Annotated in this window: 116 protein-coding genes, 4 tRNA genes, 1 pseudogene and 1 riboswitch (1 of these 122 only partly in view); of the genes and pseudogenes, 70 read left to right on the plus strand and 51 right to left on the minus strand. The window is 61.3% G+C overall.

All coding sequences use genetic code 11. The features are described from left to right. Positions 1-57 precede the first annotated feature (57 nt). The 8 genes from FZZ93_RS05150 to FZZ93_RS05185 all read left to right on the plus strand — a co-directional run bounded on the left by FZZ93_RS05150 (position 58) and on the right by FZZ93_RS05185 (position 4,466). Positions 58-133: transfer RNA gene (locus FZZ93_RS05150), tRNA-Glu, on the plus strand. A 27-nt stretch (positions 134-160) separates the two neighbouring features. Further along, a tRNA-Gly gene (locus FZZ93_RS05155) sits at positions 161-235 on the plus strand. Between the two features lie 282 nt (positions 236-517). After that, positions 518-1,474, plus strand: coding sequence for an ABC transporter ATP-binding protein (locus FZZ93_RS05160; protein WP_149321268.1), 957 nt, complete (start codon positions 518-520; stop codon positions 1,472-1,474). Then, the gene (locus tag FZZ93_RS05165; RefSeq protein ID WP_149321269.1) at positions 1,471-2,244 is read left to right on the plus strand and encodes an ABC transporter permease; all 774 of its coding nucleotides are present in this window, start codon (positions 1,471-1,473) and stop codon (positions 2,242-2,244) included. Before FZZ93_RS05160 ends, FZZ93_RS05165 begins: the two co-directional genes overlap by 4 nt. Continuing rightward, the gene (queF, locus tag FZZ93_RS05170) at positions 2,244-3,077 is read left to right on the plus strand and encodes an NADPH-dependent 7-cyano-7-deazaguanine reductase QueF (RefSeq protein ID WP_149321270.1); all 834 of its coding nucleotides are present in this window, start codon (positions 2,244-2,246) and stop codon (positions 3,075-3,077) included. The genes FZZ93_RS05165 and queF overlap by 1 nt, the downstream gene beginning before the upstream one ends. A 91-nt stretch (positions 3,078-3,168) precedes the next feature. Beyond that, positions 3,169-3,729: a nitroreductase family protein gene (locus FZZ93_RS05175; protein ID WP_149321271.1), complete on the plus strand. Its 561-nt coding sequence runs from the start codon at positions 3,169-3,171 to the stop codon at positions 3,727-3,729. Beyond that, a complete protein-coding gene (locus FZZ93_RS05180; protein WP_149321272.1) occupies positions 3,726-4,241 on the plus strand; it encodes a YiiD C-terminal domain-containing protein in 516 nt (171 codons plus the stop codon). Before FZZ93_RS05175 ends, FZZ93_RS05180 begins: the two co-directional genes overlap by 4 nt. Before the next feature lie 137 nt (positions 4,242-4,378). Continuing rightward, positions 4,379-4,466, plus strand: a tRNA-Ser gene (locus FZZ93_RS05185). Between the two features lie 206 nt (positions 4,467-4,672). Here the strand turns inward: FZZ93_RS05185 and FZZ93_RS05190 are convergent. Further along, entirely contained in the window at positions 4,673-5,140 is a 468-nt protein-coding gene (locus FZZ93_RS05190; protein WP_149321273.1) for a cupin domain-containing protein, read from the minus strand. A 660-nt stretch (positions 5,141-5,800) separates the two neighbouring features. Between FZZ93_RS05190 and FZZ93_RS05195 the strand changes: the two genes are divergently transcribed. Together FZZ93_RS05195 and FZZ93_RS05200 are read left to right on the plus strand one after the other, a co-directional pair. Beyond that, positions 5,801-6,577 (plus strand): SDR family NAD(P)-dependent oxidoreductase, encoded by a 777-nt coding sequence (locus FZZ93_RS05195; RefSeq protein WP_149321274.1) that lies wholly within the window; start codon positions 5,801-5,803, stop codon positions 6,575-6,577. A 109-nt stretch (positions 6,578-6,686) separates the two neighbouring features. Beyond that, positions 6,687-7,700 (plus strand): hypothetical protein, encoded by a 1,014-nt coding sequence (locus tag FZZ93_RS05200; protein WP_149321275.1) that lies wholly within the window; start codon positions 6,687-6,689, stop codon positions 7,698-7,700. A gap of 192 nt (positions 7,701-7,892) precedes the next feature. Here FZZ93_RS05200 and FZZ93_RS18760 read toward each other — a convergent pair. The 3 genes and pseudogenes from FZZ93_RS18760 to FZZ93_RS05210 form a co-directional block, all read right to left on the minus strand. After that, positions 7,893-8,103 (minus strand): annotated as a pseudogene (locus FZZ93_RS18760) (IS3 family transposase); the annotation flags it as partial. A gap of 422 nt (positions 8,104-8,525) precedes the next feature. Next, positions 8,526-9,947 (minus strand): sugar porter family MFS transporter, encoded by a 1,422-nt coding sequence (locus FZZ93_RS05205; RefSeq protein WP_149321276.1) that lies wholly within the window; start codon positions 9,945-9,947, stop codon positions 8,526-8,528. A gap of 429 nt (positions 9,948-10,376) precedes the next feature. Further along, complete coding sequence (locus FZZ93_RS05210) at positions 10,377-11,087, minus strand: GntR family transcriptional regulator (RefSeq protein ID WP_149321481.1); 711 nt, start codon at positions 11,085-11,087, stop codon at positions 10,377-10,379. A gap of 482 nt (positions 11,088-11,569) precedes the next feature. On the opposite strand from FZZ93_RS05210, the gene FZZ93_RS05220 reads away from it, so the two are divergent. Together FZZ93_RS05220 and FZZ93_RS05225 are read left to right on the plus strand one after the other, a co-directional pair. Continuing rightward, complete coding sequence (locus tag FZZ93_RS05220; protein WP_149321277.1) at positions 11,570-11,707, plus strand: lysozyme inhibitor LprI family protein; 138 nt, start codon at positions 11,570-11,572, stop codon at positions 11,705-11,707. Then, positions 11,700-11,894 carry a glycine zipper domain-containing protein gene (locus FZZ93_RS05225; protein WP_149321278.1) on the plus strand — a complete coding sequence of 65 codons (195 nt, stop codon included), beginning with the start codon at positions 11,700-11,702 and terminating at the stop codon, positions 11,892-11,894. Before FZZ93_RS05220 ends, FZZ93_RS05225 begins: the two co-directional genes overlap by 8 nt. Before the next feature lie 60 nt (positions 11,895-11,954). Here FZZ93_RS05225 and FZZ93_RS05230 read toward each other — a convergent pair whose 3' ends face one another. From FZZ93_RS05230 to FZZ93_RS05245, 4 genes are all read right to left on the minus strand, one after another. Then, entirely contained in the window at positions 11,955-12,854 is a 900-nt protein-coding gene (locus FZZ93_RS05230; RefSeq protein ID WP_149321279.1) for an SDR family oxidoreductase, read from the minus strand. A gap of 67 nt (positions 12,855-12,921) precedes the next feature. Next, a complete protein-coding gene (locus tag FZZ93_RS05235; RefSeq protein ID WP_149321280.1) occupies positions 12,922-13,908 on the minus strand; it encodes an alpha/beta hydrolase in 987 nt (328 codons plus the stop codon). An 11-nt stretch (positions 13,909-13,919) separates the two neighbouring features. Further along, positions 13,920-17,234, minus strand: a complete 3,315-nt coding sequence (locus FZZ93_RS05240; protein WP_149321281.1) for an AAA family ATPase — start codon at positions 17,232-17,234, stop codon at positions 13,920-13,922. Beyond that, complete coding sequence (locus FZZ93_RS05245; RefSeq protein ID WP_149321282.1) at positions 17,231-18,460, minus strand: exonuclease SbcCD subunit D; 1,230 nt, start codon at positions 18,458-18,460, stop codon at positions 17,231-17,233. The genes FZZ93_RS05240 and FZZ93_RS05245 overlap by 4 nt, the downstream gene beginning before the upstream one ends. 75 nt (positions 18,461-18,535) lie before the next feature. Between FZZ93_RS05245 and nfi the strand changes: the two genes are divergently transcribed. After that, positions 18,536-19,216, plus strand: a complete 681-nt coding sequence (nfi, locus tag FZZ93_RS05250) for a deoxyribonuclease V (RefSeq protein ID WP_149321283.1) — start codon at positions 18,536-18,538, stop codon at positions 19,214-19,216. A 64-nt stretch (positions 19,217-19,280) separates the two neighbouring features. Here nfi and FZZ93_RS05255 read toward each other — a convergent pair whose 3' ends face one another. After that, on the minus strand, positions 19,281-19,568 hold the full coding sequence (locus FZZ93_RS05255; protein WP_342780094.1) for a YdeI/OmpD-associated family protein: 288 nt from the start codon (positions 19,566-19,568) through the stop codon (positions 19,281-19,283). Positions 19,569-19,724: 156 nt separating this feature from the next. On the opposite strand from FZZ93_RS05255, the gene FZZ93_RS05260 reads away from it, so the two are divergent. Then, entirely contained in the window at positions 19,725-20,282 is a 558-nt protein-coding gene (locus FZZ93_RS05260; protein ID WP_149321285.1) for a DUF1415 domain-containing protein, read from the plus strand. 22 nt (positions 20,283-20,304) lie between these two features. Here the strand turns inward: FZZ93_RS05260 and pdxR are convergent, their stop codons facing one another. Next, positions 20,305-21,789, minus strand: coding sequence for a MocR-like pyridoxine biosynthesis transcription factor PdxR (gene pdxR / locus FZZ93_RS05265; RefSeq protein WP_149321286.1), 1,485 nt, complete (start codon positions 21,787-21,789; stop codon positions 20,305-20,307). Positions 21,790-21,881: 92 nt separating this feature from the next. Here pdxR and FZZ93_RS05270 point away from each other — a divergent pair, with 92 nt between their 5' ends. The 3 genes from FZZ93_RS05270 to FZZ93_RS05280 are packed head-to-tail and all read left to right on the plus strand — an operon-like array spanning position 21,882 to position 23,768. Then, the gene (locus FZZ93_RS05270) at positions 21,882-22,328 is read left to right on the plus strand and encodes a GNAT family N-acetyltransferase (RefSeq protein WP_187774465.1); all 447 of its coding nucleotides are present in this window, start codon (positions 21,882-21,884) and stop codon (positions 22,326-22,328) included. Between the two features lie 12 nt (positions 22,329-22,340). Then, positions 22,341-23,096 carry a GNAT family N-acetyltransferase gene (locus tag FZZ93_RS05275; RefSeq protein WP_149321288.1) on the plus strand — a complete coding sequence of 252 codons (756 nt, stop codon included), beginning with the start codon at positions 22,341-22,343 and terminating at the stop codon, positions 23,094-23,096. Between the two features lie 12 nt (positions 23,097-23,108). Next, complete coding sequence (locus tag FZZ93_RS05280; RefSeq protein ID WP_149321289.1) at positions 23,109-23,768, plus strand: FMN-binding negative transcriptional regulator; 660 nt, start codon at positions 23,109-23,111, stop codon at positions 23,766-23,768. On the opposite strand, the gene FZZ93_RS05285 is transcribed toward FZZ93_RS05280, so the two are convergent. After that, positions 23,765-24,649: an aldo/keto reductase gene (locus FZZ93_RS05285; RefSeq protein ID WP_149321290.1), complete on the minus strand. Its 885-nt coding sequence runs from the start codon at positions 24,647-24,649 to the stop codon at positions 23,765-23,767. The two genes, FZZ93_RS05280 and FZZ93_RS05285, sit on opposite strands and share 4 nt — an antisense overlap. Positions 24,650-24,818: 169 nt before the next feature. Between FZZ93_RS05285 and FZZ93_RS05290 the strand changes: the two genes are divergently transcribed. Beyond that, positions 24,819-25,250 carry an OsmC family protein gene (locus FZZ93_RS05290; protein ID WP_149321291.1) on the plus strand — a complete coding sequence of 144 codons (432 nt, stop codon included), beginning with the start codon at positions 24,819-24,821 and terminating at the stop codon, positions 25,248-25,250. A 273-nt stretch (positions 25,251-25,523) separates the two neighbouring features. On the opposite strand, the gene FZZ93_RS05295 is transcribed toward FZZ93_RS05290, so the two are convergent. Further along, positions 25,524-26,192 (minus strand): gamma-glutamyl-gamma-aminobutyrate hydrolase family protein, encoded by a 669-nt coding sequence (locus FZZ93_RS05295; RefSeq protein WP_149321292.1) that lies wholly within the window; start codon positions 26,190-26,192, stop codon positions 25,524-25,526. Beyond that, positions 26,192-27,184, minus strand: a complete 993-nt coding sequence (locus tag FZZ93_RS05300) for an amidoligase family protein (RefSeq protein WP_149321293.1) — start codon at positions 27,182-27,184, stop codon at positions 26,192-26,194. The genes FZZ93_RS05295 and FZZ93_RS05300 overlap by 1 nt, the downstream gene beginning before the upstream one ends. Before the next feature lie 72 nt (positions 27,185-27,256). On the opposite strand from FZZ93_RS05300, the gene FZZ93_RS05305 reads away from it, so the two are divergent. From FZZ93_RS05305 to FZZ93_RS05340, 8 genes are all read left to right on the plus strand, one after another. Continuing rightward, entirely contained in the window at positions 27,257-29,596 is a 2,340-nt protein-coding gene (locus tag FZZ93_RS05305; protein WP_149321294.1) for a mechanosensitive ion channel family protein, read from the plus strand. 250 nt (positions 29,597-29,846) lie between these two features. Then, on the plus strand, positions 29,847-30,626 hold the full coding sequence (locus FZZ93_RS05310) for a ThuA domain-containing protein (protein WP_149321295.1): 780 nt from the start codon (positions 29,847-29,849) through the stop codon (positions 30,624-30,626). Further along, on the plus strand, positions 30,626-31,696 hold the full coding sequence (locus tag FZZ93_RS05315) for a Gfo/Idh/MocA family protein (RefSeq protein WP_246146125.1): 1,071 nt from the start codon (positions 30,626-30,628) through the stop codon (positions 31,694-31,696). The genes FZZ93_RS05310 and FZZ93_RS05315 overlap by 1 nt, the downstream gene beginning before the upstream one ends. 148 nt (positions 31,697-31,844) lie before the next feature. After that, positions 31,845-32,816: a LacI family DNA-binding transcriptional regulator gene (locus tag FZZ93_RS05320; protein ID WP_149321297.1), complete on the plus strand. Its 972-nt coding sequence runs from the start codon at positions 31,845-31,847 to the stop codon at positions 32,814-32,816. A 62-nt stretch (positions 32,817-32,878) separates the two neighbouring features. Then, entirely contained in the window at positions 32,879-33,244 is a 366-nt protein-coding gene (locus FZZ93_RS05325; protein WP_149321298.1) for a glutaredoxin family protein, read from the plus strand. Between the two features lie 151 nt (positions 33,245-33,395). Continuing rightward, positions 33,396-33,674: a type II toxin-antitoxin system RelE/ParE family toxin gene (locus FZZ93_RS05330; RefSeq protein WP_149321299.1), complete on the plus strand. Its 279-nt coding sequence runs from the start codon at positions 33,396-33,398 to the stop codon at positions 33,672-33,674. Positions 33,675-33,684: 10 nt separating this feature from the next. Further along, positions 33,685-33,972, plus strand: a complete 288-nt coding sequence (locus FZZ93_RS05335) for a HigA family addiction module antitoxin (protein ID WP_149321300.1) — start codon at positions 33,685-33,687, stop codon at positions 33,970-33,972. A gap of 91 nt (positions 33,973-34,063) precedes the next feature. Beyond that, positions 34,064-34,657, plus strand: a complete 594-nt coding sequence (locus FZZ93_RS05340; RefSeq protein ID WP_149321301.1) for a methyltransferase domain-containing protein — start codon at positions 34,064-34,066, stop codon at positions 34,655-34,657. Positions 34,658-34,882: 225 nt separating this feature from the next. On the opposite strand, the gene FZZ93_RS05345 is transcribed toward FZZ93_RS05340, so the two are convergent. The 9 genes from FZZ93_RS05345 to FZZ93_RS05385 all read right to left on the minus strand — a co-directional run bounded on the left by FZZ93_RS05345 (position 34,883) and on the right by FZZ93_RS05385 (position 42,862). Next, positions 34,883-35,626, minus strand: coding sequence for a dienelactone hydrolase family protein (locus FZZ93_RS05345; RefSeq protein WP_149321302.1), 744 nt, complete (start codon positions 35,624-35,626; stop codon positions 34,883-34,885). Positions 35,627-35,668: 42 nt separating this feature from the next. Further along, positions 35,669-36,061 carry a gamma-glutamylcyclotransferase family protein gene (locus FZZ93_RS05350; RefSeq protein WP_149321303.1) on the minus strand — a complete coding sequence of 131 codons (393 nt, stop codon included), beginning with the start codon at positions 36,059-36,061 and terminating at the stop codon, positions 35,669-35,671. Positions 36,062-36,123: 62 nt separating this feature from the next. Further along, complete coding sequence (cdd, locus tag FZZ93_RS05355; RefSeq protein ID WP_149321304.1) at positions 36,124-36,534, minus strand: cytidine deaminase; 411 nt, start codon at positions 36,532-36,534, stop codon at positions 36,124-36,126. Beyond that, entirely contained in the window at positions 36,531-37,259 is a 729-nt protein-coding gene (gene deoD, locus FZZ93_RS05360; RefSeq protein WP_149321305.1) for a purine-nucleoside phosphorylase, read from the minus strand. Before deoD ends, cdd begins: the two co-directional genes overlap by 4 nt. Positions 37,260-37,262: 3 nt before the next feature. Next, entirely contained in the window at positions 37,263-38,474 is a 1,212-nt protein-coding gene (locus FZZ93_RS05365) for a phosphopentomutase (RefSeq protein WP_149321306.1), read from the minus strand. After that, the gene (deoA, locus tag FZZ93_RS05370; protein ID WP_149321307.1) at positions 38,471-39,796 is read right to left on the minus strand and encodes a thymidine phosphorylase; all 1,326 of its coding nucleotides are present in this window, start codon (positions 39,794-39,796) and stop codon (positions 38,471-38,473) included. Before deoA ends, FZZ93_RS05365 begins: the two co-directional genes overlap by 4 nt. After that, positions 39,796-40,569, minus strand: coding sequence for a deoxyribose-phosphate aldolase (gene deoC / locus FZZ93_RS05375; RefSeq protein WP_149321308.1), 774 nt, complete (start codon positions 40,567-40,569; stop codon positions 39,796-39,798). Before deoC ends, deoA begins: the two co-directional genes overlap by 1 nt. A 137-nt stretch (positions 40,570-40,706) precedes the next feature. Beyond that, positions 40,707-41,972 carry a NupC/NupG family nucleoside CNT transporter gene (locus FZZ93_RS05380; RefSeq protein ID WP_149321309.1) on the minus strand — a complete coding sequence of 422 codons (1,266 nt, stop codon included), beginning with the start codon at positions 41,970-41,972 and terminating at the stop codon, positions 40,707-40,709. A gap of 50 nt (positions 41,973-42,022) precedes the next feature. Further along, the gene (locus tag FZZ93_RS05385; protein WP_149321310.1) at positions 42,023-42,862 is read right to left on the minus strand and encodes an outer membrane protein OmpK; all 840 of its coding nucleotides are present in this window, start codon (positions 42,860-42,862) and stop codon (positions 42,023-42,025) included. A 218-nt stretch (positions 42,863-43,080) separates the two neighbouring features. On the opposite strand from FZZ93_RS05385, the gene FZZ93_RS05390 reads away from it, so the two are divergent. The 7 genes from FZZ93_RS05390 (at position 43,081) to FZZ93_RS05420 (ending at position 49,663) form a co-directional block, all read left to right on the plus strand. Then, positions 43,081-43,803 (plus strand): DeoR/GlpR family DNA-binding transcription regulator, encoded by a 723-nt coding sequence (locus FZZ93_RS05390; protein ID WP_149321311.1) that lies wholly within the window; start codon positions 43,081-43,083, stop codon positions 43,801-43,803. 282 nt (positions 43,804-44,085) lie between these two features. Next, complete coding sequence (gene cyoA, locus FZZ93_RS05395) at positions 44,086-45,102, plus strand: ubiquinol oxidase subunit II (RefSeq protein ID WP_149321312.1); 1,017 nt, start codon at positions 44,086-44,088, stop codon at positions 45,100-45,102. 3 nt (positions 45,103-45,105) lie between these two features. Then, the gene (cyoB, locus tag FZZ93_RS05400) at positions 45,106-47,088 is read left to right on the plus strand and encodes a cytochrome o ubiquinol oxidase subunit I (protein WP_149321313.1); all 1,983 of its coding nucleotides are present in this window, start codon (positions 45,106-45,108) and stop codon (positions 47,086-47,088) included. 2 nt (positions 47,089-47,090) lie between these two features. Then, entirely contained in the window at positions 47,091-47,705 is a 615-nt protein-coding gene (locus FZZ93_RS05405) for a cytochrome o ubiquinol oxidase subunit III (protein WP_149321314.1), read from the plus strand. Between the two features lies 1 nt (position 47,706). Further along, positions 47,707-48,036 carry a cytochrome o ubiquinol oxidase subunit IV gene (gene cyoD / locus FZZ93_RS05410; protein WP_149321315.1) on the plus strand — a complete coding sequence of 110 codons (330 nt, stop codon included), beginning with the start codon at positions 47,707-47,709 and terminating at the stop codon, positions 48,034-48,036. Next, positions 47,994-48,938, plus strand: coding sequence for a heme o synthase (cyoE, locus tag FZZ93_RS05415; protein ID WP_149321316.1), 945 nt, complete (start codon positions 47,994-47,996; stop codon positions 48,936-48,938). Before cyoD ends, cyoE begins: the two co-directional genes overlap by 43 nt. 119 nt (positions 48,939-49,057) lie before the next feature. Then, positions 49,058-49,663 carry a Yip1 family protein gene (locus tag FZZ93_RS05420; RefSeq protein ID WP_149321317.1) on the plus strand — a complete coding sequence of 202 codons (606 nt, stop codon included), beginning with the start codon at positions 49,058-49,060 and terminating at the stop codon, positions 49,661-49,663. Between the two features lie 94 nt (positions 49,664-49,757). On the opposite strand, the gene FZZ93_RS05425 is transcribed toward FZZ93_RS05420, so the two are convergent. Further along, on the minus strand, positions 49,758-50,897 hold the full coding sequence (locus FZZ93_RS05425; RefSeq protein ID WP_149321318.1) for an aminotransferase class V-fold PLP-dependent enzyme: 1,140 nt from the start codon (positions 50,895-50,897) through the stop codon (positions 49,758-49,760). 296 nt (positions 50,898-51,193) lie between these two features. Between FZZ93_RS05425 and FZZ93_RS05430 the strand changes: the two genes are divergently transcribed. Both FZZ93_RS05430 and FZZ93_RS05435 read left to right on the plus strand, forming a co-directional pair. Continuing rightward, positions 51,194-52,105: an HAD-IIB family hydrolase gene (locus FZZ93_RS05430; RefSeq protein ID WP_149321319.1), complete on the plus strand. Its 912-nt coding sequence runs from the start codon at positions 51,194-51,196 to the stop codon at positions 52,103-52,105. Further along, on the plus strand, positions 52,098-53,324 hold the full coding sequence (locus FZZ93_RS05435) for a glycosyltransferase family protein (RefSeq protein ID WP_149321320.1): 1,227 nt from the start codon (positions 52,098-52,100) through the stop codon (positions 53,322-53,324). The genes FZZ93_RS05430 and FZZ93_RS05435 overlap by 8 nt, the downstream gene beginning before the upstream one ends. Positions 53,325-53,936: 612 nt before the next feature. Here the strand turns inward: FZZ93_RS05435 and thiC are convergent. The 7 genes from thiC to FZZ93_RS05470 all read right to left on the minus strand — a co-directional run bounded on the left by thiC (position 53,937) and on the right by FZZ93_RS05470 (position 62,603). Next, positions 53,937-55,826, minus strand: a complete 1,890-nt coding sequence (thiC, locus tag FZZ93_RS05440) for a phosphomethylpyrimidine synthase ThiC (RefSeq protein WP_149321321.1) — start codon at positions 55,824-55,826, stop codon at positions 53,937-53,939. A gap of 429 nt (positions 55,827-56,255) precedes the next feature. Continuing rightward, positions 56,256-56,924 carry a thiaminase II gene (gene tenA, locus FZZ93_RS05445; RefSeq protein WP_149321322.1) on the minus strand — a complete coding sequence of 223 codons (669 nt, stop codon included), beginning with the start codon at positions 56,922-56,924 and terminating at the stop codon, positions 56,256-56,258. 71 nt (positions 56,925-56,995) lie between these two features. Next, positions 56,996-57,137: riboswitch (TPP riboswitch) on the minus strand. Positions 57,138-57,181: 44 nt separating this feature from the next. Next, a complete protein-coding gene (mdoH, locus tag FZZ93_RS05450) occupies positions 57,182-59,092 on the minus strand; it encodes a glucans biosynthesis glucosyltransferase MdoH (RefSeq protein WP_246146119.1) in 1,911 nt (636 codons plus the stop codon). Then, the gene (locus tag FZZ93_RS05455) at positions 59,079-60,626 is read right to left on the minus strand and encodes an OpgD/OpgG family glucan biosynthesis protein (RefSeq protein ID WP_246146121.1); all 1,548 of its coding nucleotides are present in this window, start codon (positions 60,624-60,626) and stop codon (positions 59,079-59,081) included. The genes mdoH and FZZ93_RS05455 overlap by 14 nt, the downstream gene beginning before the upstream one ends. A gap of 194 nt (positions 60,627-60,820) precedes the next feature. Further along, a complete protein-coding gene (locus FZZ93_RS05460) occupies positions 60,821-61,753 on the minus strand; it encodes a lysophospholipid acyltransferase family protein (protein ID WP_149321325.1) in 933 nt (310 codons plus the stop codon). A 3-nt stretch (positions 61,754-61,756) separates the two neighbouring features. Further along, positions 61,757-62,134, minus strand: coding sequence for a DUF4870 family protein (locus FZZ93_RS05465; RefSeq protein WP_149321326.1), 378 nt, complete (start codon positions 62,132-62,134; stop codon positions 61,757-61,759). Positions 62,135-62,222: 88 nt separating this feature from the next. Beyond that, a complete protein-coding gene (locus FZZ93_RS05470; RefSeq protein WP_149321327.1) occupies positions 62,223-62,603 on the minus strand; it encodes a VOC family protein in 381 nt (126 codons plus the stop codon). A gap of 39 nt (positions 62,604-62,642) precedes the next feature. Between FZZ93_RS05470 and FZZ93_RS05475 the strand changes: the two genes are divergently transcribed. From FZZ93_RS05475 to FZZ93_RS05510, 8 genes are all read left to right on the plus strand, one after another. Beyond that, on the plus strand, positions 62,643-63,281 hold the full coding sequence (locus FZZ93_RS05475) for a class I SAM-dependent methyltransferase (RefSeq protein ID WP_149321328.1): 639 nt from the start codon (positions 62,643-62,645) through the stop codon (positions 63,279-63,281). A gap of 158 nt (positions 63,282-63,439) precedes the next feature. Next, a complete protein-coding gene (locus FZZ93_RS05480) occupies positions 63,440-64,822 on the plus strand; it encodes an MFS transporter (protein WP_149321329.1) in 1,383 nt (460 codons plus the stop codon). 68 nt (positions 64,823-64,890) lie between these two features. Then, positions 64,891-66,678 (plus strand): acyl-CoA dehydrogenase family protein, encoded by a 1,788-nt coding sequence (locus tag FZZ93_RS05485; RefSeq protein ID WP_149321330.1) that lies wholly within the window; start codon positions 64,891-64,893, stop codon positions 66,676-66,678. 91 nt (positions 66,679-66,769) lie between these two features. Further along, positions 66,770-67,543 carry an enoyl-CoA hydratase-related protein gene (locus FZZ93_RS05490; protein WP_149321331.1) on the plus strand — a complete coding sequence of 258 codons (774 nt, stop codon included), beginning with the start codon at positions 66,770-66,772 and terminating at the stop codon, positions 67,541-67,543. A gap of 115 nt (positions 67,544-67,658) precedes the next feature. After that, on the plus strand, positions 67,659-68,111 hold the full coding sequence (locus FZZ93_RS05495) for a GNAT family N-acetyltransferase (protein ID WP_149321332.1): 453 nt from the start codon (positions 67,659-67,661) through the stop codon (positions 68,109-68,111). 92 nt (positions 68,112-68,203) lie between these two features. After that, positions 68,204-68,899 (plus strand): aspartate/glutamate racemase family protein, encoded by a 696-nt coding sequence (locus tag FZZ93_RS05500; protein ID WP_149321333.1) that lies wholly within the window; start codon positions 68,204-68,206, stop codon positions 68,897-68,899. A 79-nt stretch (positions 68,900-68,978) separates the two neighbouring features. Beyond that, positions 68,979-69,839: an MOSC domain-containing protein gene (locus FZZ93_RS05505; RefSeq protein ID WP_149321334.1), complete on the plus strand. Its 861-nt coding sequence runs from the start codon at positions 68,979-68,981 to the stop codon at positions 69,837-69,839. A 2-nt stretch (positions 69,840-69,841) separates the two neighbouring features. Then, complete coding sequence (locus FZZ93_RS05510) at positions 69,842-70,279, plus strand: GNAT family N-acetyltransferase (protein ID WP_149321335.1); 438 nt, start codon at positions 69,842-69,844, stop codon at positions 70,277-70,279. Positions 70,280-70,299: 20 nt separating this feature from the next. Here FZZ93_RS05510 and FZZ93_RS05515 read toward each other — a convergent pair whose 3' ends face one another. Continuing rightward, positions 70,300-70,950, minus strand: a complete 651-nt coding sequence (locus FZZ93_RS05515; RefSeq protein ID WP_149321336.1) for a 2OG-Fe(II) oxygenase — start codon at positions 70,948-70,950, stop codon at positions 70,300-70,302. Further along, on the minus strand, positions 70,947-71,567 hold the full coding sequence (locus tag FZZ93_RS05520; protein WP_149321337.1) for a CoA pyrophosphatase: 621 nt from the start codon (positions 71,565-71,567) through the stop codon (positions 70,947-70,949). The genes FZZ93_RS05515 and FZZ93_RS05520 overlap by 4 nt, the downstream gene beginning before the upstream one ends. 99 nt (positions 71,568-71,666) lie before the next feature. Here FZZ93_RS05520 and FZZ93_RS05525 point away from each other — a divergent pair, with 99 nt between their 5' ends. Next, on the plus strand, positions 71,667-72,224 hold the full coding sequence (locus tag FZZ93_RS05525) for an NUDIX hydrolase (RefSeq protein ID WP_149321338.1): 558 nt from the start codon (positions 71,667-71,669) through the stop codon (positions 72,222-72,224). 29 nt (positions 72,225-72,253) lie between these two features. Here the strand turns inward: FZZ93_RS05525 and FZZ93_RS05530 are convergent, their stop codons facing one another. After that, positions 72,254-72,565, minus strand: a complete 312-nt coding sequence (locus FZZ93_RS05530) for a YqfO family protein (protein WP_149321339.1) — start codon at positions 72,563-72,565, stop codon at positions 72,254-72,256. Positions 72,566-72,692: 127 nt separating this feature from the next. Here FZZ93_RS05530 and FZZ93_RS05535 point away from each other — a divergent pair, with 127 nt between their 5' ends. Next, positions 72,693-73,532 carry a fructosamine kinase family protein gene (locus tag FZZ93_RS05535; protein WP_149321340.1) on the plus strand — a complete coding sequence of 280 codons (840 nt, stop codon included), beginning with the start codon at positions 72,693-72,695 and terminating at the stop codon, positions 73,530-73,532. Between the two features lie 2 nt (positions 73,533-73,534). Here the strand turns inward: FZZ93_RS05535 and FZZ93_RS05540 are convergent, their stop codons facing one another. Beyond that, positions 73,535-74,452 carry an alpha/beta fold hydrolase gene (locus FZZ93_RS05540; protein ID WP_149321341.1) on the minus strand — a complete coding sequence of 306 codons (918 nt, stop codon included), beginning with the start codon at positions 74,450-74,452 and terminating at the stop codon, positions 73,535-73,537. A 177-nt stretch (positions 74,453-74,629) separates the two neighbouring features. Between FZZ93_RS05540 and FZZ93_RS05545 the strand changes: the two genes are divergently transcribed. The 4 genes from FZZ93_RS05545 (at position 74,630) to FZZ93_RS05560 (ending at position 81,535) form a co-directional block, all read left to right on the plus strand. After that, positions 74,630-76,078 (plus strand): TolC family outer membrane protein, encoded by a 1,449-nt coding sequence (locus FZZ93_RS05545; RefSeq protein ID WP_149321342.1) that lies wholly within the window; start codon positions 74,630-74,632, stop codon positions 76,076-76,078. 109 nt (positions 76,079-76,187) lie between these two features. Continuing rightward, positions 76,188-77,465 carry an efflux RND transporter periplasmic adaptor subunit gene (locus FZZ93_RS05550; protein WP_149321343.1) on the plus strand — a complete coding sequence of 426 codons (1,278 nt, stop codon included), beginning with the start codon at positions 76,188-76,190 and terminating at the stop codon, positions 77,463-77,465. After that, entirely contained in the window at positions 77,462-80,650 is a 3,189-nt protein-coding gene (locus tag FZZ93_RS05555; protein ID WP_149321344.1) for an efflux RND transporter permease subunit, read from the plus strand. The genes FZZ93_RS05550 and FZZ93_RS05555 overlap by 4 nt, the downstream gene beginning before the upstream one ends. Before the next feature lie 180 nt (positions 80,651-80,830). After that, on the plus strand, positions 80,831-81,535 hold the full coding sequence (locus FZZ93_RS05560; RefSeq protein ID WP_149321345.1) for a hypothetical protein: 705 nt from the start codon (positions 80,831-80,833) through the stop codon (positions 81,533-81,535). Here the strand turns inward: FZZ93_RS05560 and FZZ93_RS05565 are convergent. Next, positions 81,527-82,147 (minus strand): TetR family transcriptional regulator, encoded by a 621-nt coding sequence (locus FZZ93_RS05565; RefSeq protein WP_149321346.1) that lies wholly within the window; start codon positions 82,145-82,147, stop codon positions 81,527-81,529. The two genes, FZZ93_RS05560 and FZZ93_RS05565, sit on opposite strands and share 9 nt — an antisense overlap. A gap of 160 nt (positions 82,148-82,307) precedes the next feature. Between FZZ93_RS05565 and FZZ93_RS05570 the strand changes: the two genes are divergently transcribed. Next, a complete protein-coding gene (locus tag FZZ93_RS05570; RefSeq protein WP_149321347.1) occupies positions 82,308-83,339 on the plus strand; it encodes a succinylglutamate desuccinylase/aspartoacylase family protein in 1,032 nt (343 codons plus the stop codon). A gap of 9 nt (positions 83,340-83,348) precedes the next feature. Here the strand turns inward: FZZ93_RS05570 and dusA are convergent, their stop codons facing one another. After that, on the minus strand, positions 83,349-84,359 hold the full coding sequence (gene dusA, locus FZZ93_RS05575) for a tRNA dihydrouridine(20/20a) synthase DusA (RefSeq protein ID WP_149321348.1): 1,011 nt from the start codon (positions 84,357-84,359) through the stop codon (positions 83,349-83,351). A gap of 139 nt (positions 84,360-84,498) precedes the next feature. Between dusA and FZZ93_RS05580 the strand changes: the two genes are divergently transcribed. Beyond that, complete coding sequence (locus FZZ93_RS05580) at positions 84,499-85,530, plus strand: site-specific integrase (protein ID WP_149321349.1); 1,032 nt, start codon at positions 84,499-84,501, stop codon at positions 85,528-85,530. Here the strand turns inward: FZZ93_RS05580 and FZZ93_RS05585 are convergent. The 3 genes from FZZ93_RS05585 to FZZ93_RS05595 form a co-directional block, all read right to left on the minus strand. After that, positions 85,527-85,799 (minus strand): pyocin activator PrtN family protein, encoded by a 273-nt coding sequence (locus FZZ93_RS05585; protein WP_149321350.1) that lies wholly within the window; start codon positions 85,797-85,799, stop codon positions 85,527-85,529. The two genes, FZZ93_RS05580 and FZZ93_RS05585, sit on opposite strands and share 4 nt — an antisense overlap. Before the next feature lie 31 nt (positions 85,800-85,830). Beyond that, entirely contained in the window at positions 85,831-86,106 is a 276-nt protein-coding gene (locus FZZ93_RS05590) for a hypothetical protein (protein ID WP_149321351.1), read from the minus strand. Positions 86,107-86,462: 356 nt separating this feature from the next. Continuing rightward, on the minus strand, positions 86,463-86,693 hold the full coding sequence (locus tag FZZ93_RS05595; RefSeq protein ID WP_149321352.1) for a hypothetical protein: 231 nt from the start codon (positions 86,691-86,693) through the stop codon (positions 86,463-86,465). 112 nt (positions 86,694-86,805) lie between these two features. On the opposite strand from FZZ93_RS05595, the gene FZZ93_RS05600 reads away from it, so the two are divergent. Then, entirely contained in the window at positions 86,806-87,096 is a 291-nt protein-coding gene (locus tag FZZ93_RS05600) for a hypothetical protein (RefSeq protein WP_149321353.1), read from the plus strand. 209 nt (positions 87,097-87,305) lie between these two features. Here FZZ93_RS05600 and FZZ93_RS05605 read toward each other — a convergent pair whose 3' ends face one another. Beyond that, entirely contained in the window at positions 87,306-87,548 is a 243-nt protein-coding gene (locus FZZ93_RS05605; protein ID WP_223111768.1) for a hypothetical protein, read from the minus strand. Between the two features lie 109 nt (positions 87,549-87,657). Here FZZ93_RS05605 and FZZ93_RS05610 point away from each other — a divergent pair, with 109 nt between their 5' ends. Then, positions 87,658-89,040, plus strand: coding sequence for a hypothetical protein (locus tag FZZ93_RS05610; RefSeq protein WP_149321354.1), 1,383 nt, complete (start codon positions 87,658-87,660; stop codon positions 89,038-89,040). Between the two features lie 36 nt (positions 89,041-89,076). Here the strand turns inward: FZZ93_RS05610 and FZZ93_RS05615 are convergent, their stop codons facing one another. From FZZ93_RS05615 to FZZ93_RS18290, 7 genes are all read right to left on the minus strand, one after another. After that, positions 89,077-89,988, minus strand: a complete 912-nt coding sequence (locus tag FZZ93_RS05615; RefSeq protein WP_149321355.1) for a recombination-associated protein RdgC — start codon at positions 89,986-89,988, stop codon at positions 89,077-89,079. Positions 89,989-90,027: 39 nt separating this feature from the next. After that, the gene (locus tag FZZ93_RS05620; RefSeq protein WP_149321356.1) at positions 90,028-90,915 is read right to left on the minus strand and encodes an SPFH domain-containing protein; all 888 of its coding nucleotides are present in this window, start codon (positions 90,913-90,915) and stop codon (positions 90,028-90,030) included. After that, positions 90,908-91,693: a Rad52/Rad22 family DNA repair protein gene (locus tag FZZ93_RS05625; protein ID WP_149321357.1), complete on the minus strand. Its 786-nt coding sequence runs from the start codon at positions 91,691-91,693 to the stop codon at positions 90,908-90,910. Before FZZ93_RS05625 ends, FZZ93_RS05620 begins: the two co-directional genes overlap by 8 nt. Before the next feature lie 76 nt (positions 91,694-91,769). After that, complete coding sequence (locus tag FZZ93_RS05630; protein WP_149321358.1) at positions 91,770-92,024, minus strand: hypothetical protein; 255 nt, start codon at positions 92,022-92,024, stop codon at positions 91,770-91,772. Further along, positions 92,021-92,296, minus strand: a complete 276-nt coding sequence (locus tag FZZ93_RS05635) for a hypothetical protein (RefSeq protein WP_149321359.1) — start codon at positions 92,294-92,296, stop codon at positions 92,021-92,023. Before FZZ93_RS05635 ends, FZZ93_RS05630 begins: the two co-directional genes overlap by 4 nt. A gap of 2 nt (positions 92,297-92,298) precedes the next feature. Beyond that, positions 92,299-92,505: a hypothetical protein gene (locus tag FZZ93_RS05640; protein WP_149321360.1), complete on the minus strand. Its 207-nt coding sequence runs from the start codon at positions 92,503-92,505 to the stop codon at positions 92,299-92,301. Continuing rightward, positions 92,502-92,639, minus strand: a complete 138-nt coding sequence (locus FZZ93_RS18290) for a hypothetical protein (protein ID WP_187774466.1) — start codon at positions 92,637-92,639, stop codon at positions 92,502-92,504. The genes FZZ93_RS05640 and FZZ93_RS18290 overlap by 4 nt, the downstream gene beginning before the upstream one ends. 356 nt (positions 92,640-92,995) lie before the next feature. On the opposite strand from FZZ93_RS18290, the gene FZZ93_RS05645 reads away from it, so the two are divergent. Further along, positions 92,996-93,499: a hypothetical protein gene (locus tag FZZ93_RS05645; protein ID WP_149321361.1), complete on the plus strand. Its 504-nt coding sequence runs from the start codon at positions 92,996-92,998 to the stop codon at positions 93,497-93,499. An 876-nt stretch (positions 93,500-94,375) separates the two neighbouring features. On the opposite strand, the gene FZZ93_RS05650 is transcribed toward FZZ93_RS05645, so the two are convergent. Then, complete coding sequence (locus tag FZZ93_RS05650; protein WP_149321362.1) at positions 94,376-95,230, minus strand: DUF7946 domain-containing protein; 855 nt, start codon at positions 95,228-95,230, stop codon at positions 94,376-94,378. Between the two features lie 124 nt (positions 95,231-95,354). Further along, entirely contained in the window at positions 95,355-96,104 is a 750-nt protein-coding gene (locus FZZ93_RS05655; protein ID WP_187774467.1) for an XRE family transcriptional regulator, read from the minus strand. 151 nt (positions 96,105-96,255) lie between these two features. Between FZZ93_RS05655 and FZZ93_RS05660 the strand changes: the two genes are divergently transcribed. The 8 genes from FZZ93_RS05660 to FZZ93_RS05695 all read left to right on the plus strand — a co-directional run bounded on the left by FZZ93_RS05660 (position 96,256) and on the right by FZZ93_RS05695 (position 101,762). Next, complete coding sequence (locus tag FZZ93_RS05660; protein ID WP_149321364.1) at positions 96,256-96,465, plus strand: helix-turn-helix transcriptional regulator; 210 nt, start codon at positions 96,256-96,258, stop codon at positions 96,463-96,465. A gap of 65 nt (positions 96,466-96,530) precedes the next feature. Further along, positions 96,531-96,989: a phage regulatory CII family protein gene (locus FZZ93_RS05665; RefSeq protein ID WP_149321365.1), complete on the plus strand. Its 459-nt coding sequence runs from the start codon at positions 96,531-96,533 to the stop codon at positions 96,987-96,989. Between the two features lie 67 nt (positions 96,990-97,056). Continuing rightward, the gene (locus tag FZZ93_RS05670; RefSeq protein WP_149321366.1) at positions 97,057-97,989 is read left to right on the plus strand and encodes a replication protein; all 933 of its coding nucleotides are present in this window, start codon (positions 97,057-97,059) and stop codon (positions 97,987-97,989) included. 14 nt (positions 97,990-98,003) lie between these two features. Continuing rightward, on the plus strand, positions 98,004-98,822 hold the full coding sequence (locus tag FZZ93_RS05675) for an ATP-binding protein (protein WP_187774468.1): 819 nt from the start codon (positions 98,004-98,006) through the stop codon (positions 98,820-98,822). Between the two features lies 1 nt (position 98,823). Continuing rightward, positions 98,824-99,138, plus strand: a complete 315-nt coding sequence (locus FZZ93_RS05680; protein ID WP_149321368.1) for a hypothetical protein — start codon at positions 98,824-98,826, stop codon at positions 99,136-99,138. Then, positions 99,135-99,599, plus strand: coding sequence for a recombination protein NinB (locus FZZ93_RS05685; RefSeq protein WP_223111769.1), 465 nt, complete (start codon positions 99,135-99,137; stop codon positions 99,597-99,599). The genes FZZ93_RS05680 and FZZ93_RS05685 overlap by 4 nt, the downstream gene beginning before the upstream one ends. Beyond that, a complete protein-coding gene (locus FZZ93_RS05690; RefSeq protein WP_149321369.1) occupies positions 99,596-100,030 on the plus strand; it encodes a DUF968 domain-containing protein in 435 nt (144 codons plus the stop codon). The genes FZZ93_RS05685 and FZZ93_RS05690 overlap by 4 nt, the downstream gene beginning before the upstream one ends. A gap of 817 nt (positions 100,031-100,847) precedes the next feature. After that, positions 100,848-101,762, plus strand: a complete 915-nt coding sequence (locus FZZ93_RS05695) for a hypothetical protein (protein ID WP_149321370.1) — start codon at positions 100,848-100,850, stop codon at positions 101,760-101,762. Between the two features lie 365 nt (positions 101,763-102,127). On the opposite strand, the gene FZZ93_RS18295 is transcribed toward FZZ93_RS05695, so the two are convergent. Continuing rightward, entirely contained in the window at positions 102,128-102,595 is a 468-nt protein-coding gene (locus FZZ93_RS18295; protein ID WP_187774469.1) for a hypothetical protein, read from the minus strand. Between the two features lie 417 nt (positions 102,596-103,012). Between FZZ93_RS18295 and FZZ93_RS05705 the strand changes: the two genes are divergently transcribed. From FZZ93_RS05705 to FZZ93_RS05720, 4 genes are all read left to right on the plus strand, one after another. Beyond that, a tRNA-Met gene (locus FZZ93_RS05705) sits at positions 103,013-103,086 on the plus strand. Between the two features lie 80 nt (positions 103,087-103,166). Then, positions 103,167-103,721 (plus strand): glycoside hydrolase family 24 protein, encoded by a 555-nt coding sequence (locus tag FZZ93_RS05710; RefSeq protein ID WP_149321371.1) that lies wholly within the window; start codon positions 103,167-103,169, stop codon positions 103,719-103,721. Beyond that, the gene (locus FZZ93_RS05715) at positions 103,721-104,071 is read left to right on the plus strand and encodes a hypothetical protein (protein ID WP_149321372.1); all 351 of its coding nucleotides are present in this window, start codon (positions 103,721-103,723) and stop codon (positions 104,069-104,071) included. The genes FZZ93_RS05710 and FZZ93_RS05715 overlap by 1 nt, the downstream gene beginning before the upstream one ends. Then, positions 104,071-104,505, plus strand: a complete 435-nt coding sequence (locus FZZ93_RS05720; protein WP_149321373.1) for a 3TM-type holin — start codon at positions 104,071-104,073, stop codon at positions 104,503-104,505. The genes FZZ93_RS05715 and FZZ93_RS05720 overlap by 1 nt, the downstream gene beginning before the upstream one ends. 31 nt (positions 104,506-104,536) lie before the next feature. Here FZZ93_RS05720 and FZZ93_RS05725 read toward each other — a convergent pair whose 3' ends face one another. Beyond that, entirely contained in the window at positions 104,537-105,403 is an 867-nt protein-coding gene (locus FZZ93_RS05725; protein WP_149321374.1) for an alpha/beta hydrolase, read from the minus strand. A 247-nt stretch (positions 105,404-105,650) separates the two neighbouring features. On the opposite strand from FZZ93_RS05725, the gene FZZ93_RS05730 reads away from it, so the two are divergent. From FZZ93_RS05730 to FZZ93_RS05745, 4 genes are all read left to right on the plus strand, one after another. Then, positions 105,651-105,848, plus strand: a complete 198-nt coding sequence (locus tag FZZ93_RS05730) for a hypothetical protein (protein WP_149321375.1) — start codon at positions 105,651-105,653, stop codon at positions 105,846-105,848. A gap of 83 nt (positions 105,849-105,931) precedes the next feature. Continuing rightward, complete coding sequence (locus FZZ93_RS05735) at positions 105,932-106,507, plus strand: terminase small subunit (RefSeq protein WP_149321376.1); 576 nt, start codon at positions 105,932-105,934, stop codon at positions 106,505-106,507. Beyond that, entirely contained in the window at positions 106,488-107,753 is a 1,266-nt protein-coding gene (locus FZZ93_RS05740) for a PBSX family phage terminase large subunit (protein ID WP_149321377.1), read from the plus strand. Before FZZ93_RS05735 ends, FZZ93_RS05740 begins: the two co-directional genes overlap by 20 nt. Positions 107,754-107,761: 8 nt before the next feature. Continuing rightward, positions 107,762-108,294 carry the 5' portion of an anti-CBASS protein Acb1 family protein gene (locus FZZ93_RS05745; protein WP_149321378.1) on the plus strand. Its footprint extends 835 nt past the window's final position, so only the first 533 of its 1,368 coding nucleotides appear in the window; the start codon lies at positions 107,762-107,764; its stop codon lies beyond the right edge, outside the window.

Below are 108,294 nucleotides of genomic sequence, written 5' to 3' on the forward strand. Positions count from 1 at the left end.
GCATCGCCTTGCCAAGGCGAGGGTCGCGAGTTCGAATCTCGTTTCCCGCTCCAATGCGTCCCATTCGTCTAGTGGTCCAGGACACCGCCCTTTCACGGCGGTAACAGGGGTTCGAACCCCCTATGGGACGCCATCTCGCAACGTCGATACACCACAATGCGCGGGAATAGCTCAGTGGTAGAGCATCGCCTTGCCAAGGCGAGGGTCGCGAGTTCGAATCTCGTTTCCCGCTCCATTTTTTTATTGTTTCAGTAGTTCGTCGAATCAAGCGGTGCCAGGGCTCGAGACACGATCTGGTAGGCTGGTTTGATCGAATCGTTCCTGCTGCGGCGTTCACGTTTTCTTCTTCGGTATCCCATCGTCAAACCTGATGCGCGTCACCGTCGTCATCCGCTTTCCGCCGCGGTGCGATCTGTTTCATGCAACCGGTATTGTTTGCGGGCTACTTGAATCGATGATGACATGCCCCCATGTCATCGGGCTTCGGTGACATCCACCCAGCTTCGAAGGATCGCTCATGGCCGAACCGGCGCTGTCCATCCGTGGCCTGACCAAGGTCTACGGCAATGGATTCCAGGCCCTCAAGGGCATCGACCTCGACGTTGCCCAAGGGGATTTCTATGCCCTGCTGGGCCCCAATGGCGCAGGCAAGTCGACCACCCTGGGGGTGGTCTGCTCGCTGGTGCAGAAGACCGATGGCAAGGTGTCGATCTTCGGCATCGACATCGATACCGACTTTGCGCGTGCCAAGTATCACCTCGGCGTGGTGCCCCAGGAATTCAACTTCAATCAGTTCGAGAAGGTTATCGACATCATCCTGGCCCAGGCGGGGTACTACGGGATGCCACGGCGCGAGGCGTTGCCCCGGGCTGAACAACTGTTGCGTGACCTGGGCCTGTGGGACAAGCGCAACGGCAGCGCTCGCATGCTGTCCGGCGGCATGAAGCGACGCCTGATGATCGCTCGTGCCTTGATGCACCGCCCCAGGCTGTTGATCCTCGATGAGCCGACGGCCGGCGTGGACATCGAGTTGCGGCGCAACATGTGGGAATACATGCGGTATATCAATGAGGTGGAGGGGACGACCATCATCCTGACCACCCACTATCTGGAAGAAGCCGAGAGCCTATGCCGCCATGTCGGCATCATCAACCATGGGCGTATCGTCCGCGACACCAGCGTGCGTGATCTGCTCGCCGAGCTGAATACCGAAACCTTCCTGTTCGATCTGGCCCATCCGGTCGAGCAGGCGCCGCATGTCGAGGGCTTCGAGGTCCGTCAGGTGGACGAGGCCCAGCTCTCGGTGATGGTGCATCGCGGCCAGCGACTCAATGACGTCTTCGAGGCGCTGGGGGAGCAGGGCATCGAGGTGATGTCGATGCGCAACCGGGCCAACCGACTGGAGGAGATGTTCGTCTCCATGGTGGAGGAAGGCCAGGACGCCACTGACCAGGACACGGAGGTACGCGGATGAATGCCACACAGACCGCCATCGCGCTATGGACCCTGGTGATCAAGGAGATCAAGCGATTCACGCGGATCTGGCCGCAGACGCTGTTGCCGCCGTCGATCACCATGGCGATGTACTTCATCATCTTCGGCAACTTGATCGGCTCGCGCATCGGCGAGATGGATGGCTATTCCTACATGGACTTCATCGTCCCGGGCCTGATCATGATGTCGGTGATCACCAACAGCTACTCCAATGTGGCCTCGAGCTTCTTCTCCAACAAGTTCCAGCGCAGCGTGGAGGAGATGATGGTCTCGCCGATGCCCAACTGGGTGATCCTCGCGGGCTTCATCCTGGGCGGCATGGCGCGGGGACTCGGTGTCGGCATCATCGTCACTGTCGTGTCGCTGTTCTTCACTCGCCTCGAGGTGGCACATCCGTTGCTGACCGTCGGCGTGGTGGTGCTCACTGCAGCTCTGTTCGCCACGGGGGGCTTCATCAATGCGCTGCTGGGCAAGAAGTTCGATGACATCTCCATCGTGCCGACCTTCGTGCTGACGCCATTGACCTACCTCGGCGGGGTGTTCTACTCGATCTCGCTGCTGCCGGCCTTCTGGCAGGGCGCCTCGATGCTCAACCCCATCCTCTACATGGTCAACGTCTTCCGTTACGGCTTTCTTGGCGTTTCCGACATTCCGGTGGGCTGGGCGCTGGCCGCCATCCTTGGCTTCATCGTGGCGCTGTTCGCCGTGGCGTTGTGGATGCTGGAGAATGGCAAGGGGATCCGCAGCTGATGAACGACCGTCCCGACTCCCTGGTCGATGCGCCCCTGGGGCGCGAGTCCGCTTATCCCGAGCACTACGACGCCGGTTTGCTCTATCCCATCGAGCGCGCCGTCAATCGTGCGCCGCTGGGCATTGAAGAGAGGGCCTTGCCGTTCGATGGCGAGGATGAGTGGCATGCCTTTGAGCTATCGTGGCTCAATGCCAGGGGCAAGCCGATCGTCGCCGTGGCGCGCTTTCGTTTGCCGGCGAGTTCGCCGCGGTTGATCGAGTCCAAGTCCTGGAAGCTCTATCTCAACAGCTTCAACCAGAGCCGCTTCGACGCGACCGGCGATGTGATCCAGCTTCTGGAACGCGATCTTGCCGAAGCGGCCGGCGCCCCGGTCGGGGTCGAGGTCTTCGGTGTGGATGACCCGGCGCTGACACCACGCGCTCTGCCTGGAGAGAGTATCGACGAGCAGGATATCGAGATTTCCGACTATACCCCCAGCGCCGAGCATCTGACGGTGGGAGAGGCGATCGTCGAGGAGACCCTGCACTCGCACCTGCTCAAGTCCAACTGCCCGGTGACCGGCCAGCCTGACTGGGGCAGCGTGATGATTCGCTATCGGGGCCCGAAGCTGGATCGCGAGGGGCTGCTGCGTTATCTGGTCGGCTATCGCCAGCACCAGGACTTCCATGAGCACTGCGTCGAGCATATCTTCACCGACCTGATGGCGAGGGCCAGGCCTGAGCGCTTGCTGGTGCTGGCACGCTATGTGCGCCGCGGTGGTCTCGATATCAGCCCCTGGCGCGCTACACCGGGCGAGCGGCCGCCATCGCCGTTGCGTCTGGCCCGGCAGTAATCGAGCGCACACAAGAGCCGAGTCGAACTGGTAAAGTGTCGAGAGCTCTTCTCGTTGCTGGCTGCTTTTTCGATTACGTAAGGAATGCGCGATGGATGCAATGACGCTGCTGCACGAACGTGGCTCCATGGGCAAGCTGACGGGGCCGGCGCCCTCGGCCGAGCAACTAGACGCCTTGTATCGGGCCGCCTTGCGCGCCCCGGATCACAAGGAGCTGCGACCCTGGCGCTTCGTGGAGTTCTCCGGCGCCGGGCTTGAACGGCTCGGTGAGCTGTTTGCCGAGGCCGAGTTCCACGAAGACCCGCATATCGATGACGCGGCCTTGAACGCCGCACGCAAGAAACCGCTGCGCGCGCCGATGATCATCGCCGTGATCGCTCGCGTCATGCCGGACGAACCCAAGGTGCCGCGCGTGGAGCAGGTACTCTCCGCCGGCTGCGCCGCTCATGGCCTGCTACTGGCGGCTCACGCCCAGGGGCTCGGCGTCATGTGGCGCACCGGGCGATACGCTTTCGACCCCACCGTGCGCAAGGGCCTTGGCCTCGATGAACAGGACGAGTTGGTCGGCTTCATCTACCTGGGCCAACTGGGTGGCAGGCATCGCTCCCTGCCCGAACACGATCCTGCCGACTTCGTGGAGCGCTGGTCGTGATCGAACGCAGCATCGGCATCGCCCATCCGCGCCTGCCGCTGCCCGAGCAGGGTGGGGAGGACGCCCCCGCGGCCTTCCTCGACTGGCTCTGCCAGGCGATACCGCTGGCGGGCCGGCTGGGTATCCAGAACATGGCGCGTGATGGCGACGCCCTGACCTGGCAGCTGGCACTGGCGCCCAGCCTGAACGACAAGGGCACCGGCTTCGGCGGCGCCCTGGCGGCCCAGACCACTCTGTTGGGCTGGTGCTGGGCCACGCTCTGGCTGCGTCGCCACGGTTACGACCGTGACGTGGTCGTGGCCGAATCGCAGCAACGCTTTCTTGCCCCGGTGACCGGCGACTATCGGCTGACCTGTACGCCCCAGGCCGAGGAGGCCAGCGTACGCCTTGCCGAGCGCATGGAACGCCGGGGCAAGGGACGCATCGCCCTCGTCCAGCGGCTCTGGTGTGACGACACTCTTTGCCTCGAGGCCCAGGGCGACTACGCCGTGCTACCCGAGCGGCATGCCTGACGCCGGCGTCGCCCGACAATCCGAAAACCGGCTTGCATTCGCGGACTTAAGTCGCTAGTATACGCGCCGTCCTTGAGAGAAAGAGGGCGCAATTCTCGGGCGTCGCGCCGCAGTGCCGAATTCGAGAATGACAATGCGGAGGGGTGTCCGAGTGGTCGAAGGAGCACGCCTGGAAAGTGTGTAAGTCGAAAGGCTTCGAGGGTTCGAATCCCTCCCCCTCCGCCAGAACAGCAGATCAAGCCGCCCATCGAGGCGGCTTTTTCGTGTCTGAGGCCCGCCATTGCCGGTTTCCCGTATTTCATTCGGCTACACCTACCATCATCCAAGAACCGTTTCGTGGGTTCTGTTGCTGGGTCTGTCTTATGCCGAAAGCTGCCAAGCTGCTCCCTCTCTGGGAGGTTCAGCCGATGCCATGATAACGACTGGAGAGATCAGTATGGCTCTCCGTTCTTGTGGCAGAAGCCACCCTTCGCTGGCAGGAAAAGGTCGATGTCCGGATAGTGGACTTCATCTTCGGGCGGACGGCTACCAACCTCGAGGTAGGCCGCCCAGGCGTTGCTCTTGTTCACCATGTGGTGGCCATCTGCCTTGCCGGCGGGAAAGGCAGCAACCATGCCTGGTGTCAGCACTAGTTCACCAGCCTCAGTGATGAGGGTCAGCTCGCCTTCCAGTACGTAGACGAATTCATCCTCGTGGGTGTGCCAGTGGCGTTGGGAAGAGGGCACGCCCGGTGGCAATCGAACCAGGTTGGCCCCGAATGCGGTGAGCCCTAGCGGGTCGCCAAGGGCACGTTTCTCGCGGGCGCCGCAAGCTGAGCCCCAAGGCTCCGGATAGGATGACCCTATGTGTGGCTCCAGGTGCTCAGGGTGGAGGGCGAGAGGTGTAGGACCTTTGTTCATGCATTCCTCCAGGCCGATTTCGTTGTGTAATGGCTGTCATGGTCATAGGGAAGGGTAGGAAAGCGTCGTGGAATCTTCTACCGGCATCAGCCCACGCTGTTAAGCCCCTTGATTCCGGGCATTTCCCCATTGGGGGAGATGGGGCTCGCCTCGTCAAAGCTTCCAACTGATCGGTAATGTCGGGTGGTTGAACCGCTGCCATGGTGTCGGTCGACTCGGCGTTCGTTCGGGTGTAATGCTATCGCGGCAGGCTGAACAGATTTTTCACTATCAGGGATCAGCAGTAATAAAAATCATTTTTCCAGTCTTTTAATCATATGAAAGGGTTATGATCTCGGCGATTATTTTGAAGTTGGAAACAATGTAGACGATATGCTTCTATTGTTGCCCGTAGTTAGAAAAGTCGAGTTTTCCCATTTTAGTGGTTTTCCATCTAATAAAAGGTCTTCCAGTTTATCATCGAGCCGACATGATGAAATACCTTGCCCTGCTGCTGATAAAAATTTCGGGCTAGGGGGCGTAAAGCTCCCTGTGGCTGTCTGACAGATCACGTTTTCCTCTCATCCATTGGTTGTAAAATGTATTGACAGATCCATTGATGTGACTAGTATGGTAGTCATCCGTTGCGGATGACTACCTTCTTATCGGGAGCTTGTTAAGTTGATCAAAAAAACCTATATCGTTACGGGAGCGGCAAACGGTGTCGGCCAAGCGACGGCTAGATCCTTAGCTGCATCAGGGGCAAACCTTGTGCTAATGGATCTTGATTCGGATGCACTTGAATCTACAGCAAGAGGGCTTGAATGTGAGGTCGTGACCGAGGTGGGTTCAGTCACAGATTTTGCTGCATGTGAGCGGGTGGTTGCGAAAGCCGTAGACCGATTTGGTCGCCTTGATGGCCTATCACATAACGCTGGGATACAGCGCTACGGCGATATTGTTGATACTGAGCGTAGGCTTTGGGATGAAGTGATTAATGTCAATCTCACAGGAGCTTTTTTGATTTCAAAAGCAACTATTCCAGAACTACGTAAATCTAAAGGTGCGATCGTTTTGACTGCCTCTGTACAAAGCTTTGCTGCTCAACAGGGGGCCCTGGCCTATGTGGTTTCCAAGCACGGCCTCGCAGGACTTGTTTCTGCAATGGCTGTAGATGAGGCGGAACGGGGAGTTAGAGTTAACGGAGTGGCTCCGGGCTCTGTTGACACACCGATGCTACGAAATGCCATCTCTCTTGACCCGAACCCTGAGATCCTTTCAGAGTCTATTGATAGAATGCATCCTTTAGGACGACGTGCACAACCAGAAGAAGTTTCTTCGGTTATCTCCTTTCTTCTTTCAGATAGTGCTTCCTTCGTGACCGGAGAAATGGTGCGTGTTGATGGAGGAATGTTATCCTTGATAGGTGGATCTCCAAAAAAGGATAAAAATAACTGAGTTAACTGGCATTTAAATTTATACATTTTATGCAACTTTTATTCGCTACATGCCTTGTCTGTTTTGATTGTTTGTGTTTCACCGTTCAATGGTGGTGGCGGGGGTTTTAGTGAGTGAGTCGATCATCGCTTCAAGCGCTTTATGTGAAGCTGAAATATATTTAGAGGGGGGCATGGCTGTCCCCCGGAATTTCATTTTAGGAAATAAGAAGGTTTCTCCATTTGTCGTGGCTCCTTGGCTTAATGATCCTGCTGAACAGCTAAGTAATGTTTCAAATATAATTCGTTATCTACGTGGCGAATGGCCTTGTTTTCCTTTTGGAAGTGCTGATGCTCAAGGTGAATTGCCGCCTGACTGGGAGGCATCTCGCAGGCCTGATCCCAATTGGCATCGAGATTCTCACGGATATGGTGCGAATTCAAATTGGAGCTTAAAGGAGCGCAGTGTTGATAAAGTGGTATTGTCAATTAATTACCCTGAAGATCATCCTGTTAAATGTTTGGAACGAACAATTACCTGTTGCCAAAATAGTCCGAGTGTCTATAGTGAAGTACGTTGCTATCCACGATTAGATGCAACTATTCCAATGGGCTTTCATCCGGTTATGCGTCTGCCAAGTATTCCTGGAAGAGCAAAAATAGTTCTATCAAAAAACTCTCGGGCTTGGACTTTCCCTGTCGAGGTCGAGCCAGGTAAGGCTGCTTTAGCGGCCGATCAACGTGATCGTCCTCTTATAGAGTTGCAAGGGACTGGGGGGGGAAGGTTTGATCCCACCTGCCTTCCATGGGAACTTGAGACAGAAGATCTGATTCTTGTGACTGGCACGGAAGGTCAGGTTCGTCTTGAAAACTACGACGAGGGCTATGCAGTGACCCTTAACTGGGATGAGGCAGCGCTTCCTTCACTCATGCTCTGGATCTCGAACCGTGGACGTGCTTCCTATCCTTGGAATGCCCGCTTCCGGGGCTTGGGTATGGAGCCGGTTTGTGCTCCCTTCGATTTGGGACCAGCATTCTCGGATACAAGTACACCTCTTGCTTTAAAAGGAATTCCAACCGGAATAAGGCTTAAGGCTGGCTACCCTTGGACTGCTGGTCTCTACATTTCCGTAACCTCTCTATGATCACTATAAATCGTCCGGGGTTTCGTAGACACCTTCAAGCCTTATACTAGGTGTATGGTCACGGGAAGTAGTGGGTAGGTGTCTCATGAAATTCTGATCTCGCCAACACTTGTGGTCACCGTCCTAAGTAATCATTCGGGCCTCGAAGTCCTCTAATTTAATTATCCCGATTGCACTGTGCCGGTGCTGTCAGTTGTCGTCCAATTCCATGTACTCGAGTACCTTCCGCCGCATGGCCTCTCGTGTCTTGAATCCTAGCATGGGTTGCCCCGACCTTGAGGCTGTGAAAAAGCTCTCAGCACAGGCGTTGTCGTAGCAGTTGCCTTGGCACTCATGCTGCACTGGAGGTCGTGGCGAATCAGCACGATTGGTACAGGGTCGAGCAATACATGCTTGCCGTATCGACACCGGAGCTATAAGCCCGTAAATCATCAAAACAGGTTGCCCTCGACCCGCATGGCCTGTCCTTGTTGCTGGTAAAGCCTATAAGGAGAGCGCCATGTTAAGTCGAGAGGACTTTCTTATGATAAGGCAACGACGCCAGCGATGTTCCACAACTTATGGGCATAGTACATCATATCGGCTGTTCCGAGCGCGCTGTGTGGCTCACCTGGCCTACGGTCGGTGCCTGTATCTCAGTACGGATTTCGGTGGCGTGGTCACCTGTTTATGCAGCTTGATTTCTATGAACCTGCTCCCGGATGAATTGCTGAAGGAGCTCTCTGGCGGCTAACAGAGAATAACTTCTATAGGCGATATGATCATCCGGGGCCTTACATATTATAAGTTGTGGTAAAAAATCACCAAGCAGTCTGGTTGATGTGATTAAGTATAAGACATTTCTTCAAGCTCTTTCCCCTTTGTCTCTTTTACCGTTCTCATGACGAAAAACAAAGAAACTATTGCAAAGAAAGCATAAATCATATATGCACCAGCAAGCCCAATACCCGACAGCATAATAGGAAATGTCATGACGATCACGAAATTGGTCAGCCATAGTGATATCCCTGAAACAGCAAGGCCAGGACCACGTAATTGGTTGGGAAACATCTCTCCCAGCATCACCCAGAGAACTGGACCCCAAGTTAAATTGAATAGCATTACATATATGTTGGCTGCCAGCAAGGCCATAATACCCATGTCGTCTGGTAAACTGAATTTCCCATCCACATTTGTACCTTGAGAGAAGGTATATGCTACTATGCACAACATCAGAGCCATCCCAATAGACCCGCCGCACAATAGAGGTTTACGCCCTATACGATCAATAAGGGAGATGGCGATGAGGCAAGAACCGATACTTACAGCTCCACTAATTACATTAATTAGAAGTGCATCAGATTCTGAAAACCCCACCGCTTGCCACAGTACAGCGCCGTAGTAAAAAACCACGTTGATACCTATCAGTTGCTGAAGTGTCGCTAGTCCGATGCCAATCCATATGATTCCATGAATACGGCCAGATGAAGAGTTAACAATATCACTTATTTTTATTGTCTTGTCACTCTTCAAAGAAATCTTGACACTGTTTACCTTTTCCTTGCCTTCAGCCTCACCTAATAGGGATGTAAATACATCCAAAGCTTTATCAAATCTCCCTCGGCTAATTAAGAAGCGTGGACTTTCGGGGATTCCTATCAGAGAAATCAAGAATATGATGGCTGGTATCACCTCGACCCAAAACATCCAACGCCAAGCTTCGATCCCGAACCAAAGATTAGATGTGGAAGCCCCCGCAATTTTGGCTAACATATAATTACTCAAGAAGGCGATGAATAATCCAAATATAATTGCTATCTGCTGAATCGTAGCCAATCGCCCGCGGTACTCTGCTGGAGAAACTTCACTAATATAGGCCGGTGTTATGACACTAGCTCCACCTACAGCAAGCCCCCCTATGATTCGATAAAAAATAAACTCTAATGATCCATCGGCAATACCTGATCCCCAGGCGCTGCCTATAAAAAGAATTGCTGAGACGATTAGCAATGTTTTCCGTCCGAAACGATCTGCCAAACGTGCAGAAAAGTATGCACCAATAGCACAGCCTAATAACATTGATGCAACGTTAAATCCGGTTCCGGCACTTTCCGAGTTAAACGCAGCCTGTAATCCGTCTACAGTCCCATTTATAACCCCGCTGTCGAATCCAAACAAAAAACCACCAATAGCAGATACACAGCATATAAATAGGACATAGTACTGGCGTTTTCTTTTTTCTGAATCGACCCGCAATCCACTAGTCATTTTAAGATCTCCAAGTCATTAATGTCGTTTTCTGTAGACACATTACATACCGACGCAGGCAGCACCTATCTATTCGTGAAAAGATGTGCAACGATGTGAGATACAGAACTACTAAGAATCATTCCCTTGTTCGAGCGATTCAGGAATACTCAAGGAAAGAGGGGAACCAATGCCAAGGCATTTTATCTTCAGGACTATTGGCGGTAAGGCTCGTGCCAATAAGCTCATTATGTAAGGAGTGTTAGATATCTCCTATCTGATAAGGGGAGGCAATTAAATATGAGGTCATATGTCGGCCATTGAAAGTTGCATCCACTATGCTGTAAATTCCTTCGCATGTAGATAGCTTGAATGTTAAGAAATTTGTCTTTGGAGAGGTTGTGATTGTATGGGTATGTTCAATTTCCATATAACGTCTCCTGCAATGTGTTAAATAGGTTCGTCTTCAAACATATTAGGTTTTCGTTCCATCAGCTCGGGCAAAGAAATGAGTACTTCCCGTAGATGGGACTGCATCGCCTGACTAGCGCCTTGCTCATCTTTTCGCTCGATGGCAGTCAGTATTTCCACATGCTGCTCATACAGCTTGTGGGTAGGAGAACTATCAGGAATGCTTAGGTACCGCACTCGATCGAATTGAGCACGCACCCCCTTAACGACTTTCCAAGCTGACTGTTGATGAACTCCAAGAGCTAAGGTGTGATGAAAGTCTTCATCAAGACGATAAAAGCGATCACTGTCACCTGTAGTAAGACAGCGTTGCTGACATTCTAGTAACTCATGCAAATTATCTAGTGTTTTTGGAGCTAACCCCTTGGACGCAGCCAATTTAACAACTGCCATCTCAATTGCTTCTCGCACGAATCGTGCCTCTAGAACCATTTTTTTAGAAATCTTGAGTACAAAGGTTCCACGTTGTGGTCGTACTTCAATAAGCCCTAGCTCAGACAGCCGGACCAAAGCCTCTCTAACCGGCTGACGACTTACTGCAAATGTTTCAGCGATCTCCTTCTCTGATAACATTGTTCCAGGCAACAGTATCATGCGGATGATTGCTTCACGTAGAACCTGATAGAGTCGCTGACTGACAGGATCAGTGGCTGTTGTTTCTTTCCAAAGATTTTGTAGCGTTGTGTCCATATAGTCCATGTTGAGCAGTATAGTATTAGTCTAATTTGCTTAACTGATGCAACTAGTATGGCAGTTGGTTAGGCAAAGGAAAACCTCTTTCTCTGTAGACTTTGGTATACATGTTTTCTGCTTGGTTATAGAGCCCCGGATGATCGAATCGCCTATAGAAATTATCCTCTGTTAGCAGCCAGTAGAGGGCGGTCTCAAGTTCCAGACGCAACGCTATTGAATGGTGCTTGGCCCACCGACGAATTTCTTAAGTACCTCAGCGTAGCCTTCCATCGGCGTTTGCCGGTGCAGTGGCGTCGGTCGGCTCGCAGCCGGAAGGGGGGGTGGGTGGTATCCTCTGACAGAGGAAGGCTGATGTCTCATCAACATGATCATGGCGCCCATAGGGACGCGACAGCCAGCGGCACTCATCCTGCGCAGTGCCTGGAAGTTGATGGGCGAGTCCGGGCATATTCTGCTGGAGGTCACGCTGGAAGGGCTGGATGTGGCTCGAGTATCGGGATGCCAATTGCCGGTTCTATGCGACGGCGGGTGGCACCCTGGCACGAGTTGCCGCCAATCAATGCATGCTGCGCGAGACCGCCGAGCGTGCGGATGAGCTTGAGGTGAGCGATGAGTGACGATAACGACGATGATGATAAAGCGCCTAAACCCAAATCCCACATGGGAGTTGGTATTGCCGTCGGGGTCGGTCTAGGCGCTGCGCTGGGCATCGCGATGGATAATCTCGCCATTGGCCTGTCGATCGGTATAGGCGTAGGGATCGTTATTGGCGCGGTGATGGATAACAACAGGAAAGATAAGTGAATGGTTGGCACGTTTATCGGGCAGGTGCCGTACTCCGCAGCAAGGCTTGGGGATTGTCGCTCACTCCCGCTCGCTTTTCGTCGAGCGCAGTAGTACGCGGTCCATGCCTCGGGTACAGAGCACTCGCTTGAGCGCGGCGAACAGATGAGTGGGTAGCGTTACCGCGTAACGGGGCTTGGGGCGCGGGTGTTCCAGGGCGTGGATGAGCTTTTTCACCACGGCGTCGGGACCAAGCGCGAAAGGTGTCTTACCGTCTGGATTGGCCAGCCGGGCTTCCACTTTCTCGTAGGTGTCGGCATGGGCGCTGTGGGCGGTGTCGATATTCGCCTTGAAGGCGCGGTGGGCGTTCTCGCGGAAGCGGCTGGTGATCGGGCCGGGCTGGATCAGGCTGACGTGGATACCACTGCCCGTAAGCTCCTGGCGCAGGGTGTCGGCCAGGCCTTCGAGGGCGAACTTGGAACACACGTAGGCGCCACGATAGGGCAAGGCGGCGAAACCCAGCACCGAGCTGTTGTGCACGATACGGCCGTGGCCCTGGGCGCGCATCATCGGCAACACGCGGGTGGTCAGCTCGTGGGTGCCGAGCAGGTTAGTCTCCAGCTGTGTCCGGAGCACGTCGCGGGTCAGGTCTTCCACCGCGCCGGGCTGGCCGTAGGCGCCGTTGTTGAAAAGCGCCGTCAGCGCGCCGCCGGTGCGCTGGCTCACTTCCGCTACCGCGGTCTCGATCGAGGCGCTGTCGGCGAGATCCAGTCGTAATGCCTCGAGGCCTTCCTCTTCGAGCCGTGCGACATCGTTGTCCTTCCTGGCGGTGGCGAAGACCCGCCAGCCACGTGCCGCCATGGCATGGGCCGCGGTATGGCCGATGCCGCTCGAGCAGCCGGTGATCAGCAGGCTGCGGGCTGAGTTCGTCGAAGCTTCCACGTTGCGCGTCTCCTTGCGGCTCTGTCGGGCGAGTGCCATGCCTGTGCACGATATGGTTCGCAAGCAGGCTCGGCAATGGCATATCAAAGCAAGGCTGGCGTTGTGCTCAGTGTTGGCAGCTGTCACCAGTATTGAGTGCCTGCGTCTCGGCGACGATGGCCTCGATGGCGCCAGTGTCGAGGATGAGGCCGATGTGGTCGATGCCGGTCAGGCGCCGGACGGGTACGTCGCGGCCAGCCTCTTGAAACACCGGCTCGAATTGCTCGGCATGAAAGATCTGATCATCCTGGCCGACCAGTACCCGCATGGGGCAATTGGTCGCTTTCAGGGTGGCGCGATAATCGGGCTTGGGGCGGTAGTTCTGCGCGAGATTGAATGAATAAACGGGCGTCAGCGAGGAGGCGGCGTCATCGTTGAGGGCGTAGTGCAGCACGGGCAGGTGGTTGAAGGCGTCGATGCCAAGTCGGTTGAGCAGGGCGAGCGTGATGTAACGGGGCAGGCCGACACTCGTCCAGCCGCCGTTGTCAGGGCGATGTGTGGGGGCTTTCTGACTGACGAAAGGCGCCAGCAGCAGGTAGTGGTCAAATAGCTGCTGACGCTGACTGCCGGCGATGCGCAGCGCAAAGCCGCCGCCGGAGGAGAAGCCGACCAGGGTGCGCGGTTGGGCTGGGTCGATGGCCGCGAGGAAATCTTCCAGATCGTCTTCGAGCTGTCCGACGTAGGCGATGTCGCCTTTGGTGCCCGAGGCGCCGTGGCCACGCACATCCAGTGCATAGGTCATGAAGCCGGCCTCGGCATGGGCCTTGGCCAGCGAGTGCAGGGTAGAACTGTTGCCGGCGGAACCGTGGAGCAGCACGACGCTTCCCTTGGCTGTGCCTGAGGTCGGTGGATAACGGCGGTAGGCGAGCCGGCTGCCATCGCGTGCCGGATAGTGGCTGAGTTTTGGCAGGTCGCGATAGTCGACGGTCCTGAACGGGGCGTTGATATCCTGCATGGCCGCCGGTCGGGACGGGCCGCCGAAGATGAGCGCCATGGCGACAGCAACCAGTGAGCCGATGCTGATCAGCAGCAATATAACTGCGGCAATTTTCATGGGACCTCCGCTCAAGCACTGGCCAATGTGGCGCGACTGGTGCCGTTGCCGATGGGGGCGACGTGAATTTGCACCGGGATGCGTTCGTGCATTTCCTGGACGTGGGAGATCACGCCGACGCGCCGGCCCAGGGCCTGAAGGCCGTCCAGCGCTTCCATGGCCAGTGCCAGGGATTCGGGGTCGAGGCTGCCGAAGCCTTCGTCGATGAACAGCGATTCGATGGTCAGCTCGCCGGAGGCCATCGAGGCCAGCCCCAGGGCGAGGGCCAACGAGACCAGGAAGGTCTCGCCGCCGGAGAGCGAGTGCACCGAGCGGCGTTCGTCGCCCATGTCGCGGTCGACGACCAGCAGGCCGAGTTCGCTGCCGCCGCGCACCAGGCAATAGCGTCGGCTGAGGCCGGTCAGGTGCGTATTGGCATGTTCCAGCAACTGTTCGAGGTTGTAGGCCTGGGCGATGCGTCGGAATGTCTTGCCGTCGGCGGAGCCGATCAGCTCGCTGATCCGTCCCCAACGGCGATATTCGGCGCGGGCCGTTTCCAGTTCGGCCTGACCTTGCTGCTGGCGCGCTCGCTTGCGGTCGTCGTCGCGCAGGGCATGCTGGGTCTCGTCGCGATGCTGCTGGGCGGCCTCCAGAGCGGGGGCGAGGGCCTCACGTTCGCTGGCCAGCGCCGCTCGTCGTTCGCGAATTCTTGCCTCGATGCTGTCTCCCTGCAGGGTCGTGTCGTCTTCATCGGTTGCGTCGTCCGTGTCCAGCGCCTGGTCGCGGCGGTGGGCGAGCAGTGCCTGGTGGCGCTCGGCGAGGGCGGCGTCGGCCTGCTGGAGCGCTCGCTCGGCGGTGTCCAGTTGTTGCTCCTGGCGCTTCACCTCGTCGTCGGATTGATCCAGCAAGCGGGCGAGGCTGGCGTCGTTCAGTTCGGGGTGGGCCCGGCGCCATTCGGCCAACTCGCCGTCCAGGGTGTCACGCTCCCGGTGCAAGGCGTCGAGGCGCTGGCGCTCATGGTCGCGCTGCTGGGTGAGGCGTTGCACTTCCTGCCTGGCGTCATGCAATTGACTCAGCGCGGTATCCCGGGATTGATGGGCCTGAGCCTGCCGATCGTCGAGGTGTTGCTGCCAGGCGTCCGGCGAGGCGTGTTCGCCGAGCCGGGCCTGGAGCCGACGCGCTAGGTCGTCGCGTTGCGCCTTTAGCGGCGGCAGCCGTTCGGCCAGCTCGGCCAGTTCCTTGTCGAGCGCTTCTTGCTGGGTCCCGAGGCGGGCGAGGACGAGTTCGTCCTGCTGCAGCGCCTTGTCGAGAGGCGCCAGTTCGGCTTCGGCCCTGGTCAGGTCGTCCAGTACCTGCTGGTGATGCGCCCGGCGGGTTTCGCTTTCAGCTCGCTGCTCCGCCAGCCAGGCATCGCGCCGAGTTTCGTCGATGGCCGCGAGTTCCGCGTGAAGGGGATGTTCGTGCAGGGCCTGGCGCGCCTCGTCGAGCTGTTGCTCGGCCGCGCGAGCGTCTTGCTGGCGTTGCTTGAGGGCAGCCTCGAGGGCGCGATATTCACCGACCAGATGGTCGCGTTGCTGTTGTGCCCGGTCACGTTCTTCCTGCGCTTCGCTCAACTGGCGGTCTTCCTCCTGCTGCTGAGCGGCCAGTTGGGCGGCTTCCGGCGTCGGCGGCGGTTGATGGCGCCAGGGATGATCGAGGCCGCCGCAGACGGGGCAGGGTTCGTTGTCTCGCAGGCCCTCGCGCAGCATCGCCACGCTTTCGCTGCGTACGGCACGACTGCGTTCGATGACGGTGGCGACGCTGAGGTAGTGGCTGTGCTTTTCGTCGAGCCGCCGGCGGGCGCTTTGGCCCTGTTCCAGCAGGTTCGCCAGGCGGCGTTCGTCGTTGTTTCGCTGTTCGGTCAGTCGTCGGTGCGCCTCGGCGGCGTGGCTGACCTGTTGCCAGCGGCTGGTCAGCTCGTCCAGGGCCAGGCGGCGCCGGGCGGCCCGGTCGAGAAGCTGCTGGGCGGCCTGACGGGCATCTTCCAGGTGCTGGTGATCGCCCATCAACTGCGCGAGCGTTGCCTGCCAGGCGTCGCGTTGCCGGCGGCGCTCGTCATGTGCGGCCCTGGCGTTCCGGTACTGGCTGTCGAGCTCGGTGCCTTGCCTTTGGCGTTCGGCCTGGGTTGCCTCGTCTCGCTTGAGTTGCTGCTCGATGCCGGCGAGCTGCTGGGCCTGTTCCCGGGCCTCGCGCAGCGCCGGCTCGGCCTGACGACGCGCTTCCTGGGCTGCATTGAGCGCTTGCTCGGTTTCAGTATGAGTCTGGCTTGCCTGGTGGTGTGTCGCTTCCGCCGCCTCGAGGGCCTTGAGGGTCTCGTGGTGGCGGGCGTTGAGCGTGGCGATCTCGTCGGGCAGCGCGGCCTGGCGCTCGAGGCGGTGACGCTGCGGCAGGATCAACTGGCGCCACTGTCGGTCGGCGCGGGCATCCGCTAGTGCCTGCCAGTCGGCCTTTGCATCCTTGTGCTGTCGCTGGCCTTCGATGAGCGCCTCGCGCAAGCGAGCGTCGGTGTCGTGCCAGCGTTGGCGGTCGTCCAGCCGGGCTTGCTGTTGCTGGAGGTCGGCCAGGGCCTGACGGGCGGTCTCGGCCTGTTGCTTGAGCGCCGCGCGGGCCTCCTCCTCGGCGGGCAGGTCGTCGGCGAGCTTGGACTCGAGCGTTTCGACGCCTTTTCTGGCCTCGCTGGCCCGGCGGTAGGCGGCGCGTGAGATCGCCGAGTACTCGGCGGTGCCGGTCAGGCGCTCCAGCAGGTCGCTGCGTTCGTTGTCGTCGGCCTTGAGGAAGGCGGCGAACTCGCTTTGCGCGAGCAGCACGGCACGGGTGAATTGCTCGAAGGTCAAGCCCAGGCGCTCGGGCAGCAGGCGCTCGAATTCGCGCTTTTGGGTGGTCAGCAGGCGGTCGTCGTCGAGATCGCGCAGCGATTGTTCGGCGCTCTGCAGGCGGCCGTCGGCCTTGTCGCGGGCGCGACGCACCGCCCAGCGGGCACGGTAGCGGTGGCCGTCGCGGCCGACGAAGTCGACTTCGGCATGGCCGCTGGCGGTGCCCCGGCGCAGCAGGGTGCGTGGGTCGCTGGTGGTGAGTGCCTGGCCCGAGGGGTCGTCGACCTGGCTGTCACGGTTGGGAGCCTGACGCAGGCGTGGCGTGTTGCCGTAGAGCGCCAGGCACAGGGCATCGAGCAGGGTGCTCTTGCCGGCGCCGGTGGGACCGGTGATGGCGAACAGGCCGGCCGAGGCCAGCGGCTCGGCAGTGAAGTCGAGCTCCAGCGGGCCGGGCAGTGAGGCCAGGTTGGCGAGTCGCAGGGCGAGGATCTTCATGCGCCGGCCTCCGGGTCGTCGAGCACTTCCTGGTGCAGGCGATCGAAGTCGGCCAGGACGTCATCGTCGGGCGGGGCGTCCCAGCGCTCGCGCCAGGTGCGCTCGAAGAGCTTGCGCGGACCGAGCGTCTGCAGGTCGACGCGCGTCGAGGTGGTATCGGCCTCGCTCTGGGGCAGGCGGCGCGAGAGTCGCAGCAGGCGCAGGGCCTTGCCTTCCAGGGCGGCTTCCACTCGCGCGCGGAGGTCGGGCACCGGAGCGTCGAGCGCGACCGTGACTTCCAGCCATGGCCAGCGTTCGCGGGGCAGGGTCGGGTCATCGACCAGGGCATCCAGTTCGGCGAGTACCTCGTCCAGCGGTGCCGGGCCGAGGCGGTGCATGGCCACCGGGCGCGGTACGTGGAGCGCCTCGCTGCCGGTCAATCGTTCGCCGTCGAGGCTGACCTCCACCACTTGGTGGGGATAGTCGACCTCGCTGAAATCCAGTGGCAGGGGGCTGCCGCTGTAGCGGATACGCGGCTCGCCGACCTGCTGGGCACGGTGCAGGTGGCCGAGCGCCACATAGGCGATGTCGTCGGGAAAGAGGGCGGCGGAAATCGATTCTTCGCCGCCGATCACGATGGGCCGTTCGCTGGCCTCGGAGACGGTGGCGCCATGCAGGTGGGCGTGACTCATGGCGACCAGCGCCTGGCCGGGTTCGCGACGCCGGCGGGCGGCGTCGATCAGTCGTTCATGGACGCTCGAGATGCCGCTGACATAGTCGTCGGCGTCGCCACCGGTGACCTCGGCAGGCCGCAGGAAGGGCAGCGCCAGGCACCAGGCCTGTGTCGCGCCGGCGGCGTCGGTGAGCGGCACCAGCAGGTGGTCGGCGTCGAGCTCGCCGTCATCGTGCCACACGACGCGGCCCAGCGCATGAGTGCGCAGGCGGCGCATCAGCGGAGCGGGCAGCTCGATGCGGTTGCCGCTGTCGTGGTTGCCGGCGATCAGCACGATATCCAGTTGCGACAGGCGCTCGTGAGCGGCAACGATGAAGTCGTACAGGAGCTCCTGGGCGCGCAACGAGGGATTGACCACGTCGAAGATGTCACCGGCGACCAACAGGGCATCGGCTTCGCGCTCGACCAGGGTCTCGAGCAGCCAGTCGAGGAAGGCATGATGCTCGGTGTGGCGCTCCTGGCCGTGGAAGCTCTGGCCCAGGTGCCAGTCGGCGGTGTGGATCAATTTCAGCATTGGCGCCCCGGTGGCTCATCGCATATCAAGAGTCATAGTCTAACCCGAGTGACGGCCATGAATCAGGAAGCTCGAATGTCCCCCTCTCCCTTGCATGACTGGAACCTCGCGCCACAGGCGGCCATCGAGTTGCAGAAGCGGCTGGCCGGCCGGGTGGAGCTCGAGGATCGTCTGGGTCCGGTGAGCCGGATCGCCGGCGTGGACATCGGCTTCGAGCAGGGCGGTGAGATCACGCGGGCGGCGGTGGTCGTGCTGGCCTGGCCGCCGGTTGCCACCGGCGAATTCGAGGTAGTGGAGCAGGTGGTACACCGTGAGCCGACGCGCATGCCCTATATTCCCGGCCTGTTGTCGTTTCGCGAGGTACCGGCGGCCCTGGCCGCCTTCGCAAGGCTGACGACGCAGCCGGAACTGGTAATGGTGGATGGCCAGGGCATCGCTCACCCGCGCCGGTTGGGCGTGGCCAGCCACCTGGGGCTGTGGCTCGACCTGCCGACCCTCGGTATCGCCAAGTCGCGATTGTGTGGCCGCCACGCCGAACCGGGAAACGAGAAGGGCGACTGGACGCCACTCAAGCATGGCGAGGACACCATCGGCGCGGTGCTGCGTTCCCGCACCAACGTCAAGCCGGTGTTCGTCTCGCCGGGACATCGCCTTTCGCTGCCCTCGGCCCTGGACTGGGCGATGGCCTGTCTGGGACGCACCAAGCTGCCCGAACCGACCCGGCTGGCGGATCGGCTGGCGTCGCGGCGAGGGTAGATGAGGTTGCTTTCGGCGGGTGGTTCCGCAGTGGCATGGGGCGCCAAAGGCACCTGGGTTGAGGCTATTTCCCCTTGTTTCGGTGAGGGCAGCCGGGCCAGCAGCATGGGCGGCGCTTTCCCGCCTTGAGGTCGGAACTCACCCTTGAGATGCGGCGGAGTCGCGTCTCGTGTTTCTTGGCGTCTTCGACCCAGCAGATCCATTCATTGCGCGCGATGGGCGTAATGTCCTCCCATCGCGCCAACGCCGATTCGTCATCGACGAGGCTCTGTCGCAAATCTTCGGGGATATCGTGCACGACACCGGTGGAGATGGCGGCGTTGGACTCAAGAGGGCTCATTGCGTGGATCATCGGTTCATGGCGATCCTGTCAGGGTAGATCCGGGGACGATCATCGGCCAGCGGCGAAACCCCGGAACAACGACCGGTCCCGGGACGCGGGGGCTTCCTCCTGCGCAGAGATAAACCACCAGTTATACTGCGGCTCGATTTTCCTGATGAGCCGACCATGACCGAACATATCGACGATCCGCTTGCCGCCACCCGCTATTGGGTCGAGTCCTTCGTGGTCGGCCATGAGGTCTGCCCCTTCGCCGGGCGTGAGGTGGCCCGTGACAGCATTCGCTACGTGGTGCTGGAGGCCAATCAGCTCGATGCGGCCCTGCTGCGGCTGATGGAGGAGTGCTGGCATCTCGACGTGCATCCCGAGACCGAGACGACCCTGCTGGTGTTGAGCGAAGGACTGGCGGACTTCGACGATTATCTGGATGCGCTGGGCTTGGCCGAGGCGCTGCTGGTGGAGCAGGGCTACGAGGGTGTCTATCAACTGGCGAGCTTTCATCCCGACTATCAGTTCGAGGGCGAGACCGAAGATGCACCGCGTAACTTCACCAATCGCTCGCCCTGGCCGATGTGGCACCTGATTCGCGAGGCCGGGCTCGAGCGCGCCCTGGCCCACTATCCCGACCCCGAAGGCATCCCCGCGCGTAACGAGGCCCGCATGCAGGCGCTGGGCACCGAGCGGCTGGCCGCTTCCCTGGCCGCATTACGAGGTGCCGGGCGATAATCCTCGGCGGTGAGCATCTCGCTCATGCCAGGGCGAGCCAGGCGTCGCTGAGCCAGCGGCCGGCGTATTCGATCTCGGCTTCCGCGGCGCCGGCGTAGCCGAGAACCAGCCCGGGCCGGCCGGGAGCACGCAGATAATAGCCGGAGAGCGGCGACAAGCGCAGTCCGGCTTGCTGTCCTTGCCGGACCAGTTCACCTTCCATTTCATGGCTGGCCAGGTAGGCGACCAGGTGCATTCCCGCGTGACCGGACGAGAGTTCGAGCCCCCGGGCAACTGCCGGCGCCAGCGCGCGGCGTAGTGCCGTCTGGCGGCTTCGGTAGCACTTGCGCATGCGCGCCACGTGACGGGAAAAGTGCCCTTCGTCGATGAAGTCGGCCAGCGCCGCCTGGGCCACGTACTGGCCCTCCCGGTGCAGGCGGGCATTGACGCGCTGGAAGGTGGCCACCAGCGATGGCGGCAGGACCAGGTAGCCCAGTCGCAGCCCCGGATAGAGCACCTTGCTGAAGGTGCCGACATAGATCACCGGAGCGTTGTCCATCAGCCCCTGTAGCGAGGCGATCGGCGCGCTGGTGTAGCGGAATTCGCTGTCGTAGTCGTCTTCGATGATCCAGGCGCCATGCTGCCGGGCGAGCCCCAGCAGCGCCGTGCGGCGCGACAGCGGCAGGGTCGCGCCACACGGATACTGGTGCGACGGCGTCACGTAGATCAGCTTGGGTGGCGGCGTCCCGGCGGGAAGCGAGGCGACGTTCAGGCCTTCGTCGTCGACCGTCACCGGCTGCAGTGTCAGTCCCGCCGAGGCGAAGCAGGCCTGGGCGCCGCCGTAGCCAGGTTCCTCCAGCCAGACGTTGTCTCCGGCGTCGGCGAGCAGCCGCGCGATCAACTCGAAGCCCTGCTGTGCGCCCTGGGTGATCAGGATCTGCTCCGGCTGGCAGCGCACCGAACGCGACAGCCGCAGATAATCGCACAGCGCCTCGCGCAGAGCGCTCACGCCGCCTTCATTCCGGTAATCGAACCAGTCGACGGGCGCCCGCTGCTGGTGACGGCGCAGCAGGCGTTGCCAGCGTTCACGCGGGAAGCGGTCCAGTGCCGGAACACCGGGGGCGAAGGCAGTGTACTGCGCGCTCGGTGCGGCAGTCGCGAAATCGAGAAGGCGCTCGCCGCGGCGAGAGAGGGCCACGGGCGGTGTCGCTTGAACCGCGGGGCGTTGCCGTGGCTCCCATTGCCAGTCGGCGACGAAGACGCCGGCCCCCGGGCGCGATACCAGAAACCCCTCGGCGATGAGCCGGTCGATTGCGCCGAGCACGGTGTTGCGTCCGATGCCGAGTTCGCTCGCCAGCTGGCGGGACGAGGGCAAGGCGCTTCCCGGGGGAAAGTGGTCCTGCTGGATGCCGCCGCGCAGGGCGTCGTAGAGGCGCTGGCCGAGCGTTCGCTCGTCCGGCTCGGCCAGTTGAAGGTTCAACGCTTCCTGGATCCAGAGTCGATGGGCATTCGGGTTCGAGTCGGTCACTGGTTCCCCGTATGTCGCCAGAACTGGTTCTTCTTGGGGAACCATTATGTCGCCAGACTGAGGCTTCGTCATGCCCGAAAGCGAGTCTTGCCATGATCACGATTTGCCCTGCCACCGAGGCCCATCTCGACGACCTGGTCCCCCTGGTCGACGGTTATCGCCAGTTTTATCGCCAACCCGGCGATGTCGACGGCGCCCGCCGCTTCATGAACGAACGCTTCGCAAAGGGCGATGCGCACGTGCTGCTGGCCCTGGATGAAAACGACCGAGCCGTTGGGTTCGCGCAACTCTTTCCGGTGCCTTCGACGACCGGCCTGGCGTCGCGCTGGATTCTCAACGATCTGTTCGTCATGCCCGACGCGCGTTGCCGGGGCGCCGGAAGCGCCTTGCTGGAGGCGTCTCGCGAGCTGGCCCGTCAACATGGCGTGGCGCAATTGATGCTGCGCACCCAGGTCGAGAATGCAACAGCCAAGGCTCGTTACCATGCGCTTGGCTGGCAGCGCGACGAGGCCTTCGATACCTACCTGCTGGCGGTCTGAGAGCGCGATTGCATGACGCATGACATCAATGACTACGGTCAGCCGGTCGGTCCCGAACTCGCTCACTGGAAAGCGCCGTCGGCGCTCGAGGCCGAGTGCCTGGAAGGGCGCTTCTGCCGACTGGAACCTCTGGATGTCGGCCGCCATGCCGAGTCGCTGTGGCAAGCATGGCGGGAGCCGGCCCCGGCGCTTGGCAACGACCATGAGGCGCGTGCCCGCTGGACCTATCTCGGTGGCCGCCCGTTCGACGACGAGACTGGCTGTCGGGCCTGGCTGGCGAGCATGGGGGCGGACCGCGAGTTGCTCTGCCATGCCGTGGTCGACCTCGCCGATGGGCAGGCGGTGGGCCTGGCGGCCTATCTCAATAGCGTGCCGGTCGATGGACGCATCGAGATCGGCCATCTCAGTTTCTCGCCGCGCCTGTCGCGTACCCCGATGTCCAGCGAGGCGCTGATGCTGATGATGGCCCATGCCTTCGACAAGGGATATCGGCGTCTCGAGTGGAAGTGCGATGCGCTGAACGCCCCTTCGCGGTGTGCCGCCGAGCGGCTCGGCTTTCGCTTCGAGGGCGTCTTTCACCAGCATCGGGTCGTCGCCGGGCGCAACCGCGACACGGCCTGGTTTGCGGTGCTGGATGGCGAATGGCCGGCGATTCGCGAGTGCCATCGCCGCTGGCTGGCGCCGGAGAACTTCGATGCCGCGGGGCGCCAGCGCCGCTCGCTTTCATCGATGACCGCCGCCCTGCAACCAGCCAATTCCCGACCTTGAGAGTGAGCCGCCATGTATCAGCCACCCCAGTTCCGCCTCGACGGGCGCGCCGAATGCCATCGGGCCATCGAGACCGCGCCCTTCGCCACGCTGGTGACCTGTGACGTATCCGGCGAGCTGGGTGCCGATCACTTGCCGCTGCTGCTGGCACCGACGGAGGGCGAGAGCTCATCGGATGTCCTGCGTGGCCATATTGCCCGTGCCAATCCGCTGGCTCGGCATCTCGAAAGCGGCGCCGCCGATGACGTCGAGGCGCTGGCGATCTTCCATGGTCCCCAGGCCTATATCACGCCGAGCTGGTATCCGGCCAAGCAGGAGCACGGCAAGGTGGTGCCGACCTGGAACTATCAGGTGGTGCATGCGCATGGCAGGCTGCGCCTGATCGACGATGCGCGCTGGTTGCACGAGCTGGTGACGGCGCTCACCGCACGCTTCGAAGGCGAGCGGGAACGGCCCTGGCGGGTTGGCGATGCACCCGACGATTATATCGCGGCGATGTGCCGCGCCATCGTTGGGGTCGAGATCCGTGTCGAACGCCTGGAAGGCAAGCGCAAGGCCAGTCAGCACCGGCCGCTCGAGGAGCGCCGGGCGATTCACCGGGGATTGCGCGACGAGTACGGCTACGATGATGGCGATGCCGCCTGTCTCGGCGGCATGCCGACAAGGGGTTAGACGATATCCAGCGGCTCCTTGCCCTCGGGCGCCGGAAAGGCGGCATCGAGCCGAGCCAGGGCGTCGTCGTCGAGCGAGGCCCCGAGCGCGGCGGCGTTGTCGCGCACGTGCTGCGATTGCACGGCCTTGGGTATGGCGATGACATCGCGCTTGCCATCCACCGGGCGGATGGCCCAGGCCAGCAGCAACTGGGCTGGAGTGAGATCGCGCTCGGCGGCCAGTGCCGTGACCTCGGGGTGATCCAGCAATTGGCGGCGCAGGCGACCGGCCTGGGCCAGCGGGCAGTAGGCCATCAGCGGCATGCCGTGATCGCGTTGCCAGGGCCGCAGGCTGTGCTCGATGCCTCGTGAGCCGAGATGATAGAGCACCTGGTTGACGGCGCACTCGCCTCCGCCCGGCGTTGCATTCAATGCCTGCATGTCGTCGATATCGAAGTTGGAGACGCCGAAACGGCGGATCTTGCCGGATTCGCGCAGTCGCTCGAAGGCTTCCAGGGTCTCGTCCAGCGGAATGCCGCCGGGCCAGTGCAGCAGGTAGAGATCCAGACAGTCGGTGCCCAGGCGTTGCAGGCTGCGCTCGCAGGCGGCGATGGCGCTGTCGCGTCCGGCATTCCAGGGATAGACCTTGGAAACCAGGAAGGCATCGTCCCGTCGGCCACGCAATGCCTCGCCGACGACTTCCTCGGCGCCACCGTCGCCGTACATCTCGGCGGTGTCGATCAGCTTCAGGCCGAGGTCCAGTCCTTGCTGCAGGGCGCGTACCTCGTCGGCGCGAGGTGCCAGGCCTTCGCCCATGAACCAGGTGCCCTGACCGATGGCAGGCAGCTCGATGGCAGGTTCATGGGGCGTTTCGGCGAGGCTGACGCGGGGCGGAGTCGTCATGGCGTATCCTCCTGATGGATTGTGGTTATTCATGGTTTTGGAAGAATTTTCCATATATTCTGGTTGCTGGCCTTTCGGGATGCAACGGGCTTGTTTCCCGGGACGGTCATCCTCATGGTCTATCGTGTAGGAGCGATACTGCGACCAACCCAAACAGCGAGGAATCGACATGAGCATCAAGAAGAACGGAAGCGCCGTCTGGCAGGGCGGTCTCAAGGATGGCAAGGGCACGGTGTCCACCCAGAGTGGCGTGCTCGATGAGGTATCCTACAGCTTCGCCAAGCGTTTCGAGGGTGAGGGCGGTTCCAACCCCGAGGAACTGATCGGGGCCGCCCATGCCAGCTGCTATTCGATGGCGTTGTCGATGATTCTGGGCGAGGCGGGTTATACCCCAGAGCGTATCGCCACCCAGGCGACGGTCTCCCTGGAGCAGGATGCGGATGGATTCAGCATCAACGCGATTCACCTGGAGACTCGTGCCAGCGTGCCCGGCGCCGATCAGGCGGCCTTCGAGGATGCCGCCAACAAGGCCAAGGCGGGCTGCCCGGTTTCCAAGTTGTTCAAGGCGGAGATTACGCTGGACGCCAAACTGGACTCGTAATCGCGCTCGACGACGTTTAGAGACTTTCCAGATACTGCTTGGAGCGTACTTCCGAACTTTCAATGGCAGCGGGTGCCGGGGATAAGACGGAGCGAGGGTCATCCGCCATGTATGGCGGATGTAGCGCCCAGGGAAGGGTTCACAGCGCCCTCGCGAAGGTTTGTCGCCGGAAAAGCCCGCCTCTACCCATTGAGCTTTGAAGGAAATTCTCAGTACGGCTTGAAATACCCATTGCATGACCATGAAGGCCACCTCCGGGTGGCCTTCGTGCGTTCAGGGCCGGCGGGCGGCGTCGATCAGGGCCCGGATCAGGCGTTGCTGGGGGCGATTGAAGATCAGCCACTCGGGATGCCACTGCACGCCGATCAGGAAGTCGTGATGACGGGATTCGATGCCTTGGACCAGGCCGTCACGGTCCCGGGCGACGATATCGATACCTTCGCCGGCCCGTTGCACAGCCTGGTGATGCAGACTGTTGATGCGGCACCAGGTGACCCTGAGGATCCGGTTGAGCTGGCTGGCGCCGACGATGTCCACGGTCTTGCGGGGCAGCACGGTGCGCCGGGGCTTCAGGCCCTCGTGGCTGGTGTAGATGTCGGGATCCAGGGTGCCGCCCAGGTGCACGTTGATCAGCTGGGCGCCGCGGCAGATGCCGAGCACCGGGATGCCGCTGGGTATGAAGCGTTCGAGCAGTTGAAGCTCGAGCTCGTCGCGTTCGGGGTCGACGCGCACATCGAGGTGCATTTCGGCGCCGTAGAGGTGAGCCTGGATATCGTCGCCACCACCGATGATCAACCCGTCGAGGTGCGCCGGCACGGGCCGCGTGGGCGAGAGCCGCAGCGGCTGGCCGCCGTGACGCCAGACGGCGAACCAGTCGAACCACCAGGCAATGCGGCTCTTGCGGTCCGAAGTGGTGATGCCGATCAACGGGCGACTGGCCATCAGCGCGCCAGCCTCCGACGCAGGGCATACCAGCAGCGGCGCGGCCAGGCGGGACGGTGGCGCGCGAGATACTCGGCGCTGCGTTCGGCCAGGGTGTCCGGCGAGGCGGCCAGCTTCTCGACCTCCAGCCAGCGGTTCCACTCCAGGCTGGAGCCCCAGTCAGCCTCGGAGAGTTGGGCGTTGGGCAAACGGTAGTGGTAGGTCGGGCGTGGCTGGACCAGTTGGTCGCTCAACAGTTCGTGGGGATGCTCCGGGTCGAGATAGGCGAATAGCGGCAGCAGGTCGAGTTCGCGATTGCGAGTCGGGTTGTGCTCGAGGTAATCGTCGATCAACGTTCGCAAGTCCGGCCGGTAGTCCGGGTCCAGCACCTTGAGCGCGTAGGCTCGCGAGAAGGGATTGGCGTGGGGCAGGACTTCCCGGGTGATGTCGACATGGATCTGCTCGCGCAGCCAGCGTGCCGTCAACAGATAGGCGCGCAGGCAGGCCAGGATATCGTCGATCTCGAGACTGGGGGCTTCGGGGTTGAGATGCAGGCCGAAGCCGTAGAGCAGGCTGGCGTCGGTGCCCTTGGCACCATGTCGACGCAGGGCATCGAAGAGGGCGTCGAGCTCGTCGAGCTCATTCCAGGGAACCGGTGGGCAGACGATCTCGGTGGGCACCAGCCCGGTGACCACATCGCCGATCAGTTCGCGAGTGCGGGCATGGAAGTCCTGGCGCATGCGCTCCCATTCACTGTCGCGGTAGGCCTCGGCGTCGAGACGCTCGTGGTCAGGGTGGGCATACTGGGTGTCCAGTTCGATGCCGAAATCGCCCCATCGGGCATTTTTGAGCTTGAGTCGATGCGCGCTGATCACATCGAGTTCGCCGCCGAACAGCGATTGGACCAGCTTGGCCGTTTCCCTCGGCGGCAGGCCGGCGAACTCGATCTCGACGCCGACCCGTCGAGCCTGGCCGTTGACGTTATCAAGGATGGGTGGCGGTTGCGGCGTCATGACGGCATCCTGTTGTCAGATTTCGGCAGCCTAACACACTGTCTGGTCATCTTTATGTCAGGATATGTCGTTATGCCACGACGCTCTGGATGGAGACCCGATTTGCTCATCGCGCACCGTTACTCGTTGGCCCTGCGTGGCCTGTTGGCGCTGTTGTTGTTGGCGCTGCCGCTGCTCGTGGCGGCGCAGCCCTCGCCGCTGTCGGGGCTGGCCAATGCCAAGCAGTCGGAGGGCCATGATCCCCAGCAGCTCCAGGCGTCGTTGGACGAGGTTATTGCCACCCTGCAGGACGATGCCAAGCGACAGGAGCTGCTGGAGAGCCTGGAGGCGTTGCGTCAGGCTAATCAACCGGCGGCCGAGGATGAGAGGATCACATCGCCGCAGGGCCTGTTGGGCGCGCTGGCCGATACCTTCAATCAACTGGGTGAACAGGCCGATGCGGGGCGCTCGCCCCTGGACGGCTGGCGACTCCAGTTGAGCGAGGGCTGGCAGGATCTGAGCGAGCTGGTGGTGCGCACCGGCAATGCCGAGATCGTACGCTTCATCATCGAGCTGACCGTGCTGGTGGCGATCTGGGTCGGCCTGCTGGTGATCTTCATCGCCCTGGGCCGCATGCTGGCCAGGCGCCGCGGCTGGCCACTGGATCTGCCGCGCGAACCCCGGGCGCACCTGTTGGCCATCCATTTCCTGCGGCGCATGCTGCCTTGGGCATTGGCCTTTGCGTTGACCATGGGGATCGCACAACTGGTGTCGGGCAGTGCCGGGCGTACGGGGGCGCTGGTCATCGCCTATGTCGCGCTGTGCGGGCGGACCCTGTCGGTGGTGGTGGAGACGGTCATCTCAGTGTTCACGCGCGGGCATCGCTTCGTCGCCGTGCGCATCTTGCAGAACCATGGCCTGCGGCCGCTGTTCATGATCGGCGCCTTGATCGCTCTGGGCGATGCCCTCAATTCGGCGCGGCTCACCGATTTGATCGGCCTCGATCTGGCCAGCCTGTGCTCGGTGCTGGCCAACACCCTGGCGGCCGTGCTGAGTGGACGCTTCATCCTGAATTTCAAGCGGCCCATCAAGCACTTGATTCGCAATCGGCCCTATTCCCACCGGCGCGACCAGGGCAGTTCCTCGGAAGTGATCCGAGTGGTGGGTGGCCTCTGGCATGTACCGGCGCTGCTGCTGGTGGGCGGTTCGCTGCTGGCGATCTTCGTCACCGGGGGCGATGTCGGCACGGCGCTGGCGCGCTCGATCATTTCTGCCGCCTTGCTGGTGTTGACGCTGGTCGTGGCGGGCTTGTTGCGCCGACACGCCGAGAAACGCTCGAAACGTCGCCGCCAGAGCGATTACCGACGCCGGCTGGAACGCTTCGGCTATGCACTGGGGCATGCCTTGGCCTGGTTCGCTTTTGCCGAGCTGTCGCTGCAAGTGTGGGGGGCATCCCTGATCGGCATCGGCAGCCAGGGAGTGGCCAGCGTACGCATCGGCCAGGCGCTGTTGGGCATTGGCTTCACTATCCTGCTGGCCTGGCTGGCGTGGATCTTCGCCGATACGGCTATCCAGCGCGCCCTGGTGTCGTCGGCGCGCTCTCGTGGCCGCCGGGTCAATCAGGCGCGCGTCCAGACCATCACGCCAATGATCCGCAACGTCATCTTCGCCACCATCGTGATCATCGCCGCCATCGTCGGGCTTGCCAACCTGGGTGTCAACGTCACGCCGCTGCTGGCGGGTGCCGGTGTCATCGGCCTGGCTATCGGCTTCGGTGCCCAGACACTGGTGCAGGATTTGATCACCGGTATCTTCATCCTCATCGAGGATTCCCTGGCGGTAGACGACTTCGTAAAGATCAACGGCCACATGGGCACTGTCGAGGGTCTGACCCTGCGTACTGTGAGGCTGCGTGACCTGGATGGCATCGTGCACATCATCACCTTCAGCCGAATCGACTCGATCCATAACATGTCGCGCCAGTTCGGCATCGCGCTGATGAAGATCCGCATTCCCTACGACATGAAGATCGACGATGCCATTACGTTGATGCACGAAACCGCCCGGGCGCTGCGACAGGATCCGATGATGCGCCACCACATCTGGTCGCCGCTGGAAATGCAGGGCATCCATGCCTTCGAGGATGGCTGTCCGATCCTGCGCATGCGCTTTCGCACCGCGCCCGAGATGCAGTGGGATGTGGCTCGGGCCTTTAACCTGCTGCTCAAGCAGCGCATGGAGGAGCAGGAGGTTAGTCTCGGCGTGCCGCGTCTCAGCGTCAGCATGGAAGGGCGCGGTGACGGTCGGCTCGACGGCAGTAGCGAGCGGGGCGACGAGCGCGACGCGGCAGGCCGCGATCCCGGGGAGGCGGGTGTCGCCGACCCGGCCGGCGAGACCAATGCCCGAGGGGCCTCTCCGGATCCTGGCAGCTGATAGCAGCCCTTTCCCGTTTCTTCCCGACTGCGCATGACCGAGCCTGGCTAGCTGCCGGGTTCGGTCGCTTTCCGGTTTGCCCTTCGTCGTGAATGTCCTTGCCGGTCAATGTGAATGTTTGGCGTTGGATACGACCATGGTGGCAGAGAGTAAACGTTTACTCTTATGGCGTAAGCGTTTACTTTTTGAGTGTCACTGACATCGGCGGTATCGACATCATTCATCAGGCCATGCCAGGAGGAGCCAACCCATGACGATCAAGGTTACGGTCTGGGGCGAGAACGTCCACGAACAGACCAACGAGGTGGTAGCGCGCATTTATCCCGAGGGCATGCATGCCTGCATCTCCGCCGGGCTCAACGAGGACTCGCAGATCGAGGCCCGCGCCGTTACCCTGCAGGATCCCGAGCAGGGCCTGCCCGAGTCGCTGCTCGAGGACACCGACGTGCTGCTGTGGTGGGGGCATGCCGCTCATGGCGACGTTCGTGACGAGACCGTCGACCGGGTTCAGGCTCGGGTGCTGCAAGGCATGGGGCTGCTGGTGCTGCACTCCGCCCACTATTCCAGGATCTTCAAGCGCCTGATGGGCACCACCTGCTCACTGAAGTGGCGCGAGGCCGGCGAGCGTGAGCGGTTGTGGGTGGTCAACCCCGGCCATCCGATCGTCCAGGGCCTGGGCGACTACCTCGAGTTGGAGCACAGCGAGATGTACGGCGAGCCCTTTGCGGTGCCCAATCCCGACGAGGTCGTGTTCATCAGCGCCTTCGAAGGCGGTGAGGTGTTCCGCTCCGGACTCACCTACAAGCGCGGCAACGGCAAGATCTTCTACTTCGGTCCCGGTCACGAGACCTATCCGATCTACTACGACGAGCAGGTGCGCCGGGTCCTTAAGAACGGCGTGAAGTGGGCGTGCCCGGAAGGCTCGCGCTGGATCGACAGCTGCCCCAACGTGCCGCCCGACCAGGCGCCGAACCCGGTGGAAGTGAAGGGCGAAGGCCTGCACAAACCGGGTGAGGAGGGCTTCAAGTGATGCGTCTGGCGATCATCGGCGCCGGCGGCATGGCCGGCCAGCACGCCCAGCGGTTCCAGGAGATCGCGAATGTCGAGGTCGTGGCGGTCTGCGACCTGGATGGCGACAAGGCACACACCTTTGCCGCCGAGCACGGCATTTCCGCGGTCTACACCGATCTCGGGGCCATGCTGGCCCGCGACGACATCGATGCGGTGAGCAATGTCACCCCGGACGGGGTGCACAAGGCGACAACACTTGCCGCCATCGCCGCCGGCAAGCATGTTCTCTGCGAGAAGCCCCTGGCCACCAATGCCACCGATGCTGACGAAATGGCCGCGGCGGCCCGCGAAGCCGGGGTGATCAACATGGTCAACCTCAGCTATCGCGACGCCCCGGCGATCCAGCTTGCCCGCGAGCTGGTCGCCGAAGGCCGGCTGGGGAGGGTGATGCACGTTGATGCCAGCTATCGCCAGAGCTGGCTGGTGAGCGATGCCTGGGGGCGCTGGGATCAGGACAGCCAGTGGCTGTGGCGGCTCTCCGAAGCGCACGGCAGCAAGGGGGTATTGGGCGACGTGGGGGTGCACATCCTCGACTTCGCCAGCTTCCCGGTGGGGGATATCGTCGGCGTAACCTGCCGCCTCAAGTGCTTCGACAAGGCCCCGGACAACCGCATCGGCGAGTACTCTCTCGACGCCAACGACAGCGCCCTGATGCAGGTGGAGTTCGCCGGCGGCGCGCTGGGCACCGTTCAGGCCACCCGTTGGGCCACCGGCCATCACAACTCGCTGACGCTCTCGGTTCACGGCGATCGCGGCGCGCTGCGCGTCGATCTCGATGTGGCCCGCGACCAGGTGCAAGTGTGTCTCGGTGAGGACGTGCATCCCGCGCGTTGGATCTCGGTCGCGGCGCCGCCCACGCCGAGCATCTATCAGCGTTTTGTCGACAGCATCGAAAACGCCGTCAACGACCAGCCCGACTTTGCCCGTGGCGCGGCCCTGCAGCGTGTGCTGGATGCCTGTTTCGACTCCGATGCCCGGGGCGGTGTCCTGCGTCTGGAGGCGCAGGCCGTCCAGGAGCAGCCTGCCTGAGTCATATCGGCCCGCCGGATTTTCATCACGGGCCCGCCATGCCAGGGCGGTGAGGTGCTGTCGCAGCGCTTCGTCCGATCGGGCACAATCGGTGGCCGCAGAGAATGGCGGTCGGCGCGAGGCCGGCCGCTCGGTGACGAGGCAGGCGATGAGCAGACAACCGTCGAAGACGGCCAACATCCGGGAAATCGCACGGCGGGCGGGCGTCTCCATCGCCTCGGTCAGCCGCGCGCTCAATGGCAAACCTGGCATCAGCGAGGCGTTGCGCGAGCGCATCCTCACCATCAGCCGCGACGTCGAGTACCGGCCCAGTGCCGCTGCCCGCCAGTTGATCAGCGGCAAGGCCGCGGTGGTGGGTATCTCGCTGGGGCGTCGCGACTTCGAACTGCGGCCCTATTATATCCTGCTCTACCAACACCTGACCGTGGCGCTGCACCGCCAGGGCATGGTACCGATCTTCTTCGCCCACGACCGCACGGCGACCCTGCCCGAACAGGCCGGCGCCGCCATCCTGCTCGGTGAGTTCGCCGACGACCCGCGTCCCGCATTGATGAGGTCTCACCGCGTGCCCTTCGTGCGCATAGGCCTGGCCGGGGAGGGTTTCTCGGTGGCGCCGGAGGATCGCCATGGCATCTACCTGGCTACCCGCCACCTGGTCGAGAAAGGGCGTCGGCACATCGCCTTCGTCGGCGACGAGTTGACGAGCCCTCACAGCCAGCATCGCCTGGGAGGCTATCGCCAGGCGCTCGACGAGGCTGGCTTCGAGGCCGAACTGATCGACATTCCGCCCAACCTGGATCCAGCCCTGACAGGTTACCGCTGGCTGAGCCGGCGCCTCGAGCGGGAGCCGCGCGCCTATGACGGCCTGGTCTGCGAGACCGACGAGCTTGCCCGGGGTTGCCTGACGGCTCTGGAGGATCATGGCCTGAGCGTACCCGGCGAGGTGGCGGTCACCGGCTTCGATGACCTGCCGACCCTGGCCGAGGGCCTGACCACGGTGCGCCAGGACATCGCCGGCATCGCCGCCATGAGTGTCGAACTGCTGGGAGAGGCGCAGGCAAGCAAACCGCCGCGCCATGTCTCGATGCCGGTAGAGTTGGTGGTTCGCGAGACCAGCTGAATGAGGCATAGTCGAGAGCATTGGCGGCCTTCGACCTATTCTGATGGCAGGAGGAAAACATCATGCGATCGCTGATTCAGACATTGTTGGCGCCGCTGACCTGGGTGTCCAGGAAGCTTGGTCCGGCACCGGAAGTGCATCGCGACGCCGAGACTCAGGCCGAAGTCGACCGGGCGTGCGAGGCCCTGGCGCTCTATCAGTTCTGGAGTTGTCCCTACTGCGTGCGGGTGCGTCGCGAGATCACCCGTCTTGCCCTGACCATCGAGATTCGTGACACCCGGCTCGACCCCGAGCATCGTCGGGCGCTGCTGGAAGGCGGCGGCAAGGCGCAGGTGCCCTGCCTGCATATCGAAGAAAGCGGCGAGACGCGCTGGCTGTACGAATCAAGCGACATCATCGGCTACCTGCGCCGACGCTTCGGCGAATAGGGCTGGAAGCCTCGGTGAGCCTTGTGATTTTTACTACCGAGGGCCGATATGCCAGCAGAGGTAGCATGCTTGTTCAAATGCGAAGCGAGTGTGCTGTCTAATACCTGTCATGCGAATTGATACCTGATACGTTATAGGTTACGATCAGAAGATGATCAGAAGCTTCAAGCACAAGGGCTTGGCCAAGTTCTTCAAGTCCGGTAGTACCGCAGGGATCCAGGCCGCTCACGCAAAGAAGCTTCGGCTCATCCTCGGTAGGCTAAATGCGGCATCAGGCATCGAAGATATGGACTTGCCGGGCCTACGTCTGCATGCGCTCTCAGGCAGTCGTACTGGAATATGGTCGGTAACGGTAAGTGGTAACTGGCGCGTGACGTTCCGGTTTGAAGATGGCGATGCCGAGGTAGTCAATTACGAAGATTATCATTGAGGTGCTATCGATGTTGATGCATAACCCCCCCCATCCGGGCGAAGTGATAAGGGAGCTATGCTTGGAGCCCCTTGGGCTGTCGGTAACTGCGGCTGCTGAAGCGCTCGGAGTCAGCCGCAAGACCCTGAGTGCAGTGCTGAATGGAAAAGCCGGCATTAGTCCGGAAATGGCAATCAGGCTCTCTATCGCGTTCGACACGTCGGCGGAGAGTTGGTTAACCCAGCAATCTCAGTATGAGCTCTGGCATGCCGAACAGCACCGCAAAGACCTTAGAGTCAAAAAGCTGGTTGCGGCGTAGACAAGACATGGCCAAGAGCAGTTCTGTGGAGCCTGCGCTTGCTGGATACTCACCTTGGCATGCGCGGCGTTAAATATACTGAGGGCTGGGTATGAGTGAGAAAACATATTACGAGCGATCATTGAATGTAGATGTGTATCCTCATCTCAGAATGGCCCTTGATATAGTTGATGTTTCACTACCAAAGGTGGCAGTGGATGTAGGCTGTGGGGCTGGGCGCGATGCACTATTCTTGGTTGAACGTGGTTTTAAGGTGCATGCATATGATAGAAGCGATGCTGCCATAGCGCGTTTGAGTGAGATGGGAAGTATGTATCTCAATGAGAAGCTGTTTCCCAAAGTTTGTAGCTTCGAGATATTTGAGTATCCAAGGTCATCTTTGGTAAGTTCATGCTCCAGTTTGTTTTTTTGTGATCCCGGGCTTTTTTCTCGGGCCTGGGAGAGCATTGCTCGGTCACTGCTGAGTGGTGGAGTATTTTGCGGCCACTTTATGGGTCCGAATGATTCATGGGCAAAAATGAAGCGTGGTGATCTTACCGTTCATACGGACGAAGAGCTACAAGACCTCTTTGGTCGTGACTTTAGGATCATGGATATCTATGAGCATGACTCGGCAGGTATGACGCTTCTCGGCAAGGAGAAACATTGGCATACCTACTCCGTTGTTGCCCAGAAAATCATTTAATAATTGGCTTAGCAACAATCGAGTTTCTTCCGCTTTGCTGCGCTTAGGCGACGCGTGAGCCAGGCGTTATATCTGCTCTGATCGAACGCCGCTTGCTTCTGGCCGAAAGAAGGCACCCATTAGGCGTCGAGGATGACCCTCGTTCCCTTCCTCGTAGGCTGAGTTCTGTCCCGTCAACGGCCCCAATGCCATGGGGGCCGTTGATGGTAAGCGGTCACTAGAGCCTTACAGCGTTTCTTCCAGCAGCGTGGCGAGCCGCTTGTAATGCAATGCATCGGCTTCGGCGTGGTAGGAGCCGGTGGCGTCCTGGGCGGTGTAGCCGTGGGGTGCGCCTTTGTAGAGCTCGGTGGTGAAGTGCACGCCGGCTCGGGCGAGAGCTTCGTCCATGCGGGCGATCTGCTCGGGGGGGAGCAGTTCGTCCTTGTCGGCGTGGCCGAAGTAGACGCGGGCTTCGATGGTCTCGACCACGCCGACGAGGCTTGCCGGGTCGTCGGCCTCCGCCAGCCGTGCCGAATGGAATCCTGCCACGGCGGCCACGCGGTCGGGGTGTTCGGCCGCCATGCGTAGTGCGAAGGCCGAGGTCATGCAGTAGCCGACCACGCCCAGCTTGCCGCCTGCGAATTCGGCCTCGGCATCGATGCATTCGAGCAGGGCGATGAAATCGCGGGATTGTGTCTCGGGCGTCAGGTGGTCGGCATACTCGACCAGGGTCGGGCGCACGTCCGGGTCGCGGAAGGACTTGCCTTCCGGCACGATGGCGCCGGCTGCGTCGCGGTAGTAGATGTTGGGCATCAAGACGGCGTAGCCGTTGTCCGCGATCCGCTGGGCCTTTTCGTGATAGCAGGGGCGCAGGCCGCCGATATCGGTGAACAGCACTACAGCCGGCAGCGGGCCGTCGGCGTTGCCGGGCGTGAAGATGAGGGCGTCGATGGTGCCGTCGGCGGCGGGAATGTCGATGGCGCGAGACATGAGCGGGCTCCGAATGGTCGATGGCTGATGGGTGTTGGATGGTTAGCCGGCGGGCTGCCAGGCGCCTTCGTGAATCGCCGGATGGCCGGTGACGTCGGAATTGTAGAGATAGAGCCAGGCGGGGCCGAAGGCGGTGTCGTGAATGGTGCGGTCGTACATGCCCAAGGCCGGGGCGCGCACGCGATAGTCCTCCAGGCGGTCGAGGTCGGCCAGGATCCGTGCGTCGACGCGATAGACTTCCACTTCCACGCCGCGCGAGGGTTCGGCCTTGGCGCCGGGATAGCGGCCGAGATCGTAAAGGGTGGCGGTGGTGAGGTGGTCGCGCCCGATGAAGGTGGCGCCTTCCAGCCAGTGGTGGTTGCGCAGGCCGCGCTTGAGGGTGCCGTAGACGGCCACCAGGGGCGTGCGGGTAATGGCAAGGGCGGGACTGTGCATAGAGGCTGTTCGCGTATGTCGTGAGGGAAGGTCCCGGCTGGGCGAGGCCAGCCGGGATACGCTCAATCCAGGTCCAGATTATCGGGGCCGAAGGCGTCCGGTAGCAACTCGTTCATGGTGTAGCGCCTGAGCAGGGCGCCGTCGGCGTCGACCACCAGAATGCGGGTCTCGTCGGTGGCGAATTCGCGGATGCGCTGGCGGCAGTCGCCGCAGGGCGTGCACAGGTGCTGGCCGGGGCCGATCACGTAGACCTCGCTCAGGCGGCGTTCGCCGGCGCTGGCCATGGCGGCGATGGCCGAGGCCTCGGCGCACAGTCCCTTGTAATGGGCGACCTCGATGTTGGCACCGCTGTAGCGGGTGCCGCTTTCGCTGATCACCAGGGCGCCGACGGGGTGCCGGGAGTAGGGCGCGTAGGCGCGATCGCGCACCGCGACCAGTTCGCCGACGATATCGGCGGCCACGTTATCGCTCATGCGTCACCTCCCGCATCGTCGCGCAGCACGCTGTCCAGGGCGATGCGCATCATGTCGTCGAAGGTGGTGGCGCGCTCGTCGCTGGACAGCGAGTCGCCCTTGACGATGTGGTCCGAGACCGTGCAGATGGTGGCGGCCCGGGCGCCGAACTCGGCGGCCACGCCGTACAGGCCGGCGGCTTCCATCTCCACGCCGACGATGCCGTAGCGGCGCATCATCTCGACCATCTCGGGGCGCGGGTCGTAGAAGAGGTCGGCGGAGAAGATGTTGCCGACCTTGACCGGCACGCCGTGCTCGCGGGCGACGTCCACGGCATGCCGGGTCAGTTCGAAGTCGGCGATGGCGCCGAGGTCGTTGCCCAGGAAACGGGTGCGATTGACGCCGGAATCGGTACTGGCACCCATGCCGATCACCACGTCGCGTACCGCCACATCGTCGCGTACCGCGCCGCAGGAGCCGACCCGGATCAGGCGCTTGACGTCGAACTCGGTGATCAGTTCCTTGGCGTAGATCGAGATCGAGGGAATGCCCATGCCGTGGCCCATCACCGAGATCTCGCGGCCCCGGTAGGTGCCGGTGTAGCCATACATGTTGCGGACCTCGTTGACGAGCCGGGCGTCGTCGAGGAAGGTCTCGGCGATGTAGCGTGCCCGCAGCGGATCACCGGGCATCAGCACGGTGTCGGCGAAGTCGCCGCGTTCGGCCTTGATGTGGGGAGTGGCCATCGTTTATGCCTCCTGTAGGAAGGATGTGCCGTCATCCATGGGCGGCAGATCAAAATGATAGGCCAGGCTCTGGCCGATGTCGGCGAAGCTGTCGCGCGCGCCGAGCGAGACGGGAACGAGTCCGGCACCCTGGGCGAGGATGGGAATGTGCTCTCGGGTGTGATCGGTACCGTGCCAAGTAGGGTCGCAGCCGTGGTCGGCGGTGATGATCAACAGATCGTCGTCATCGAGGCGCTCGAGCAACTCGGGCAACCGGGCATCGAAGGCCTCGAGGGCGGCGGCGTAGCCGGCCACGTCGCGCCGGTGGCCGTAGACCATGTCGAAATCGACGAAGTTGGTCATGATCAGGGTGCGATCGCCGTCGGCGGCCATGGCGTCCAGGGTGGCGTCGAACAGGGCGTCGTGGCCGCTGGCCTTGAGACTGCGTGAGATGCCGCAGTGGGCGTAGATATCGGCGATCTTGCCGATGGCGGTCACCTGGCCGCCAGCCTCGCAGAGGCGTTGCAGCACGGTGGGCGAGGGCGGCTCGACGCTGTAGTCGCGGCGGTTGGCGGTGCGCTGGAAGGTCGCGGCAGCGTCGCCGTTGAAGGGGCGGGCGATGACCCGGCCGATGTTGTAGGGCTCGAGCAACCGGCGAGCGGTCTCGCAGAGGCGGTAGAGCCGTTCGAGGCCGAAGGTGTCCTCGTGGGCGGCGATCTGGAAAACCGAGTCCGCGGAGGTGTAGACGATGGGCTTGCCGCTTTGTACGTGCTCCTCGCCCAGCCGGGCGATGATCTCGGTGCCGGAGGCGTGGCAGTCGCCGAGTACGCCGGGAAGCTCGGCCTCGCGGATCAGGGCCTCCAGCAACTCGGCGGGGAAGCTGTTCTGCGGCTCGCTGAAGTAGCCCCAGTCGAAGCGTACCGGCACCCCGGCGATCTCCCAGTGACCGGACGGAGTGTCCTTGCCGGAGGAGATTTCCCGGGCGTGGCCGTAGGCGCCGCTGATCGACTCGGGAGGCACGATCCCTTCGGCCCAGGTACCGGTGCTCTCGCGGTGCGCGTGAAAGAGGCCGAGCCGGCCGAGGTTGGGCAACTTCAAGGGGCCGCGTTCGGCGGACGCCGCGCAGGCCTCGGCGATATGGCCGAGGGTGTCGGCGCCGGCATCACCGAAGCTCTCGGCGTCGGGGGTGGCGCCGATGCCGAAGGAGTCGAGGACGAGCACGATAGCACGTTTCATGGGGCCTCCCGGCGAATGATGTCGCGAATCAGGGTGGGAGATGGGCAGGCCTCGCCGATCTCGATGGCATCGAGCAGTTGACGCTCGGCCTGGTCGGCCTCGGCGTGGCTGCGCGCATGCAGGGTGGCGAGCGGTTGGCCAGCGTCGAGCTGGGTGCCGAGTTCGGCGATATCGGCCAGGCCCACCGCGTGATCGATGGCTTCGCCCGGTTGGCGGCGACCACCGCCGAGTTCGACCACCGTCATGCCCAGTGCCCGGGTGTCCAGGCCGCGCAGGTGGCCGGCGTGCGGCGCGAGTACCGGGCGCACCACCGGGGCGGCGGGCAGGTGACGCTCCGGGGCGTCGAGCAGGTCGGCAGGGCCACCGAGGCCGGCCACCATGCGCCCGAAACGCTCGGCGGCCTCGCCCGAGGCGAGCTGTTCGTCGAGCCGCTTCAGGGCGGCGTCCTGGTCGGGCGCCAGGCCGCCGGCCAGCAGCATCTCCACCGCCAGGCCGCGGGTCACTTCGAGCAGGCGGCTGTTCGGGCGCTTGCCGGTGAGCACGGCCAGCGCCTCGTGCACTTCCAGGGCATTGCCGGCGCAGGGCGCCAGGGGCTGGCTCATGTCGGTGAGCAGCGCGGTGGTGGGGGTGCCGGCGCGACTGGCGACCTCGGCGATGGTCTCGGCCAGTTCCCGCGAGGCCTCCGGCGTGGGCATGAAGGCACCGCTGCCGACCTTGACGTCCATCACCAGGGCATCGAGCCCGCAGGCGAGCTTCTTGCCGAGAATGGATGAGACGATCAGCGGCAGCGACTCCACCGTGGCGGTGACGTCGCGTATCGCATAGAGGCGCTTGTCGGCGGGGGCGAGGTCGGCGGTCTGGCCGATGATGGCCACGCCGACGTCCTTGACCAGCCGCCGGAAGGTGGCGGTGTCGGGAGTGACCGAATAGCCGGGGATCGACTCCAGCTTGTCCAGTGTGCCGCCGGTGTGACCGAGGCCCCGGCCCGAGATCATCGGCACATGGCCGCCGCAGGCGGCGACCCAAGGGCCGAGGATCAGCGAGACGACGTCGCCCACGCCGCCGGTGGAGTGCTTGTCGATGACAGGGCCGGGCAGGTCGAGTGCCGACCAGTCGAGCACGTCGCCGGAATCGCGCACCGCCTCGGTCAACGCCACCGTCTCGGTGGCGTTCATGCCGTTGAGGAAGATGGCCATGGCCAGCGCCCCGATCTGGGCATCGCTCAAGCCATCACCGGCGATGCCGGCGACGAGCTCGCCGATGGTCGCCGCGTCCAGGGCCTCGCCATCGCGCTTGGCGCGAATGGCTTCCTGGGGCAGCATCAGTAGTCCTCCTCTATATCGGCCCCTCCCATCATGCCGAGCGTCTCGAGAAGGTTGTCGAGCAGGCCGGAGGCGCCGAAGCGGAAGTGCTGGGGCGTGATCCAGTCGGCGCCCATCAGGCGTTCGGCCAGCTCGAGATAGGCCTGGGCATCCTCGGCGGTGCGTACGCCGCCGGCGGCCTTGAAGCCGATCTCGCCGCCGTTGTCGCGGATCACTTCGAGCATGATCTCGGCGGCTTCCAGGGTGGCGTTGACGGCGACCTTGCCGGTGGAGGTCTTGAGGAAATCGGCACCGCCGCTGACGGCCAGCTCCGAGGCGCGACGAATCAAGGTCGGATCGCCGAGTTCGCCGGTTTCCAGAATGACCTTGAGGGTCTTGCCGCCGGCCGCGGCCTTGCACATCTCGACCAGCCCACGGCCAGTTTCCTCGTCGCCTTCCATCAGCGCGCGGTAGGGGAAGACCACATCGACTTCATCGGCACCCGAGGCCACGGCCTCGCGGGTCTCGCGAGCAGCGCGCATGATATCGGCGTTGCCATGGGGAAAGTTGGTCACCGTGGCGATCTTGATGGTGTCGTTCAGGCGATGGGCGGTCAGGGCGCGCCGGGCCGGGACGATGAAACGCGGATAGATGCAAATCGCCGCCGGGTGGCCGGCTGGCGTCTTGGCACGCTGGCAGAGTGCCTCGATACGTTCGTCGGTATCGTTGTCGTTCAAGCTGGTGAGATCCATCAGGGCTAATGCCTGACGAGCGGTCCAGGTGAGGTCTTTCATGGCGTGCTCTCTTTGATGTATGTCGGAGGCACTGCAGAGACGGCCGCGCGTCAATGACACCCGGCGTTTGACGCAATGCTTCCCGAGGGGGCGCGGTAGCCCCCTTTACCATTATGGTTCAAGCGCCCAATGATGGTTCAAGCGCCCAGGGCGATGAAGAAGCCGGCGAGTGTGGCGGACATCAGGTTGGAGAGGGTACCCGCCAGGACGGCCCGAATGCCGAAGCGGGCGATTTCATGTCGGCGACTGGGCGCGATGCTGCCCAGGCCACCGAGCAGAATGGCGATGGACGAGAGGTTGGCGAAACCACACAGGGCGAATGACAGCACCGCCTTGGTGTGGGGCGTCATGGCCTGGCCGGTGGCGGCAACGATTTCCTCGCCGCTGATATAGGGCGCGAGATTGATGTAAGCCACGAACTCGTTGACCACCAGCTTCTGGCCGATGAATGAGCCGGCCAGCGTGGCCTCGGACCAGGGAATGCCGAGCAGGAAGGCCAGGGGCGCGAACAGCCAACCGAGGATCTGCTCCAGGCTGAGCGCTTCGAGGCCGAACCAGCCGCCGACACCGCCGAGGATGCCGTTGATCAGTGCAATCAGGCCGATGAACGCCAGCAGCATAGCCCCCACATTGGCGGCCAGGCGTAGGCCGGAAGAGGCGCCGGAAGCGGCGGCATCCAGCACATTGCTGGGTTTATCCTCCGCCTCGAGTTCCTGCTCGGCCGTCGCAACGCTATCGTTCGGCGTCTCGGTCTCGGGCATGATCAGCTTGGCGAACAGCAGCCCGCCTGGTGCGGCCATGAAGGAGGCGGCCACCAGGTATTCCATGGGAATGCCCAGGGCGGCGTAGCCGGCAAGGACCGAACCGGCCACGGAGGCCAGGCCGCCGCACATCACCGCGAACAGTTGCGACTGGGTCATGCGGTTGATGAAGGGACGCACGACCAGCGGGGCCTCGGTCTGGCCGACGAAGATGTTGGCGGTAGCCGAGAGGGATTCCGTGCGCGAGGTGCCCAGCGCCTTCTGCAGGGCTCCACCGAGCAAGCGAATGATCCACTGCATGATGCCCAGGTAATAGAGCACGGCGGTCAGCGAGGAGAAGAAGATGATCACCGGCAGCACCTTGATGGCGAAGACGAAGCCGGTTTCCTCGACGTTGGCCAGGCCGCCGAACAGGAAGTCGATGCCATCGTTGGCATAGGTCACGACCTGGCTGACGGCATCGGAGACGGTGGCGAGCACCGCCTGGCCAAAAGGCACATAGAGCACAAAAGCCCCCAGGCAGGCCTGGATGGCGAAGGCACCGATCACGGTGCGCAGGCGGATGGCACGGCGATTGGTGGAAAACAGCAGAGCAATGACGATCAGGGTCGCCATTCCGACGAGACTCATGATCAAGGTCATGGGGATGTCCTTGTGGTCGATGGCATGGGAGCGCTCATGTCCGGCCTGACTTACAGGAAGTTGTATTTCAGGGTGTAGATCATCGCGTTCTGGTAATGATCGGCGGTGCCCAACTTGTTGTTGGAGTAGCGATACTGAACGCCGGTGGTGATCTCGTCGATCGGGTGCCACCACAAGGCCACGGCACCATTGGTGCCGGTGCTGCCGGCCGGGCCATTGACGTAATTCTGCTGTAGATAGTCGTCATCCCGGTCGAAAGTCTGTTCGTGCCAGTTGCTCAGGCTGAAGTTCTCGCCGAAGGCCTGGAAATCGTAACCCAGCACCCAGCCGAGCATATAGCCGTTTTCGCCACTGTAGGCATTGGCGTCGCTGTCGACCCAGGCCTTGCCAAGGAAAGGCTTGACCCACAGGCCGTTGCCGAAGGTATGTCGATAGCCGAAGCCGACGATGCGGTCCTGCTCCTCGCTGTCGAACCCGTAGTCGCGGAAGTCGTAGACGTGGAAGTACAGCGAGAAGGGGGTGTCGCCGAGATAGATATGCGAGGTGACCTTGCCGGCGGCACGACGGTTGTCGCGTGTGTCGTCCTCGAGGGTGTCGTTCTGGGGATTCTCGAAATCGTAGAAGCCGTAGAATTCCCCCCAATCGAAGCCGACGCCGCCCTCGAGTTCGAGGTAGAAGAAGTCGCCCTTGGCGGCATTGCTCGCGGTGCGCTGTTGCGTGCCGTCGGACCAGTCCAGATAGTTGACGGAGACGTTGGCGAACGACCACTGCGGCGTCAGCGCTGATGCGGCATCATCGCCAGTGCCATTGGCGCTGGCGGGCAGCGCAGTGGCGGCGAGCAGCAGGCCACTCAGGGAAGCGAAGCGTTGAGGGGCGGTGAAGGTCGGCATAAGTCGGCTTCCTTTGGAGTTGTTGTCGTGTGATGTGTTGGGCAAGCAAAGAGAGCGGGTCATCACTGACGTCGATGCGTGGATCCGGGGGCGGCCGGATGAATGGAGGTCGTGGTCGTCGTGGATGTTATTCGAGTAACATTCAAATGTTATTTTAATCACACACAGGCCCGCAACCCTGACGACCAACGGCGCCTAAACGGCGTAGAGGTGGACGAGTGAATGAACGCAGCGCGACACGACTGAGGAACTTGGAGGCTTCGCTGGCACAGGGCGGGAGCCTGCGCCTGGCGGAGGCGGCGGCGCTTTGTGATGTTTCGGAGATGACCATTCGTCGTGACCTCGCCGCATCCGATGGCGCCTTGGTGCTGGTCGGCGGGCTGTTGATGCGTGCCGATGATCCTCGTCACGCGCCGGCCTACGACCTGGCTGTGCAGCGCGATCGTTACGCCGAGGTCAAACGACGGCTCTGCGAACGAGCCGTGGCGACCCTGGAGGAGGGCGACACCCTTTTCATCGATTGCGGCACCACCCTGATGCCGATGGCGGCCAGTCTGCCGTCCGATCTGTCGCTGACGGTGGTGACTTACGCCTTGAACGTCGCCGATGCCGTCAGCGCTCGCCCCGGTGTTCGGTTGTGGCTGCTCGGCGGGCTCTACCAGGAATCCTCGCGTTCCTTCGATGGTGATGACATGGCGGTGACCATTGCTCGTCTGGGGATCAATAAGGCGTTTATCTCGGCGGCGGGGGTGCATGACATGAAAGGCTTGAGCTGCTTCCACTTTCATGAGGTGGCGCCCAAGCGGGCTGCGATTGCCTCGGCCGAGCACCGGGTGCTGGTGGTCGACCCCAGCAAGCGCGGGCTGGTCAGGCCGGCTCGTTTCGCTGGGCTCGATGAAATCGATGAGGTCATCACCGAGCAGGGCAGTATACCGGTGTGACCGGGTGCGACAACCTGCGGCAAATCGCCCCTTCCCATTCTCTCTTTGGACCCTCAGAATACTGGCCTCACGGCCGGAGCCTCCCGCCCGGCGATGTCGCAGCGAGTCGTCGCCGCGGGCTGCCGTGCCGTGACAGTGTCCGAAGTACTCTCCACGACGGCCGTGGGCAGCTCCTCGTCAGAGCTCTGCCAGCGACCTCCGCCGGAGAGCGCTTCGGCGCGTGCACGCCCGTTGAACTCGAGCGGGAATGCGTTCGCCGCCAAGCCCTGACGAGGTTGAAACATGAGAAGAAACCCCACCCTGCGCATGCTCGGCGTCCTGCTGCTGCTATCGCTGCCACTGCTGTTGGCGGGCTGCAGTTCGGCGCTGCTGGATCCCAAGGGACAGATAGGGGAGGAGCAACGCACCCTCATCCTGACTGCCTTTGGTCTGATGCAGATCGTCGTCATTCCGGTCATCGTGATGACGCTGCTGTTCGCCTGGCGTTATCGCCGTAGCAATCGGGATGCCACCTATACGCCCGACTGGGCTCACTCCAACAAGATCGAGGCCGTGGTCTGGTTCATTCCCATGGTCATCATCGCCTTCCTGGCCGTTCTGACTTGGTATACCTCGCACAGCCTTGATCCGCACAAGTCGATCGTGCCTGCCGAGGACCAGCAGGAGCCGATGGAGATCCAGGCCGTCTCGCTGGATTGGAAGTGGTTGTTCATCTATCCCGAACAGGGCATTGCTACCGTCAACGAGGTGGCTTTCCCCGAGGATACGCCGGTGCGTTTCCGTGTGACGTCGGGCTCCGTGATGAATGCCTTCTTTATCCCGCGCCTGGGCAGCCAGATTTATGCCATGGCCGGCATGGATAATGATGTCCACCTGGTCGCCGATGAGCCGGGCGTCTATGAAGGCCGTTCCACCAACTACAGTGGTGCGGGCTTCTCGGGGATGACGTTCGAAGCGCAGGTGGGAACACAGGAAGAATTCGACGCCTGGGTCGAGGAGGCGAAAGCATCCTCCAACTCCTTGAACTTCCCGGAAGAGTACTATGCTCTGGCTTCGCCGAGTGCGAATAACGAGGTCGAGTACTTCTCGGACGTGCCGTCTTCTCTGTATGAGCAGATCCTCAAGAGCTTCCATGCCGGCGGCAATCACGCCGAATACATGGAGGAGTATGTCGATAACAGTGCTCGAGAGGCGATTGGTCATGGTGGTGGCCATGGTGAGTCCGAGTCCCACGGTGACGAGTCTCACAGCGATTCCGAGTCTCACGGTGAGCCCATGAGTGCGGAGGCAGCGGAGTAAATTATGTTAGGAAAACTGAGCCTAGAGGCGATTCCTTTCCACGAGCCCATCATCATGGTGACCGTTGCGGCCATCGTGCTGGGTGGACTCGCGATTGTGGGCGCCATCACCTACTTCAAGAAGTGGGGCTATTTGTGGCACGAGTGGTTGACGTCGATCGACCACAAGAAACTCGGCATCATGTATTTCCTCGTGGCCCTGGTGATGCTGATTCGTGGTTTCGCCGACGCCATTATGATGCGTAGCCAGTTGGCCATGGCGTCAGCCGGTGCCGAGGGCTTCCTGCCGCCCCACCATTATGATCAGATCTTCACCGCGCATGGTGTGATCATGATCTTCTTCGTTGCCATGCCCATGGTCATCGGCCTGATGAACCTGGTGGTACCGTTGCAGATCGGTGCCCGTGACGTGGCGTTCCCGTTCTTGAACAACCTGAGCTTCTGGCTGTTTGCTGCCGGGGTGGTTCTGGTCAACATCTCTCTGTTCGTGGGTGAGTTCGCCCAGACAGGCTGGTTGGCTTATGCGCCATTATCGGGGAAAGAATACAGTCCCGGGGTCGGGGTGGATTACTGGATATGGGCGTTACAGATATCGGGTATCGGTACGACCCTGACCGGTATCAACTTCTTCGTCACTATCCTGAAAATGCGCACCAAGGGCATGACGCTCTTCCGCATGCCGATCTTTACCTGGACGTCGCTGTGCGCGAACATCCTGATCATCGCTTCCTTCCCGATTCTGACCGCGACCATCGCGCTGCTGACGCTCGATCGTTACCTGGGGATGCACTTCTTCACGAACGATTTCGGCGGCAACATGATGATGTACGTCAACCTCATCTGGGCCTGGGGCCATCCTGAGGTTTACATCCTCATCCTGCCGGCGTTCGGGGTCTTCTCCGAGGTCATCTCGACCTTCGCCCGCAAGCGTCTGTTCGGTTACGGCACCATGGTCTGGGCCACGGTGGCGATCACCTTCCTGTCGTTCATCGTCTGGCTGCACCACTTCTTCACCATGGGGGCAGGCGCCAACGTCAATGCCTTCTTCGGTATTGCCACGATGATCATCGCCATCCCCACCGGGGTGAAGATCTTCAACTGGCTGTTCACCATGTTCCGCGGGCGTCTCGAGTTTACCTCGCCGGTGCTGTGGACCCTGGGCTTTATCATCACCTTCACCCTGGGCGGCATGACCGGTGTGATGCTGGCCCTGCCGGCGGCCAACTTCGTGCTGCACAACAGCCTGTTCGTCATCGCCCACTTCCATAACGTCATCATTGGCGGCGTGGTATTCGGCATGCTGGCGGGGCTGACCTTCTGGTTCCCGAAGGCCTTCGGCTTCACGCTGAACGAAAAGTGGGGCAAGCGTTCCTTCTGGTGCTGGATCATTGGTTTCTACGTGGCCTTCATGCCGCTGTACGTACTGAGCTTCTTCGGTGCCGTACGCCGCATGCAGTCCTATGAAAATGGCGATTGGCAGCCGTTTATGATCATCGCCTGGGTGGGTGCCGTGATCATTCTTTGCGGTATTGCTTGTACCGTGATCCAGTTCATCGTCAGTATCCGTGACCGCAAGAAGAATCAGGACGTGACGGGCGATCCCTGGGGCGGCCGGACCCTGGAGTGGTCCACTTCTTCGCCGGCGCCGTTCTACAACTTCGCGCATCTGCCCGAGGTGAACGACATCGACGATTTCTGGGACCAGAAGCAGCGCAACGGTGGCAAGGCGCCGCTCTCCAAGCCTCCGTACCAGGACATCCATATGCCCAAGAATACCTGGGAAGGGCCGATCATCGCGCTGTTCGCGACGGTCGCCGGCTTCGCCCTGGTGTGGCACATCTGGTGGCTGGTCATTGTCGGCGGTATCGGGACGTTCGCAGCCTTCATGGCGCGAGTCTTCCGGGAAGACGTTGACTACTACGTCCCCGCCGCCGAAGTGGAGCGCATCGAGCGCGAGCACCAACAACGTGTGGAGATGCAGGCGTAATCATGGCAACCGACACTCTAAGCAACCACGAGGGTCATGCTCACGAGCATGACCACCACGATACCGCTGGCACCAAGATCTTCGGTTTCTGGGTCTACCTGATGAGCGACCTGGTGATCTTCGGGTCACTGTTCGCTGCTTATGCCGTGCTCCTCCGGGGCACGGCCGGGGGGCCTTCGGGAGCGGATATCTTCGAACTGCCGCTGATCCTGGTAAACACCTTCCTGCTGCTGGTGAGTAGTTTCACCTACGGCATGGCGGTGCTGGCGATGAATGCCAACCGCGTCCAGCAGGTCAAGGTCTGGTTGGCGGCTACCTTTCTGCTTGGTGCCGGCTTCATCGCGCTGGAGCTCTACGAGTTCCAGCACCTGATCCATGAAGGCTTCGGGCCGGATCGCAGTGCCTTCCTGTCGGCGTTCTTCACGCTGGTGGGCACCCACGGCCTGCACGTGACTTTCGGCCTGATCTGGATCCTGGTGATGCTGGTCCAGCTGCAGCAGAAGGGGCTGACCAGCATGACGCGGCCGCGGATCATGTGCCTGAGCCTGTTCTGGCACTTCCTGGATATCGTCTGGATCTGCGTCTTCTCCTTCGTCTACCTGATGGGAGTCCTTTGATATGAGTGGACATGCCTCTCACGAAGAGCACAGCCACGGTAGCGTCAAGTCCTATGTTGTAGGGCTGATCCTGTCCATTGTGCTGACCATCATTCCCTTCGGGGTGGTGATGACCGGTTCCTTCGGCACGCCTGCCACGGTACTTGTCATCGTGGCAACGGCAGTGGCGCAGGTGCTGGTGCAGCTGATCCTGTTCATGCACATGAACACCAAGGCGGACGAGGGCTGGAACTTCATGTCGTTCGTCTTCACCGTGTCGATCCTGGTTCTGGTCATCGGAGGTTCCATATGGATCATGTACAACCTGCATCAGAACATGATGATCGGTTGACTCCGGCGGCCAGGATGCGCAAGGACTACCTCACCATCACCAAGCCGGGCATCATCGGCGGCAATGTGATCGCGGTTCTGGGCGGCTTTTTCCTGGCCGCCCGGGGCGATGTCGACCTCTGGTTGCTGATTGCCACTGTGGTTGGCCTGGCGTTGGTGATCGCTTCCGGCTGTGCGTTCAATAACGTCATCGATCGTGATATCGATGCGATGATGGAACGCACTCGAACACGCCCCCTGGTACAGGGGCGTGTCACCCCTGCTGCGACTCTGCGTTTTGCGGCGTTGCTCGGCATTGCAGGATTCGCGCTGTTGGCGCTGTTTACCAACTGGGTGACGGTGGGGCTCGCGGCGTTCGGCTTCGCGATCTATGTGGGGGTTTATAGCCTCTACATGAAGCGCCATTCCGAATACGGGACCCTGGTGGGCAGCCTGTCCGGCGCAATGCCGCCAGTCGTGGGCTATTGTGCCGTGACCGGTCAGTTTGACGGTGGTGCGCTGACGCTGCTGGTGATCTTCTGCCTGTGGCAGATGCCGCATTCCTACGCCATCGCGATCTTTCGATTGAAGGATTACCAGGCGGCCCGGATTCCGGTATTGCCGGTGGTCAGGGGCATCAAGACCGCCAAGCATTATATCCTCGGCTATATCCTGGCCTTCGTCTTCGCCTCGCTGGCGTTGAGCGTGGCGGGTTATGCAGGCCCAGGATATTTTGTCGTCGCCCTGGTGATGGGCATCTACTGGCTCTATCTCGCCATGCAAGGCTATCGCGTACGCGATGAGGAGCGCTGGGCTAAACGTGTCTTTGCCTTCTCGATCATCACCATCACGGCTCTGAGCCTGATGATGTCGGTGGACGCCAGTCTGCCGCCGGCAACTCCCCTGTGGACTGCCCTTAACTGATCCCGCCTGTGCTATCCGGGGGGCACATCCCCCGGATTCCTGCCTATACTGCAAGTCGACGGAACAACGCAGTGGACTGACGGGCCTGTCTCGGTCCGTCTCCGGCAGGAGGTAGCGCTATGTTGACGCATGTATGGGGTCTGATCGCCCACCCGAATCGTGAGTGGAAACAGATCAAGGGAGAGCGCGAGACGCTCACTCACCTCTACGAGCATCATGTCCTGTTGCTGGCGGCCATTCCGGTCGTCTGCTCCTATATTGGCACCACGCAGGTCGGCTGGAGTCTGGGAGGTGGAACCACCATACAGCTGGGGTATCTGGATGCCCTGGGGGCCGGGATTGTCTTCTACCTAGTGATCCTGGCGGCGGTCTATGCGGTCGGCAAGGTCATTCGCTACATGGCCAAACGCTATACGCGCCCGCCGAGTCAGAGCCAGTGCATTGTCTTCGCCGGGTACGTGGCTACGCCGATGTTCCTGAGCGGCATCGTGGCGGTCTATCCATTGATCTGGCTGTGCCTGCTGGCCGGTATCATCGGTCTTTGCTACACCGCTTATCTGCTGTATCTCGGTATTCCCGCCTTTCTCAATATCAGCAAGGAAGAAGGCTTCATCGTCTCCAGCACGACACTGGCCTTCGGGGTGCTGATTCTCGAGGCTCTGCTCGGGATGACGGTGCTGCTGTGGGGGTATGGCGAACGCATCATCCTGTCGATCATCGGGTAATTCTCTGACCTTATCTGGCCTGGAAAGGTGAAGGGGCGGCCCATTGGGCCGCCCCTTCACGTTGAACTCATCGGTCATCGAAACGGTGCGTTCATCAGTCGCCCGGTTGCTGCTCGACATCCTTCAAGGCTCGCTCCAACTGCTCGACGCTGCGCTCGACATTGTGCAGTTTGTCGAGCCCGAACAGCCCGATGCGAAAGCTCCGGAAGTTTTCGCCTTCGTCGCACATCAAGGGCACGCCAGCGGCAACCTGAACGCCCGCCCTGGCGAACTTGGCGGCGATGTCTCCGTCGTCGGTGTAACTTACCACCACGCCCGGCGCCTCGTAGCCCGGTGCGGCGACGCTCTTGTAGCCGTGCTCGGCAAGCATCTCGCGCACGCGGTGCCCGAGCTCGAACTGCTCGTCGCGGACCTTGTCGAGGCCATAGGTTTCGGTCTCGGCCATGACGTCGCGCAACTGACGCAGCCCGTCGGTCGGTAGGGTGGCGTGGTAGGCATGACCGCCTGCCTCATAGGTCTCCATGATCGACAGCCACTTGCGCAGGTCGCAGGCGAAGCTCGTGCTGGTCGTTTCATCGATGATCTCGCGAGCCAGGCGAGAGAGCATGACCATGCCGCAGCAGGGCGCAGCGCTCCAGCCTTTCTGCGGCGCGCTGATCAGCACGTCGACGCCGATGTCCAGCATGTCGACCCAGGCGGTGCCGGAAGCGATGCAATCCAGCACGAACAGGCCATTTTCCTCATGGATCGCCTTGGCGATGCGTCGCATGTACTCGTCGGGAAGCATCATGCCCGAGGCGGTCTCGACATGGGGTGCGAAGACCAGGTCGGGCTTCTGATCGTGGATAGCCTCGATCACTTCCTCGACATCGGGCGGTGCGAAGGGGGAGGTCGGGTCCTCGTCGTCCAGTTGACGCGCCTTGCGTACGTTGAGCTCGGAGGGAATGCGACCCATGTCCAGGATCTGGCTCCAGCGGTAGCTGAACCAGCCATTGCGAATCACCAGACAGCGCCGGTCGGTACCGAACTGGCGGGCCACCGCCTCCATGCCGAAGGTGCCGCTGCCGGGTACGATGACCGCCGAATGAGCGCGGTAGACACGCTTCAGAGTGGTGGAGATATCGCACATCACTTCCTGGAAGTTCTGCGACATGTGGTTCAAGGCGCGATCAGTGTAGACCACCGAATATTCGAGCAGTCCATCGGGGTCGACATCGGGTAGCAAGCCGGCCATTTCTTTCTCCGTCGTAGGTGGAGCTTCAAGCGTATTCCCGAGGATATGCGCATTCCGTGTCGCAGACCAGTCTATCCTGTATCGAGCCCGTTGCACCCGGGCAGTGATGGAGAATCCCTTTGCCGCTGGATGCCCCGATCTGATGCAGGGGCCCGGTTCTCCCGCCGCCAATGCACCTTGCTGGAGCGCGCGCTGACGAGACATGCAAGACGCTGGTGCGGGAGCGTTCTTTATTGAAAGCTGGCACGCACCCTGCAAGGCAATGTTCACGTATACGCAACGAGTCAGGTGCCGTCATGTCCTCCATCTCGCCTTTTGCTCCCGATGCTCCACGGTTGCTGTTCAGTGACATGGATAGCTCTTTACTGGACCACGACAGCTACGACTGGTCGCCGGCCGCAATGTGGCTGGAGCGGCTGAGTGCACTTGGTGTCCCGGTGATTCCGGTGACCAGCAAGACGCGCAGCGAGTTGTTGACGTTACGCCGTGAACTGGGATTGGAGTGGACGCCCTTCGTTGCCGAAAACGGTGCGGTGGTCGGTCTGCCGCAGGCCTGGCGGCATGCTCGCAGTGCGCGTCCGGCGGATGCCGACGGCCTGGTGGTGCATACCCTGGGCATTGATATCGGCTTCATCCGCCAGCGGCTGGCGGTCTGGCGCGAGCGGCTCGGGGTTCGGTTCACGCCGATGAGCGAGATGTCATTGGAGCGTTTGGCCGAGATCACGGGGTTGGCCGAGCATGACGCCCGCCTGGCACGCATGCGCGAGGGCAGTGAACCCTTGATATGGGAGGACAGTGACGCGCGTCTGGCGGCGTTTCGTGAAGGGTTGGCCGGTGATGGGCTGCGCACTGTACAAGGCGGGCGTTTCTGGCACGTGACCGGCAATGCCGACAAAGGCGATGCGGTTGCCTGGTTGATCGCGCGTTTTGCAGCGGTACGCGGTGTGCGTCCCACGACGCTGGCCCTCGGTGACGGGCCCAATGATGTCAGCATGCTCGAAGTGGCGGATCGGGCGGTAGTGATCGCCGCTCGGCATGGGCTCAAGGTTTCGCCCGCTCAGACGATGCTATATCGCACTCGGGCCTTCGGCCCTCGGGGCTGGGCTGAAGGCGTCGAATATTGGTGGGGTCAGGCGGGGGCCGAGCCGCTGGAGTCCATGCCTTCGGTCGCGACGCCGGATGAGCAAGGAGGCCGTGCCCATGAGTGATTTCCACCAGAATGGCATCATCACCGACTTCCATAATCTGACCCGTCGGCCCGTGGAGTCGCTTGAGGCCGATCTCGTGCGATTCGCCCGGCGGCGTCCCATGAGCTTGATCCTGCCTTCGCTGTACAGCGAGTTGGAAGGGCCGGCCCTCGAGCGCATCATCGAGGAAATCGCCGGGGCTCCCTATCTGGATGAAGTGGTGATCGGGCTTGATCGGGCGAGTCATGACCAGTTTCAGCATGCGCGTCGCTTCTTCTCGCGGTTGCCGCAGCGTCATCGCATTCTCTGGAACGATGGGCCGCGTCTGCGTGCACTGGATGAGGAGCTGGAGGCGCGTGGCCTGGCACCCCAGGAGCCGGGCAAGGGACGCAATGTCTGGTATTGCGCCGGTTATGTGCAGGCCTCCGCTCGGAGCGAAGTGGTAGCACTGCACGACTGTGACATCCTGACTTATGATCGGGGCATGCTGGCTAGGCTGTTCTACCCGGTAGTTCATCCGCACTTCAACTATGAGTTTTGCAAGGGCTACTACCCGCGCATCGCCGATGGCAAGCTCAATGGTCGGGTATCGCGGCTGATGGTTACGCCACTGTTGCGCGCCCTCAAGATCATGGCCGGCCCTTTGCCCTATCTCGACTATCTGGACAGTTTCCGTTATCCCTTGTCCGGTGAATTCGCCATGCGCAGCGATGTGCTGGAGGGCATCCGGATTCCCGCTGACTGGGGGCTGGAGATCGGGGTGCTCTCCGAGGTTCAGCGCAATCATTCCACCAATCGGCTGTGCCAGGTCGACCTGGCCGATGCCTATGACCACAAGCATCAACCGGTTTCCGAGGCAGACGCCACGGCGGGATTGAATCGCATGAGCCTGGATATCGCCAAGGCGCTGTACCGCAAGCTGGCCACCCAGGGCGTGACGTTCAGCGCCGAGGGCTTTCGTACCCTCAAGGCGACCTACTATCGAATGGCACTGGACCTGATCGAGGCCTACGATCACGATGCGATCATGAATGGCCTGACCCTGGATCGTCACACTGAGGAACAGGCTGTGGAGCTGTTCGCCAGGAACCTGCTTGAAGCAGGCTCGGCCTTCCTCGATAACCCTGGCGAGCGCCCCTTCATTCCCAGTTGGAACCGGGTTCGGGCAGCGATCCCCGACCTTCCCGAGCGGCTATGCGAAGCCGTGGAGACGGATAATGAGCCGGCTGGGGTGCTGTAAGCCCCTTTGCTTCAGCCTCGGTTGGTTGGCGGCCTAGGGTTGCTTTACCCGCCATAGACTGTGGTAGGGGGCGAGCGTTTCTTCCGGCATTCAGATAGCGTCAGCGACCAGATCGTGCCGGTGGTCCTCTGCCAGTTCAGGGGGCCTCTGCTAGTTTAGAGAGACTCAGAGGTTGCGGGCGGTCGGTGACGTTGTGAACGGCGATCAAGGTACGGTCGCCATCAAGCGGGCCTCGTTGCAAGGCGAGCAGGTCGGGAGGCGTGACCAGCATGGTCTGGGCAACGTCGGAATGGAAGCAGGGCTCGGTGCGTCTCGTGTCGAGTCGTCGGGGCAGGGCCGCGAAGACCTCTTGGGTCGGCGTGGAGGGGGCGCCTGGTAGGCCAGTAGCGTCAGCAGTCGACGCAGCACCTCGTCGGCTCGAGGGCCATAGAGCATGCTCGGGTGCCGGTGCGCTCGACGGCGGAAAGTGGTCTCGTCGATGGGCGTGGAACATGAAGAGGACATCATGGCTGCCACCCTCGTGTCAGTGAGCCTTTCCTGAGCATGCAGGGAGCCTGCCAGGCGAGGGTGGCGATGACCGAGGCTCGCGGATGCCCCGGCCCCGATGCGAGATCAGACTTCCTTGTAGAGCTCGGCACCCTGTTCGCGGAATTTCTCCGCCTGTTCCTCCATGCCTTTCATGACCGCCTCCTGGTCGCCGTCCAGCCCCTTGTCACGGGCGTAGTCGCGGACTTCCTGGCTGATCTTCATCGAGCAGAACTTGGGGCCGCACATGGAGCAGAAGTGGGCCACCTTGGCCGAGTCCTTGGGCAGGGTTTCGTCGTGGTATTCCCGGGCGGTGTCCGGATCCAGGCCGAGGTTGAACTGGTCTTCCCAGCGGAATTCGAAGCGTGCCTTCGATAGGGCGTTGTCGCGGCGCTGGGCAGCCGGGTGGCCCTTGGCAAGATCCGCCGAGTGGGCGGCGATCTTGTAGGTGATGATGCCAGTCTTGACGTCATCCTTGTTGGGCAGGCCCAGGTGCTCCTTGGGCGTCACGTAGCAGAGCATGGCGCAGCCATACCAGCCGATCATCGCCGCGCCAATCCCGGAGGTGATGTGGTCGTAGCCGGGGGCAATGTCGGTGACCAGCGGCCCCAGCGTGTAGAAGGGCGCCTCGTCGCACTCGCGGAGTTGCTTGTCCATGTTCTCCTTGATCAGGTGCATGGGCACGTGACCGGGGCCTTCGATCATCACCTGCACATCGTGCTCCCAGGCGATGCGGGTCAGCTCGCCGAGGGTCTCGAGCTCGGCGAACTGTGCCTCGTCGTTGGCGTCGGCCACCGAGCCGGGGCGCAGGCCGTCGCCCAGCGAGAAGGCCACGTCGTACTGTTTGCAGATCTCGCAGATTTCCTCGAAGTGCGTGTAGAGGAAGCTCTCCTGATGGTGGTAGAGGCACCACTTGGCCATGATCGAGCCACCGCGCGAGACGATGCCGGTGGTGCGCTTGGCGGTCAGCGGCACGTAGCGCAGCAGCACGCCGGCATGAATGGTGAAGTAGTCCACGCCCTGTTCGGCCTGTTCTATCAGGGTGTCGCGGAACACTTCCCAGGTGAGGTCCTCGGCTACGCCCTTGACCTTCTCGAGTGCCTGGTAAATGGGCACGGTACCGATCGGTACCGGGGCGTTGCGGATGATCCACTCGCGGGTCTCATGGATGTTCTGCCCGGTGGAGAGGTCCATGATGGTATCCGCACCCCAGCGGATGCCCCAGGTCATCTTGTCGACTTCTTCCTCGATGGAGGAGGTGACGGCCGAGTTGCCCAGGTTGCCGTTGATCTTCACCAGGAAGTTGCGACCGATGATCATCGGCTCGGATTCTGGGTGGTTGATGTTGTTGGGAATGATGGCGCGACCGGCGGCCACTTCGGCACGCACGAACTCCGGGGAGATCTCCTCGGGTAGATGGGCGCCGAAGTTCTCGCCGGGGTGCTGGTGGCCGAGGATACGTTCCACCTCCTCCGTGCCCAATACTTGACGCCTTTGGTTTTCCCGAATGGCGATGAATTCCATCTCGGGCGTGATGATGCCCTGGCGAGCATAGTGCAACTGGGTGACGTTCTTTCCGGCCTTGGCGCGGCGGGGTGTGCGGGTCAGGTCGAAGCGCAGTGGGGCGAGTATGGGGTCGTTGGCGCGGCGCTGGCCGTACTCGGAGGTGGGGCCGTCGAGGAACTCGGTATCATCGCGCTCCTCGATCCAGGCGCGGCGCAGTTCGGGCAGCCCGCGACGCAGGTCGATGCTGGCCTCGGGGTTGGTGTAGGGGCCGGAAGTGTCGTAGACCAGCAGCGGCGGGTTGTCTTCGTTGGCCCCGGAGGTGCTGGTCGGCGAGAGGCTGATCTCGCGGAAGGGGACGCGGATGTCGGGCCGCGAGCCCTCGACATGGATCTTGCGCGAGCCCGGCAGGGCCTGGACGGCGGCCTCGTCGACGCGGGCGGTTTCGTTGAGGAAGTGGGTGGTCTTGCTCATGGTCGTGCTCCCTTGGCTTGGATGATTTGTCAGGGAGGACCGCTGGGGGACAGGGGCTACCGGGCGGGATGGCCCGGCGGCGTGTCGCTTGATCCCTACGCTGGTCCTAGCCAGTGCAGAGGGTATTTACAAATGCCACGAGCGATGGCCAGGCAAGGCGAAATCAGCCGAAAACGCGGAGTTTACGATGAGGTAAATGAGCATTTTGAGGCTGATCTCAACGCGGCATGGCCGAGCGCAGTAGTTTGTAAACACCCTCTCAGGTTCAACGGGATCCATGCTGTTTCCGCATGATCTCAGCCGTCGTCAACGGCACCCCGTCAAGCGTGGTGGTGCCCGCCGTTGCTGGCGGGCGGGTTCAGTGCCGGGAAGTTTCTGCCTGGAGCTCCTTGCGTCCGCGCAGCCGGCGATGGATATCAAGGCAGTGGGCTAGTCCGCGCGGTCCAGCCCCATCTGCCAGAAGTCGATTTCCAGCCGGGTGGCGTCGCGGAAGATGCTCGTCAGGCGTGCGAAGCGCTCGGGCGTGACCTCTGCCAAACGAGCGTCCAGCCATGCAACTTCATCCTGCATGGCCCCCTGGAAATCGTCACTTTCGTACATGGCGATCCAGGCGTCGAACGGGTTGTTGTCGCCCCGCACGGTTTCCCGGCGCGTGTTCAGCCAGTTGGCGATCTCGCCGTAACCCACCAGGCAGGGCGCGAGCGCCACGTGAAGGTCGAGTAGATCGCCGCGACTGCCGGTGTCCAGTACGTAACGGGTATAGGCGAGGGTGGCTCGGGCTTCGGGCAGCTTGGCCAGGTCATCCTCGGAAATGCCCCATTCGCGGCAGAACCCCACGTGCAGGCCGAGTTCCACGTCGAGAATGGTCTTGAGCCCCTCGAAGGCATGGCGCAACTCGGCCAGGTCGTGGCTCTTGTAGGCCGCCAGGGCATAGGCCCGGGAGAAGTGGATCAGGAACAGGTAGTCCTGCTGCAGGTAGTGGCGAAAAGCCGCCGGGTCGAGGCTGCCATCACCGAGGGAGCGGACGAAGTCGTGCTCGATATAGGCGCGCCAGTCGTTCTGGCAGGCGTCGGTCAGGTCGCTGAAATGATAACCCATCATGTCTCCGGTGTCGGGATCCGGAAGGCGGGCGAAGCGAAACGAGGAGGGAGGACTGCCGGGAGAAGAGCTCGAGTCCACCGCCTGATTCCCTACGCCGGTTCACGTGCGCGCTGGCGCACCTACCCGGATCAGGTTCCACGGGATCAACGCTGTGTTCGTCGCGAACGCGCGTCATCTCAGCCGGCTCAACCGGCACCCCGTCAAGCGAGTGGCCTCAGTCTAGCAGCTTGTTCGGCAATGAACAGTCCCCCTCGTCATTTGCCGATGCCTTGTTCCTGAGTGGGCGGGTTGTGTGCCCAATCCCGCGAGAAGGATTGAAGCGGCATGTCGCAGGGGCGCTCCTTGGGTGGCGGAGCCGGTTCGGCATTGCCGTCGACGGTGGCGGGAAGCGTCAGCCCTTTCAATACGGCGGGCGGGGTCGTCTCGCTGGGCACCAGCAGCAGACCGCGTTGCCGTAGGCGCCGGCCGATGGTAAGGCTGCTGCTCAGGCGAACCAGGGGGGCGGCCAGCATAAGCCCCAGCCAGACGGGCGTCAGCCACCAGAAGAAGGTTGGGGTGTACCACCAGGTGATCCATGCCCAGAAGGTGCCCGCTAGCGTGCCCGGCCAGGTATGGCGCAGCGCTTCGCGCCAGGGCAGGGCGCGCCCCTCGCGGGATTGTGGATTCCAGGCGACCGTGCGCCCGCTCAACACTTCGATCACGAAGCGGCTGTGAAAGACCATCATCAGCGGGGCGATCAACATTGCGAACAGCGCTTCCAGCAGAGCACTCGCCACCAGCCTGGCCCGGCCGCCGTACAGGCCCGGATGCCGGCGCAGCGCCAGGCAGACGCCCAATACCTTGGGCATCAGCAGCATCGCCAGAGTGCCGCCGAGCAGTGGCATGATCAGGTTGGGTGGGGCGATGGGCCAGTTGGGAAAGAGCTGGGCATTGGAGGTGAAGAAGTTGGGCTCGATGAGGGCGCGCATCAGGGCATCGATGGTGCTGACCAACAGGATCGCCAGCCAGATCAGCGATGACAGGTAGGCCAGGGCGCCGCACAGGAAGTGCACACGGCTGAGCATGTGCAGGCCGCTGCCACCCAATAGGCGAAGGTGCTGCAGGTTGCCCTGGACCCAGCGGCGATCGCGCTTGGCGTAGTCGAGGATATGGCTCGGCATCTCCTCGAAGCTGCCGCCGAGATCGGTGCGCATGCGCACCTCCCAGCCAGCGCGTCGCAACAGGGCCGCCTCGACGAAATCGTGGCTGAGAATGTCGCCGCCGAGTGGCGGGCGTCCGGGCAGTTCGGGGAGTCCGCAATGCTGAGTGAAAGCGTCGACGCGCATGATGGCGTTGTGCCCGAAGTAGTTGGCGGCATCGGACTGCCAGAAGCTCAGCCCGGTGGCCAGCATGGGCGAATAGACGGCGGCGGCGAACTGATTGGCGCGGCCGAACAGACTGTCCTGACGGACCGGGATCGGCACCGTCTGCAGCAGGCCAAGGCGCGGGTTGGCTTCCATCTCCGCGATCAGTTGGTGCACGGTGTCGCCGCTCATCAGGCTGTCGGCGTCGAGCACCAGCATGAAGTCATAGTGCTGCCCCCAGCGCTGGCAGAAGTCACCCAGGTTGCCAGCCTTGCGGCCGGCATTGCTGTCACGGTGCCGGTAGTGGATCTGGCAGTGGTCGGCAAGTCGATGCTGCAGCGCGGCCATGGTGGCGCGTTCCCGGGCGACGATGTCGGCGTCAGTGCTGTCGCTGAGTACGAAGGCCTCGATGCGTCGTGCTTCGGTGATCGGCGGCAGGTCTCGACAGGTGGCTTCGAGCCCCGCGGCCACCCGTTCGACATCCTCATTGTGGATCGGCATGACCAGAGCGGTGCGTGAGCGGGCATCGTCGGGGGGGCTGGGGGGCGACGCCTTGGCCAGGCTCAGCGGATCGCGGCCGGTCAGGGACAGCACGAAGCCGATGATCCCGCTCCAGAAGGCGATGACGATCCAGCCGAAGGTCACGGTGAACAGCACCAGGATGGCGAGCTCGAGCGGGGTGAGGCCGCCGACATGGAGGATACGGAACATGGTCCCCAGGCCCAGGCCGGTCGTGGCGGCGACCAGCAGGGCAAAGACCAGGCGGCGGGTGCGCCGGAAGGGAATAGGGGCCACGCTGGCTCGGGGGTCAGCGGCGCTCATCGGGGTACCAGACATAATTCCAGGTTTCGGTCAGCGGTTCGCCGTGGAGCGTCAGGGCCAGGCGCATGTCGGACGGTGTGCCGTCTTCCGGGGCAAGCCGGAAATTGGCGCGCCAGGTATCGTCGTCGGGCAGGCGCTGGACGCGTGACTCGACTATTTCGCCGTGGGAAGTCGTCAGCCGCATTTCCACCGGCTGATCAGCACGGAGATCCTCGAGGCTGGGGCCCTGGAAGTCGACGATGAAGTGGCGTTGGCTGGCGGGTGGCGGGTCGTCCTGCCCTGGCATGGCCCCCCAGCCCTGCCGGGTACGGATGACATGGGCGAGCTGTTGGTCGGGAGGCGTGGCGCCGAAGGTGCGCAGGCGGTAGCGGAAGGTACGTGACTGCCCGGCCTCGAACGGCTGCTCGGGGACCCAGTAGGCGGTGATGTTGTCGTTGGCCTCGCTATCGGAGGGAATTTCGACCAGTTCGAGGCGTCCCTTGCCCCAATCGCCCAGCGGAGTCACCCATTCACTGGGACGCTTCTCGTACCGGGCCTCGGCGTCGAGGTAGCCGTCGAAGTGCCGAGGCCGTTGAATCAGACCGAATCCCTGGGGAGAGGTGTCCTGGAGGCCTGAAAGATGGAGCTTTTCGGGATTGCTCAGCGGGCGCCAGATACGCTCGCCGCTACCGGTATGCAGGGCCAGGCCATTGGAGTCGTGAACCCGCAGACGGTAGTCGTCGGCAGGGTAGCTGGCGATGCCGCCGTGCATGAACATGCTGGTGAGCGGGGCAACACCGAGCTTGGTGACATCCTCGCGGGCAAAGAGGCGTGCCTCGGTATCGACCACGGTCTGGCTGCCCGGCGCGATGTCGAAACGATAGGCACCGGTCAGCGAAGGGCTGTCGAGCAGGGCGAAGAGAGTCATGTGTGTGGCGTCCGGTTCGGGCTTGACTAGCCAGAATTCGCGAAAGGCCGGGAATTCTTCGCCGTGGGGCTCCGCCGTGTCGATGGCCAGACCGCGGGTGGAGAGGCCATAGCCCTGGTCGCGACCGATCATGCGGAAGTATGACGCGCCGAGAAACACCATGAATTCGTCGCGATACTCGCCGCTGTTCAACGGGTAATGCAGGCGGAAGCCCGCATAGCCCAGGTCGCCGAGTTCGAGATCGGCCAGGTCAGCGGCATCGTCATCGTAGCGGAAGTGCGATGTATCGAAGGGCAGGTGGCGTACTTCACCGTCGGCGTTTACCAGGTTGAGGTCGATCGGCCGGTCATAGAGAAAGCCCGGATGGAACAACTGGACCTCGAAGAGTCCCTGATCACGCCAGATCGCATGCTCCGGGAGAAAACGTATCTGCCGGTACTGGTCGTAATCCAGCTCGGTGAGGGCCGCAGGGATCTCTGGCGCGGCGTCGTCGTAAGACTCGCCGGCCAGGCGTTCGGCCCGCTCGGTGATGGTGTCGTAGAGGGCCTCGTTGGATGAGGCCCCGGCGGCGTCCATGGCCACCACGCTCCCTAGCGCAAAGGCTAGGAGTCGGGTCAGCAACGTCATGTCGCATGTCTCCATATAGTCCCGCCGGCACTTCCCCGCGCAAGCCGGGCCAGGAGGTTCAGGTCACCCTAGAACTTCTTGTAATGTCGTGGATGCCTTTTATGTTGGGTGTTGCTCGCTATGCTTGGTGCGAGAATGTCCCATTATTCGACTTTTGTCGATGGGTCGCCGGGCGTCTTGCTTGGTCTGTCGGTTCAGCGGTACAGGCGGAAGTGTTTCCAGTCCGGGCGTTGCTCGGCCTCCTCAGGGGTCTTGCGATAACGCTTGTATTCCCACTGATATTGGGCCGGGTCCAGGGCGATAGCGGTTTCGACGCTGGCGTTGACACCGGCGGCGGAGGTTCGTTCGTCGCTGTCGTAGACGCGCTCGTCGGCAGCCAGGAAATGGATGGAGAAGCCGCGTCCGGGTAGACGACGGGCCACGCCGGTAACCACGCGGGCCTCGGTACGTGCTACCAGCTTGGGCAGCAGTGTGGCGGTATAGGCCTGACGGCCGAAGAAAGGCGCGAAGACACCGCTGTCCCAACCCGGCTCCTGGTCCGGAAGAATGCCGATCGCCTCGGTGCGTTTCAGGGCCTTGAGCAAGGCGGCCACTCCGCGAGGATTCGTGGGTACCAGGCTGGCCCCTTGACGCTCGCGCCCCCGGCGGATGATGGGATCGAGTGCTGCCAGCTTGGGCGGCTCGTACATCGCCGTGAAGGGAAAGTGGCTCGACAGCCAGAAGTTGAGCACTTCCCAGTTGCCGAAGTGCGGCGCCAGGACGATGACGCCCTGGTCATGACGGCGCGCGTCGTCGAGTAGTTCCCGGCCGTGCACTTCCTGGATCGCGTCGGAAACGCGGCGGGCATCGCCCAACCAGGCGAAGCCGAGTTCGAGCATGGTGGCGCTGGAGTGCACCAAGCTGTCCTGGACGAGGCGCCAATGTGCCGGTTCGGTAAGCTCGGGATAGGCTTGGCGCAGGTTGATCTGGGTGACCTGGCGTTCGCGTTGGCTGAACCGTCGCACCAATGGGCCGATCAAGCGGGCCAGCCGCCAGAGCGAAACGGGACGCCAGCCGGAGAGCACGCGCCATAGTGCGACGATCGCCCGGCTTTGCAGGCGTTCGATGGACGACTTGAGGGTAGCCATGAATCAGACCAGCCAGGTATCCACATTGTCCGGCTTGCGTTGTTCCTGCAGGCCCTTGAACCCCTTGACGCAGCGGATGACCAGCCAGATCACGGCCAGCAGCCAGGTGACAAAGCCGATGAGGATGAAGGTCAACAGGCCGGATGCGACGAAGTAGACCAGTCCGATCCAGAAGGTGCGGATCTGATAGCGATAGTGCTCATCGAGCCAGTCGGGTCCTTTGCCGCGATAGACGTAGGCGATCACCACGCCGACCAGGGAGGTTAGCCCGCCGGTGACGATGCCTGCCAGATGCAGCGCGTAGATGACCATGGGAATGGTCGTATCGGGCTTGGGGTTGGACTCGACGACTATGGAGTCTTGGGATGAGTTCTCGTTCATCGGTCATCCTTGAAGGTGAGTGAGCGTGATGGTTGCCCGGATCATGATACCTGGCACCGCAGCCGATGCCACCGGGCATGTTTTGGTGTCAACGCAGCGGTCGGCTGATTTCCAGCAGATTGCCGTCCGGGTCGCGCAGATAGAGGGACTCGAGTTCACCAGTGGCGCCCTGACGCTTGACAGGGCCCAGCTCGACGTCCACCGACAGGGCCTGCAGGTGGCGATGCACCTCGTCCAGGGGCAGTTGGCTGCGCAGGCACAGGTCCAGGCTGCCCGGTGTCGGCGTGGCGGCACGGGGCTCTATGTCGGTGGCGGTCCAGTGCAGGCGCAGTGCCATGTCGCCGAGCATCAGGTCAACGCGCTCCCGGTCGCGATAGCGCACATCGAGCCCCAGGACTCGACTATAGAAATCCACGGCACGGGAAATATCGGTCACGGTGATGACCAGATGGTCCAGACCTGACAGCATGCATGTCTCCTTCAACGATGTTTCCAGCAAGAGAATACGATGATGCAGACGTGTCCGCTATGCGCATCGCCCGATATCGGGCTCTATCATCGTGGTAATGAACGTGAGTACCTCTCATGCAGACACTGTGAGCTCGTTTTCGTGCCCGCATGGCAACACCTGCCCGCGGCCGAGGAGAAGGCTGTCTATGATCAGCATGAGAACCATCCCGGCGACCCCGGTTATCGCCGCTTCCTTGGGCGCTTGTTCACACCGCTGGCGGCGCGGTTGGCGCCTGGTGCGCACGGGCTCGATTTCGGCGCAGGGCCCGGGCCGACCCTGTCGCTGATGTTTGAAGAGGCTGGGCACTCGATGGCGATCTTCGATCCCTTCTATGCGCCGGACGCGTCAGTATGGCAACGACATTATGACTTCATCACCGCTACCGAGGTCGTCGAGCACCTCGCCGCGCCGGGCAGGGAAATCGAGCGCCTGCTCGACCGTCTGAGGCCTGGTGGCTGGCTGGGCCTGATGACCAAGCGCGTGCATCCGCGTGAGGCCTTCGGCGATTGGCACTATATCCGTGATCCCACTCATGTGACGTTTTTCTCCGAGTCGACGTTTCAATGGCTGGGGCGTCGTTTCGACCTGGACGTGACCTTCCCCGCCGACGATGTCGTGCTGTTGCAGAAGCGATAATCGGATGGTTTCCATAACAGGCCGTTATTGCAAGAAAGGGAATGCGCAAGGTGGTGAAAACCGTTTGGTCGGTATGTGAAGCCGGCGTATAGTCGGCTCGATACCGCGCCACGCCGCCAGCCGTGGCGCTTTCCTTCTTATTGCCACGAGAGCCTTGCATGTCACGGCAACTGCTGCTCATGGCCCTGGCACCGTTGCTGGGATTGTTCATCCTCGCCATCGGTAACGGGTCTCTCGCTACTCTGACCACCTTGCGTCTGGATTCCGCCGGTTATTCGCCCCAGGTCATCGGCTGGGTGTCGTCGGCCTATTTCATTGGCCTGGCCCTGGGCGCGCTGTTCAACGATCGCTTGCTGTTGGCGATCGGCCACATTCGCGCCTATGGCAGCTTCGCCTCTCTGGTGGCCGTGGCCGTGCTCCTGCAAGGCCTGTTTGCCGACCCTGCGGCCTGGTTCGTGCTTCGCCTGATCGGTGGCTGGGCCACGGTCGGAGTCTTCCTGGTCATCGAGAGCTGGCTGTTGACTGCCGGCGAGGCGAGGGTTCGAGGGCGCCTGCTGGCGCTCTACATGATCGCCATGTATGCCGCCGGCGTGGTGGGGCAATTGATGCTCGGTGTCGCCCAGTCCTTGGGAGACACCGCGCCGTTCATGATAATCGGCATGCTGGCCGCGCTCTCGGTGCTGCCCATGGCCATGATCCCCCGGGTGACGCCGTTGCTGGAGAAAGCAGAGCCGCTTTCACCGTTGCGCCTGATTACCCTGACACCCACCGGCGTGATGGGCAGCTTCGGCTCGGGATTGGCGGTGGCGGCGGTCTACACCTTGTTGCCGCTTTATCTGCAGGGGCTTGGCCATGGTATCGATCGGGTCGGCCAGTTGATGGCGGTGATGGTGCTTGGGGCCATGTTGCTGCAGTACCCGGTGGGCCGCTGGTCGGATCGCCACGACCGGCAGATGGTCCTGATCTTGATGGGGGCTGCCTGTGTTCTGATTTCCGCCGGCATTATCTGGCTACCGCTGGGTGGCTGGGGCCTGGCTGGCTTGCTGTTCCTGCTCGGCGGCGGGGTGTTCTCGCTGTATCCGGTTGCGGTCGGCCACGCCGCCGACCGCGCTCCCGCCGGTGCCCTGGTGCGCATGAGCCAGGGGCTGCTGTTGATCAACGCTATCGGGGCGACCCTGAGTCCATCGGTCATCTCGCCGGTCATGGCGGTGGTGGGGGACGAAGGACTGTTTTGGTGTATGGGCGTGTTGGGTGTCGCACTGGTGGGATTCTTCGCCTGGCGTCGCAGTGTACGCCCGGCGCCGGTGCCGGTCGCTCCCTTCTCGCCTGCCACGCCACTCAGTGCGGTGGGGGCTGAGCTGGCGGTGACCGACGAATGGGTGCAAGGCGCGCTGGAGCACGAGCATGTGGAGGACCTCTCCCGAGCCGTGCCCGATGTGGAAGTGGCTGAGCCCCTGATGGGGCCGCCGCCGCCCGATGAGGCCCATATTGCCTATTACGAGGATGATGAGGACTGCGCCGGGCCGAAAGGTGCGACCTAGGCATAATGGTTCATGAGGCCTTGTGAAAATAAGCTCGTGCGTCAGTCTTTGTCTGCCGAGGAGTCATTATGACCCCCTATACCGCGCCCGTCCGTGAACATCGTTTCGTACTTGAAGAGCTGCTCGAACACGAGGTCTTGTCGCTGCCTGGTTTCGAGGAGGTTGGTGCCGACCTGGTCGAAGCGGTGCTCGAGGAAGCCGCGCGTCTTACCGGAGACGTGTGGGCACTGCTGAATGCCAGTGGCGACCGACAGGGCTGCGTACGCCGCGATGATGGCGGCGTGAGCGTACCGGAAGGCTTTGCCGACGCCTATCGCGCCTACGCCGAAGGCGGTTGGAACGGTATCGGCGTCGATCAGGCGAATGGTGGGCAAGGACTGCCCGAAGTGGTGGCCAGTGCTGTCCAGGAGATGCTGCATGGCGCCAACATGGCCCTGGGGCTGTGTCCGATGCTGACCGCCGGAGCCATCGAGGCGCTCATCCAGCATGGCGACGAAGCGTTATGCGAACGCTATCTGGCGCCGCTGGTCGAGGGGCGCTGGACGGGCACCATGAATCTCACCGAGCCCCAGGCTGGTTCCGATCTTTCCCAGGTGCGCACTCGGGCCAAGCCGAGCGGCGAGGACGGCGTGTATCGCCTGACCGGCCAGAAGATCTTCATCACCTGGGGCGAGCATGACTGCGCCGAGAACATCCTTCACCTGGTGCTGGCACGCCTTCCCGATGCTCCCGAGGGCAACAAGGGGATCTCGCTGTTCCTGGTGCCCAAGTTTCTGGTCGATGACGGCGGTGCTCTGGGAGAGCGTAACGATGTCGTCTGTACTGCCCTGGAGCACAAGATGGGCATCCACGGCTCTCCGACCTGTGTGTTGAGTTTCGGCGAGCGAGAGGGCGCCATCGGCTATCTGGTCGGCGAGCCCGGGCGCGGGCTCAATCACATGTTCACCATGATGAACGCCGCGCGTCACAAGGTCGGCATCCAGGGCATCGGCGTGGCCGAGCGCGCCTGTCAGCAGGCGCTGGCCTACGCCCAAGAGCGTCGGCAGGGGCGTCGAAATGGTGCTGAGTGCGCGATCGCCGAACATCTCGACGTGAAACGCATGCTGCTGTCGATGCGGGCACGCACCGATGCCCTGAGGGCCCTGGCACTGACATGCGCGGCCCAGATGGACAAGGCGCGCCATGCCGAGGAGGAGGAGACGAGGCAACGGGCGCAGGCCCGGGTCGATGTCCTGATTCCGGTGGTCAAGGCCTTTTCCACCGATCAGGCCGTGGAAATCGCCTCCCTGGGCATCCAGGTGCACGGTGGTATGGGCTACATCGAGGAAACCGGTGCCGCCCAACTGCTGCGCGATGCGCGTATCGCGCCCATCTACGAGGGCACCAACGGTATCCAGGCGCTGGACCTCGCCGGTCGCAAACTGGGGCGTGATGGTGGTGCCGCTCTCGCCGCCCTGATCGATGACGTCGAAGCCACCGCCGCGGCGCTGTCGGCCCGCGAGGGGCTGATGGCCCTGGGCGAGAGCCTGGCCGGCGGGGCGGCCGATCTGCGCGCCGCCATGGCCGTGGTACTGGAGGGAGGTCGCGATCCCGAGCAGGGGGCTGACGCCATCCAGGCCTTCGCCACGCCTTTCCTGTCGCTGGTCGGTCATGTCCTGTGCGCCTGGCAGATGGGGCGCGCCGCTCTGGTAGCCGAAACGGCCTTGGTCGCCGGCAATACCGACCCCTTCTATCATGCCAAGCTGGCCGCCGCCGACCATGCCTTGCGTCACTGGTTGCCACTCGGACGCGCCCAGCGTGCGGTGATCGAGGCCGGCGTGGACAGCCTGTCGCGCTATGCTCCCGATAACGATTGATCGCCCCATCGAAAGGAGCGATTGCCGCCCAACCAAGCGTTCGCTAGGGTTGGGTTCGAAGCATCGTCGTTTCACAACATGAGGAGCTACCATGAGCGAGCCGTTGATCGAGGTACGGGACAACGCCGGTATCGTGCGTCTGACCATCAATCGTCCCAAGGCGCTCAATGCCTTGAACAGCGAAGTGATCGCCGAACTCGAGCGTCTGCTGAGCGATCTCGAAGGGCGTGACGACCTGCGTGCCGTGCTGCTCACCGGTGCCGGCGAAAAGGCCTTCGTGGCCGGTGCCGACATCACCGAGATGCGCAGCAAGACGCCGCAGCAGGCCCGCGACTTCGCCGGCCAGGCACTGAGGACCATCAAGCGGCTGGAGACCTTGCCGGTGCCGGTGGTGGCCCTGGTCAATGGCTTCTGTCTGGGCGGCGGCTGCGAGCTGGCGCTGGCCTGCGACTGGGCGGTGGCCAGCGACAATGCCGTCTTCGGTCAGCCCGAAGTGCAACTCGGCGTGATCCCCGGTTTCGGAGGGACACAACGGTTGCCGAGGCGGGTCGGGCCGGCCATGGCACTGGATCTGGTGACCACCGGGCGCAAGATCGATGCTGCAGAGGCGCTGCGCATCGGGCTGGTCAATCGCGTCATGGCCCAGGACGAACTTGAAGCCTATGCGGACGAGTTGGCCCGGCAGCTCGGCGGCAATGGACCGCAGGCGGTGCGCAGTGCCAAGCAGGCCGTGCATGATGGTCTGGATCAGGACCTGGACACTGCCCTGGCCCTGGAAAACAGCCTGTTTGCGCTATGCTTTGCGGGAGAGGAGCAGACCGAGGGCATGGGCGCCTTCGTCGAGAAGCGCAAGCCGAACTTCTGACGTCGCACTGCTGGTATCTTGCCTCGGACGGCCACGGCATGACGCCGTGGCCATTTTGTTCGTTGTAACCGTCATCGGAACAGGTACTGTCGAGGCGACGAAGGGAGGGGGCTCAATGGTCGTGCAGCTTGGACGTGCCGAGCCACGTCACCTGTCTACCGTACTTGAGCTGGTACGTGCCTTTCATGAGGAAGAAGCTTTAGCGCTCGAAGAGGAACAGCGTATCAAGGCGGTAAGCATGTTGTTGGAGAACGACCACTATGGGCACGTTTTTCTGATATATGCTGGAGATGACCTGGTCGGTTATCTCGCGGTGTGCTTCGGTTTCTCGATCGAGTTCGCCGGTCGCGATGCTTCTCTCGATGAGCTGTATGTCATCCCGGAGGCGCGTGGCCTGGGGACGGGTAGAGAAGCTCTCGTACGGCTTTCGGAGACGATGAGGGACAGTGGGATTGCCGCTTTGCATCTTGAGGTAGAGAAGTCGAATGATCGCGCGCGTGGCCTCTATCGTGACCTCGGGTTCACGCCTCGTGATCACTATGGGTTGATGTCAATGCCGTTGTTGTGAACCTGGCTCGCGGACAAGGTCGAAGGCAATGCCGGTCAGACTGCATGGGCATGACATTCGAGGGGCCAACACAGGAAATCAGGGAGTGATAGATGAAAACCATCGGCCTGTTGGGCGGCATGAGCTGGGAATCCACCGAGAGTTACTATCGGGCACTCAATACCGGGGTCAAGGCGTCGTTGGGCGGGCTGCACTCGGCGCGGGTGGTGATGGTCAGCGTCGATTTCGCCGAGATCGAGGCGCTGCAACGCCAAGGAGACTGGAAGGCCATGGCGAGCATCCTGGTGCGGGAGGCGCGCCGTATCCAGGCCGCCGGGGCGGACATGCTGCTGATCGCCACCAATACCATGCATAAGGTGGCGCCCGAGGTGGCGGCGGCCATCGACATTCCATTGCTGCATATCGCCGATGCCACCGGAGAGCGGCTGGTGGTCGATGGCATGCAGCGCGTCGGCCTGCTGGGGACCCGCTTCACCATGGAGCAGGACTTCTACAAGGCCCGCCTGACCGAACGTTGCGGCATCGAGGTGCTGGTACCCGAGGAGCAGCAGCGGCAGCGAGTCCATCGGGTCATCTATGAAGAACTGTGCCAGGGGCGGATCGATCCGCGGTCGAAGGCCGAGTATCTCGAGATCATCGAGGCGTTGCGCCAGCGGGGAGCCGAAGCGGTGATTCTCGGCTGCACCGAAATCGCCTTGCTGGTCAATCAGACGGACACGGACATGCCACTTTACGATACGACGGCGATCCACGCCGGTAGCGCCGTCGCCTTGGCGCTCGAGACTTGAGAAGGCTTTGGCGACGGGCAGCGGGAAGGACGCGTTGGTAAAGTACAGGGTTCGCGAAATTAGCCAGGGGAGAGGCAAGGTGCGCATTACCCAGCTCAACATCTATCCGGTCAAGTCGCTACGCGGGATCGGCCTGGAGACGGCATCGATCACCGCGCGAGGGTTCGCCTTCGACCGGCACTGGATGATCATCAATGACGACAACCGTTTCGTGACTCAGCGGGAAGTGCCTGCCATGGCCCAGGTGCGGGTACGCCTCGAGCCGCAGGCGTTGATGCTCGAACATGACGATGCCACCGAGCCGCTGGTCGTCGAGTTCGGGCGTGACGAGGTGGCGCCACGGCTCGCTGTGCGTATCTGGAAGGATGACTGCGAGGCGCTGGACGAGGGCGCCGAGGCCTCCGCCTGGCTGACTGAGGTGCTTGGCCGGCCCGACGGAAGCCGCCTGAGGCTGGTGCGCTTTCCTGATAATCAGCGGCGTGATATCGACCCTGATCATCTGCACGGCGAGAGTGCCGAGACCGGTTTCGCCGATGGCTATTCCTTCCTGGTAACGTCCGAGGCGTCACTCGTGGCACTGAATGCGCGACTCTCCGACAAGGGGGGCGATGAGGTGCCGATGAGTCGGTTCCGGCCCAATATCGTGGTGCAGGGCGATGAGGCCTTCGACGAGCGGGAGTGGGCTGAGCTTGGCAGCGATGAGGCCGGGGTGCGCCTGGGGCTGCGCAAGCCCTGCAAGCGTTGCAAGATCATCACTCAGGATCAGTATACCGGCGTGGCGCCGGCACCCAAGGAGCCGCTCAAGACGTTGGTCGAGATGGCGACTCAGCCGGGCATGAAGGGGGCCTTCTTCGGCCAGAACGCGATCCTGCTGGCCGGCCAGGACAGGGAATTGCGGGTAGGCGACCGCCTGACCGTCTCGAGGTGCCACGCGGATTGAATATGCTGGCCTGGTCTCTCGTGCCCGCCCGTGCAGGGGATGAGGCCTGGGCGGCAGCGCTGGTCGCCGACAACATGGCGTCGGCCGATCGACGCCATGGCATCGATTGGTGCCGTGCCCGCTTCACCGACGACTGGGAGATCGGCGAAAATTATCTGTTGTGGCTGGGTAAGGAACGCATCGGGTATCTGCGACTGTGGCAGGCTGAGGACCGAAGCTATCTTCAGGATATGCAGGTTGTCGCCGAGTATCGCGGTCGGGGGTGGGGAAATCTCATGCTGGATGAGGTCAAGGCGATGGCATGGTCGCGCGGCGCGCATGCCATTCGGCTCAAGGTCTTCGAGGATAGTCCCGCTCTGCAACTTTATTGGCGACACGGGTTCGAGGCCCTCATGCATGAGCCTCCCCTTATCGGCATGGAGTGGTCACGGCTTCGGTAAGCCGGCGGCCTGAACGACGATCAGCGGGCCGGGTCGATCAGGCCGCCGAGTGAGGCGTTGCGGCGGAACCAGCCGGCGATGCTGGCCCGGGGCAAGCGGGTCGGCAGCACCTCGTGGGGAATCGTTTCGGCGAGAAAGCAGACGAAAGTGCCGGCTTCAGGGCGGACGCGTGCCACTTCGCGGTCGTCGTCCGGCGAGTAGATGACCATCTCGCCCCCGCCGTCCGAGGGCCAGTCGGGAGTCAGGTAGCCGACCGTGGAAATCACGCGATTGGCGCGTCCCTGGAAGCTGTCCAGGTGGCGTCGGTAGAAGGCGCCAGGCGGGTAGTGGGCGAAATGGGCCTCGTACTCGAAGAGTCCCAGGAACAGCGCCTGGTTCAAGGCTCGCTGGAGATCGCCCATGGCCTCGAGATAATGACGCTGGGCCTGGCTCTCGCGGTCCAGCCAGCGGATGGCGTCACCGCGCACATCGCGACGCAGATGATGGTTGTCGCCACGGCCGATGCCAGCGGCAACCAGGGCGTCGCGTTCCGTCATGGCGTCGAGTTCGGCATGCAAGGCCTCGCACAGGGGCGCGGACAGGAAGGATGGTCCTACGTACCAGCCTTGGGTGACCAGACTGTCGATCAGTTCGCCCAGACGGGCCTCGGGGAGGCGTGGCGAGTAGCTCATGGGGCGGACATCCGGCGGGCGGGGTGGTGCCGCAATTCGCCGCCGGGTCGCTGAAAGAGGCTGATTGGCATGTCGAAGCCCTCGGAGAGCAGTTCCACCAGCATCATCGACGATAATCCCCAGATGACATGTTCGTCCTGGCGATAGCTGGGTACGTAGTAGTCGCGTTCGTCGACGCGGATTACGTCGGTATGAGTGCGCTGGTCGTCGAGGAAGCAGCGCACTGGCACCTCGAAGATGGCATCCAACTCGTTCGGATCCGGTGTCAGCGGCAGGTCGGGGGGAATCACGCCAACATAGGGCGTCACCAGAATGCCATGCAGCGAGACGACATCCGAGAGCCGTCCGAGGATTTCCACGCGCTCGGCGGGAAGGTCGATTTCTTCCCGGGATTCGCGCAGGGCGGTGGCCAGCAGGTCCGGGTCGTCGGGCTCGCGCTTGCCGCCGGGGAAGGCGACCTGGCCACTGTGGGTGGAGAGATGCGCGGCGCGGCGGGTGAACAATAATGTCGGCTCCGACCGGGCCACCAAGGGAATCAGCACGGCGGCCTGGGGCAGATTGAGCCGCAGTCGACGAGGGGCATGTGCTTGCAGGCGCTCGCGAAGTTTCTCTAACATGGTGTTTCCGTCGGGTTTCACCCCTTTTACCCAGTCGCCGAGCGCGGCGTCAAGTCAAGTCCGGGCCGGGAGCGCGCTTTCGGTTCGTCAGGGAGGACCATGAACTTTTGCAGCCATTGTGGCCAGCCGGTCCGCTTCGCTATTCCCGAGGGCGACGATCGGCCGCGCTATATGTGCGACGCCTGTGGCACCATCCATTACCAGAATCCGCGCATCATCGCCGGGACCTTGCCGATCAGCGGCTCGCGAATCTTGCTGTGCCGACGTGCCATCGCGCCACGCAAGGGCTACTGGACATTGCCGGCGGGCTTCATGGAGAACGCCGAGACCACCTTGGAAGCGGCGGCCCGCGAGACTCGGGAAGAAGCCTGTGCCGAGGTGGCACTGCACGGTTTGTATACGTTGATCAACCTGCCGCATATCAATCAGGTTTACATGATCTTTCTGGCCGATCTCGATGGCGGGTTCGATGCCGGGCCGGAGAGTCTCGAAGTGGCGTTGTTCGAGGAGAGCGAGATTCCCTGGGATGAGCTGGCTTTCCCCACCATCGAGCGGACCCTGCGTCACTTCTACGATGATCGACGCGAAGGGCTCTATCCGTTGCATGTCAGCGATATTACGCCGGAGGATAGGGAGCGTTATTTCGGCTCGGCTTGATCAATCTGAGGTTGGGGCTGACATCTTCCTTAGATGTCCTCCAGGCGCCACACATCGAATGCCGGTTCCTCGTAGGGGTGAGCCTGCCGCAGTGCTGCCACGGCGTCGCGGATGAGGCTGTCGTCACAGACGAGTTCGACCTTGAGCTCGGCGACCCTTTCCAGGTCGCCGACGCGTCCTATGTGCGGGTCGGCTCCTTGCAGAGGGCGGAACTGCCCGGTGCCCCGGGTCTGGAAACAGCACGCCTCGTAGTCGCCGAAGCGTCCCGCTCCAGTGGCGAAGACGGCTTCTTTGACGGTCTCGGCATCCTCCTCGGGAACGAAGAAAGCGAGTTTGTACATGAGACGTCCTCTTTCGGTGGTTCGTGTCCATCCTCATGGCTGATCCCGGAGATGACAAGATGCAAGGGCACTTCGTGCGGCGAGCATCATTTCGACCGGCGTCTCGACAAGCGGACGGAGCGAATTCATGGATAGCGAATTGCGCGATTTTCTGAGATCCATCGACCTGTCGCCGCAGGGCGAGCCGCGCCCGCTGGGTGGTGGAGACATCGCGGCAGTGTCGTGGCTGGAGACCGACCAGGGCCCGGTGGTGATCAAACGTGACGATCCCGAGCGGCTTTCCGGCGAGGCCGAGGGCTTGCGCGTTCTGGGGCAGGCGACGTCTCGGCTGATGGTGCCCGAGGTCCTGGGCGAGGGTGATGGCTGGCTGGTCATGGAAGCACTGGAAAGTGCCGGACTAGCCGGGCGGGACGAGACGGCCTTGGGGGTGGGCTTGCGCGAGCTGCATGATACGACCGCGGCGATGCATGGCTGGCATCGCGACAATGCCTGTGGTTCCACACCGCAGCCTAATGAACCTCTTGAGGATGGTCGCGCCTTCCAGCGTGAACGCCGTCTGCTGCCGTTGACGCGGGCCTGCCATGACGGCGGCCTCATCGACGCCCGCTTGCGCAACAGGCTGGAAAACGTCGCCGCCGATCTCGAGACCTGGTTGGCGCCTGCGCCGGCGAGTCTGGTGCATGGCGATCTCTGGTCGGGCAATGTGCTGTTCACTCCCCAGGGACCGGCGATCGTCGACCCGGCGGTCTATCGGCATTATCCCGAGGTGGATTTGGCCATGTTGACGTTGTTCGGTGCGCCCGGGGAAGGCTTCTTCGCGGCATACTGGGATGGAGCCGCCCCCGCCGACTGGCCGCGTCGCGAGGCGCTTTTCCAGTTGTATCCGTTGCTTAATCACCTGTTGTTGTTCGGTGGCGCTTACCGTAGCGGCGTCGAGCGTGCCGTGGGGCGAGTCGAGGCTGGCTGAGCTCATTCTGGCGCTGGTGCTCGGCGTTGCCCGAACAGGCGGCGCCACCAGGGGGCTCGGGTGTCGCTCGGGATCGGGGGTTGCACGGGCTGGGTCAGGAAGTCGAGGATCGGCTCCACCTGGCTGGCACGGTCGAGCATGGGCGCGTGCCCGCATTCGGGCACTTCCAGGCTGACCAGGTCGGGGCGTGATTCGCGCATATTGTCTATACTCTCGGCGCTCAGCAGCGTGGAAGCGCTGCCGCGTATCACCATCACGGGGCAGCGGATGGCCCGCCAGTCGTTCCAGAGGTCCCGCGGTGTGTCATGGATGAATTGCTCGCCGATGCGTGGATCGTAGTGGTGAGTCCAACTGCCATCGGGAAGCCGGCGGGCACTGCTCAGCGCCAGCCGCCGCCAGGCATCGTCGTTCTCGATACCGAAACCGACGTAGTGGCGACGCAACTCGGCTTCCAGCTCACTGAATCGGGTGAAGCGATGAGGGACGGCAAAGTAGGAAGCCAGCGAGGCCAGGCCATCGGCTTCGAGTTCGGGGCCGACATCATTGAGTACCAGCCTGTCGATGCGCGATGCGGTGTCCTTGTCGGCCGCCAGCAGCAGGCCCAGCAGGCCGCCCATGGAGGTGCCGACCCAGGCAATTCGTTCGAGCTCGAAATGATCGAGCACCGCCTTGGCAATCGTCATGTAATGCGAATAGAGATAATCGTGGGCGGGGTAGAGCGACCAGCTGGAAAGGCCGCGACCTGGTGTGTCGGGCGCCAGCACGCGCCATTCGGGACCAAGCAGGCGCGCGAGGTCGTCGAAGTCGCCGCCATGACGTGCCAAGCCATGCCAGGCGATGAGGGTTCGGGGGGCGTCCGGGTTCCAGACCCGTACGGCGATTTCCAGTTCCCGGACCTTGAGCAGGGTCAGTTCATCCATTGTAGTGGCATCCTTGTTGGTCTGCGCTACGCTGCTTTGCAGGATAGCCGATACGACGAGGTGTGCTGGCAAACCATAAAATTTTCATACAACTTGCATGAACAGCGATGGACTCATGCTGGAAACATGCGACAATGTATGTAAATCAAGTCCACGAATCGACAAAGGATCTTGCCGATGATGCCTTCTCGTCCCGTGACGCCGCCGAGCCGCGTAGCTCGTCGGGCTCTTCTGCCCATGCTGGTCGCCTCCTTGATGGCGGGCCAGGTGCAGGCTGCCGATCTGCTTACCATCACGCGGGATGCCTTGGACAACAACGCCGATCTGGCGGCGGCGCGCTCCGATACCGACAGCGTAGAAGCCGGTCGTGATGTCGAGCGCGGCGATCTGTTGCCCCAGGTCAACGCCTCCGGGCAGGTCGCCCACAACGAGCAGTTCGAGAGCCAGAGCAGCGCGTTCAGTGCGGGAAGCACGCCTTCCGATGATCGCTACAACAGTGCCAGCCTCACGCTGGAAGCGAGCCAGGTGCTGTATGACGCCGTCAACAGCGCCGAGGTCGAGCAGGCCGAACGGCAAATCGACCAGCAGACTTACCAACTCGCGGCGACTGAACAGCAAGTGGTGATCGATGTGGCCTCGGCCTACTTCGATATCCTGCGTGCGCACGAGATCCTCGAGGCGCGTCGCGCCCAGGAACGCGCCATCGGACGCCAGCTCGAGCAAGCGCGCGAGCAGTTCAACGTGGGACTGATCGCCGTCACCGAGGTGGAAGAGGCGCAGGCCAGCTATGACCAGTCGCGCGCCGATCGTATCGCCGCCGAAAGCGACCAGCAGGTGGCTTTCGAGGCCCTCGAGCGTTTGACCGGCAAGCGTTACGACAGCATCGAGTCGCTCGAGGACGAGATGCCGGTTACACCGCCCGAGCCCAGCGAGCGCGATGCCTGGATCGATCTGGCGATGGAAAACAACCCGCTGGTAATGGCGCAACAGGCTGGTGTCGAGGTGTCGCGCAGTGGTGTCGACGTGTCCAAGGCGCAACGCCTGCCGGTGGTCAATGCCTTCGCCAACTACCAGTATGCCGACAGCGACAATGACACCCTGGAGGGGGAAGACTCCTCCGCACAGGTTGGTGTCAAGGTGAGCGTGCCGATCTATACCGGCGGTCGGACCAGCGCGGGGATTCGCCAGAGCACCTACGCCCTGGAGTCCAGCCAGTACAATTTCGAGGCGCAGCGCCGCGATACCATTCAGCAGGTTCGTTCGTTGTACACCCAAGTGAGCAATGACGTATCCACGGTGGAGGCTCGGGCCCAGGCTATCGTTTCCAACCAGAGTGCCCTGGATGCGACCCGTGCCGGCTATGAGGTGGGTACGCGCAATATCGTCGATGTGCTCAATGCCGAGCAGAGCCTCTACGATGCCATCGCCAATCATGCCGATGCGCGTTATGACTACGTCATCAACCTGCTCACCTTGCGGCAGCAGTCGGGCACCCTCGATGTTAGTGCCATTGAGGCGGTCAACGGCTGGCTGGACGAGAACCAGAGCGTTTCCTTCACGCTGCCAGAAGAAGGGCGTTACGAGCAGGCGCTGGATATTGGTGAGCCGCCCCAGCCCGACGCTTGACGCTATTAATATCAATTATGACATACAGGTATGAATGTATATTTTACATTCACACCTGTATGCGTATAGTCTCTGTCGACTTTCGAAGTGCTCAACGGGATAGCTAGGCATGAAAACGATGATCCACAGGAGTCGGGGTGGGTTGCTGGCGCTGGCTTCGAGCTTGCTGCTGGCGGCTTGCGGCCAAGATGATGGCGGTCAGCAACAAGCGGCGGGCGCTGAGACGCCACCTCGGCCGATGCCGGTGATGGAGCTGGCACGTCAGGATATTCCCCTGGACAAGGCTTATCCCTCCAAGTTGCGCAGCGATGAAGAGGTGACGTTGGTTGCCCGGGTGACCGGCTTCCTCGAGGAGCGCAAGTTCGAACCCGGTGAAATGATCGAGAAGGGCGATAGCCTGTATTCCATCGAGCCGGATCTCTATCAGGCCACGGTGGCACAGCGCGAGGCTGACCTGGAGAGCGCCAAGGCCGAGCTTGCCCGCGCGCAGAGTGATGCTCAGCGTTATGAGCAGCTACTCAGCCAGAACTCGGTGAGCCGCCAGCAATATGACCAGGCCCTGGCCGATCGCAATGTCGCGCGTGCCAGCGTGGCCCAGGCCGAAGCCGCGCTGGCCAGTGCGCGCCTCGATCTGGGTTATGCCAATATCACGGCCCCGGTGAGCGGTCAGATCAGCCTCAGTCAGGTGAATGTGGGCAATTTGGTGAGCTCTGGTACTGAACTCGCCACGATCACACCTCTGGATCCACTGAAAGTGCGGTTCCAATTGCCGCAGGCCGATGCCTTTGCGCTGCGCCAGCAGTTGATCGAGCAGTCGGTGGGCGAGATAGGAGCGAATCTCGAGCTGGCGGGGGGGGCCGCTCCCTTGAAAGGGCAACTGGATTTCCTCGGTTCGAGGGTCGATGAAGGCACCAGTACCGTTCAGGCCCAGGCAACGTTTTCCAACCCGGATGGCAAAGCTCTGCCTGGGCAGTTCGCTCGGGTTCGCCTGGAAGGGCTGAAGCGTTTCGATGTACTCGCGGTTCCCGAAATTGCGGTTACTCAGGGGCTGATGGGCCCGCAGGTCTTCGTGCTCGATGAGGACAATGTGGCTCGGGCGCGGACGGTGCAGCTCGGTGAGCTTGCCGGAGCCTGGCAGATCACGCTGGAGGGCCTGGAAAGCGGCGACCGGGTTGTGGTCGGCGACCCGGCCGGTCTGCAGCCGGGTATGCCCATCGAGCCCCAGCCTTTCGATGGCGATGCCGAGGCGCTGATGGCCAAGCAGCAGCCATCTCAGCCACAGGGCCAGGGACAAGCGCAAGGACAAGGCGACGTGTCGGCCGAGGGTGGCCAGGAGCAAGCGCCCGATGAGTCGTCCGCGCCGGCTCAAGAGGATGCGGCGGAATGAATTTCTCCAACTTCTTCATCAAGCGGCCGATCTTCGCGTCGGTGCTTGCCATCATCCTGACGTTGATCGGGTTGATGAGCATGCGGGTGCTGCCGATCGAGCAGTACCCTAGTGTCGTGCCACCCACGGTATCGGTCAGCGCCACTTTCCCCGGGGCGGATGCCGAGACCGTTGCCCAGACGGTGGCGGCACCGCTGGCAGAAGCCATCAACGGTGTCGAGGATATGCTCTACATGACCTCGACCAGTGCCGACAATGGTTCGATGAGCCTAAGCGTGGCCTTTGGTATCGGCACTGATGGCGACATCAACACCATCAATGTCAATAATCGGGTCCAGGGGGCGCTTTCCCAGCTCCCAGAGGCGGTACAGAGTCAGGGTGTGACGGTGGAGCTGCGCTCCAGCTCGATACTGATGCTGGTGTCGTTGATATCGCCCGATGATGACTACGATCAGGTCTTCATGCAGAACTATGCCACCCTCAATATCCTGGACGAGCTGCGCCAGGTGCCGGGGGTTGGTGATGCCTCAGTGTTGGGGGGCGGCGAGTTCTCCATGCGCATCTGGATGGATCCAGACAAGCTGGCGCAGTACGATCTGACGCCGTCCGAGGTGGCCAGTGCGATCCGTGCCCAGAACACCGAGGTTCCGGCGGGTAGTCTGGCGGCCACGCCTCAATCCGATCCGCGCGCCTATACCTACACCATCACTGCGGGTGGGCGGTTATCGAATGCCGACGACTTCCGCGATATCTTCTTGCGCACCAACCCCGACGGGTCGGCATTGCGCCTGGATGATGTGGCGCGCATCGAACTGGGGGCCTCCTTCTACGGCATCGATGCGAAGCTGAACGGCGGTACCATGACGCCGATCATGATCAATCAGCAGCCTGGTGCCAATGCGCTGGAGACCGCCCAGGGGGTGAAGGCTGTCATGGATGAGCTGTCCGGCCGCTTCCCGCCGGGGCTCGAGTATGTGACGCCTTACGATACGACCCAGTTCATCGATGCTTCCGTGGAAACGGTGTTGCACACCTTCATCGAGGCGTTCTTGATCGTCGGTGTCATCCTGTTCATCTTCCTGCAGAACTGGCGCTTCACGGTGATCGCCATGTCGGTAGTGCCGGTCTCGGTGCTGGCGACCTTTGCCGGTTTCTATGCCTTTGGTTTTTCCATCAACCTGCTGACGCTGTTCGCTCTGGTGCTGTCGATAGGCATCGTGGTTGATGATGCCATTCTGGTGGTGGAGAACGTCGAGCGGGTGCTCAGCGAGGATGAGGATATCACCGTCACTCAGGCGACGATCCGGGCCATGACGGAAGTCGGAGGGCCGGTCATCGCGACCTCGCTGATCATGGCGGCGGTCTTCGTGCCGGTGGCGTTCCTCGGTGGTTTCAGTGGGCAAATTTACCAGCAGTTCGCCTTGACGGTTGCCGTGTCGGTGGCTTTCTCGGCCTTGATGGCATTGACCTTTACGCCGGCGCTCTCGGCGATCTTCATCAAGCATGACCTGCATCGCAAGGAATCGGCTTTCATGCGTGCGGTGCGTACGCCGCTGCGCCTGTTTGATCGGTTGTTTGCTGGCATCACTGCTGTTTACATGTGGGTAGTGAAGGTGCTGGTACGTTTCTGGGGGCTGGCGCTGCTGTTGACCGCTCTGGTCGGGGCAGGCTCCTGGTGGCTCTACCAAAGCACACCCTCGACGCTGGTGCCCGAGACCGATCAGGGCATCGTGCTGGCATCGGTGCAGTTGCCCGATTCGGCGTCGCTGGAGCGGACCAAGAACTACATGGACAAGTTGAGCAGCGCCATTGAGGATGTGGAGGGTGTGAAGTTCTCCACGTCGGTGGCGGGCTACGACATGCTGTCGAGCTCGGTGAATACCGCGCGGGGTATCATCTTCGTCAATATGGAAACCTGGGACGAACGTGACCTGACGGCTTCCGAGTTGATCGGCAAGATCATGCAGTTCGGTGCTCAGATTCCGGGGGGCACGGCGATGGCCTTCAACATGCCGCCGATCGTCGGTCTTTCGACCACGGGTGGCTTCACCGGTTATCTGCAGTCCTATGAAGGGGCTTCGCCCGAAGAGCTCTATCAAGCCTCGCTGAAGGTCATGCAGGCGGCCGGCGAAAACCCCGTGCTGAGCCAGGTGTTCACGACCTTCAACGTCAATGTGCCGTCCTACGAGGCGCAGATCGATCGGCAGAAGGCGCTGAGTTACGGCGTCTCGATGTCGGCGTTGAATTCGACGCTGGGGAATACCTTCGGCAATGGTTTCGTCAACTACTTCAGCTATCAGGGACGTAACTTCCAAGTCTATCTGCAGAACGAGGACGAGTTCCGCAAGACGCCGGACGATATTTCCAGTGTCTACGTGCGAGGTGGTGACGGTGAACGGATCCCACTTTCCGAATTCGTGACCATGGAGCGCAAGACGGCGCCGGCGGTGGTGACACGCTTCGGTGTCTATTCCGGCGCACAATTCCAGGGTGGTGCGGCGCCCGGCTATAGTTCGGGCCAGGCAATCGAAGCCATGGAACAGGTCGTCCAGGAAGAGCTTGGTGACGGCTGGGGCATGGGCTGGACCGGTACCGCTTTCCAGGAGAGCCAAGCAGGCAGTGCTGCATCCATGGCGATCATCTTTGGCATGCTGATGGTGTTCCTAATCCTGGCGGCGCAGTACGAGAGTTGGTCGTTGCCGCTGGCGGTGTTGACGGCTACGCCATTTGCTTTCCTCGGCGGTATCGGCGGTATTGCGCTACGTGGGCTCGATACCAGTGTCTACGTGCAGATCGGTATGCTGGTAGTGGTCGGCCTGGCGGCCAAGAATGCCATTCTGATCGTCGAGTTCGCCGAGCTGCAGCGTCGCGAGCAAGGCAAGTCGATTCGCGAGGCGGCCATCACGGCAGCGCATCTGCGCTTCCGGCCAATCGTCATGACCTCGCTGGCGTTCATCTTCGGCACTTTGCCACTGGCATTGGCGACCGGTGCCAGTGACACCAGTAGCCACCACATCGGCACGACAGTAGCGGTGGGTATGGCCTCGGTGGCCGTACTCGGCAGCCTGTTCGTGCCGACCTTCTACGCCATGATCGCCAGTGTCAGCGATTGGCTGTGGGGCAAGACGCACAGTCAGGATGACAACCACGGTGATGAGACGGCGCTGGAGCACGATACGCACTAAGCATCTGGTGTGATCGAGCGCAGGCGGGCATCGCTCCTACGGGAGCGATGCCCGTTTTTTTATGCGGAGAGTGCAACGCGTCGTTCGATGCAAATGAGGGGCGTCGTTCGGGATTATTCGTCTATGCTGATAGATAGAAGAACACTTTGCTGGCTAATAAGGCCGGATGGAGGAGACGCCATGAACGCTATCATCAACCTTGCCTTGAGCTTTCCGCTGATCGTTTTTACGGTGCTGCTGGCGCTGGTGGCGGTATATTGGTTGCTGGTGCTGGTGCGCCTGGCACCCACCGAATTGTTCGAACATGACAGCCTCAAGAAGGATCATCTGGCCAGTACCATGGTGTCACTGGGGTTTGCCGGTGTACCCGTCTCGGTGGCCTTGAGCCTGCTGGTCGTGCTGGCCGGGGCCTTGAGCCTGGCGGTCGAGTTGCTGGTGCTCAGATGGGTGCCGCTGGGCATCTTCCGGGTACCGGTCGGTGTCGTGGTGCTATGGGCGTCGTTCGCTGTGGCGTCGCCGCTGACAGCGGGGCTGTGCCGGCGGCTGCATTGCCGGCTGCATCGTCATCCCGGCCTCTCCCGGCGTTGCCTGCTCGGCGAACGGGTCCGGGTCACCGGGGTCGATGACGACGGTCGTGCCCGCGCCGTGATGGAGGATGACGAGGCTCGAGAGGTCCAACTGTTGGGCAAGGCGGGCAACCAGCCCGCCTCCGGTGATGTGCGAATCCTGGTCAAGTATCTTCCGGATATCAATGCCTATCGTTCGGTACTCGAGCAGGACTATCTGGATGCTCGCACGCGACTGGTGCGGCTGCATCTGGTCGGTCACCACGAGGCATCGGAGCCGCAGCGGCATGGCCACAACGGTTCGACGCCGTCAGCCTGATGCGCTGTCTCGCTCGAACAGTCGAAGCTGGGTATCGACCAGTTGGGTGCCGCGTTCGTAGAGGGAGAAAGCCTCGGTATCGCGCAGCCAGTCATGGAAGAGGCCACTGAGGGTCGACTGAAGAAGTGTGGTGGCCACTTCCGGGTCGAGGTCCTGGCGTAGCAGCCCCTGATCTCGAGCCTGGGTGAGATAGATCAGTAAGGCGTCCAGGCATTCGCTGGCCATCTCGCTTTCCATGGCACGGGGATCGATATCGCTGAAGAACTCGCAACGGTGGAGCAGGGTGGCATGCACGCGCCGATGGCGGGGCTGCTCCAGGCGACGGAACCCGAGCTGACACCCCAGACGGATCGCTTCCAGCGGTGAGGCATCGCTGGGAGCGGTTTCTGCAACGAGTTCCTCGAACGGCATCCGTACCCTGTCGAGCATGGCACGGAACAGATCGGCCTTGTTGCGAAAATGCCAGTAGACAGCCCCGCGTGTCATGCCGGCGTGGCGGGCGATCTGTTCCAGCGAGGTGCAGGCGACACCTTTTTCGAAAAAGACTTCTTCGGCGGCGTCCAGCAATACTTCTCGCGTTGCTTCGGCTTCGGCCTTGGTGCGTCTGGCCATGGGGGAACTCGACTCCGAATAGTGCGTGAGACCCATTCTACCCGAGGACGATGGTTTTTACATTCGTTGGTGTATGGTTATTGTCATGACTCGTCCTTTATCTCCAGTAGGGGTATAAGACGAGGCAGGAATCTTCTCCGCTAGACAGCAAGGATAGATGATGGCGCGTGCTCCCTTCGAACTGGCCGAGATGCGTGTGGCGCCAGGGACCCGGCAACAAATCGATGTCCCCATGGCCAGGCTCTACACCCATGCTCCTCTGCATATTCCTGTGGAGATCGTGCATGGACGGCATCCGGGGCCGGTGTTGCTGGTGTGTGGTGGTATTCATGGCGATGAAATCAATGGCGTGGAGATCGTTCGCCGACTGCTGCATTCGCGGCAGTTGGCGCGCTTGCGTGGCACCCTGATTGCCATTCCCATCGTCAATGTGTTCGGTTTCGTGCAGCACAGCCGATACCTGCCGGACAGGCGTGACCTGAATCGGTGCTTTCCAGGTAGCGAAGCGGGGTCGCTGGGAGGCCGGATGGCGGCGTTGTTCCGCGAGCAGATCGTCGATCAGGCGAGTCATATCATCGATCTGCACACTGGCGCCCTCCACCGTACCAATTTGCCGCAGATCCGCGCGAAGTTGACGTCGTGTGACGAGACCGAGCGCATGGCCAGTGCCTTCGGGGCGCCGGTTATTCTCAATTCGGAATTGCGTGACGGCAGTTTGCGTCATTATGCGCAGAGCCGCGGCATACCCGTGCTGACCTATGAGGCCGGTGAGGCGCTGCGCTTTGACGAATGGGCGATCACTCCCGGTGTACGGGGTGTGTTGAGGGTGATGCGGCGTCTCGGCATGCTGCGTGGAGAGCACCGACGCCGAACGCCGCCGGCGGCGGAACGTGCGACAGGCTCGAGCTGGGCGAGGGCTCCGATTGACGGCATCCTGCGCCCCCAGGTGCGCCTTGGTGCGAGGGTGGCCAAGGGCGAGCGGTTGGGACGCGTCGCGGATCCTTTCGGCAATGCCGAGGGCGAGGTGTTGTCGATGGCCGATGGCATCGTCATCGGCATGGGGCGGCTGCCGCTGGTCAATGAGGGCGAGGCGTTGTTTCATATCGCGCGCTTCGATGTCATCGAGGAAGCCGAGAATGCCGTGGAGACCTTTCAGTCGAGCCTGGAACCGCCACCCGACCCGCTCTACTGAATCAACGGATCAGCCTGCCAGGGCAGGCTGATCTTCTGCCACTAGTCCCAATGCATCATCGAAGACAGCCAGGCCGGCGCCGTCACGGTGGGCATTCTCGGACAGGTGGCGACGGAAGCGGCGGCCACCCGGACAGCCCTGGAACAGGCCCAGCAAGTGGCGAGTGAGGTGGTTGAGCCGGGCACCTTCCTCGAGCCGTTGGGCAATATAGGGGCGCAGGGTGCGTGCTGCTGAATGGCGATCCTCCGCCGGGTCCGGCTCGCCATACAGGCGAGAATCCACCGACGCCAGTAGCCAAGGGTTCTGATAGGCTTCGCGGCCGACCATCACGCTGTCGACGTGGGCAAGTTGCGCCTGGCAATCCTCCAGGGTCTTGAGGCCGCCATTGAGCCCGATGTGCAGTTCGGGGTGTTGAGCCTTCAGGCGGTGGATGCGTGGGTAGTTGAGCGGAGGAACGTCACGGTTCTGCTTGGGCGAGAGTCCTTCCAGCCAGGCCTTGCGCGCATGCACGATAAAGGTGCTGCAGCCAGCATCGGCGACGCGTTGGATAAAGTGCGCGAGGTCAGCGTCTTCATCCTGGTCGTCGATGCCGATACGGCACTTGACGGTCACCGGGATCGATACGGCTGCCTGCATCGACTTGACTGCCGTGGCGACCTTGTCGGGGTAGGCCATCAGGCAGGCGCCGATCAGGTTATTCTGCACGCGGTCGCTGGGACAGCCTACATTGAGGTTGACCTCGTCATAGCCCCACGCCTCGGCAATGGCGGCGCACTCGGCGAGCTCGTCGGCGTCGCTGCCGCCCAGTTGCAGGGCCAATGGATGCTCGACAGTGTCATAACCCAGAAAGCGCTCGCGCGGCGATCCGTGCAGGATGGCGCCGGTCGTGACCATTTCTGTATATAGGAGGGCGCACCGCGTCAGCGTTCGCGCGAAGGCGCGGTAATCGCGGGTTGTCCAGTCCATCATGGGTGCCACAGAAAACCGACGAGCCCCATCTGCGGCGTTATTCATCGACATATCAGCTAGTTATCCTTCGTGCCGGTGTTCGTCCGATCACGTTTAATACCCTCTAATACCGCCCAAAACCGACCTTGGTGTACCATGAGTGTACCAAATTTCCATTCGAGCCTGATTTTGGCAGGAGCATGGTACACCAATGGCAACATTCCAAAAGCGGGGCGACAGTTGGCGCGCTATTGTACGAAAGAAAGGCCATCCGGCACAGAGCAAGACCTTCTCCACCAAGAGTAGAGCAAAGGCATGGGCCAAGAGCATCGAGAGTGACATCGAAGAGGCTGTGTCCGGTGGCAACACAAGCTTGGGTAGCTTCACGCTCGGCGAGCTGCTCGACCTGCATATGGTACACCTCGACCGGATCTCAAGCCGTGGCCGAAAGAATCTGGCCGGTGACCGCACCCTGCGAAAAGGCCTGGGCGAAGAAACGCTGCTGTCAGAGCTGAGCTACGCCAAGCTGGCCGATTTCTGTACCAGTCGGATCGAAGTGGATGGCGTTAGCGCTGCGACCGTGAAGTCGGACATCATGCACCTGTCCGGAGCGATCACCACCGGCACCGTGGAGGCTGAGCTGCCAACGACACTCAAGCAGACGATGACAACCTGGCGGGAAGGGCTGCGTCGGGCTGGGTTGATCGGGTCGCCGCAGAGCCGCGACCGCCGACCGACCGACAAGGAACTCGGTGATCTGCTGACGCACACGAAGCATAACAAGGCGCTGCGCCGTATCCGGTACAACGACCTAATCCGGTTCGCAGTGGCTTCATGCATGCGGCTCGACGAGATATGCAGTTTGCGATGGGAGGATGTGAATTACGAGGCAGGGACGGTAATCATCCGTCTAAGGAAGCACCCCCGGCAGAAGACTGACCAGGAGGTGCCTTTGATGGGGGAGAGCCAGGCAATCTTGGAAGGGCAGCCGCGCACCGATGATCGGATCTTTCCATATGGAAGTGAATCGGTATCGAACGGCTTTCGCCGCATCTGCCGTCACCTCGAGATCGACGACCTGCATTTTCACGACCTGCGTCATGAAGGTATCAGCCGACTGTTCGAGCGCGGCTACCAAATACAGGAGGTCGCCCTGGTGTCCGGGCATAAGGACTGGGGCAGCTTGCGGCGGTACGTAAACTTGAAGGCGGGGGATCTTGCGAGGAAAGACCGCGACCGCTAGGCCGCGGCGTCACGCTGGGCATCGATGTAGGCTGCTGCATCTGCGACATGCACCATGGGATCACGGCCCGTGCGCGTGAGCGGTACCGGAAACGTGCCGGCAGAAATGCGGTTGCGAGCGGTCTGCAGTTCAATGCCCATGATGTCCTTGGCGAACACCTTGAGCGGGATTAGCACTTGCTCGTATTTGGCGAGAAGTAAAAGCTCTGTCTTCATATCGCCCTCCAAAAAATTAACCGCCTCGCGGGCGGTTGTTATCGTGCGATCCATTCCGATTCATCGCTGTATCAGCAGTGGTCGGTCATGACGCTCTCCTATAGCTGGGTAGCCCGGCCAATCGCCCGACTCCCTCGATGTATCCCTTACGCAACCAATCCCGAATCGTCGCCTCGGCCAGCGTGGCCGCGTGACGCTCGGCTCGACCGCCTCGGCTGGCAATGCAGCAGCTCAGGTCGGGCATCGTGAACGGCATCGGCAGCCGCCAGCGCAGCATCTCGAGCTGATAGCGCGTATTGAGCCGGGCGCGGCAGCCCGGTGGCTGGACCGGGACGAGGCTCGGCTTGAATGATGTGGTCATGCAGCCTCCATGAAGAAGGTCGCCATTGAGCGACCTTTCGTGGTACTTTGTAGTTGAGTTGCCTTATGCAAGCGTCAAGCTGTGTAAGCGTTTTGGGTTCGAATCCCGAGCCAGTGCTGCTGTTCTGCGTCGCCCTGTCTCTCGTTGGTTGCTACATCAAGAACGTACTTACGAGGACATCGGATCTAGGCCGAAAACCTGGAAAGGAGGGTGACAATATGGGAAAACTGAAGAACCACGCTAAACTGCTCTGTGCATCAATATCTGAGTCAGTGGCGGCGCATTCAGTAGCATTGGCCCCATCGGTGTGGGCGTTTGCATAAGACAACTCTCCTCTTCTTATATGAAAAGCCGCCTCAGTAGGCGGCCCGGCGTAGTTGGTAGCAGGTCGCGCGATCACCGAGCAGGTCGGTGCCAGCTGGCTCGATCTCGTCCCGGGACGCAAGCGACTGAATGGTCCGCGCATGGACCGGCGTACCATCCAGAAGCCTCCACCCAGAAGCCTCCACCCCCCCCATCACGAAATGGACCTTCTGGCCTCGCTGCATCGACTGGAGCAGGTGCTCCTGCGGCTTGGTGTGGGTCATGGCGATCTCCCATAAAAAAGGCCACCGGGTGGTGGCCTGCTCTAGGTGACTGTTGGACGGGAATTTCCCGTCCGGCTAGTGTTAGGGGGCCTGCCAACGTGAGGGCTATGCCATGAACGTGATCACGGAAGTTAAACCGGTCTCACTGCAAGAATTCGACGCGATGAACTTGGATGGCTTCAATATCATCAACGCAGCCCAGGACGACGGACCTGTTGCTGAAGGTGATGATGTCTATCGCACCATTGATCTGTGGACTGATCGTAGCGCGGCCGAAATGGTGTCCTTGGGGCATTTTGGAAAGGGTGAGTCTATTCGGGTGCTACAAATCAATGTGCCCGACATAGCTGACGAGGAAGCGATTGAGCGCCTGAGGCAGAAAGTATCCGCCAGGATGGCTTAGACCTCACCTAGCCGCTTCACCCGCTGCCGCACTCCCCGCTTGGCGGTGGCCCGCTGGTGTCGGTCACGCTACGGCAGTGGTAGCCTTCACGCATGGCGTGAGGTGCAGAACATGGCTTTCCATAACCCTGACCCGAAAATGCGTGAGATAGAGCAGCGCAATGCCGAAGCTGTATCGCGCGATAGGCCGCGCCCTCCGAAAAGTGGGTATCAGGGTGCGCTCGATTCTTCCAGGTGCTCGACCTCAAGGTCGGGCATGTCGAGCACCGTGCCCGGGGTGCCGGAAAGCCGTCCGAAGTCGGCGATAGCCGCAGGGTCAGAGTCAACGCCGCCGATGCAGTGGAATTGTGCGTCCATGGCGCCCATTCGGGCGTGGCCATGGTTGAAGCCAGCTGCTCCGCCATCCAGACCACAGAACAAGTGAAAGTGGCGGATCTCGTTATGTTCTTTCATGGTGTATCCTATTAACCAAGCATCCCTGGGGGTAGGGAGGACGTTCGGAAAGTTATATTTCGGGTTTGGTTTGTAGTTATTGGTATCCAGATGAGTGTGTCGAGGGGTTATGGATATAGAATTCTGTAGAGATTGTGGTGTGCCTACTGGGAGTGCATCTTCTTTTTTGGGGCAAGAAGGTCCTATATGCCAGCAATGCGCTCTAGCAAGAGTGGCTGATCGGTGGAATATTGACCCTAAAATAGGTTCTGCTAGAGCTATGGATGCATTGGATAAGTTCAAGAGTAGCGCCATAAATAAAGAGCTTATCAATACTGAGGGAATGTCGCCTTTGAGAGAGTTTGAATCACTTGATAACTCCCCTTTGGTGCAAGAGTTGGAAAAGCACGAGAGGCTTTTATATTCAGCGAATTTCGAAGAGCTGAAGAGGGTGGGAAGTGCTGCATCTGCATATAAGGAATACGTAGACACCGAAAGCCCTATAACTCGACAATTGCGTAATCTTGAAAGTTGCTCGGTTTTGAATGAGATACAGAAGGCGCGTGAATCTCTTTTGAACATGGGTGATTATCCAGGCAACAGATTTTCTGCCCTTGAGGGGGTTTGGGATTCAGTAAGCCTTCCAATATTACAGAGGTTTCCAGAGTTTCAAACAGTCGCGGAGCAAATGGCTGAGTTGTCTAAGCCCGTAGGCCTAGTCTCTGATTTGTTAACAGAAGATGCATGGGACAGTTTTTTTGTTAATAAGGTCGGGAGCCTGCACTTAGATTGGCTATCAGATAAAACCGAGAATTCTTTGATCGGCTTTGCTCACCTTGCGCGCTTGAATGCAGAGATTGAAATCAAGCATCCCTTCTCAGATTATATTAGTAGCTTTGTTCATGACGAGATTGGGGCCCCCGTTACTCAAGAGTCCGACAATGATGCACCTAGTGAGTTTCCCGGTTTTAATCAGGATCTCGTTGAATTTGAGGAGTCTCACTATGTTGAGGTTGTAGGCGTTGCTGGTTTTGAGTTAGAAATACCTAAGTTAGAGCAGCCGGAAGTTTTGGAAGGGGGGGTAGATCCATCCAGGCTGCGTTGTGAAAGCTCTTATATCATAGATAGACTTGAGAATTCCCTTAGAAAAGCAGTGATGATTGTTGCATTTCGAGAAGGGTATGAGTTCAAGAATATCGCGCCCGGCGATGTTTTAAAAAAGTGTCGCGATAGGCAGCGTAATGCCAGAAGTTTGCAAGGTTCATGTTTTGAGCTTATTTATTATTCTGACTTTATGGACCTCCTTTTCATGATAGAGGGAAAGTTGTTGTGGGATTCCGTGTTTAAGCATATCTTTATAAGTAAAAATGATATTAAAGCTTCGATGCAAAGAGTTCATCCTATTAGGAATGATGTTTCACACTCTCGCCCGATATATATGGAACATTATTTGACCTTGGTGGTAGAAGCTAAGAGGATTTTTGGCTGTTTGATGAAGTCGGGTCTTTTTTGATGTGGTGGCTTGTTGTCAAGGGGTTAAGTTTTTGAATTATGTTTGTTCTGGGCCACCCAGCCACTGGAGCAGAGTATCGGCGGTGACGCCCAACACATGAGCCATGATCGAGAAGTCGGCCTCAAGGCGAGCAATGGGGTCGTCGCCATCGTCCTGCTGGGCGGCCTCATCAATCACGGCGTCATCGAGGGCAATGCGCTTCAGCGCCAGATCGTCATGGAGCACGAACCGGATCATGCTCTCGATGCCTAGGGCGAGCTTGCTGGCCTGACGACCGCATTCCAGGTGGCTATGGATCTCGTCGCTATCCAGGTCGAGTTGCCGGCCTCGGATTACGCCATCGTCACCTTTGGCTTTGAGTTCCACCGTGTCGCCGATCTCCATCTCGGCGGGCCGTGTGCCCGGGTCGCTGAGCCAGCTGGTCATGGCCCGCATGGGCAGGGTGCTGGTGGCCAGCGAGGTGACACGCAGACTACCCAACGTCTCGCGCAGCAGGTCGAGCACTTCCTCGGCACGCCTCCGACTGCTGGTGTTGATGCCGATCAGTCCGCGGCGGGTGTCCCACCACAGATCGATCCTTGTGCTGCGCACGAAGGCCTGGGGTAGCAGCTCCTCGTAGACCTGTTCTTTGAGGGCGAGCTTTTCCTGGCGGCGCAACTTGCGGCCTTCGTCGGCCTCGAGCGCTTCGGTGCGTTCCTCGACTTCTTCGCACACCACGCCGGCGGGCAGCAGGCGTTCCTGTCGCACAGCAGTCAGCAGCCGCTGGGCGTGGGCCTCGTGGCAGAGCTGGGTGCTGGCCCGGCCAGCGGGTGGACACCAGCCAATGCGTCGGGCCTCGCTACCGCCGAGCGGGCGGTAGGCCTTAGCGGTCATCAGCCCATCGATGTAGGCGTCGTCCAGCCCGCGCGCGTCGTGCACGCGGTACAAGTGTAGGTTTCTGAACCACATGATCTATCTCCTGGCGGGACCCTGCCGGCCCCGGGTGGATTACTGCTGCAGGCTGACGTGACGGATGTCGCCACTCTGGATGGCCGACGCCACATCGACGGCCTGGCTGGGGTCGAGGCCGGCGACGGTCTGCAGGTCTTCCAGCATCTCGCCGAATGGGTCGGCGGCCGGTACGTCCTGTAGGGCGCTACCCAGGCCCTCCCAGTCGTCGGGGTCCTCCTGGCAGAACACGGTGCCATCGGCCGTGGCAACATCGCCGGGAGTAGGGGCGGACGTCTCGGCCGGCGCCTGGGCGGCGCGCAAGCGTTCCAGCTCCGCACGTTCCCGTTCGATCTCCTCACGCTCGGCGGCCAATCGCTCACGCTCCAGGGCAGCGGCGTGCCGTTCGCGCAGAGTGGCCAGCACACGGGCCTTCTCGTCCTCGGCCTCCTTGGTGATGTCGAAATAACCTCCGGTGTCGATGGCCTCGGCTTCGTCGATCAGGCCAGCCAGACCGGTGGGGTCGAGCCCTTCGGCGGTATCGAGGTAGCTGGTGACTTCCTTCTCGAGGCGTTCGCGCAGTTGGGCGATGCGCGCTTCCTTGGCGCGTTGCTCGGCCTCGTCCACCTCGCGTTTGGCCTCCCGATGCGGGGCTTCCAGTTGCTCGACTTCGCCGATCAGCCCCTTGGCGCGCTGATTCACCTGCTCAATGAAATCACGGTGGGGTTTGGTGATCGCCAGCCGCGCTTTGTCGGTGCCGGTGCGCATCTTGGTCAGCGCCTGGATGGCCTGCTTGCCGGTTTTGTAGCCCTCCTTGGTGGAGTAGTCCGGCACGGTGCCATACTTCTCGCGGAGTTCGGCCATCTGCTGCTCGGCGTTGTCGAGTTCGACCAGCTCGGCGGCGTAGGGCTGCGGAGCGTTGTGCAGTTGTTCGGCGGCATTACCCATGGCTCTCGGCCTCCTGTTCGGTTTGCTGTTGACGTTCTGCCTTGGCGCGCTCGATACCTTCCTCGGCGGCCTTCTGGATCATGGCGGCGCCCTTGGCGCCATCGACGCGGGCCATGCTGGCCTTGTCCGGCACGCGCTGGAGGATGCGTTCGGCAGCGAGTTGGATGCTGCGAGGGTGAGGGATCTTGTTGCGCAGGGTGTCGCATTCGCGGTGCAGCCAGTCCTGGTACTCCTGGCGGTAGCGCTCGATCTCTGCGTCGGCATCCTCGGCTTTGGCGATGCGGGTCTCGGCCTCTCGGGCAGCCCGGTAGTCCTGGTCGTCGAACATGCCGGTGAAGATGTCGGCAGCGAAGCCGAGCAGCGACAAGCACTTCTTCATGGCGTCCGATACCGACTTCTTGGGCGCCTCGCCGTCAGTCATCCAGGAGCCCTTGTTCGTGCGATAGACCGCCCGGGTGTGACCGAACTGGGTTACTTCGCCTTTCTCGCCTTGCCAGCGGTACCAGAGCATGAGGCGGACGGTGTGCGTCAGTTCGTGGGCCTTCACCTCTCCCGTCTGCGGGTCGAGGATCGGGGCGCCCTGGTCGTAGCGCTCTTCCTCGATCTGATACCCCCAGCCCAGGCCCATCGGGCCGAAGACCTGAGTGGCCAGGCGGATCATGTGCATGGTGTCGATCGCGGTGATCTGCTGGCCGTTGACGTTGGCCTGCTTCACCACGTTCGTCGGTGTTTTCTCCACCTGGTGCCATAGCGCCAGATGGTCAGTATTCTGGGTCATGAGCTATACTCCTTGTGATTCGTTGGGTGCGAATCTCCACAGCTCGCCACCTGTTCCAGCAGGTGAGCGGGCTTCTTTATGCGGCTTGTTTTGCCCACTGCTCGGCAGCGGCGGTAATGTCGTCATCGCCCAGCCGATCGATGATCATGTGGTAGAGCGTCTCGGCCTGCTCATCGCTGCGCAGCCACTCGATGAACTGCTCTGCGCAGGTCTCGCTGTTGCCGTGCAGCAGCCCTTCGAGCCGTGCAACATCGGGCGGATCGGGTTGGTCGCTGTCGAACTGCGGGAAATGGACTGGCTGGCTGTTCCAGTCGATGGCTGCGTTGCTCATGCGGCTCTCCCTTGTGTCCGTGTGGCCAGGTAGTGATCCAGGGCGAGCTCTACGGCCCGGCTCATATCGCGAGCGGATCGCTGGCCACCTTCGCTGAATGCCTTGGCGGCCGCCGTGGCGAATGCGTCCCACAGCGCCGGTTCGTGTCGCTGCACGTGCTGCAGGGCTGCGCTCACGGTCGCGTCACCACCGACGCAGGTATTCGGGGCGCCGCACTGATCGCGGACATGCTCGATGTCGCGCCAATGCCGGCTCCATTCGCTGGTGTGCATGGCTACCTCCACAACTGAATCAGCGGCTCGGCCTGGCCATTCCATCGCGCGTGGAAGTCGGCGCGCCGGGCACGGTTCGCGGGATCGGATGGCTGTTCGTGGGCACGGCTGCCGATGATGGGATGCTGTGGTGAGGTGATGATCTTTCCCTTGGCGCGCGCTTGGCGCTTTTCCTCGATCAGCCGTGCTTTCCTTTCCTTGATGTTCACTGCCACACCTCCCGCAGCTCGCGTTCGAGCCGCATTTCGTCGTGTTTCCGGTCTATCTGGCGCCGTGCGGCGTAGCGGTCAGCGCCGCGCTGATCGTTCTGGATGCGGCGCTCGTGTTTGGTGGTCGGCTGCATATTCGTCTCCTCGGTAGGCAAAAAAGAGCCCGCCGGAGAGGGCGGGCAATACGCAGGGAATCGATGGCCGGTTCTCGCCGGGGTGATGCCGGTCTGCCCCGGCTGCCTCACCACTTCGCAGGTGACGCGATTCCACTGTCACCACAACAGCAGGAATAGAGAGTGGCTGCTGTGCTACGGTTGAGTTACACCACAGCAGCCAAGGAAACGTCACAATGAGCAAAGACAAGTCGGGTGAGCAGAAGCCTCGTCCCTCTGATCCGCCAAGGAGAATTCATCACAATGATCATCAGCCGGTGTACAAGAGCCCGTCTCCACCGCCCGACAAGAAGTCGGAGAAATAAGCGAGATGCCTCATGAGCACGGATCGCAATGACTTGGAGTTCAGGGTCTATGTCTCCTTCTGCGTTGAGAAGGTTACGGAGACCCTGAACGCCCGTGCCGAACGGTTCTGCACCTTTCTGCTCATCCTGCTCGGATCGGCAGTATTTGCGGAAATGTCCAATACGTTCGTATTGGGTGTGGCGGTGGCCGCGATTGCGGCCGTCCAGTTTGTCTGCCGCTTTGGTGAGGCGGCTGGTGCGGCCAAAGCTCAGAAGCACCGCTATAGTGGGTTGCTGGGGAGCATGTCACGTCTTGGCGATGATGAACTTCAATCTCGCATTGACCGCATTGAAGAACTCGACACAAGATCGCCTTCCTTCATCGATGTCATTGCCTACAACAAGGCTTGTTACATGTGTGAAAAGGAAGATGGTATGCGCCCACTTCCGACATTCGCCTGGCTGATGGCTTTCCTTGTGGGTGGCCATCCCTGCGGCCACAGGGTCCGCAAAGAAAGCCGGTCCTCTGCTCATTGAGCCCTTCCACATCCATCAGCCCACTCGGTGAATGAGCTGGTGGATGCACCCTGGCACTGCCAAGGCGCGAAATCCTTCATCCCAGACCGCGGCATCGCTCTCTGCCGTGCTGCCAACACGCGCCAGGGGCTAGCCGTTTCCGTGCATGTCCTGACGCCCCGCTAGGGTGCGGCCTGGTCGCCCGACGGCATCTGGCCGACGGGCGCCCCTGTGTACCCGGGGAGGGTGTGCCTGGTTGTTAAAGAGCGCCGGCAGGGCCGGGTCGGTGGGGCGTTTGCCCTGTAGACGGACACAAATATCACAAATTGTGTTTTATTCGTCAACCACATAATGTGATGATTTTATGTCGTCACTCATATCTACTTGAAATTCAGGCACAAAAAATCCCGCTCGGCGGCAGGATCAGTCAGGCAGGCATAAAAAAAGCCCGTCACTGGACGGGCAGGGAGGCTAAAGAGGTTACCCGTTACAGGCGCACCCCGGCGGCTGGTGGCACCTGTAACTCCGATTGATGCATGAATTCCCGCATGCCTTTCCCTTGCGGCAGACGCGACAGCACCCTTGGGCCATGAGCAGCTCACCCGAAAAAGCCTCGTATGATGGCTCGTCGCAGCTAGCGCTCTCGGCATCGGCGACCCGATCCATTTGTGTGGCCTGGGCGGGATCTGGCTGGTCTGGGGTGTTGGATGGCGGTGGGGCTGCAAAGACAGCGGTGGATAGCAGAATCGCGAATAGCGTTGTTGCTAGTTGTTTGATTTTCATAGGTTCCCTGCATTGCTGCGTGCTATAGGTGGCCTGCATGCCACCTAAATTCACCTTAGCTGAGGCAGGTATAGCTGTCAGGAATGAGGGGTGGGGAGATGGCGGGGCGGCTACCTATGCAGTGTCTGAAATATACAGCTTGGTTATCTCTCCATCCCTGATTGTTGCTTTCGCCTTTACGTCAAGCTGCTTCCTTGACGTAAAGGCTTGTAAATATTGATTTCCATCCATATCAATTGCTGGGTCAGTGATCACTGCATTGATGCGTGAGGGAAGGCCGTCATCATCAAGCTGCTCGCCCTGCTCTTCGCCTGTCAGGCGAACTTTGCAGGTGTGTCGCTCATAATCCATCTCGGAGATGGTGATTGAGTACGTCCTTTCACCGATTAGCTCCTGCTCCTCATTGCTCATGACGGCATCTTTCACTGCTTGATCAATGGATTGGTGCTTGGTTCCATCAGCATAAAGGTCGATTCGTTCACATGTTGCTCCTACAGGGGCAACAGACTTGCGCACAGAAGGGCGCAGACCATCGGCGAGGCGGTCAATGGTGTCCATCATCCGCTCCATCATTTTCTGGTCTTTGCCATACTGCTGCTCTAGCAGCTCTCTTAAGTGTCGCATCTCTTCACTGTTTCCACTGCACCGGTGGAGCACATAGGCCGTTACGGCAGTAACTATGGCCGGCAACAGCCCTTGAAACCAGCCAGATGTTGTTGCAAAGCTTAGCAGGGCTCCCACGCTAAAGCACTTTGGCTCAGCCTCTTGCGCATAGGTTTTGACCGTCAAAGCCTGCATTTGCTTCGCATACTGACCGGTCGCAGCGAAGTGCCCAATGACGGCATAGATCCGTCCAAACCCTTGGAGCGATTCTCCGAGGGCTGTCATGTCTATTTGGTGTGATGAAGCGTCGCCCCCTTCATAGCGGATCTCCAAGCGTATCGACCCATCTTCTTGTAATTCAACCATATAAACATTCCCTGTGTGGGTCTGGAATATTGCGATTCCTCACCGATCCTACGCCACCCGCCTCGAAGGCCGGCTGACGTTATGTTTCACTGCGCCCTGGGCTTCCTGAGCCACGGCGAGCCGATCAGTCGAAGTTTTCCCACCAGAAAACCCTGCCGAGGATCTTCGGGGCGTCCGGGGCAGCCAGGCTGTAGACCTCCTCCGGGTACTCTTCGTCGTTCTCGCTGACCACGCGCACGCGATTGAGCGGTAGGCGGTAGAGGCGCTTCACGCGGAGCATGCCGTCATGGTCAAGGGCGTATATCTTGCCGTCGATGACGCCGCGACACCCCTTGTCGATACCAATGGTGGCCCCATCGGTTATGGCGGGCACCATCGAGTCACCCTTCGCGACGGCCAGGGCGGCGTTCTCTGGCTGAACGCCTGCCCGGGAGAGGCGTGGAAGGCTGAATCGCTCCTGAGCGCCATGATTCTCGATGACCTGGGTGCAGCCGTCGCCGGCGGCAAACTCGACCTCACGGAACATCGGCAACATCACTTCATCGGGACGCAGAGGTTCGTCACCCTCGATGAACTCATGATCGACCAACTCAGCGTTGCCATCGATAGTGCGGCGTTGCTTCAGCTGCGTGACATTGCCTCCGCCATCCTCGCCGGTCCAAAGCCAGCTTTCACTAACGTCAAGCGCCTTTGCCAATAGAGCGACATCACCGCTTTTGGGCTCGCGTAGACCGCGCTCGTAGTTTGATACGCGCCCCTGCGAAGCCCATTTGCATGCCTTTGCCAGCTCGGGCTGGGTCATGCCCGCTTGCTGTCTGGCCTGTTTGATGCGGTCACCGATCGTAGAGCCTGCCACCCGAACCTCTCTAGTCATGAAACCGGCTCGCCTTGGGTGAGCCGGTGACACGGTTTGCGTCGTCTGATCGGCATTATCAACACGGACCGTGTTAGCTGCACTCGACGTTTTGTGGTTTAAAAGACCACAAATTGTGATACTCTGGTTCAAAACACAGCGAGGCGATGGCATGGACATTCGTTCCCTTCGAGCCAAGGCAGGAATGACCCAGCGCGAGCTGGCCGAAGCCTGTGGTCTTGGTCAATCAGCAATTGGCAACTACGAGGCGGGCACCCGAGCCCCGAGCCTTGATGTGGCCCAAAAGATCATCGAGGCGGTTCGGGCGCACGGCGTGGATGTCTCCATCGAGGATCTGTTCGCCGGCGCGGTTGCCGCCTAACCACACCTACATCGTAACGGCATTGCCCGAGAGGTGAGAGGCAAGCAACGAACGGAGTTTAGACCGTGGATAGATATACAGAAGGGCTCAGAGAGGCGGCGTTCGAGTATGGCATTAAGCGCTTGGCGTTCGATCTCGATATGTCCGAATCGCGGCTCTACAAGAAGCTCGACCCTGACTCTGGCGTGAACATGACGCTGGCCGACTTCTTCCGCATCAATCGGATTCTTGGTGATACGCGTTGCATCCAGGCCGCACTGGATGACCTGGGCATCGTGGCCACGCCACGGATCGATGCCGAGGACGAGGTCGAGGCCGAGATTCAAGAGATGTTGCTGGACCAGCAGGAGCAAGCGTCCCGGTTCATGCACGCGGTTCGCCAAGCGAAAGCCGATGGCCGCATCGACGCTTCCGAGTTGGAGCTGATCCGCAACGAACGCCGCTCGCTGGCCGAGAACGGCAACACGATCATGACGCGCATCGAGAAGATGCACGAGAAGGGTCTTCGTTTAGCGAAGGCGTAAACGAGAGAAGCCCGGCGCGCTGTGGGAGGCAGACCGGGCTTCAAGATCCACAAGGGATGAAGAAATTATGGCTGATACCGCCGAGATTTACCAGTTTCCAGGCCGCGAAAACGGCCCTCAGCCAGACCCCGAGAGGACTGGCAGGAGCATCCAGGTGGAAGACGGATTCACCCGAACGGCCAACCCTCTCGTTGAGGCGTTTGCACGTTCCCCGCTGACCAGCCGGGAGGCGCGCGTGATCCGTGTCGTCGAGCGCATGACCTACGGCTGGAACAAGGCCGAGGACTGGATCGCTGCGTCTGTGATCAGCGAGATGACCGGCATGTCCGAGGGCAAGTGCTCCGAGACATTGAACGGGCTCATCCGTAAGCGCGTTCTGATCCGCAATGGTGGTGGCCGGTCCCCCGTGCGCATCAATAAAGACATCGATCAGTGGGATTTCACCGCTCAGAAATCGCGAGTTACCCCAAAGCGGAAAGCAGAAACAAATTGGGGTAAGTCACCCCAAGATGGGATATCTGAATCACCCCAAAATGGGGATACACCGAAAGACAGGAAAGACACTCCCCCTCTCCCTTCGGTCGAGGGGGAAGGGGAGTCGCCGAAATCCGGGCAAGCCTCCCGTCCTACCAAGCCCAAGACGACTCGACTTGACCTGAGCAACCTGCCTGCCGAGGTCTCGACCGAAGCAGTCCAGGGGTTCATCGAGCACCGGAAGGCGCTGAAAAAACCGCTCACCCAGCGAGCGCTGACGCTGAACGTCAACGAGGCGCTGCGCGCTGCTGAACGCATACCCGAGTTGACCGCCGATCAGGCATTGGACGAGACCGTGCTCGCCGGCTGGCAAGGCGTGAAGGCTGACTGGCTGGCCAACCGACTGAACGGTCGAGGCCGTTCGGCTCCACGCCAAAACGGGCGCGTCGGCATGGCCCAGCCAAAGGCCCAAGGCACCTACACGCCGACCGACACGACCAACCTGCCGGACTGGATGAGGGATTGACCATGGGACAGCCGATGACGACCACTCACGAGGTCCGGGGCCACCTGAAAAACGTGCTGGCCGGACAGGCCCGGAATCGTCAAGGAAATTGCCGAATCCATGGCGCTTTCACCGAGACGCTGATGCCGAACGACCAGTGGTCCGGTTGCCCGGAATGCCTCGAGGAGGGCAAGGCCCAGCAGCGCCAGGCAGAGCAACGAGATCGCGCCGGCCAGACACGCGCGGCCAAGCTCGAGCAATTGCGCGAGGGGGCCATGATCCCGCGGCGCTTCCAGCAGCGGACCCTGGAGAACTTTGCGACCGATGGGCACGACGGAAAGGCCTTTGCATTGGCGGCGTCGCGCCGCTACGTCGAGCGTTTCGAGGACCGCTTTGCCCAGGGCGGCGGCATGGTGATGAGCGGCTCCGTGGGCACCGGCAAAAGCCATCTGGCCTATGGCATCGGTAATGCACTGCTGGACCAGGGCTACCGAGTCATGGGGATCGACGTCTACGAGCTGATCGACCTGATCAAGGAGCGGGCGTTCAGCCAGAAGGGCGGCAGCGAGCGCGAGGCCATCAAGGCGTTTGTGGCGCCGCTCGACCTGCTGATCCTCGATGAGGTCGGCGCCCAACTGGGCACCGAGTGGGAGCGCTTGATGCTCTTCAAGATCATCAACGAGCGCTACAAGCAGATGCTCCCCACGGTGCTGATCTCCAACTGCGACGCGAAAGAGCTCGAGAACTACCTGGGCGAGCGGGTCGTGGACCGTATGAACGAGGGCGGCGGCATGACGCTTGTCATGGACTGGCCGAGCTATCGCACGCCGACCGACAACCAGGGGAGGGCATGACATGGGAACCGTGACAGCAATGGCACCACGCCAGGGCCGAGGCCGGCGGCTGGACAACCCCAACAGCCAGCTCGGGCGGACCTATCTGGTGCTCCGCGACGCTATGTACTGGCTGAAGCTCCACGAGATCGGCGAGGCCATCTATGACCGCTTTGGCCAGCAGGATAGCCACGCCGCCATCTCGGCACGGATCCGCGAGCTGCGTCGCTACGGCGTGACAATCGCCAGCCAGGAAAGCCCGGGGCCGGGCGGCACGCGGCCGCATGAGTACCGGATGCTGGGTGACTGGGGAGGCAATGGCGGGGGAGCGGCATGAGCCGGGAGCTGACTTACCACATCAAGGGGCTGGGCGACGTGCACAGCAAGATGCAGCTCGTCTGGGAGATGGTGAACAAGGCGCTTCGCGAGGGGGCTGTCGAAGTGGTGCTGAGGCGGCCCAGCGAGATCCGCAGTCTGAGCCAGAACGCCAAGCTTTGGCCGATGCTCGAGGATGTGGCCAGCCAGAAGCAGCTCATTATCGACGGCGCGCTGGTCTGGGCGACCCGCGAGGACTGGAAGGACGTGTTCACGAGCGCGCTACGCCGTCACCAGCGCATGGCCCAAGGCATCGACGGCGGCATGGTCGTGCTCGGCATGCGGACCAGCAAGATGCGTAAGCAGGAATTCAGCGACCTGATCGAGCTGATCTACGCCTACGGCGCCGAGAACGGCATCCAGTGGAGCGAGAAGGCCCAGGCAGTGTTCGACACCTATCGCGAAGTGCAGGAGGCGGCATGAAGCGTTCACCGATCCAACGTAAAACGCCCCTTCGGTCCGCTTCTCCAGCGCAGCGTAAACCGGTGAAACGCACCCGGCAGAAGGCGGCGAATGATGTGCGGTTTCGCAGCGAGCGGTATCTGCGCTTTGTCCGGTCGCTGCCTTGCTGTGTATGCGGGGCCCCGGCCAACTCCGCCCACCACCTGATTGGCATGTATCAGGCCAGCGGGATGGGGCTCAAGGCGGCTGACAGCCTGGCCATGCCGGTCTGCGACGGCCCCGGGGGCACCTGTCACAGACGCATCCATAACGTGGCTCATCTGCGCTGGCAGCAGCCGATCTTTTTGATCGACACGATCAATACCGGCCTCGACGCATTCCCTGAGGGGGCGATCCATGACGCGCTGATTGAGGCGAGGAACTTCGTGTTGAGCAAGGAGGGCAAGGACTGATGGTCAAGGCAAGCCGGGAGAAGGGCCGCACCAATGATCGCTGGACATCTGACGAAGCCACAGCGTTGGCCGAGAGCCTCGAAACGAGGAAACGAAACGGAAACGAAACGGGAAACGGCAGGAAACGGGGGCAGTGATGCGGTACCTGAGTGCGAGGCAGATGATCTTTGATGCTTACCGTGCCACCGGTAACAGCGTCATGGCTGGGGCGATTGAGCAGGCCAAGCTCGGTGCCGATGTGCAGCGTAGCCGGCGGCGAGGCAACGATTGGAGCATTGTACACGGCCTGGAAGCCGGGGCCGTCATCAGTGCTGTCGAGAGCCAACCGGCCCACTTGCAGGCATTGGCCCGGTACTGCTTTGGACCGTTTACGCGAGATGAGTTAGCTGCTGATGCCGAGGCGGTGCAGTTGGCGCTGTATCGACAGCTTCTGGAAGATGGCGTGCGTCTGCCTGGCCAAGGGAGGGGGAAGCCGACAGCCAAGCAGTTGGAGACGTTACGCTATCTATGTGTAGCGGCGTTGTTCCACCATGGTGAGACTACTTGGCCTTATCAGCGTCAGGGACTTCCGACCCCAAAGGCAGTACAGTGCTGGTTGAGCGATGAGTGTGGTGCGGTGATTGATGTTCGTTTTTGGTCTCGCAAAGATCGCGCATGTTGGGCCCAATACTGGAACTCGGCCCTTGGTCATCTAGATGTCTGGGAGTCAGAGACTCTTGGTATCGTGGCACATACATCCCAGCGAGTAGCTTGCGCTTCCTGATAAGGGGTATGTAAATTTGAAGGAGACAGAGTGATGTAACTACAGGGCAGTGACATGAGTGATACCCATCGTATACCAGTGGCATATCAGCTGAGGGGCTTCAAGTATGGAGGAGCAAAGGAACTGCTCAGGGCACATGCAGCAGAGATTATTCCTGAAGAGTACGACCAAGGTATGAGGGGAACCTTGTTCTGTCCTGGCTGCACAGTTCCTCTCGTCCGGGTTCCGCACGATTCAGATGTGACGTCATCCGGAATGACTCCTCACTTTAGACACAAAAGAGGTTATGAAGAGGTGAGGTGTGGATTTCGAACCTCCACTCCTCCTGGGAAGCGATATACAAATAGGGAGACAATTAAACAAGCTATCGAAGATGGTGAGCTCTCAATAATAAGTAGCTGGTCTGAAGATCCTCCGGAAGTAAATGATAGTGAGGGTTCCGAGTTTAATGGAGCTCAAATTGTCGATGAGGATGGGCCGGAGGCAGAGGTGCCTTTAGGTGAGCATAGTGGAGAAACTTTCAAAGTGCCGTCAAGAGTCACCAGTGTGCTATCGCTTTTTAAGAATTTTTCAGAAAAAATATCTAAATATTATTTTTTCCCAGGAGGCTCCCATCCAATCCTATTGAGAGAAATTCTTGTTGATTTGGATGGGTATAATGAAAGGTATATTGGTAAGGAAAATGTCTATTATGGTGAAATTTCTGGGTATGTGGGGCTTACATATAGAAATATCATCAAGATTAAAACCTCGAGTGGTCATGTTGTGAATATTTATACCTATGAAAGTTATGATAAGAGGCGAGGTGTTGATAAGAATAAAATAGGAAGAACGGTGGCAGTTCATGGGAAGCTGGTAGAAGAGTCGGGGCAGATCAGGATTTGGGCTGAGAAGTGGGGGCAATACTGCCTAGTACCAGATGATAGTGTGAGGGTGCTTGCAGAGCTTAAGCAGACATATTCCACTTAATCAGAGGCACGGAACTGCTTCAGTCTCTTGTAGACTGCATCATTTTCAGATATGATGTTTTCAACATCACCAATTTGCGCTCTGGCCTTGAGTCAGGGCGTTTTTGTCAGGAACTTCCACCGATATTCCCCGTCGGATGTGTGCAAGCTGCCATGACACATCTCTAGTTGCCCCGTCTCTTGAGACGGGGCTTTTTCGTTATCAAAGGCCGCCCGAGTAGGGGCACTGTGTGATTGATAACAGTTCTGTTGTCACAGATTGGCGCTGGGGGGGTGTTGGAGATGGAAATAGCAAACCCCGCTTTTTTGCGGGGTTTGCCTGCAGCCTGAGGCCAGAGTTCGCTGGCCTTCGGGGAAGGGGGAGCGTTATGATCCGCTTCCGCCGCCGGCACCAGCACCGCCGCCAGCACCTCCACCGGCACCAGCGCCTCCACCGGCACTGCCGCCAGCACCAGTTCCTCCACCGGTGCCGCCACTAGCACTGCCAGTATTACTGGTGCTTGCGTCGGCCTCTAGGCTGTTGCTGTCACTGGTGGCAGCTCCATCGACACCGCCTTCCGCTTCTGCCTCTTGGGCGGTGCTTAGGCCAGAGTCAGCTGCCTCTGAAGCGTCCTCTTGGGCGCCTCCCAGGGCTGTGGAGGCTTCATTTTCCGCTTCGGTGAGCGAGTCCTCTCCAGTCTGGATGTCTGTTTCGGCCTTAACGCCAGCTTCAGCCTCGACGGCCTGGCTTTCTTCGATAGCAGGCTGTGTGGCTTCGGCCTGTTCCTCTTGAGCGAAGGAAGGGAGGGCAATCAGGCTAGTGACCAGTGCGAAGGGAATCAGTCTTGTGTTCATGAGGGCTTCTCCTGTGGTCGCGGATGACGACTCTTGCAGTTAGTGCTCATGCGCTCTTGCGAAGAACGCTCAATGTCATGCTGGTGCAGGATGTAGGCATTGACAAAGAGTCTCCCAGCAGCGACGCCAGCCGGAGAGCGATGTCTCGAGAAAACGACGCCCATGAAAGAGATGGGGTGGTAGTTGTGAGAATTTTTTTGAATGGATACTAGATAGTGTGCATTTTACCGGCCTAGGCTACCGTATGTGCGGCTTGGCGATTAGCACGCGCCTGGCGCTAGGCATCACGAACGCCCTGGAACGTTTCGTATGTTGAGCCCTACTCTCGCTGTCTGGCCGGTAATGGTGTGACAGCTTGCAAAATTGCTCCTTCTTTCTTTCGCCTCATCGGTTTCCCGATGGGGCTTTTATTTTTTCAGCGGTCGGGTCAGGTGGTAAGACGTCGGGCTCATAACCCGGAGTGAGAGGTTCGAATCCTCTGGCCGCTACCAGTTAAGTCGCTCCTCGGGTGCTTCTCCCCCTTGCCACCCATGTCTTGAGTGGAGCGACTCCTTACCGATCCGGAGTCACCATGCCTCGTATCTCACCAGCTGCCGCCGGCGGCGCGAACGTGTGCGCCTTCCTGGATGTCCTGGCTCATGCCGAGATCGGGCCGGCCATGCTGGCCGCCAGTGATGACGGGTATGACATCCTCGTCGGCTCGATGCCGGGCGACATCCATCTGTTCGCCGAGTATGTAGACCACCCGCTGCCGACAGATGACCTGTCGATCGAGTATGCCCCGGGCGTCCATTCCACGGCTGCCGGGCGATACCAGATCCTGAATACCTACTGGCCGCACTACAAGCGGCAGCTGGGTCTGTCCGATTTCAGGCCCGAGAGCCAGGACCGCTATGCCATCCAGCAGATTCGCGAGCAGCGGGCGCTTCCTCTCATCCAGTCAGGGCGGTTCAGTCGTGCCGTCGAGGCTTGCTCGAACATCTGGGCGAGCCTTCCGGGCGCTGGGTATGGCCAGCGTGAGCACAAGATCGAAGACCTGGTGAAGGTCTACGTCGACGCCGGCGGCCAGCTCGCGGGGCGTGACCGTGACTGGTATGACCGGGTAGTGAAGAAGGGAGGCGCCTGATGCCATGGAAAGACGGAGGCTTCTGGTCCGACCTTCTCAGCTGGCTCTCTCACTGGCGGCAAGACGTCCTGGTCGCTCTCTACGCGGGGGTAGCTGTCATGATCGGCTTACTTGCCAAGATCGCCCATGAGGTCAAACACGGCCATAGAAACCGGTTCGTGACGCGGCGCCTCTGGCTCGACATTCCCGCGCTGGCCGCCATGGTATCGGTTGCTGCCGGCATCAACGTTTACTTCGAGCTGACCGGTTGGCCGTCATCCGCTGTCGGCGTTGCCTGCGGGTGGCTCGGTCCGCGCAGCATCGACATCCTGCTGATGGCCGTGGCGGATCGCGTGCGAGGAGGTAAGTGATGGGACTGATCGAGAAAGCTCTGGGCGCGCTCACCGGCCCGCTGTTCGACGTCATCGACGAGGCGGTGACCGACAAGGACGAAGCCAATCGGCTCAAGCAGGAGGTCCAGACGCGCCTGATCGACTCTCGCGACTCGGCCATGAAGGCCCGGATGCAGATCATCCTGGCCGAGGCGCAGGGTGACAGCTGGATTCAGCGTTCATGGCGCCCGCTGCTGATGATGGTGATCGTGGCCATCATAGCGAACAACTACCTGCTGGCCCCTTACCTGGGAGCGATGTTTGGTACTGGCCTACAGCTCGAGCTGCCCGAGCGTATGTGGGATCTCATGACCCTGGGCGTGGGCGGCTACATCGCCGGCCGCTCCGGGGAGAAAATCGCCCGGGGCACCACCGGCAAAGGCTTCATGGATTCGATCAAGGGTACGAAGTGAGGCAGTACATCCAGCACGCCATCGCCCGGCCCTATTCAGGCAGCGCGCCGAGAGGACGGCTGGCAAAGCGGAACACATACTCCATAGCTTCAGGCAAGGTGTTTTCCCAGACACTCCATTCATGATCACCGTCAACGATGCGCAGCTCCACTTGATTCGGTTGATGCTCTCTGAGTGTCTGATACAGCTCAGTGGCATGGTAAGCAATATCGAAGGTGTCATGGTCCCCGGAATTGATGTAGAGAGGCACGATCTCCTCTCCGGTCATGTAGTCGTCGATATAGGTGGTGTAGTTGAGGTCTTCCCATAATTCCTCGGAGAAATTGCCCTCTTCATTCAGGTAGGCAGGGTGGTTCCAGGCAGATGAGTGCTTCGGGGGAAGGGGAGTGTAAACGGCCGGACTAAGAGCGGCGCCTGCAGCAAACATGTCAGGATGCTGAAAGACGAAGTTGATAGTGCCGTATCCCCCCGCTGAGAGCCCGCCTATTACGCGTCCTTCGCGGTTGCTGATGACTGGCCAAGTGGATTCGATATGTGGAAGGAGGTCGTTGATAAACGCTGTGGCGGCAGGTTCGTTATATCCATCGACCCACCAACTTTGGCTGCCGGGCATCACGATGAGAGCAGGAGGGATTTTTCCCTGTTCTATCAAGGTGTCTGCAGTTTCCTGAAGTGAGCCCTTGGAAGCCCAGTCATTCTCATTGCCGAAAGAGCCATGCAGCAGATACATGACGGGGTAACGTTTGTCGCTTTTGGTGAATCCGTCCGGAGTGTAGAGGGTATAGGGATAGGGAGCGCCTAGCGTCTCCGAATCAAATTCATAATGAGCAATCTCGCTAGCATTGGCACCAGTAGATACCAATCCAATTGCAAGCATGGCTTTGATTGCATACCTCATACTGCACTCCTTGTGGTTGTTGTGGTTTAGCGCGCTTTCTACCTCTTTAGCACTGTTCTTCATGCGTTGGCGAGATACCAAGACGATCAAGGCTAGCCAAAAACACTCTGACGAACCTAGCCCTTAGGGTACCTGCGATCAAGAGCCATGATACGAAAAGCTGAGCTATAACGGCCCTGCCTGGCCCCTATGCGTGGGTGCTGGTGGCGGTGTTCGTTGCGGTCCTGCTGCTAGATCGGAGGGAATGATGGAGCGCGAATTCGACGCCGAGGCGGTGATCGTCCGCTACTACTGCGACGAACTGGGATGCGACGGCGAGATGGTGCGGCATGGAGACATTTTTCTGCCTACCGGCCCGATCCAGTGTCCACACAAGTGCAGTGAGTGCGGGACACAGCAGAACTTCTTCGACGTATACCCGAAGACGGTGTTCAGGCAGCGATAACCCGCATCGCTGAGCGCCCTGTACCCGCACCCGACGTTGAGACACCGGGCGCTCACCAATGCGAGTAAGAGGATAGAGACGATATGACGAAGAAGACTGCCCGGGAGGCTGTCGCGCTGACGGCTCGGCAGTCTCGATTCGTTGATGAGTACCTGGTCGATCTGAACGCTACGCAAGCTGCTATCCGCGCCGGGTATAGCGAGAAGACGGCGAGCCGCATTGGCCCGCAGCTACTTGGAAAAACTTGTGTTGCCGATGCAATAGAGAAGCGCAAGGCGCTGCGGTCCGAGCGGACTCAGGTTGATGCCGACTACGTTCTCCACCGCCTGGTCGAGATCGATCAGATGGACGTGGCCGACATCCTGGCCGATGACGGCAGCATCCTGCCTGTCAGAGAGTGGCCCCAGTCATGGCGTCGCACGCTATCAGGCCTGGATGTGGCCGAGCTGTGGGATGGCCAAGGCGCGGAGCGCGAACAGATCGGCCTGCTGAAGAAGATCAAGTGGCCAGACAAGGTGAAGAACCTGGAGCTGCTCGGCAAGCACGTCGATGTTCAGGCATGGCGAGAGCGGCATGATCACTCCAGCGAAGACGGCAGCATGACGCCGAAGCCGACGACCATCCAGCTAGTGGCGCCCGATGACGACAGCGACGCTTGAGCTACCGCCGAAGCTGATACCGGTATTCATGGACAGGCCAGGCGAGAGCACGCGCTATCGGGGTGCATACGGCGGACGGGGTAGCGCTAAGACGCGCACCTTTGCCTTGATGTCGGCGGTGCGGGCTTACGTGCTTGCTGAGGCCGGCCAGTCTGGCGTCGTGCTGTGTGGCCGGGAGTACATGAACAGCCTGGAAGACTCCTCGATGGAGGAGGTCAAGCAGGCGATCCGATCAGTGCCCTGGCTGGATGCCTACTTCGACATCGGCGAGAAGTACATCCGTACCAAGAACCGCCTTGTCTGGTACGCCTTCGCTGGCCTTCGCCACAACCTGGACAGCATCAAGTCCAAGGCCCGCATCCTGCTGGCCTGGGTCGATGAGGCGGAAAACGTCACCGAGATCGCTTGGCAGAAGCTGCTGCCGACGGTTCGCGAGGAGGGATCCGAGGTCTGGGTAACCTGGAACCCCGAGCTCGATGGCAGCCCGACCGACACCCGTTTCCGCAAGAACACGCCGGCCGGCGCCAAGATCGTCGAGATGAACTACACGGACAATCCGTGGTTCCCCGACGTGCTCGACCAGGAGCGGCTCAACGACCGCGAAACTCTCGACGACCAGACCTATGCCTGGATCTGGGAAGGCGCTTATCGCGAGAACAGTGAGGCGCAGATTCTTGCCGGCAAATATCGCGTGGCCGAATTCGATCCAGGGAAGGGCTGGGATGGTCCTTACTACGGCATCGACTGGGGCTTCTCCCAAGACCCAACGGCCGGCATCAAATGCTGGGTATACGACCGCCGGCTCTGGATCGAGTACGAGGCCGGCAAGGTTGGGCTCGAGAACGACGATATTGCCAAGTTCATGATCGCTCGCATTCCAGATATAGAGCGACACAAGGTTCGTGCTGACTCGGCCAGGCCGGAAACGATCAACCACGTGAAGCAGGACGGGAAGGGGCAGCGTGCGAGCCTGCCTCGCATCGAAGGCGTGGATAAGTGGCAGGGCAGTGTCGAGGATGGCATCGCCCACCTTCGCAGCTATGCCGAGATCGTTATCCACCCTCGCTGCACCGAGACGCTCAAGGAAGCTCGGCTGTATAGCTACAAGGTGGACCGACTCACCGGTGATGTGCTGACCGACATCGTGGACAAGCACAACCACTACATCGACGCCTGCCGCTACGCGCTCGCTCCAATGATCAAGAAACGGACCACCGGCTTGGCACTCTCACGCCACCGCCGATAGGAGACACCATGGGCATGATCGCCAACGTGCAGAACTGGCGCCGCTCGCTGTTCGGCGGGAAGATGCCGACGATGAGCAACGACGCCAAGCGGGCGACTGCCTGGCAGGACTACGGGTTTCCAGAACAACTGGACTTCGAGAACCACTACTCGATGTTCCGGCGCAATGGCATCGCCCGGGCTGGCGTCATGCGGCACGTCGAGAAGACGTGGGAGACCGACCCCTGGATCGTGGAAGGCGTGCAGGGCGACGACCCGCACAAGGAGACGCGGCGAGAGCGTGAGGTGTCCGTGCTCCTGCAGCGTCTCGGCTTCTGGAACCGCGTGCATGCGGCTGACTGGCGTAACCGGGTAGGCCGTTATGCGGGGCTCTATCTGGTGTTCGATGATGGCTTGCGCCCTGATCAGCCGGTCAGAGGCAAGGTGCAGCTTCTCAAGATGCAGCCGCTGTTCGAGGGGCAGCTCGATCCACTGGAGTTCGATACCGACGAGACATCGCCGAACTACGGCAACCCGGTGAGCTATCAGTTCAAGCCCTGGGT

Source organism: Halomonas eurihalina, assembly GCF_008274785.1.
GTDB lineage: Bacteria > Pseudomonadota > Gammaproteobacteria > Pseudomonadales > Halomonadaceae > Halomonas > Halomonas eurihalina.

Bases quoted from the DNA above. Each gene is read 5' to 3' on its own strand.
- FZZ93_RS05160 (WP_149321268.1), top strand. From the start codon at position 518: ATGGCCGAACCGGCGCTGTCCATCCGTGGCCTGACCAAGGTCTACGGC.
- FZZ93_RS05165 (WP_149321269.1), top strand. From the start codon at position 1,471: ATGAATGCCACACAGACCGCCATCGCGCTATGGACCCTGGTGATCAAG.
- queF (WP_149321270.1), top strand. From the start codon at position 2,244: ATGAACGACCGTCCCGACTCCCTGGTCGATGCGCCCCTGGGGCGCGAG.
- FZZ93_RS05175 (WP_149321271.1), top strand. From the start codon at position 3,169: ATGGATGCAATGACGCTGCTGCACGAACGTGGCTCCATGGGCAAGCTG.
- FZZ93_RS05190 (WP_149321273.1), bottom strand. From the start codon at position 5,140: ATGAACAAAGGTCCTACACCTCTCGCCCTCCACCCTGAGCACCTGGAG.
- FZZ93_RS05205 (WP_149321276.1), bottom strand. From the start codon at position 9,947: ATGACTAGTGGATTGCGGGTCGATTCAGAAAAAAGAAAACGCCAGTAC.
- FZZ93_RS05210 (WP_149321481.1), bottom strand. From the start codon at position 11,087: ATGGACACAACGCTACAAAATCTTTGGAAAGAAACAACAGCCACTGAT.
- FZZ93_RS05220 (WP_149321277.1), top strand. From the start codon at position 11,570: ATGTGGCTCGAGTATCGGGATGCCAATTGCCGGTTCTATGCGACGGCG.
- FZZ93_RS05225 (WP_149321278.1), top strand. From the start codon at position 11,700: ATGAGTGACGATAACGACGATGATGATAAAGCGCCTAAACCCAAATCC.
- FZZ93_RS05230 (WP_149321279.1), bottom strand. From the start codon at position 12,854: ATGGCACTCGCCCGACAGAGCCGCAAGGAGACGCGCAACGTGGAAGCT.
- FZZ93_RS05235 (WP_149321280.1), bottom strand. From the start codon at position 13,908: ATGAAAATTGCCGCAGTTATATTGCTGCTGATCAGCATCGGCTCACTG.
- FZZ93_RS05240 (WP_149321281.1), bottom strand. From the start codon at position 17,234: ATGAAGATCCTCGCCCTGCGACTCGCCAACCTGGCCTCACTGCCCGGC.
- FZZ93_RS05245 (WP_149321282.1), bottom strand. From the start codon at position 18,460: ATGCTGAAATTGATCCACACCGCCGACTGGCACCTGGGCCAGAGCTTC.
- nfi (WP_149321283.1), top strand. From the start codon at position 18,536: ATGTCCCCCTCTCCCTTGCATGACTGGAACCTCGCGCCACAGGCGGCC.
- FZZ93_RS05255 (WP_342780094.1), bottom strand. From the start codon at position 19,568: ATGATCCACGCAATGAGCCCTCTTGAGTCCAACGCCGCCATCTCCACC.
- FZZ93_RS05260 (WP_149321285.1), top strand. From the start codon at position 19,725: ATGACCGAACATATCGACGATCCGCTTGCCGCCACCCGCTATTGGGTC.
- FZZ93_RS05270 (WP_187774465.1), top strand. From the start codon at position 21,882: ATGATCACGATTTGCCCTGCCACCGAGGCCCATCTCGACGACCTGGTC.
- FZZ93_RS05275 (WP_149321288.1), top strand. From the start codon at position 22,341: ATGACGCATGACATCAATGACTACGGTCAGCCGGTCGGTCCCGAACTC.
- FZZ93_RS05280 (WP_149321289.1), top strand. From the start codon at position 23,109: ATGTATCAGCCACCCCAGTTCCGCCTCGACGGGCGCGCCGAATGCCAT.
- FZZ93_RS05285 (WP_149321290.1), bottom strand. From the start codon at position 24,649: ATGACGACTCCGCCCCGCGTCAGCCTCGCCGAAACGCCCCATGAACCT.
- FZZ93_RS05290 (WP_149321291.1), top strand. From the start codon at position 24,819: ATGAGCATCAAGAAGAACGGAAGCGCCGTCTGGCAGGGCGGTCTCAAG.
- FZZ93_RS05295 (WP_149321292.1), bottom strand. From the start codon at position 26,192: ATGGCCAGTCGCCCGTTGATCGGCATCACCACTTCGGACCGCAAGAGC.
- FZZ93_RS05300 (WP_149321293.1), bottom strand. From the start codon at position 27,184: ATGACGCCGCAACCGCCACCCATCCTTGATAACGTCAACGGCCAGGCT.
- FZZ93_RS05305 (WP_149321294.1), top strand. From the start codon at position 27,257: ATGCCACGACGCTCTGGATGGAGACCCGATTTGCTCATCGCGCACCGT.
- FZZ93_RS05310 (WP_149321295.1), top strand. From the start codon at position 29,847: ATGACGATCAAGGTTACGGTCTGGGGCGAGAACGTCCACGAACAGACC.
- FZZ93_RS05315 (WP_246146125.1), top strand. From the start codon at position 30,626: ATGCGTCTGGCGATCATCGGCGCCGGCGGCATGGCCGGCCAGCACGCC.
- FZZ93_RS05320 (WP_149321297.1), top strand. From the start codon at position 31,845: ATGAGCAGACAACCGTCGAAGACGGCCAACATCCGGGAAATCGCACGG.
- FZZ93_RS05325 (WP_149321298.1), top strand. From the start codon at position 32,879: ATGCGATCGCTGATTCAGACATTGTTGGCGCCGCTGACCTGGGTGTCC.
- FZZ93_RS05330 (WP_149321299.1), top strand. From the start codon at position 33,396: ATGATCAGAAGCTTCAAGCACAAGGGCTTGGCCAAGTTCTTCAAGTCC.
- FZZ93_RS05335 (WP_149321300.1), top strand. From the start codon at position 33,685: ATGTTGATGCATAACCCCCCCCATCCGGGCGAAGTGATAAGGGAGCTA.
- FZZ93_RS05340 (WP_149321301.1), top strand. From the start codon at position 34,064: ATGAGTGAGAAAACATATTACGAGCGATCATTGAATGTAGATGTGTAT.
- FZZ93_RS05345 (WP_149321302.1), bottom strand. From the start codon at position 35,626: ATGTCTCGCGCCATCGACATTCCCGCCGCCGACGGCACCATCGACGCC.
- FZZ93_RS05350 (WP_149321303.1), bottom strand. From the start codon at position 36,061: ATGCACAGTCCCGCCCTTGCCATTACCCGCACGCCCCTGGTGGCCGTC.
- cdd (WP_149321304.1), bottom strand. From the start codon at position 36,534: ATGAGCGATAACGTGGCCGCCGATATCGTCGGCGAACTGGTCGCGGTG.
- deoD (WP_149321305.1), bottom strand. From the start codon at position 37,259: ATGGCCACTCCCCACATCAAGGCCGAACGCGGCGACTTCGCCGACACC.
- FZZ93_RS05365 (WP_149321306.1), bottom strand. From the start codon at position 38,474: ATGAAACGTGCTATCGTGCTCGTCCTCGACTCCTTCGGCATCGGCGCC.
- deoA (WP_149321307.1), bottom strand. From the start codon at position 39,796: ATGCTGCCCCAGGAAGCCATTCGCGCCAAGCGCGATGGCGAGGCCCTG.
- deoC (WP_149321308.1), bottom strand. From the start codon at position 40,569: ATGAAAGACCTCACCTGGACCGCTCGTCAGGCATTAGCCCTGATGGAT.
- FZZ93_RS05380 (WP_149321309.1), bottom strand. From the start codon at position 41,972: ATGACCTTGATCATGAGTCTCGTCGGAATGGCGACCCTGATCGTCATT.
- FZZ93_RS05385 (WP_149321310.1), bottom strand. From the start codon at position 42,862: ATGCCGACCTTCACCGCCCCTCAACGCTTCGCTTCCCTGAGTGGCCTG.
- cyoA (WP_149321312.1), top strand. From the start codon at position 44,086: ATGAGAAGAAACCCCACCCTGCGCATGCTCGGCGTCCTGCTGCTGCTA.
- cyoB (WP_149321313.1), top strand. From the start codon at position 45,106: ATGTTAGGAAAACTGAGCCTAGAGGCGATTCCTTTCCACGAGCCCATC.
- FZZ93_RS05405 (WP_149321314.1), top strand. From the start codon at position 47,091: ATGGCAACCGACACTCTAAGCAACCACGAGGGTCATGCTCACGAGCAT.
- cyoD (WP_149321315.1), top strand. From the start codon at position 47,707: ATGAGTGGACATGCCTCTCACGAAGAGCACAGCCACGGTAGCGTCAAG.
- cyoE (WP_149321316.1), top strand. From the start codon at position 47,994: ATGGATCATGTACAACCTGCATCAGAACATGATGATCGGTTGACTCCG.
- FZZ93_RS05420 (WP_149321317.1), top strand. From the start codon at position 49,058: ATGTTGACGCATGTATGGGGTCTGATCGCCCACCCGAATCGTGAGTGG.
- FZZ93_RS05425 (WP_149321318.1), bottom strand. From the start codon at position 50,897: ATGGCCGGCTTGCTACCCGATGTCGACCCCGATGGACTGCTCGAATAT.
- FZZ93_RS05430 (WP_149321319.1), top strand. From the start codon at position 51,194: ATGTCCTCCATCTCGCCTTTTGCTCCCGATGCTCCACGGTTGCTGTTC.
- FZZ93_RS05435 (WP_149321320.1), top strand. From the start codon at position 52,098: ATGAGTGATTTCCACCAGAATGGCATCATCACCGACTTCCATAATCTG.
- thiC (WP_149321321.1), bottom strand. From the start codon at position 55,826: ATGAGCAAGACCACCCACTTCCTCAACGAAACCGCCCGCGTCGACGAG.
- tenA (WP_149321322.1), bottom strand. From the start codon at position 56,924: ATGGGTTATCATTTCAGCGACCTGACCGACGCCTGCCAGAACGACTGG.
- mdoH (WP_246146119.1), bottom strand. From the start codon at position 59,092: ATGAGCGCCGCTGACCCCCGAGCCAGCGTGGCCCCTATTCCCTTCCGG.
- FZZ93_RS05455 (WP_246146121.1), bottom strand. From the start codon at position 60,626: ATGACGTTGCTGACCCGACTCCTAGCCTTTGCGCTAGGGAGCGTGGTG.
- FZZ93_RS05460 (WP_149321325.1), bottom strand. From the start codon at position 61,753: ATGGCTACCCTCAAGTCGTCCATCGAACGCCTGCAAAGCCGGGCGATC.
- FZZ93_RS05465 (WP_149321326.1), bottom strand. From the start codon at position 62,134: ATGAACGAGAACTCATCCCAAGACTCCATAGTCGTCGAGTCCAACCCC.
- FZZ93_RS05470 (WP_149321327.1), bottom strand. From the start codon at position 62,603: ATGCTGTCAGGTCTGGACCATCTGGTCATCACCGTGACCGATATTTCC.
- FZZ93_RS05475 (WP_149321328.1), top strand. From the start codon at position 62,643: ATGATGCAGACGTGTCCGCTATGCGCATCGCCCGATATCGGGCTCTAT.
- FZZ93_RS05480 (WP_149321329.1), top strand. From the start codon at position 63,440: ATGTCACGGCAACTGCTGCTCATGGCCCTGGCACCGTTGCTGGGATTG.
- FZZ93_RS05485 (WP_149321330.1), top strand. From the start codon at position 64,891: ATGACCCCCTATACCGCGCCCGTCCGTGAACATCGTTTCGTACTTGAA.
- FZZ93_RS05490 (WP_149321331.1), top strand. From the start codon at position 66,770: ATGAGCGAGCCGTTGATCGAGGTACGGGACAACGCCGGTATCGTGCGT.
- FZZ93_RS05495 (WP_149321332.1), top strand. From the start codon at position 67,659: ATGGTCGTGCAGCTTGGACGTGCCGAGCCACGTCACCTGTCTACCGTA.
- FZZ93_RS05500 (WP_149321333.1), top strand. From the start codon at position 68,204: ATGAAAACCATCGGCCTGTTGGGCGGCATGAGCTGGGAATCCACCGAG.
- FZZ93_RS05510 (WP_149321335.1), top strand. From the start codon at position 69,842: ATGCTGGCCTGGTCTCTCGTGCCCGCCCGTGCAGGGGATGAGGCCTGG.
- FZZ93_RS05515 (WP_149321336.1), bottom strand. From the start codon at position 70,950: ATGAGCTACTCGCCACGCCTCCCCGAGGCCCGTCTGGGCGAACTGATC.
- FZZ93_RS05520 (WP_149321337.1), bottom strand. From the start codon at position 71,567: ATGTTAGAGAAACTTCGCGAGCGCCTGCAAGCACATGCCCCTCGTCGA.
- FZZ93_RS05525 (WP_149321338.1), top strand. From the start codon at position 71,667: ATGAACTTTTGCAGCCATTGTGGCCAGCCGGTCCGCTTCGCTATTCCC.
- FZZ93_RS05530 (WP_149321339.1), bottom strand. From the start codon at position 72,565: ATGTACAAACTCGCTTTCTTCGTTCCCGAGGAGGATGCCGAGACCGTC.
- FZZ93_RS05535 (WP_149321340.1), top strand. From the start codon at position 72,693: ATGGATAGCGAATTGCGCGATTTTCTGAGATCCATCGACCTGTCGCCG.
- FZZ93_RS05540 (WP_149321341.1), bottom strand. From the start codon at position 74,452: ATGGATGAACTGACCCTGCTCAAGGTCCGGGAACTGGAAATCGCCGTA.
- FZZ93_RS05545 (WP_149321342.1), top strand. From the start codon at position 74,630: ATGATGCCTTCTCGTCCCGTGACGCCGCCGAGCCGCGTAGCTCGTCGG.
- FZZ93_RS05550 (WP_149321343.1), top strand. From the start codon at position 76,188: ATGAAAACGATGATCCACAGGAGTCGGGGTGGGTTGCTGGCGCTGGCT.
- FZZ93_RS05555 (WP_149321344.1), top strand. From the start codon at position 77,462: ATGAATTTCTCCAACTTCTTCATCAAGCGGCCGATCTTCGCGTCGGTG.
- FZZ93_RS05560 (WP_149321345.1), top strand. From the start codon at position 80,831: ATGAACGCTATCATCAACCTTGCCTTGAGCTTTCCGCTGATCGTTTTT.
- FZZ93_RS05565 (WP_149321346.1), bottom strand. From the start codon at position 82,147: ATGGCCAGACGCACCAAGGCCGAAGCCGAAGCAACGCGAGAAGTATTG.
- FZZ93_RS05570 (WP_149321347.1), top strand. From the start codon at position 82,308: ATGGCGCGTGCTCCCTTCGAACTGGCCGAGATGCGTGTGGCGCCAGGG.
- dusA (WP_149321348.1), bottom strand. From the start codon at position 84,359: ATGTCGATGAATAACGCCGCAGATGGGGCTCGTCGGTTTTCTGTGGCA.
- FZZ93_RS05580 (WP_149321349.1), top strand. From the start codon at position 84,499: ATGGCAACATTCCAAAAGCGGGGCGACAGTTGGCGCGCTATTGTACGA.
- FZZ93_RS05585 (WP_149321350.1), bottom strand. From the start codon at position 85,799: ATGGATCGCACGATAACAACCGCCCGCGAGGCGGTTAATTTTTTGGAG.
- FZZ93_RS05590 (WP_149321351.1), bottom strand. From the start codon at position 86,106: ATGACCACATCATTCAAGCCGAGCCTCGTCCCGGTCCAGCCACCGGGC.
- FZZ93_RS05595 (WP_149321352.1), bottom strand. From the start codon at position 86,693: ATGACCCACACCAAGCCGCAGGAGCACCTGCTCCAGTCGATGCAGCGA.
- FZZ93_RS05600 (WP_149321353.1), top strand. From the start codon at position 86,806: ATGAACGTGATCACGGAAGTTAAACCGGTCTCACTGCAAGAATTCGAC.
- FZZ93_RS05605 (WP_223111768.1), bottom strand. From the start codon at position 87,548: ATGAAAGAACATAACGAGATCCGCCACTTTCACTTGTTCTGTGGTCTG.
- FZZ93_RS05610 (WP_149321354.1), top strand. From the start codon at position 87,658: ATGGATATAGAATTCTGTAGAGATTGTGGTGTGCCTACTGGGAGTGCA.
- FZZ93_RS05615 (WP_149321355.1), bottom strand. From the start codon at position 89,988: ATGTGGTTCAGAAACCTACACTTGTACCGCGTGCACGACGCGCGCGGG.
- FZZ93_RS05620 (WP_149321356.1), bottom strand. From the start codon at position 90,915: ATGGGTAATGCCGCCGAACAACTGCACAACGCTCCGCAGCCCTACGCC.
- FZZ93_RS05625 (WP_149321357.1), bottom strand. From the start codon at position 91,693: ATGACCCAGAATACTGACCATCTGGCGCTATGGCACCAGGTGGAGAAA.
- FZZ93_RS05630 (WP_149321358.1), bottom strand. From the start codon at position 92,024: ATGAGCAACGCAGCCATCGACTGGAACAGCCAGCCAGTCCATTTCCCG.
- FZZ93_RS05635 (WP_149321359.1), bottom strand. From the start codon at position 92,296: ATGCACACCAGCGAATGGAGCCGGCATTGGCGCGACATCGAGCATGTC.
- FZZ93_RS18290 (WP_187774466.1), bottom strand. From the start codon at position 92,639: ATGCAGCCGACCACCAAACACGAGCGCCGCATCCAGAACGATCAGCGC.
- FZZ93_RS05645 (WP_149321361.1), top strand. From the start codon at position 92,996: ATGAGCACGGATCGCAATGACTTGGAGTTCAGGGTCTATGTCTCCTTC.
- FZZ93_RS05650 (WP_149321362.1), bottom strand. From the start codon at position 95,230: ATGGTTGAATTACAAGAAGATGGGTCGATACGCTTGGAGATCCGCTAT.
- FZZ93_RS05655 (WP_187774467.1), bottom strand. From the start codon at position 96,104: ATGACTAGAGAGGTTCGGGTGGCAGGCTCTACGATCGGTGACCGCATC.
- FZZ93_RS05660 (WP_149321364.1), top strand. From the start codon at position 96,256: ATGGACATTCGTTCCCTTCGAGCCAAGGCAGGAATGACCCAGCGCGAG.
- FZZ93_RS05670 (WP_149321366.1), top strand. From the start codon at position 97,057: ATGGCTGATACCGCCGAGATTTACCAGTTTCCAGGCCGCGAAAACGGC.
- FZZ93_RS05675 (WP_187774468.1), top strand. From the start codon at position 98,004: ATGACGACCACTCACGAGGTCCGGGGCCACCTGAAAAACGTGCTGGCC.
- FZZ93_RS05680 (WP_149321368.1), top strand. From the start codon at position 98,824: ATGGGAACCGTGACAGCAATGGCACCACGCCAGGGCCGAGGCCGGCGG.
- FZZ93_RS05685 (WP_223111769.1), top strand. From the start codon at position 99,135: ATGAGCCGGGAGCTGACTTACCACATCAAGGGGCTGGGCGACGTGCAC.
- FZZ93_RS05690 (WP_149321369.1), top strand. From the start codon at position 99,596: ATGAAGCGTTCACCGATCCAACGTAAAACGCCCCTTCGGTCCGCTTCT.
- FZZ93_RS05695 (WP_149321370.1), top strand. From the start codon at position 100,848: ATGAGTGATACCCATCGTATACCAGTGGCATATCAGCTGAGGGGCTTC.
- FZZ93_RS18295 (WP_187774469.1), bottom strand. From the start codon at position 102,595: ATGAACACAAGACTGATTCCCTTCGCACTGGTCACTAGCCTGATTGCC.
- FZZ93_RS05710 (WP_149321371.1), top strand. From the start codon at position 103,167: ATGCCTCGTATCTCACCAGCTGCCGCCGGCGGCGCGAACGTGTGCGCC.
- FZZ93_RS05715 (WP_149321372.1), top strand. From the start codon at position 103,721: ATGCCATGGAAAGACGGAGGCTTCTGGTCCGACCTTCTCAGCTGGCTC.
- FZZ93_RS05720 (WP_149321373.1), top strand. From the start codon at position 104,071: ATGGGACTGATCGAGAAAGCTCTGGGCGCGCTCACCGGCCCGCTGTTC.
- FZZ93_RS05725 (WP_149321374.1), bottom strand. From the start codon at position 105,403: ATGAGGTATGCAATCAAAGCCATGCTTGCAATTGGATTGGTATCTACT.
- FZZ93_RS05730 (WP_149321375.1), top strand. From the start codon at position 105,651: ATGGAGCGCGAATTCGACGCCGAGGCGGTGATCGTCCGCTACTACTGC.
- FZZ93_RS05735 (WP_149321376.1), top strand. From the start codon at position 105,932: ATGACGAAGAAGACTGCCCGGGAGGCTGTCGCGCTGACGGCTCGGCAG.
- FZZ93_RS05740 (WP_149321377.1), top strand. From the start codon at position 106,488: ATGACGACAGCGACGCTTGAGCTACCGCCGAAGCTGATACCGGTATTC.